This is a genomic window from Dyella lutea (assembly GCF_024158035.1).
In the GTDB taxonomy this organism is placed as follows: Bacteria; Pseudomonadota; Gammaproteobacteria; order Xanthomonadales; family Rhodanobacteraceae; genus Dyella_A; species Dyella_A lutea.
The window spans coordinates 702,295-815,575 of record NZ_JAMZEK010000001.1; the positions used below are offsets into that span (position 1 = coordinate 702,295).

The 113,281-nt window shown below is 69.0% G+C and carries 104 protein-coding genes (2 of these 104 running past the window's edge); 52 read left to right on the forward strand and 52 right to left on the reverse strand.

Annotated elements, in window-relative coordinates; genetic code table 11:
* The 9 genes from NC595_RS03090 to NC595_RS03130 all read right to left on the reverse strand — a co-directional run.
* A protein-coding gene (locus tag NC595_RS03090; protein ID WP_253564805.1) for a VirB4 family type IV secretion/conjugal transfer ATPase crosses the window boundary here: on the reverse strand, nt 1-1,860 show its 5' portion. Its footprint begins 621 nt before the window's first position; only the first 1,860 of its 2,481 coding nucleotides appear in the window; it begins with the start codon at nt 1,858-1,860; the stop codon falls past the left edge of the window.
* A gap of 48 nt (nt 1,861-1,908) precedes the next feature.
* Complete coding sequence (locus NC595_RS03095) at nt 1,909-2,217, reverse strand: VirB3 family type IV secretion system protein (RefSeq protein ID WP_017463877.1); 309 nt, start codon at nt 2,215-2,217, stop codon at nt 1,909-1,911.
* On the reverse strand, nt 2,210-2,614 hold the full coding sequence (locus tag NC595_RS03100) for a TrbC/VirB2 family protein (protein WP_256488877.1): 405 nt from the start codon (nt 2,612-2,614) through the stop codon (nt 2,210-2,212). Before NC595_RS03100 ends, NC595_RS03095 begins: the two co-directional genes overlap by 8 nt.
* Nucleotides 2,615-2,794: 180 nt before the next feature.
* Entirely contained in the window at nt 2,795-3,640 is an 846-nt protein-coding gene (locus NC595_RS20450) for a lytic transglycosylase domain-containing protein (protein WP_425493058.1), read from the reverse strand.
* Between the two features lie 15 nt (nt 3,641-3,655).
* Nucleotides 3,656-4,687 carry a P-type DNA transfer ATPase VirB11 gene (gene virB11 / locus NC595_RS03110; protein WP_253564806.1) on the reverse strand — a complete coding sequence of 344 codons (1,032 nt, stop codon included), beginning with the start codon at nt 4,685-4,687 and terminating at the stop codon, nt 3,656-3,658.
* Between the two features lie 10 nt (nt 4,688-4,697).
* Nucleotides 4,698-5,873, reverse strand: coding sequence for a type IV secretion system protein VirB10 (gene virB10, locus NC595_RS03115; RefSeq protein WP_253564807.1), 1,176 nt, complete (start codon nt 5,871-5,873; stop codon nt 4,698-4,700).
* A complete protein-coding gene (locus NC595_RS03120; RefSeq protein WP_253564808.1) occupies nt 5,870-6,640 on the reverse strand; it encodes a TrbG/VirB9 family P-type conjugative transfer protein in 771 nt (256 codons plus the stop codon). The genes virB10 and NC595_RS03120 overlap by 4 nt, the downstream gene beginning before the upstream one ends.
* Nucleotides 6,640-7,500 (reverse strand): VirB8 family type IV secretion system protein, encoded by an 861-nt coding sequence (locus NC595_RS03125; RefSeq protein WP_253564809.1) that lies wholly within the window; start codon nt 7,498-7,500, stop codon nt 6,640-6,642. The genes NC595_RS03120 and NC595_RS03125 overlap by 1 nt, the downstream gene beginning before the upstream one ends.
* Nucleotides 7,501-7,546: 46 nt before the next feature.
* Entirely contained in the window at nt 7,547-8,071 is a 525-nt protein-coding gene (locus NC595_RS03130; protein ID WP_343214886.1) for a hypothetical protein, read from the reverse strand.
* 460 nt (nt 8,072-8,531) lie between these two features.
* Here NC595_RS03130 and NC595_RS03135 point away from each other — a divergent pair, with 460 nt between their 5' ends.
* The gene (locus NC595_RS03135; protein WP_253564810.1) at nt 8,532-8,768 is read left to right on the forward strand and encodes a hypothetical protein; all 237 of its coding nucleotides are present in this window, start codon (nt 8,532-8,534) and stop codon (nt 8,766-8,768) included.
* Between the two features lie 33 nt (nt 8,769-8,801).
* Here NC595_RS03135 and NC595_RS03140 read toward each other — a convergent pair whose 3' ends face one another.
* The 6 genes from NC595_RS03140 to NC595_RS03165 all read right to left on the reverse strand — a co-directional run bounded on the left by NC595_RS03140 (nt 8,802) and on the right by NC595_RS03165 (nt 17,569).
* Nucleotides 8,802-10,487, reverse strand: a complete 1,686-nt coding sequence (locus tag NC595_RS03140; RefSeq protein WP_253564811.1) for a type IV secretory system conjugative DNA transfer family protein — start codon at nt 10,485-10,487, stop codon at nt 8,802-8,804.
* A 119-nt stretch (nt 10,488-10,606) separates the two neighbouring features.
* Nucleotides 10,607-10,837, reverse strand: a complete 231-nt coding sequence (locus NC595_RS03145; protein ID WP_253564812.1) for a formate dehydrogenase subunit delta — start codon at nt 10,835-10,837, stop codon at nt 10,607-10,609.
* Between the two features lie 83 nt (nt 10,838-10,920).
* On the reverse strand, nt 10,921-13,806 hold the full coding sequence (fdhF, locus tag NC595_RS03150; RefSeq protein ID WP_253564813.1) for a formate dehydrogenase subunit alpha: 2,886 nt from the start codon (nt 13,804-13,806) through the stop codon (nt 10,921-10,923).
* Between the two features lie 25 nt (nt 13,807-13,831).
* On the reverse strand, nt 13,832-15,370 hold the full coding sequence (locus NC595_RS03155; RefSeq protein WP_253564814.1) for a formate dehydrogenase beta subunit: 1,539 nt from the start codon (nt 15,368-15,370) through the stop codon (nt 13,832-13,834).
* Nucleotides 15,367-15,888: a formate dehydrogenase subunit gamma gene (locus tag NC595_RS03160; protein WP_253564815.1), complete on the reverse strand. Its 522-nt coding sequence runs from the start codon at nt 15,886-15,888 to the stop codon at nt 15,367-15,369. Before NC595_RS03160 ends, NC595_RS03155 begins: the two co-directional genes overlap by 4 nt.
* 19 nt (nt 15,889-15,907) lie before the next feature.
* Nucleotides 15,908-17,569, reverse strand: a complete 1,662-nt coding sequence (locus NC595_RS03165) for an OFA family MFS transporter (RefSeq protein ID WP_253564816.1) — start codon at nt 17,567-17,569, stop codon at nt 15,908-15,910.
* A gap of 364 nt (nt 17,570-17,933) precedes the next feature.
* Here NC595_RS03165 and NC595_RS03170 point away from each other — a divergent pair, with 364 nt between their 5' ends.
* A complete protein-coding gene (locus NC595_RS03170; RefSeq protein ID WP_253564817.1) occupies nt 17,934-20,165 on the forward strand; it encodes an NADP-dependent isocitrate dehydrogenase in 2,232 nt (743 codons plus the stop codon).
* A gap of 224 nt (nt 20,166-20,389) precedes the next feature.
* Here the strand turns inward: NC595_RS03170 and NC595_RS03175 are convergent, their stop codons facing one another.
* On the reverse strand, nt 20,390-21,082 hold the full coding sequence (locus tag NC595_RS03175) for a hypothetical protein (RefSeq protein ID WP_253564818.1): 693 nt from the start codon (nt 21,080-21,082) through the stop codon (nt 20,390-20,392).
* 325 nt (nt 21,083-21,407) lie between these two features.
* Between NC595_RS03175 and bla the strand changes: the two genes are divergently transcribed.
* Nucleotides 21,408-22,271: a class A beta-lactamase gene (bla, locus tag NC595_RS03180; protein ID WP_253564819.1), complete on the forward strand. Its 864-nt coding sequence runs from the start codon at nt 21,408-21,410 to the stop codon at nt 22,269-22,271.
* 64 nt (nt 22,272-22,335) lie between these two features.
* Nucleotides 22,336-23,397 (forward strand): TraB/GumN family protein, encoded by a 1,062-nt coding sequence (locus tag NC595_RS03185; protein WP_253564820.1) that lies wholly within the window; start codon nt 22,336-22,338, stop codon nt 23,395-23,397.
* On the opposite strand, the gene NC595_RS03190 is transcribed toward NC595_RS03185, so the two are convergent.
* Together NC595_RS03190 and NC595_RS03195 are read right to left on the reverse strand one after the other, a co-directional pair.
* On the reverse strand, nt 23,391-24,341 hold the full coding sequence (locus tag NC595_RS03190; RefSeq protein WP_253564821.1) for an aldo/keto reductase: 951 nt from the start codon (nt 24,339-24,341) through the stop codon (nt 23,391-23,393). The two genes, NC595_RS03185 and NC595_RS03190, sit on opposite strands and share 7 nt — an antisense overlap.
* 104 nt (nt 24,342-24,445) lie before the next feature.
* Nucleotides 24,446-24,634, reverse strand: coding sequence for a hypothetical protein (locus NC595_RS03195; protein ID WP_253564822.1), 189 nt, complete (start codon nt 24,632-24,634; stop codon nt 24,446-24,448).
* A gap of 102 nt (nt 24,635-24,736) precedes the next feature.
* Here NC595_RS03195 and NC595_RS03200 point away from each other — a divergent pair, with 102 nt between their 5' ends.
* The 8 genes from NC595_RS03200 to NC595_RS03235 all read left to right on the forward strand — a co-directional run bounded on the left by NC595_RS03200 (nt 24,737) and on the right by NC595_RS03235 (nt 34,384).
* Nucleotides 24,737-25,654 (forward strand): LysR substrate-binding domain-containing protein, encoded by a 918-nt coding sequence (locus NC595_RS03200; RefSeq protein WP_253564823.1) that lies wholly within the window; start codon nt 24,737-24,739, stop codon nt 25,652-25,654.
* A gap of 307 nt (nt 25,655-25,961) precedes the next feature.
* On the forward strand, nt 25,962-27,761 hold the full coding sequence (locus NC595_RS03205; RefSeq protein ID WP_253564824.1) for a methanol/ethanol family PQQ-dependent dehydrogenase: 1,800 nt from the start codon (nt 25,962-25,964) through the stop codon (nt 27,759-27,761).
* Between the two features lie 70 nt (nt 27,762-27,831).
* On the forward strand, nt 27,832-28,665 hold the full coding sequence (locus tag NC595_RS03210; protein ID WP_253564825.1) for a transporter substrate-binding domain-containing protein: 834 nt from the start codon (nt 27,832-27,834) through the stop codon (nt 28,663-28,665).
* A gap of 31 nt (nt 28,666-28,696) precedes the next feature.
* Nucleotides 28,697-29,461: a c-type cytochrome gene (locus tag NC595_RS03215; RefSeq protein WP_253564826.1), complete on the forward strand. Its 765-nt coding sequence runs from the start codon at nt 28,697-28,699 to the stop codon at nt 29,459-29,461.
* Between the two features lie 81 nt (nt 29,462-29,542).
* Nucleotides 29,543-30,655, forward strand: coding sequence for an S-(hydroxymethyl)glutathione dehydrogenase/class III alcohol dehydrogenase (locus tag NC595_RS03220; RefSeq protein WP_253564827.1), 1,113 nt, complete (start codon nt 29,543-29,545; stop codon nt 30,653-30,655).
* Between the two features lie 7 nt (nt 30,656-30,662).
* Nucleotides 30,663-31,169: a DUF2380 domain-containing protein gene (locus NC595_RS03225; protein ID WP_253564828.1), complete on the forward strand. Its 507-nt coding sequence runs from the start codon at nt 30,663-30,665 to the stop codon at nt 31,167-31,169.
* 91 nt (nt 31,170-31,260) lie between these two features.
* Nucleotides 31,261-31,842: an S-(hydroxymethyl)glutathione synthase gene (gfa, locus tag NC595_RS03230; protein WP_253564829.1), complete on the forward strand. Its 582-nt coding sequence runs from the start codon at nt 31,261-31,263 to the stop codon at nt 31,840-31,842.
* Nucleotides 31,843-31,948: 106 nt separating this feature from the next.
* The gene (locus NC595_RS03235; protein ID WP_253564830.1) at nt 31,949-34,384 is read left to right on the forward strand and encodes a TonB-dependent receptor; all 2,436 of its coding nucleotides are present in this window, start codon (nt 31,949-31,951) and stop codon (nt 34,382-34,384) included.
* A gap of 13 nt (nt 34,385-34,397) precedes the next feature.
* Here NC595_RS03235 and NC595_RS03240 read toward each other — a convergent pair whose 3' ends face one another.
* The gene (locus tag NC595_RS03240; protein ID WP_253564831.1) at nt 34,398-36,347 is read right to left on the reverse strand and encodes a sigma-54-dependent Fis family transcriptional regulator; all 1,950 of its coding nucleotides are present in this window, start codon (nt 36,345-36,347) and stop codon (nt 34,398-34,400) included.
* 304 nt (nt 36,348-36,651) lie between these two features.
* Between NC595_RS03240 and NC595_RS03245 the strand changes: the two genes are divergently transcribed.
* From NC595_RS03245 to NC595_RS03260, 4 genes are all read left to right on the forward strand, one after another.
* The gene (locus tag NC595_RS03245; RefSeq protein WP_253564832.1) at nt 36,652-37,065 is read left to right on the forward strand and encodes an SRPBCC family protein; all 414 of its coding nucleotides are present in this window, start codon (nt 36,652-36,654) and stop codon (nt 37,063-37,065) included.
* Nucleotides 37,066-37,195: 130 nt separating this feature from the next.
* On the forward strand, nt 37,196-37,858 hold the full coding sequence (locus NC595_RS03250; protein ID WP_253564833.1) for an NYN domain-containing protein: 663 nt from the start codon (nt 37,196-37,198) through the stop codon (nt 37,856-37,858).
* Nucleotides 37,859-37,953: 95 nt separating this feature from the next.
* The gene (locus tag NC595_RS03255) at nt 37,954-38,886 is read left to right on the forward strand and encodes a class I SAM-dependent methyltransferase (protein ID WP_253564834.1); all 933 of its coding nucleotides are present in this window, start codon (nt 37,954-37,956) and stop codon (nt 38,884-38,886) included.
* Nucleotides 38,887-38,902: 16 nt separating this feature from the next.
* Nucleotides 38,903-39,436 carry a pseudouridine synthase gene (locus tag NC595_RS03260; protein ID WP_253564835.1) on the forward strand — a complete coding sequence of 178 codons (534 nt, stop codon included), beginning with the start codon at nt 38,903-38,905 and terminating at the stop codon, nt 39,434-39,436.
* Nucleotides 39,437-39,451: 15 nt separating this feature from the next.
* Here NC595_RS03260 and NC595_RS03265 read toward each other — a convergent pair whose 3' ends face one another.
* On the reverse strand, nt 39,452-40,144 hold the full coding sequence (locus NC595_RS03265) for an ArsR/SmtB family transcription factor (RefSeq protein WP_253564836.1): 693 nt from the start codon (nt 40,142-40,144) through the stop codon (nt 39,452-39,454).
* A 76-nt stretch (nt 40,145-40,220) separates the two neighbouring features.
* On the opposite strand from NC595_RS03265, the gene NC595_RS03270 reads away from it, so the two are divergent.
* A complete protein-coding gene (locus NC595_RS03270; protein ID WP_253564837.1) occupies nt 40,221-40,856 on the forward strand; it encodes a flavin reductase family protein in 636 nt (211 codons plus the stop codon).
* Nucleotides 40,857-40,877: 21 nt separating this feature from the next.
* Here the strand turns inward: NC595_RS03270 and NC595_RS03275 are convergent, their stop codons facing one another.
* Complete coding sequence (locus NC595_RS03275; protein ID WP_253564838.1) at nt 40,878-41,675, reverse strand: TatD family hydrolase; 798 nt, start codon at nt 41,673-41,675, stop codon at nt 40,878-40,880.
* A 329-nt stretch (nt 41,676-42,004) separates the two neighbouring features.
* Between NC595_RS03275 and gspE the strand changes: the two genes are divergently transcribed.
* The 12 genes from gspE to hrpB all read left to right on the forward strand — a co-directional run bounded on the left by gspE (nt 42,005) and on the right by hrpB (nt 55,584).
* The gene (gspE, locus tag NC595_RS03280) at nt 42,005-43,741 is read left to right on the forward strand and encodes a type II secretion system ATPase GspE (protein WP_425493059.1); all 1,737 of its coding nucleotides are present in this window, start codon (nt 42,005-42,007) and stop codon (nt 43,739-43,741) included.
* Nucleotide 43,742: 1 nt separating this feature from the next.
* Nucleotides 43,743-44,960 carry a type II secretion system inner membrane protein GspF gene (gene gspF, locus NC595_RS03285; RefSeq protein ID WP_253564840.1) on the forward strand — a complete coding sequence of 406 codons (1,218 nt, stop codon included), beginning with the start codon at nt 43,743-43,745 and terminating at the stop codon, nt 44,958-44,960.
* 49 nt (nt 44,961-45,009) lie between these two features.
* Nucleotides 45,010-45,435 carry a type II secretion system major pseudopilin GspG gene (gene gspG / locus NC595_RS03290; protein ID WP_253564841.1) on the forward strand — a complete coding sequence of 142 codons (426 nt, stop codon included), beginning with the start codon at nt 45,010-45,012 and terminating at the stop codon, nt 45,433-45,435.
* Between the two features lie 24 nt (nt 45,436-45,459).
* Nucleotides 45,460-45,948, forward strand: a complete 489-nt coding sequence (locus tag NC595_RS03295; RefSeq protein ID WP_256488878.1) for a GspH/FimT family pseudopilin — start codon at nt 45,460-45,462, stop codon at nt 45,946-45,948.
* Nucleotides 45,945-46,361, forward strand: coding sequence for a prepilin-type N-terminal cleavage/methylation domain-containing protein (locus NC595_RS03300; protein WP_253564842.1), 417 nt, complete (start codon nt 45,945-45,947; stop codon nt 46,359-46,361). The genes NC595_RS03295 and NC595_RS03300 overlap by 4 nt, the downstream gene beginning before the upstream one ends.
* Nucleotides 46,361-47,023: a prepilin-type N-terminal cleavage/methylation domain-containing protein gene (locus tag NC595_RS03305; RefSeq protein ID WP_253564843.1), complete on the forward strand. Its 663-nt coding sequence runs from the start codon at nt 46,361-46,363 to the stop codon at nt 47,021-47,023. The genes NC595_RS03300 and NC595_RS03305 overlap by 1 nt, the downstream gene beginning before the upstream one ends.
* Entirely contained in the window at nt 47,023-47,889 is an 867-nt protein-coding gene (locus NC595_RS03310; RefSeq protein ID WP_253564844.1) for a type II secretion system minor pseudopilin, read from the forward strand. The genes NC595_RS03305 and NC595_RS03310 overlap by 1 nt, the downstream gene beginning before the upstream one ends.
* Nucleotides 47,886-49,040, forward strand: a complete 1,155-nt coding sequence (locus tag NC595_RS03315; RefSeq protein ID WP_253564845.1) for a PilN domain-containing protein — start codon at nt 47,886-47,888, stop codon at nt 49,038-49,040. The genes NC595_RS03310 and NC595_RS03315 overlap by 4 nt, the downstream gene beginning before the upstream one ends.
* A complete protein-coding gene (gene gspM / locus NC595_RS03320; protein ID WP_253564846.1) occupies nt 49,037-49,672 on the forward strand; it encodes a type II secretion system protein GspM in 636 nt (211 codons plus the stop codon). The genes NC595_RS03315 and gspM overlap by 4 nt, the downstream gene beginning before the upstream one ends.
* The gene (locus NC595_RS03325; RefSeq protein ID WP_253564847.1) at nt 49,669-50,394 is read left to right on the forward strand and encodes a general secretion pathway protein GspN; all 726 of its coding nucleotides are present in this window, start codon (nt 49,669-49,671) and stop codon (nt 50,392-50,394) included. The genes gspM and NC595_RS03325 overlap by 4 nt, the downstream gene beginning before the upstream one ends.
* On the forward strand, nt 50,394-52,997 hold the full coding sequence (gene gspD, locus NC595_RS03330; protein WP_253564848.1) for a type II secretion system secretin GspD: 2,604 nt from the start codon (nt 50,394-50,396) through the stop codon (nt 52,995-52,997). Before NC595_RS03325 ends, gspD begins: the two co-directional genes overlap by 1 nt.
* A 67-nt stretch (nt 52,998-53,064) precedes the next feature.
* The gene (hrpB, locus tag NC595_RS03335) at nt 53,065-55,584 is read left to right on the forward strand and encodes an ATP-dependent helicase HrpB (RefSeq protein WP_253564849.1); all 2,520 of its coding nucleotides are present in this window, start codon (nt 53,065-53,067) and stop codon (nt 55,582-55,584) included.
* Nucleotides 55,585-55,605: 21 nt separating this feature from the next.
* On the opposite strand, the gene NC595_RS03340 is transcribed toward hrpB, so the two are convergent.
* Nucleotides 55,606-56,517: a DUF2167 domain-containing protein gene (locus NC595_RS03340; protein WP_253564850.1), complete on the reverse strand. Its 912-nt coding sequence runs from the start codon at nt 56,515-56,517 to the stop codon at nt 55,606-55,608.
* 194 nt (nt 56,518-56,711) lie between these two features.
* Between NC595_RS03340 and NC595_RS03345 the strand changes: the two genes are divergently transcribed.
* Complete coding sequence (locus NC595_RS03345; RefSeq protein ID WP_253564851.1) at nt 56,712-59,366, forward strand: bifunctional diguanylate cyclase/phosphodiesterase; 2,655 nt, start codon at nt 56,712-56,714, stop codon at nt 59,364-59,366.
* Nucleotides 59,367-59,375: 9 nt separating this feature from the next.
* On the opposite strand, the gene NC595_RS03350 is transcribed toward NC595_RS03345, so the two are convergent.
* The gene (locus NC595_RS03350) at nt 59,376-60,764 is read right to left on the reverse strand and encodes a M20/M25/M40 family metallo-hydrolase (RefSeq protein WP_253564852.1); all 1,389 of its coding nucleotides are present in this window, start codon (nt 60,762-60,764) and stop codon (nt 59,376-59,378) included.
* A 99-nt stretch (nt 60,765-60,863) separates the two neighbouring features.
* Here NC595_RS03350 and NC595_RS03355 point away from each other — a divergent pair, with 99 nt between their 5' ends.
* Both NC595_RS03355 and NC595_RS03360 read left to right on the forward strand, forming a co-directional pair.
* Entirely contained in the window at nt 60,864-62,120 is a 1,257-nt protein-coding gene (locus tag NC595_RS03355; protein WP_253564853.1) for a TIGR03862 family flavoprotein, read from the forward strand.
* A gap of 166 nt (nt 62,121-62,286) precedes the next feature.
* Complete coding sequence (locus NC595_RS03360; protein WP_253564854.1) at nt 62,287-62,511, forward strand: hypothetical protein; 225 nt, start codon at nt 62,287-62,289, stop codon at nt 62,509-62,511.
* 152 nt (nt 62,512-62,663) lie between these two features.
* Here NC595_RS03360 and NC595_RS03365 read toward each other — a convergent pair whose 3' ends face one another.
* From NC595_RS03365 to NC595_RS03375, 3 genes are all read right to left on the reverse strand, one after another.
* Nucleotides 62,664-63,383: a pseudouridine synthase gene (locus NC595_RS03365; protein ID WP_253564855.1), complete on the reverse strand. Its 720-nt coding sequence runs from the start codon at nt 63,381-63,383 to the stop codon at nt 62,664-62,666.
* Between the two features lie 171 nt (nt 63,384-63,554).
* Entirely contained in the window at nt 63,555-64,331 is a 777-nt protein-coding gene (locus tag NC595_RS03370) for an ABC transporter permease (RefSeq protein WP_253564856.1), read from the reverse strand.
* Entirely contained in the window at nt 64,328-65,287 is a 960-nt protein-coding gene (locus NC595_RS03375) for an ABC transporter ATP-binding protein (RefSeq protein WP_425493061.1), read from the reverse strand. Before NC595_RS03375 ends, NC595_RS03370 begins: the two co-directional genes overlap by 4 nt.
* A gap of 83 nt (nt 65,288-65,370) precedes the next feature.
* On the opposite strand from NC595_RS03375, the gene NC595_RS03380 reads away from it, so the two are divergent.
* Both NC595_RS03380 and NC595_RS03385 read left to right on the forward strand, forming a co-directional pair.
* The gene (locus NC595_RS03380) at nt 65,371-66,117 is read left to right on the forward strand and encodes an FAD-binding oxidoreductase (protein WP_253564858.1); all 747 of its coding nucleotides are present in this window, start codon (nt 65,371-65,373) and stop codon (nt 66,115-66,117) included.
* 206 nt (nt 66,118-66,323) lie between these two features.
* A complete protein-coding gene (locus NC595_RS03385) occupies nt 66,324-66,644 on the forward strand; it encodes a hypothetical protein (protein ID WP_253564859.1) in 321 nt (106 codons plus the stop codon).
* Between the two features lie 19 nt (nt 66,645-66,663).
* Here the strand turns inward: NC595_RS03385 and NC595_RS03390 are convergent, their stop codons facing one another.
* The 4 genes from NC595_RS03390 to NC595_RS03405 form a co-directional block, all read right to left on the reverse strand.
* Nucleotides 66,664-67,668, reverse strand: coding sequence for a fimbrial protein (locus tag NC595_RS03390; protein WP_253564860.1), 1,005 nt, complete (start codon nt 67,666-67,668; stop codon nt 66,664-66,666).
* On the reverse strand, nt 67,665-70,436 hold the full coding sequence (locus tag NC595_RS03395) for a fimbria/pilus outer membrane usher protein (protein ID WP_253564861.1): 2,772 nt from the start codon (nt 70,434-70,436) through the stop codon (nt 67,665-67,667). Before NC595_RS03395 ends, NC595_RS03390 begins: the two co-directional genes overlap by 4 nt.
* Nucleotides 70,437-70,456: 20 nt before the next feature.
* Nucleotides 70,457-71,203: a fimbrial biogenesis chaperone gene (locus tag NC595_RS03400; protein ID WP_253564862.1), complete on the reverse strand. Its 747-nt coding sequence runs from the start codon at nt 71,201-71,203 to the stop codon at nt 70,457-70,459.
* 81 nt (nt 71,204-71,284) lie between these two features.
* Nucleotides 71,285-71,830, reverse strand: coding sequence for a fimbrial protein (locus NC595_RS03405; protein WP_253564863.1), 546 nt, complete (start codon nt 71,828-71,830; stop codon nt 71,285-71,287).
* Between the two features lie 398 nt (nt 71,831-72,228).
* On the opposite strand from NC595_RS03405, the gene NC595_RS03410 reads away from it, so the two are divergent.
* From NC595_RS03410 to NC595_RS03430, 5 genes are read left to right on the forward strand one after another with little or no spacing between them, the layout of a single operon-like run.
* Nucleotides 72,229-72,852 (forward strand): hypothetical protein, encoded by a 624-nt coding sequence (locus tag NC595_RS03410; protein ID WP_253564864.1) that lies wholly within the window; start codon nt 72,229-72,231, stop codon nt 72,850-72,852.
* Between the two features lie 37 nt (nt 72,853-72,889).
* Nucleotides 72,890-73,090: a helix-turn-helix transcriptional regulator gene (locus NC595_RS03415; protein WP_017463118.1), complete on the forward strand. Its 201-nt coding sequence runs from the start codon at nt 72,890-72,892 to the stop codon at nt 73,088-73,090.
* Nucleotides 73,091-73,092: 2 nt separating this feature from the next.
* A complete protein-coding gene (locus NC595_RS03420; protein ID WP_253564865.1) occupies nt 73,093-74,664 on the forward strand; it encodes an alpha/beta hydrolase in 1,572 nt (523 codons plus the stop codon).
* Nucleotides 74,661-75,395, forward strand: coding sequence for an ABC transporter ATP-binding protein (locus tag NC595_RS03425; protein WP_253564866.1), 735 nt, complete (start codon nt 74,661-74,663; stop codon nt 75,393-75,395). Before NC595_RS03420 ends, NC595_RS03425 begins: the two co-directional genes overlap by 4 nt.
* A complete protein-coding gene (locus NC595_RS03430) occupies nt 75,392-76,597 on the forward strand; it encodes an ABC transporter permease (protein ID WP_425493063.1) in 1,206 nt (401 codons plus the stop codon). Before NC595_RS03425 ends, NC595_RS03430 begins: the two co-directional genes overlap by 4 nt.
* A gap of 168 nt (nt 76,598-76,765) precedes the next feature.
* Here NC595_RS03430 and NC595_RS03435 read toward each other — a convergent pair whose 3' ends face one another.
* The gene (locus NC595_RS03435) at nt 76,766-77,617 is read right to left on the reverse strand and encodes an alpha/beta fold hydrolase (RefSeq protein ID WP_253564868.1); all 852 of its coding nucleotides are present in this window, start codon (nt 77,615-77,617) and stop codon (nt 76,766-76,768) included.
* Nucleotides 77,614-78,732: a ferrochelatase gene (gene hemH, locus NC595_RS03440; protein WP_253564869.1), complete on the reverse strand. Its 1,119-nt coding sequence runs from the start codon at nt 78,730-78,732 to the stop codon at nt 77,614-77,616. Before hemH ends, NC595_RS03435 begins: the two co-directional genes overlap by 4 nt.
* 118 nt (nt 78,733-78,850) lie before the next feature.
* Here hemH and NC595_RS03445 point away from each other — a divergent pair, with 118 nt between their 5' ends.
* The 5 genes from NC595_RS03445 (at nt 78,851) to NC595_RS03465 (ending at nt 81,505) form a co-directional block, all read left to right on the forward strand.
* Nucleotides 78,851-79,540, forward strand: a complete 690-nt coding sequence (locus NC595_RS03445; RefSeq protein WP_253564870.1) for a lipid-binding SYLF domain-containing protein — start codon at nt 78,851-78,853, stop codon at nt 79,538-79,540.
* A 64-nt stretch (nt 79,541-79,604) separates the two neighbouring features.
* Nucleotides 79,605-79,841, forward strand: coding sequence for a twin-arginine translocase TatA/TatE family subunit (gene tatA / locus NC595_RS03450; protein ID WP_253564871.1), 237 nt, complete (start codon nt 79,605-79,607; stop codon nt 79,839-79,841).
* Between the two features lie 21 nt (nt 79,842-79,862).
* Entirely contained in the window at nt 79,863-80,282 is a 420-nt protein-coding gene (gene tatB, locus NC595_RS03455; RefSeq protein WP_253564872.1) for a Sec-independent protein translocase protein TatB, read from the forward strand.
* Entirely contained in the window at nt 80,269-81,033 is a 765-nt protein-coding gene (tatC, locus tag NC595_RS03460; protein ID WP_063673761.1) for a twin-arginine translocase subunit TatC, read from the forward strand. The genes tatB and tatC overlap by 14 nt, the downstream gene beginning before the upstream one ends.
* Nucleotides 81,034-81,037: 4 nt before the next feature.
* Entirely contained in the window at nt 81,038-81,505 is a 468-nt protein-coding gene (locus NC595_RS03465; RefSeq protein WP_253564873.1) for a cupin domain-containing protein, read from the forward strand.
* Between the two features lie 10 nt (nt 81,506-81,515).
* On the opposite strand, the gene NC595_RS03470 is transcribed toward NC595_RS03465, so the two are convergent.
* Complete coding sequence (locus NC595_RS03470; RefSeq protein WP_253564874.1) at nt 81,516-82,862, reverse strand: S41 family peptidase; 1,347 nt, start codon at nt 82,860-82,862, stop codon at nt 81,516-81,518.
* Between the two features lie 121 nt (nt 82,863-82,983).
* A complete protein-coding gene (locus tag NC595_RS03475) occupies nt 82,984-84,174 on the reverse strand; it encodes a murein hydrolase activator EnvC family protein (RefSeq protein ID WP_253564875.1) in 1,191 nt (396 codons plus the stop codon).
* 237 nt (nt 84,175-84,411) lie between these two features.
* Here NC595_RS03475 and gltB point away from each other — a divergent pair, with 237 nt between their 5' ends.
* Nucleotides 84,412-88,857, forward strand: a complete 4,446-nt coding sequence (gltB, locus tag NC595_RS03480) for a glutamate synthase large subunit (RefSeq protein ID WP_253564876.1) — start codon at nt 84,412-84,414, stop codon at nt 88,855-88,857.
* A complete protein-coding gene (locus tag NC595_RS03485) occupies nt 88,854-90,278 on the forward strand; it encodes an FAD-dependent oxidoreductase (RefSeq protein ID WP_253564877.1) in 1,425 nt (474 codons plus the stop codon). Before gltB ends, NC595_RS03485 begins: the two co-directional genes overlap by 4 nt.
* Nucleotides 90,279-90,294: 16 nt before the next feature.
* Here NC595_RS03485 and NC595_RS03490 read toward each other — a convergent pair whose 3' ends face one another.
* A complete protein-coding gene (locus NC595_RS03490; protein ID WP_253564878.1) occupies nt 90,295-91,059 on the reverse strand; it encodes a class I SAM-dependent methyltransferase in 765 nt (254 codons plus the stop codon).
* Between the two features lie 76 nt (nt 91,060-91,135).
* On the opposite strand from NC595_RS03490, the gene NC595_RS03495 reads away from it, so the two are divergent.
* Nucleotides 91,136-91,936 (forward strand): helix-turn-helix transcriptional regulator, encoded by an 801-nt coding sequence (locus NC595_RS03495; protein WP_253564879.1) that lies wholly within the window; start codon nt 91,136-91,138, stop codon nt 91,934-91,936.
* Here the strand turns inward: NC595_RS03495 and NC595_RS03500 are convergent.
* Nucleotides 91,933-93,300 carry a hypothetical protein gene (locus tag NC595_RS03500; RefSeq protein ID WP_253564880.1) on the reverse strand — a complete coding sequence of 456 codons (1,368 nt, stop codon included), beginning with the start codon at nt 93,298-93,300 and terminating at the stop codon, nt 91,933-91,935. The genes NC595_RS03495 and NC595_RS03500 overlap by 4 nt on opposite strands.
* 158 nt (nt 93,301-93,458) lie before the next feature.
* Between NC595_RS03500 and NC595_RS03505 the strand changes: the two genes are divergently transcribed.
* From NC595_RS03505 to ligB, 3 genes are all read left to right on the forward strand, one after another.
* Nucleotides 93,459-94,331 (forward strand): methylglyoxal synthase, encoded by an 873-nt coding sequence (locus tag NC595_RS03505; RefSeq protein WP_253564881.1) that lies wholly within the window; start codon nt 93,459-93,461, stop codon nt 94,329-94,331.
* 189 nt (nt 94,332-94,520) lie between these two features.
* Nucleotides 94,521-95,285, forward strand: a complete 765-nt coding sequence (locus NC595_RS03510) for an NRDE family protein (RefSeq protein ID WP_253564882.1) — start codon at nt 94,521-94,523, stop codon at nt 95,283-95,285.
* 143 nt (nt 95,286-95,428) lie between these two features.
* Entirely contained in the window at nt 95,429-97,123 is a 1,695-nt protein-coding gene (gene ligB / locus NC595_RS03515; RefSeq protein ID WP_253564883.1) for an NAD-dependent DNA ligase LigB, read from the forward strand.
* Nucleotides 97,124-97,130: 7 nt separating this feature from the next.
* Here ligB and NC595_RS03520 read toward each other — a convergent pair whose 3' ends face one another.
* The 6 genes from NC595_RS03520 to dinG form a co-directional block, all read right to left on the reverse strand.
* A complete protein-coding gene (locus tag NC595_RS03520) occupies nt 97,131-97,523 on the reverse strand; it encodes a YchJ family protein (RefSeq protein WP_253564884.1) in 393 nt (130 codons plus the stop codon).
* Nucleotides 97,524-97,596: 73 nt separating this feature from the next.
* Nucleotides 97,597-98,163 carry a lipocalin family protein gene (locus tag NC595_RS03525; protein WP_253564885.1) on the reverse strand — a complete coding sequence of 189 codons (567 nt, stop codon included), beginning with the start codon at nt 98,161-98,163 and terminating at the stop codon, nt 97,597-97,599.
* Nucleotides 98,164-98,430: 267 nt separating this feature from the next.
* The gene (locus NC595_RS03530; protein ID WP_253564886.1) at nt 98,431-98,628 is read right to left on the reverse strand and encodes a hypothetical protein; all 198 of its coding nucleotides are present in this window, start codon (nt 98,626-98,628) and stop codon (nt 98,431-98,433) included.
* A 47-nt stretch (nt 98,629-98,675) separates the two neighbouring features.
* Nucleotides 98,676-99,254: an NnrU family protein gene (locus NC595_RS03535; protein ID WP_253564887.1), complete on the reverse strand. Its 579-nt coding sequence runs from the start codon at nt 99,252-99,254 to the stop codon at nt 98,676-98,678.
* 49 nt (nt 99,255-99,303) lie between these two features.
* Nucleotides 99,304-99,870 carry a HutD/Ves family protein gene (locus tag NC595_RS03540; protein WP_253564888.1) on the reverse strand — a complete coding sequence of 189 codons (567 nt, stop codon included), beginning with the start codon at nt 99,868-99,870 and terminating at the stop codon, nt 99,304-99,306.
* Nucleotides 99,867-101,972, reverse strand: coding sequence for an ATP-dependent DNA helicase DinG (dinG, locus tag NC595_RS03545; RefSeq protein ID WP_253564889.1), 2,106 nt, complete (start codon nt 101,970-101,972; stop codon nt 99,867-99,869). The genes NC595_RS03540 and dinG overlap by 4 nt, the downstream gene beginning before the upstream one ends.
* Nucleotides 101,973-102,104: 132 nt before the next feature.
* Between dinG and NC595_RS03550 the strand changes: the two genes are divergently transcribed.
* On the forward strand, nt 102,105-105,044 hold the full coding sequence (locus NC595_RS03550; protein ID WP_253564890.1) for an EAL domain-containing protein: 2,940 nt from the start codon (nt 102,105-102,107) through the stop codon (nt 105,042-105,044).
* A 7-nt stretch (nt 105,045-105,051) separates the two neighbouring features.
* On the opposite strand, the gene NC595_RS03555 is transcribed toward NC595_RS03550, so the two are convergent.
* From NC595_RS03555 to folE, 8 genes are all read right to left on the reverse strand, one after another.
* On the reverse strand, nt 105,052-105,702 hold the full coding sequence (locus tag NC595_RS03555) for a DsbA family oxidoreductase (protein ID WP_253564891.1): 651 nt from the start codon (nt 105,700-105,702) through the stop codon (nt 105,052-105,054).
* A gap of 69 nt (nt 105,703-105,771) precedes the next feature.
* Nucleotides 105,772-107,403 (reverse strand): NAD(P)/FAD-dependent oxidoreductase, encoded by a 1,632-nt coding sequence (locus NC595_RS03560; protein WP_253564892.1) that lies wholly within the window; start codon nt 107,401-107,403, stop codon nt 105,772-105,774.
* Nucleotides 107,404-107,614: 211 nt separating this feature from the next.
* On the reverse strand, nt 107,615-107,839 hold the full coding sequence (locus tag NC595_RS03565) for a hypothetical protein (RefSeq protein WP_017463088.1): 225 nt from the start codon (nt 107,837-107,839) through the stop codon (nt 107,615-107,617).
* Nucleotides 107,840-108,180: 341 nt separating this feature from the next.
* Nucleotides 108,181-108,483, reverse strand: coding sequence for a hypothetical protein (locus NC595_RS03570; RefSeq protein WP_253564893.1), 303 nt, complete (start codon nt 108,481-108,483; stop codon nt 108,181-108,183).
* Nucleotides 108,484-108,548: 65 nt separating this feature from the next.
* Nucleotides 108,549-109,055 (reverse strand): DUF1993 domain-containing protein, encoded by a 507-nt coding sequence (locus tag NC595_RS03575; RefSeq protein WP_253564894.1) that lies wholly within the window; start codon nt 109,053-109,055, stop codon nt 108,549-108,551.
* Nucleotides 109,052-110,383, reverse strand: a complete 1,332-nt coding sequence (locus NC595_RS03580) for a TCR/Tet family MFS transporter (RefSeq protein ID WP_256488879.1) — start codon at nt 110,381-110,383, stop codon at nt 109,052-109,054. Before NC595_RS03580 ends, NC595_RS03575 begins: the two co-directional genes overlap by 4 nt.
* 68 nt (nt 110,384-110,451) lie before the next feature.
* Entirely contained in the window at nt 110,452-110,793 is a 342-nt protein-coding gene (locus NC595_RS03585) for an EF-hand domain-containing protein (protein ID WP_253564895.1), read from the reverse strand.
* Between the two features lie 2 nt (nt 110,794-110,795).
* Nucleotides 110,796-111,395 carry a GTP cyclohydrolase I FolE gene (folE, locus tag NC595_RS03590; RefSeq protein ID WP_253564896.1) on the reverse strand — a complete coding sequence of 200 codons (600 nt, stop codon included), beginning with the start codon at nt 111,393-111,395 and terminating at the stop codon, nt 110,796-110,798.
* Between the two features lie 186 nt (nt 111,396-111,581).
* On the opposite strand from folE, the gene NC595_RS03595 reads away from it, so the two are divergent.
* Complete coding sequence (locus NC595_RS03595; protein WP_253564897.1) at nt 111,582-112,427, forward strand: energy transducer TonB; 846 nt, start codon at nt 111,582-111,584, stop codon at nt 112,425-112,427.
* Here NC595_RS03595 and NC595_RS03600 read toward each other — a convergent pair.
* Nucleotides 112,424-113,014 (reverse strand): FUSC family protein, encoded by a 591-nt coding sequence (locus NC595_RS03600; protein WP_253564898.1) that lies wholly within the window; start codon nt 113,012-113,014, stop codon nt 112,424-112,426. The two genes, NC595_RS03595 and NC595_RS03600, sit on opposite strands and share 4 nt — an antisense overlap.
* Nucleotides 113,011-113,281, reverse strand: partial view of a DNA recombination protein RmuC gene (locus NC595_RS03605; RefSeq protein WP_253564899.1) — the 3' portion only. Its footprint extends 1,160 nt past the window's final position; 271 of the gene's 1,431 nt are visible here — the last part of the coding sequence; its start codon lies off the right edge, out of view — the gene reads right to left on this strand; its stop codon occupies nt 113,011-113,013. The genes NC595_RS03600 and NC595_RS03605 overlap by 4 nt, the downstream gene beginning before the upstream one ends.

The following is a 113,281-nucleotide window of genomic DNA, read 5'->3' on the forward strand; positions in this document are numbered from 1 at the left end:
GCGTACTTCCGGGTTGTCGATGATGTCGGTGTAGTCGAAGCCGATGATGCTGGCCTTCTCCAGGTCGATGGTGTCGACCGGGTTGTCGAACACCCATCCCAGCGAGTTGCCGGCTGTCCACTTGCGCATGCGGATGTAGAGCCCGTCGTCGCCCATGTTGGGCAGGCTCTTCTGGAAGTTGGTCATGGTGCGCAGGTGCATCGGCGTGTCGAGGATGTTCTCGACCGCGCGGAAGATGTCCTCCTCCTCGCGCGAGCTGTAGACGGCCTTGCCGACCAGCACCTTCACCAGTTCGGCAAGGAACTGCACGTTGGCTTCGGTGCGTTCGCAGTGGAACGGGTTGAATCCGGTGGGGCGGCCGTTCTCCAGCGCCAGGTAGTTGCCCCCGCAGGCGCGCACGAAGATTTCTGCGCCGCGATCCTTGTCGAAGAAGAAGATCGTCGGCGAGGGATCGAGCTTCTGCACCTGGCTGAGCAGGAAGTTGATCAGCGCCGTCTTGCCCGTGCCGGACTTGCCGATGACCATGGTGTTGGCGATCGCCTTCTCGCCGAGCGAGTTCTCCGCCGGATGGGTGGCGTGGAAGTTGAAGTAGTAAGGCTGGCCGTTGGTGGTCTGCAGTGTGGTGACGCACGCGCCCCAGGGGTTGTTGTCCTTCTTGCCGGTGGCGAAGTTGTGCAGCGGGCACAGGCCGAGGAAGTTCAGCGAGCTGACGTTGGCCAGCCGGGTGCGGTACTTCCAGTTTCCCGGAAACTGCGCATAGAACGCGGCGGTGACGGCCAGGTCCTCCTTCACCGACACGAAGCCGGCGTTGGACAGCTCGGCGCGGGTGGTGGCGAGCTGCTGCGACAGGGCCTCCTGGCTGACGGCGTAGATGGCGATGCTGAAATGGTATTCGCCAAGCACGAAATTGCCGGAGGCCAGCTGGTCCATCGCCTGGTCCAGCTCGGCGATCTGGCTGAAGGCCTTGTCGCCGGAGGAGATCATCATGCCTTTGGTGCGGTCCAGCGCCTTCAGCGCGTCGTGCCGGCCCATCGGGCTGAAGGAGTGGGTGATGACGTATTCGAAATCCAGGTACTTCAGGCCGTTGAGGATGCCCGGGTAGGTACCCTCGGTGTATTCCTTGATGTTGAGGATGGCGCCGAACTGGTTGGTCCCGTCAGGGGTGGTAAGTACGAAGTCGCCGGTCCGGGCCGAAAAACGCTGCTTGCTGAGCGGCAGGTACTCCGGCACCGGGGCCGGCAGCACCGGCACCGGCTCGTCGATGCGGTTGAGCAGGTAGCCATAGAACTCCAGTGCCTCGGAGAACACGACGCCGTTGGTCGCCTCGTACATGCCCAGCCGATACGGAGCGTAATCCTTCAGTACGGCCTCGACGTTGCCAGCCAGCTCGAGGATGGTGTTGACCGCATCGGCCTGCTCGGCTTCCAGCCGGGTGAGGTCGGCGGACTTCTCGGCAAAGCGCTTGCCGCTGACCACGGGGCGGTAGAGCAGGGTCAGGTAAAGCTCGTTCTGCATCAACTTCTGCGACGACAGCGCCTGGTAGTAGGCATCGGACAGCGATTGGTTGAAGGCCTGGCCGAACCGGCTGTGGTCGCGCAGGCGCCGGCGCCGGCGAATGTCGTGCACCCAGAACGCCACGTTGACGAAGTCCGGCGCGCGGAGGGTCTGCAGCAGGCGGTTGAAGGTGCTGTGCCTGTGCTCGATCTCCCACTCCTCGCGGCCCACGAACGGCAGGCCACCGAGTCGCCACACCAGCAGGAAATCGCCGCCGGTGGTCTTGAGCACCGTGGGCGACACGTGCGTGGACAGCGGGACGAACTCGCTGATCGGCGTATCGGGAATGAAGGCGGCTTTGGGCATGGCGAAGATCCAGAGGGCACCCCGCATCAGCGGGGCGCCCGGAGTGGCTCACGGTTTGGTTTTTGCCGGGTCGCGATAGAGGTTGGGCGTCAATACCCACATGCCGTCGTTTTCCCGGATGTTCCGCATGCGTGTGCGGAACTGCAGGCGAAGGCCGAGCAGGCGGAAGATCATCTCGTCGCGACGCGCCATCTGGCGCATCACGAAGATCACCACCGGCATCAGCAGCAGGTAGAACAGATTGGTGTACATCGCCAGCAGCATGCACCCGCCCGCGCCGAGGAAGAACGGCACGTAGGGCACGCCGAGGAACATCGGCGGGCGGGTGCAGCCACGAAACAGCGCGTTCTTATGCATAGTGCGTCAGCAGGTGTGTCACCACCTGCGCGGTGCACGCGGTGGCGCCTGCGGCCGTGGTGCTGCCGGCCAGGAACATCTTGGCGATCTGGCCCGCCGCGCCGATCAGGATCGCGCCGATCAGCACCGGCGACACATCGGAAATGCGCTTGTGTGCGAAGGCGATCTGGTAGCCGGAGAAGATCACCGCGATGGTCACTACCACGATCGAAACAGCATTGAGTACATTGTTGATACTGCTGGCAAACCCGCACACGGTGGTAGCGGTCTCATCGCCTGATGCGAACGCGGTGCCGGGAAGCACGAACGCCAGCAGTGCGGCCATGCACATGAAGACGAAGAGGCGGGTGCGCTGGGAATGAAGCACGGAGTCCTTGCGGGTCAGGTTCGGAGCCATCTCGAATTTCCTTGTCGACGTTGAACAGGTGGCCGGGTGCATGGCCGGAAGGTGGGCGACCGTCAGGGGCGGCCGTCCGGTGGATGCCCGGGAGCGAGCGGATTCGCGTCCGGGCGTCGGCCAGTTGGCCGGATCGGTGGCGCGCACGTGGCCATGGCCACGCATCGCGTGCGAGCCGTTTCAGAACACGAAGGCGGCATCGGCATGCTCCTGGCGCAGGTCGGCGCGATCGACTGCCCGCTGCGCAGGCGGTGGCGCGGCGCTTGCGATGGCGGTCGGATCGCCGGGGCCGCGCACGATGGGGTGGAACACGTCGTCGGTCGACGCCCCAGCGGGTCGTGCGGCGACCGGCGGGGTTGGAGTGGGCGCGGCGTCTGCCGCAGACGGGCTGTGGCCTTCATGGCCATCGACCGCGGGTGTCCCCGGTTGCCCGGCCATCTTCGAGACGACGGCCGCGGCGGCTGTATCCAGTGCCATGCTGCGGAGGGTGACGAGGCGGTTGGACACGGAACCCGCCCGGTCGTGCGTGCGCTTCCGGACGGGCTTGCCCCGTTCCAGCGGGATGGCGGTCCCTCCACCGTCGCGGTCGCCGGGCGCGCCCATCGAGGCGTATACCCGCTGCACGTAGCCGTCGCGGTAGCCGGTGACGAAATTGCCCGAGTAGTAGCAGCTGAACGCCTTGCCCCAGTCGCCGCCGGCCCGCGCATAGCAGTTGGCGAGGATGCTTGCGCCCGCCTGCAGGTTGCTGCAGCGATCGAAGGCCCTGGCGTAGGTGTGCAGTCCGTAATGTCCCAGGTTGGCGCGGTTCACCTGGGCGATGCCCAGCGAGTAGTTGTATCCCCGGCGCTCAAGCATGCGCGCGGTGGCCGTGGCTTCGGCCAGGTTGCGTGGCTGGCGCTGCAGTCGTCCCCCCACTACGCCGATGGCGAAGGGATTGTTGCCGGATTCCACCTGGGCGACGTGCTGCATCACCTCGGCCGGGACGGCGAGATTGGGGCAGGTGGACAAGTCGATGGCGGCGAGCATGGTGAACCCTCCGGATCAGTGGCCCGCGGCCGCGCGGCCTGGGTCGAAGTCGATGCCGGTGATGCAGCGGCGTCCGGCGTGGGCCTTGATGTGCACGACGATGTCGATCGTCATGCGCAGCAGGCGCTTGATCGTGTCGAATTCCAGCCCGGCACCCTCGGTGGAGGCCTTCACCATCAGAGCCAGTTGGTCCCAGGTCTGCTCGGTGCTGCCGGCGTGGCAGCTGGTGATCGAGCCGGGGTGGCCCGAGGCGCAATTGCGGATGAAGTAGAACGATTCGTCGCCGCGCAGCTCGGCCAGGATGATGCGGTCCGGCTTCATGCGCAGGCAGGCTTCCATGCAGCTCTTGGCGGTGACGTTGCTCGCGCTCTGGCCGCCCTTGGAGTAAAGCAGGTGCACCACGTTCGGCTGCGCGATGAAAAGCTCGCGCGCGTCCTCGATGGTCACCAGCCGCTCGTCGGCCGGGATGTGGTTGACCAGCGACTTCATGAAGGTGGTCTTGCCGCTGCCGGTGGCGCCGGACACCACGATGTTCTTCTTGTCGAGCACCGCCTGCCGAAAAAACTCCGCATAGCGGCGCGCGGCGCGCAGTTCGAGCAGCGCGCTGTCCTGCTCGCCGATGCCCTGCTGCACTTCGACGATCTCGTCGAAGAAGCCGTCGGCCTGGTACTGATCGAGCGTGCGCAGCTGCCTGGACGGCAGCCGGATGGTGATCGACACCCGGCCGGCCTCGCACGCCGGAGGGATCACGAACTGCGCGCGCTGGCCGGTGGGGAAGGTGAGCGAGACCACCGGGTCCACGTCGGTGATGCGCTGCCCGGTGTTGCTCTCGTTGATCACCGCGGTGCAGAACTGGCGCGCGCGCTCGAAGGTAAGCGAGGGTACGTCGACCCGGTGCCACCCACCGCGCCGCTCCAGGTAGATTTCGCCCGGCTGGTTGATGCAGATCTCGGTGACGTCCGGCGAGGCCATGAACTCGCGCAGCCCCAGCACCTCGTACTGGTAGTCGAGGAAGTCGCTGGAGATGGCTGCCATCCGGTCGTCCATGACCTGCTCCTCAGAGCCGCGCGACCACGCCGCTGAAGTCCACGTCCTTGGCGACGTAGACGTAGATGACGGTGCCCTGGTTGATGGTCACGGTCGGCGGACGGTTCGCCGCTTCGCGCACGGCCTGGTCGGCCAGGTTCTGCACGGTACGGGCAGTATTGCTCTCGAACGGTTCCTGGGTGACGTAGCCGTTGCTGATGGTGGTGGTGGTCGGACCGTGCTTCGCGGCCTCGTACTTGAACGCGTCGCTGAGCATGCTGATCAGCAGGGCCGCGCCGATGCGGCTGCCCCAGTGCGCGTCGTACTGGCCAGGCAGGCCGGCGCCGCCCAGGTTGTCGATGCCCGGGCTCTTCATGTTCACATCGATGCCAGTGGGGGTGATGATGCGATCCCACACCACCTCGACGCGCCGCTGGCTCTGGTTCTTCTGGTACGAGCCAAGGATCTTCGAGCCCTTCGGCAGCAGCAGCGTGTGGCCGTTGAACGAGTACACCGGTTCGGTCACCAGGCAGGTGCTGTAGCCGGAGATGTCGGAGATGATCCGCGTCTCCAGCACGCAACGGATATAGGTGCCGCGCTGCATCAGCGTGTCCGGCTTGGTCAGTGGCTGGGCGCTGGTGATCTCCGAATCGCCGCTGCCCGGCAGGCCGTTGCCCGCAGAAGTAAGCGCTGCCGGAATCGTAGGCGGCGCGGCTTCGCCAGCCTCGGCGGCGGCAATGCGGCGCTGGACCAGGCCGGGTTCCTGCGGTGCCTGTGCGGCGGGCGTACGCGGCAACGCCGGTGTGGACGGCGGCGGCATCAGGGGAATCGGTTGTGCTGCCGCCACGGGCGCGGGCGCCGGCTGGGGCAGCTGCGGCAGCGCTACCGCCGCGGGAGCTTCGGCGACGGTGACTTTTTCCTCGCGCATCTTGGGCCGCTCGCGCGGGGTCATCGCGCTCTGGATCATCCAGTAGGCGACCATCAGCAACAGCAGCACGACGGCGGCCAGCAGGAACAGCGCGCGGCGATTCATGCGCCGCAGTTCCGCGGTGCGCAGTTGCGGGGCACCGGCGTCCAGATCCGGTTCCTCGACGCGCTGCTGGTAATGGCTGGCGTAGGGGTTGCCGGCTACCGGATCGTGTCGCGGGTCCGTCGGTGCTTCGTGCCCGTGCTCGTCGCCGGGCTGTTGGGGTGTTTGGGCGCTCACTTCTTCACGTTCCTTCGCAGGCCCACGACGTAGTCGCCGTGCCGGATCACCAGGTAGGAATAGGTGCCGTGGACGATGATCGTGTTGCCTTCCACGGTGGTGTTCACGAGCGAGTCCTCGCCGTGCTCTGTCTCGCGCATGAAGACCGCCGGGAAGTCACCGGTCGGGAAAGCCTTCATGTCGCTCATGCGGATGTAGGTGAAGCGGCCATCGTCGTAGACGTTGACCGGTACCAGCCAGGGCGCCTTCTTCGCGGTGCGTGTGGCGTAGTCGTAGTCGAAGTTGTAGCTGCGCCCCGGCACCAGCGCGGCACTCTGCGCGGATGCGTTCTCCTGCTGCTTCTTGGCTGCCGCGAAGCTGGTGTCGTCCGGGTACTTGAAGGTGATCTTGTACTGCACGCCGGCGCGGCGCGCCTGGTCCAGCGTCTTCCAGTCGGTGGCCACCACCTTGAGCTCGAAGATGTACGAGTGCGTCGCCGTGCGGACCATCATGTTGGTGTCCACGTCGACGTTCTTTGGCTTGAGGTAGAAGACGTTGTCGCGTCGGGTCAGCTCCCAGCCGCTGCTGAAGCCGGTGCTGTAGTCGAGGATCTTTTCGCTCGGACTCAGTTCGATCTGGGTGGTGATGCCCAGCCCGGTGCGCACAGGGTAGATGCGGTCGGGCTGATAGTCGTAGGTCTGCAGCGCCTGGGCGCTCGCCGATGGCGCAGCCACCAGCAGGGCAAGGATCGGCGTGGCGAGCAGACACCATGGCAGAGGCCGATTCATCAGTGGGTCGTCCCCGTGGTTGCCGTGGGAGGTGTCATGGCGGGCTCTGTCGCCGCCGGCACCGGCGGTGCGGTGGTCGCCGCCGGCGGAACGGACTCGATCGTGGTGGGCACTGGCGCGGCAGCGACCTCTGGGGGAGGTGCCGAGGCGTAATCGTTGTCGACGCGGTAGCCGGTGACCCAGAAGCCGAGCGGATTCTCGATGCGGCTCTGGTCGTCCATCTCCAGGTTCGGCTTGTAGGTGAACTCCAGCGTCGCGATCTTGTTGTCCATCGGATGCGTCGCGCCGGTGGCCTTGTCGTACAGGCTGCGCTGGAAGCGGACGGTGGCGCCGCGTGGCGGGCGGCCCGGACCGGAGTCGAGCAGGACGATGCTGAGCAGGCGGATACGGATTGCGCGGTCCTTGCCGTACTGCTTGTACAGACTGTCCGGGTTCTGCGAGGAGTACTCGGCCATGTAGGCGGCCTTTACGCCAGGGGAGGCCATGGTCTGCACGGTTTTCCAGTCGCCGAGGTTCAGCATGGCCAAGTCGTAGGACTCGCGCGCCAGCACGAAGTGGGCGACGTTGCTGCGGTTGATCGCCTCGTTGGTGGTGATGCCGTGCGGGCCGAAGTTGCCGGTCAGGTGGGCCACCGTGGCGGTGCCGGTATAGGCGTCGGCCATCACCAGGTAGGGCACCTTCTGCTTGAGCGGCAGCATGTAGAAATAGCCACCGGCGAGGATCAGCGACATGCCGATGGCACTGAAAGCCACCATCCAGGCGCGTCGTTCGCTACGCCGGGCCATGTCGGCGATGCTCAGCTCGAAATTGACCGAGCGGGCGACGGCCTTGTCGATCGCCGGCGTGGGGGACTTCTTCATGTTCATCGCGGGGCTTCCGTGGTCGTGCGACGGTGGCGCGGCGGCGTCATGGGCGTGCTCCCGTCGCCGGCGCGGACGCCGCACCGCCAGCGGCAGCGCGGACCAGGATCCGCCGTGGCTGGCCGACGACCTGTACGCCTTGGGCGGCGTAGATCCTGCTCAGCTCCTCGGTGGCCTGCGCAAGGTCCGCCGTGTGGATGTCCGACACCGGTCGATACAGGGTGACGTCGTAGCCCAGTTCGTAGTCCAGCGCGCGACCGGTGTCCTTCGCCCAGCGCTCGAGCATCGTGCGCAGCGTTTCGTCCAGCGGCGCGGCGAAGAAGGTGTACGGCTGCTCCAGCGGAATCTCGGTGGGCCGGGCCTGGAATCGGTTGACCGGTTTCCACGAGCCACGGAAGTCGCGCGCCGGCTGGGTGCCACACCCGGCCAGGGCGAGCGCGGCGAGGACCAGCAGCCCGGCGAGCGCATGCCGCTTGTCGCCGGCGCGCCGTCCGGCGCCAGGCGCGACGCGCGTGGTCGTTGTAGTCGAGAAAGGTGTGGGCCCCGCGTGGGGCGAGATGTTCAAGCGCATCCTGCGTTCCTGCCTGGCGTGCCGGGGTGTCCGGCCGTGTCAAAACGATCCGTGTGGTCCGTGGGTCGCGACCGACGGACAAGCTTCATCCGCGACGCAACGAGATGCGACGGCGGACGGATATCGGGGAAAGGGTGGCTGCGTGCCACCGGGACGTGCTGCCCGTTCCATGGCGATCCTTGGCTCTTGCTCGCGGGAGTTGCTTCCTGCGACGTGCTCCTTGCTCATCCGTGCCGGATGCGCATCGCCTGTTCGCGGCGATTCGGAGTACGCCCCCTGTGGATGGCTCGGCCATCCGCGGCAGAGTTTTGCCAAAAGCGGCGTGCCCTGCCAATAGGAAAATCCTGCTTGAAAAATTCCTAGGCGTGCGCTTCGCCCACTTTAACTCGATCGTTTGATCGATCGGTTGCAGGCCGTGCACGGAGGGACCGACATCTGTTTGTCACGTGCCGCGCAGCGCTTGTACGACAAGGGCTGGCAAGTGCCGCATCGCATCCGGAAAAGCGCGTGGTGGCGCCCGCGACGGGCCGTTTCCGACCGTTTTGTTGCAGCGGCGAATTGTGCGACCGGTCACGTCTTTGCAGGCATTCCTGAAGCTCGGGACGCGGTGCGTCGGATGCGTGAATTTGCGATCGGCCTCACATCTGCCATGTCGGTCGACCAGTCGTTCGGGCGCAAAAAACGAGGCATCGACTGATCTGGTGTCAGCTTCTTCCTACACGTGGACGCGTCACACGGTGAGCTCGGGAATCGTCACCTTTGGCAGCAGACGCGACGTGAAGTGCTTGTCCTGGTAGTAGCGGATCTTGTCGCACTTCACCGGGTGCGGGATGCCCTCGTAGAAGAAGACTTCCTTGCCCGTGCCCATCGCCTTGAGCTCCTGCGGCAGCATCAGCGCGCGACGCTCTTCGGTGTGGCTGCGCGAGACGTCGGCGCGGGTGCGGCCGCGGGTGACGTTCTGCTTGCGCACCGTGGTGTAGCCGAGCATCTCGGAATAGTCGTTGGCGTCCTGCTGTTCGCGCGGCGCGTAGACGATCTGCAGCGCATGGTTGGTGATCATCGTGCGCGAGACGTCCTTGCCGTAGGTGGCGTCCAGCTGCGCCATGCTCTGGATGATCGGCAGCAGGCGGACGTTGTAGCCGGCCATGTACGACACCGCCGAAGCGATGATCTCCACCCGGCCGATCGAGGTGAACTCGTCCATCAGCAGCAGGCACTGGTGCTTCAGCGCAGGGTTGTTCTGCGGCAGCTCGCGGGTGTTGAGGTTGATCAGCTGACTGAAGAACAGGTTCACGATCAGCCGGCTCTCGGCCAGCTTGTTCGGCTGGATCCCGATGTAGATGGTCATGCGCTTCCTGCGTACGTCGGTGAGCAGGAAGTCGTCGGCGCTGGTGGCCGCGTCCAGCACCGGGTTGATCCAGGCGTTCAGCGGTTCCTTGAAGGTGCCCAGGATCGAGGCGAAGGTTTCCGCCGCCTGCGACAGCAGGTTGGCGAAGGCGGACTTCGCGTTGCTGCCCAGGAACGGCTGCTGCGCGAGCTGCTGGTAGAACGCCTTCAGCTCGGTGCCGTCGCCGGAGGACAACCGGTAGATCTCGCCGAGCGTGGGCTTCGTGCGCAGCGAGGCCGGCACGCCGCGCCGCTCGGCGTCGTCCCAGGCCTCGAACAGGAACAGCGCGAAGGCCATGAAGGCGTTGCGTGCCTGGCTGACCCAGAATTTCTGGTCATCGGCACCGTCCGGGTAGAGCATCGCGGCAATGCTCATCAGGTCCGAGACGCGGAACGCCGGATCGCTGGAGACATAGCTGAGCGGGTTCCAGCGGTGCGTTCGACGGTCCTCCGCGAACGGGTTGAACAGGTAGACCTCGTGGCCCTGGGCCGCGCGCCAGCCGCTGGTGAGTTCGTAGTTCTCCTGCTTGATGTCCAGCACCACCACCGACTCGCGGTATTCCAGCAGGTTGGGGATGACCACGCCCACGCCCTTGCCCGAACGGGTGGGCGCGGCGAGGATCACGAACTGCTGGCCGCTGAGCCGCACCAGGCGGCCGCGGAACTTGCCGACCAGGATGCCGTCATCGGCCGGCTTGAACAGCCCGTGGCTGGACAGCTCGCCACCCTTGGCGAAGCGCGCGTCGCCGTGCAGGGAGGGGCGCTTCGACCGCAACAGGAAATACAGTGCGACCAGCCAGAGCAGCAGGGGCAGTCCGAACCCAAGCCACCCCGCCGCATGGATGCGCCCGGCATAAGGCTGCGCCTGCGGCAGGTGCAGCGCTCGCACGTAGATGTAGTAGGTGTTCCAGCGCAGCGTCTGCGTTCCCAGGTCGAGAAAACGCCGCGTCAGCCAGCCCGACAGCGCATCGCCCGCGGCCAGGGCGGCCACGCCAAGCGTCGCCACCGTCCATGCTTTTCCCTTGTGCATGCCATCCCGTCCTTGGTGTGGAGCGGCGATGGTAAGCCACGGAAAACGCCAAGCCGAGCCCGCTGCCCACGCGGATTCGCGTAGGCCGGGTCTGTGTCACATCTTCAGGTGGCCCGGATTCAGGCGGTCGTGGTCTGCAGCGAGGCCAGTTTCTGCACAGCCTCTCTCGCCAGCGGCTCCAGCCCGACGCCGCCGCCCTGCAGGTGTTCGATGATCTGCCTGCGCATCACTGGGTCCCAGAACTTCTTCAGGTGGTCGGCGACCCCGGCCACGCCGGCGGCGTGGTCGGGCTCGGCGGCGAAGTAGTTGGCGATGTCGTTGACCATCTGGGAGAGGCGTTCGATGTTCATGGCGGGCCGTTTGGTGATGCGGGTTGAGCGGGGCGCAGGTGTGGGCGAAACTCGCGAGCGTGCGCCCGCGGGGTTTGAAGCCTTCAGCGCGTGACGGGCTCGGCAGCCTTGAGCAGATCCTGCTGCTGCTGGTCGAAGTTCTGGAAGCGCTTCTGCCAGGCCGACGGCTGGCTGACCTTGAGCACCTGCACTGCGGTCACCTTGTACTCGGGGCAGTTGGTGGCCCAGTCGGAGTTGTCGGTGGTGATGACGTTGGCGCCCGAGCCGGGGAAGTGGAACGTGGTGTAGACCACGCCCGGCTGCATGCGGTCGGCGATCTTGGCGCGCAGCACGGTTTCGCCGCTGCGGCTGGAAATGCCGACCCAGTCGCCGTCGTTGATGCCGCGCTCCTCCGCGTCGTGCGGGTGGATCTCCAGCCGGTCTTCCTCGTGCCACATGGAGTTTTCGGTGCGTCGGGTCTGCGCGCCCACGTTGTACTGGCTCAGGATGCGGCCGGTGGTGAGGATCAGCGGATGCTCGGCGTTGACCTTCTCGCGGGTGGGCACGTACTCGGTGAGCATGAAGCGGCCCTTGCCGCGCACGAACTCGTCCACGTGCATCACCGGCGTGCCTTCCGGCGCCTCGTCGTTGCACGGCCACTGGATCGAGCCGAGCCGGTCGATCTTGTCGAAACTGACGCCGTGGAAGGTGGGCGTGAGCGCGGCGATCTCGTCCATGATCTCGGACGGGTGCGCGTAGTTCATCGGATAGCCCATGGCCTGGGCCAGTTTCTGGGTGATCTCCCAGTCGGCGTAACCGGACTGCGGCTTCATCACCTTGCGCACGCGCGAGATGCGACGCTCGGCGTTGGTGAAGGTGCCGTCCTTCTCCAGGAACGAGCTTCCCGGCAGGAACACATGCGCGTACTTGGCCGTCTCGTTGAGGAACAGGTCCTGCACCACCACGCACTCCATCGCGCTGAGCGCAGCGGTCACGTGCTGGGTGTCCGGGTCGGACTGGGCGATGTCCTCACCTTCCACGTATAGGCCGAGGAAGGTGCCGTCCAGCGCGGACTCGAACATGTTGGGAATGCGCAGGCCCGGCTCGTCCAGCAGCGGCACGCCCCAGGCCTTCTCGAACAGCTGGCGGGTGGCGGTGTCGCTGACGTGGCGATAGCCCGGGAACTCGTGCGGGAACGAGCCCATGTCGCATGAGCCCTGCACGTTGTTCTGACCGCGCAGCGGGTTCACGCCCACGCCCTCGCGGCCGATGTTGCCGGTGGCCATGGCGAGGTTGGCGATGCCCATTACCGCGGTGGAACCCTGCGCGTGCTCAGTGACGCCCAGGCCATAGTAGATGGCGCCGTTGCCGCCGGTGGCGTAGAGCCGGGCGGCGCCGCGCACCACGTCGGCGGGCACGCCGGTGGTCGCTTCCATCGCTTCGGGGCTGTACTTGTCCTGCGAGACGAAGGTCTTCCAGCGCTCGAACGCCTCCGGCTCGCAGCGGGCGGCGACGAAATCGTCCTTCACCAGCCCTTCGGTCACGATGACGTGGGCCAGCGTGTTCAGCACCGCCACGTTGGTGCCGGGCTTGAGCTTGAGGTGGAAGTCCGCCTTGATGTGCGGCGACCGCACCAGGTCGATGCGGCGCGGGTCGACCACGATCAGCTTGGCGCCCTGGCGCAGGCGATGCTTCATCTGCGAGCCGAACACCGGGTGCGCGTCGGTGGGGTTGGCGCCGATCACCAGCACCACATCGGTCTGTTCGATGGAGTCGAAATCCTGCGTGCCGGCCGACTCACCCAGGGTGCTCTTCAAGCCGTAGCCGGTCGGCGAGTGACAGACGCGGGCGCAGGTGTCCACGTTGTTGTTGCCGAAGCCGGCACGCACCAGCTTCTGCACCAGGTAGGTTTCCTCGTTGGTGCAGCGCGAGGAGGTGATGCCGCCCACCGCGTGCTTGCCGTGCTTTTCCTGGATGCGCTTGAACTCGCTGGCGGTGTACGCGAACGCCTCGTCCCAGCTCACCACCTGCCACGGGTCGGAGATCTTCTTGCGGATCATCGGCGTGGTGATGCGGTCCGGATGGCTGGCGTAGCCGATCGCGAAGCGGCCCTTGACGCAGGAGTGGCCGTGGTTCGCCTGACCCTCCACGTTGGGCACCATACGCACGATCTCCTCGCCCTTCATCTCGGCGCGGAAGCTGCAGCCCACGCCGCAGTAGGCGCAGGTGGTGGTGACGCTGTGCTCAGCCTGGCCGCGCTCGATCAGCGTGGTTTCGCTCAAGGTGGCGGTAGGGCAGGCCTGCACGCAGGCGCCGCACGACACGCACTCGGAACCGAGGAAATCCTCGTTCTGGCTGGGCGACACCTTCGAATCGAAGCCGCGGCCCTGGATGGTCAGCGCGAAGGTGCCCTGCACCTCGTCGCAGGCGCGCACGCAGCGCGAGCAGACGATGCACTTGGACGGATCGAAGGTGAAGTAAGGGGTGGAGGTGTCCTTGGCCACGAACAGCGGGTTGGCGCTGCCGTCGGACTGCTTCGCGTAGACGTGGTTGGCGCCGTCGTAGCCGTAGCGCACCTCGCGCAGGCCGACCACGCCGGCCATGTCCTGCAGCTCGCAGTGGCCGTTGGCCGGGCAGGTGAGGCAGTCCAGCGGGTGGTCGGAGATGTACAGCTCCATCACGCCGCGGCGGATCTCGGCCAGTTTCGGCGTCTGCGTGGCGACCTTCATGCCGTCGCTCACCGGCGTGGTGCACGAGGCCGGGTAGCCGCGCCGCCCTTCGATCTCCACCAGGCACAGCCGGCACGAGCCGAACGCGTCGAGCATTTCGGTGGCGCACAGTTTGGGGATGGCGATGCCGGCTAGCGACGCGGCGCGCATCACCGAGGTGCCCTCGGGCACGGCGATGGAGCGGCCGTCGATCTCCAGCGAGACGGTCTTGGTGGACGTGGCGGCCGGGGTGCCGCGGTCGATTTCGACGATGGAAAGCATGGGGGAACCTCCAGCGCGCGGACGCTCAGGCGCTGCGCGCGAAATCCTCGGGGTAATGGTCCAGCGCGCTCAGCACCGGGAACGGCGCCATGCCGCCCAGGGCGCACAGCGAGCCGTGCAGCATGGTCTGGCACAGGTCGCGCAGCAGGGCCTCGTTGCGGTCGCGCTCGACGTTCGCACGCATGCGGTCGATCACTTCCACACCGCGGGTGGAACCGATGCGGCACGGCGTGCACTTGCCGCACGATTCGATGGCGCAGAACTCCATCGCGTAGCGCGCCTGCGCGGCCATGTCGACGCTGTCGTCGAAGGCCACCAAGCCGCCGTGGCCGATCATGCCGCCGATCGCCGCGAACGCTTCGTAGTCCATCGGCGTGTCGTAGCGCGAGGGCGGAATGTAGGCGCCGAGCGGGCCGCCCAGCTGCACGGTTTTGATCGGCCGACCGGTGGCGCTGCCGCCGCCGAAGTCCTCGATCAGCTCCTTCAGCGTGACACCGAAGGCCTTCTCGACCAGGCCTGGACGCTTGAGGTTGCCGGCGAGCTGGAACGGCAGCGTGCCGCGCGAGCGGCCCATGCCGAAATCGCGGTAGTGCGCCGCGCCCTTGTCCAGGATGCCGGGCACCGAGCACAGCGTGACCACGTTGTTGATCACCGTGGGCTTGCCGAACAGGCCCTCGATCGCCGGCAGCGGCGGCTTGAAGCGGACCTGGCCGCGCTTGCCTTCCAGCGACTCCAGCAACGAGGTTTCCTCGCCGCAGATGTAGGCGCCGGCGGCCATGCGCACTTCCAGGTGGAAGGCCTTGTCGCTGCCGAGCACGTCGTTGCCCAAATAGCCAGCGGCTGTCGTGGCGGCGATCGCCGCGTTCAACGCATCGCGCGCATGCGGATATTCGCAGCGCAGGTAGATGTAGCCCTGCGTGGCGCCCACCGCGAGGCCGGCGATGGTCATGCCTTCGATCAGCACGAACGGATCGCCTTCCATCACCATGCGGTCGGCGAAGGTGCCCGAGTCGCCTTCGTCGGCGTTGCAGACGATGTACTTCTTATCGGCGCTGGCGTCGAGGCAGGTCTTCCACTTGATGCCGGTGGGGAAGGCGGCGCCGCCGCGGCCGCGCAGGCCCGAATCGGTGACGGCGGCGACGATATCGGCCGGCGCCATCTTCAAGGCGTTCTCCAGGCCACGGTAGCCGCCGTGGGCGCGGTAGTCGTCCAGGCTGCGCGGATCGACGATGCCGACGCGGGCAAAGGTCAACCGCTCCTGCTTCGCCAGGTAGGGAATCTGTTCGGTCGGGCCCAGCGCCAGCGCGTGCCTGCCACCGTGGAGGAAGTCGGCGTCGAACAGCGCGGCGACATCATCGGCCTGCACCGGGCCGTAGGCCACGCGACCTTCGGGCGCGGCCACCTCGACCATCGGTTCCAGCCAGTACAGGCCGCGTGAGCCGTTGCGCACGAGCGCGACATCGATACCGCGACGCGCGGCCTCGGCGGCGATCGCCGAGGCGGTCGCCTCCGCCCCCAGCGAGAGGGCGCTGGCGTCGCGGGGAACGTAGACGGTGAAACTCATGAAGCCTCCCGGGCGGCCTTCAGCCAGGCATCGAAGCGTTCCGGCGTCATCCGCCCGTGCAGTTCCTCGTCGACCATCACGGCCGGCGAACAGGCACAGTTGCCCAGACAGTAGACCGGTTCGAGCGTAAACAACCCGTCATCCGTGGTTTCGTGGAAATCCACGCCCAGCCTTTGCTTGACGTGGCTTTCCAGTGCTGCGGCGCCCATCGCCTGGCAGGACTCGGCGCGGCACAGGTAGACGATCCGCTTGCCCGACGGCCGGGTGCGGAAGAAGTGGTAGAAGCTGACCACGCCGTGCACGTCGGCGCGGGACAGGTTGAGCTCCCGCGCGATCAGTGCGACGGCGCCTTCAGGCACGTAACCCAGTGCTTCCTGCACGCCGTGCAGGACAGGCAGCAGGGCGCCCGGCTGATCCTTCAGCCGGGCGGTGACCTCGAGCACCGCGGCGTGATTCTCCGGGGAGAGCCACCTGTTGTTGTCCTGCGGGCCGGAGCCCGCACGCGCCGCGTGATTCATGGCAAACAACCTTTGGATATCAGAACAGGGCCGCGGCCTTCGCCAGGGCGATGTACAGGCCGATCAGGAACGGTACGCCCACCGCCAGCCAGTACACGACACCGGCAACGCCGAACGCACCGCGCGCGGCACTCTCCGCCGCCTTGCCGGTCGCCGTCGAGGCATCGTGCTGCAGGGCGCGCTCGCGGGCGAGTTCCTCGTCGCTCATGAACTCGCTCTGCTTCACCGGGCGGACCAGCAGGTTGCAGATCAGGCCGACGAACAGCAGCGCAGCCATGATGTACAGCGTACGGTCGTATACCAGGTTCTTCGCTACGCCCGCGTCAAGCTGTGCCTGGCGGATGCTGGCGATGATGATCGGACCGACGATGCCCGCCGCCGACCAGGCGGTGAGCAGGCGGCCGTGGATCGCGCCCACCATCTGCGTGCCGAAAAGGTCGGCCAAGTAGGCCGGCACGGTGGAGAAGCCGCCGCCGTACATGCTCAGGATCACGCAGATCGAGATCACGAACAGGCCGGCCGTGCCCATGTGGCCCCAGGTCGGCAGCGCGCAGTACACGATGATGCCCAGCACGAAGAACGTGTAGTAGGTGTTCTTGCGGCCGATCTTGTCCGACAGCGAGGCCCAGAACAGGCGACCGAGGCTGTTGAACAGGCTGATCAGGCCGACCAGGCCTGCCGCCGCCGCCACCACCGCCGCCTTCTGCGCCGGCGTGAGGTCAGCAGCCGCTTCGGTGAGGCCGGCCAGCTTGCCGCCGAACACGTCCTGCAGCATCGGGCTGGCCATCGAGATCACCGCGATGCCGGCGGTCACGTTGAGGAACAGCACCAGCCACACCAGCCAGAACTGCGGCGTCTTCCACGCCCGGTTCAGGTGCACGTGGTGCTGGGTGATCATGCTGCCGGCGTCGGCGGCCTTCGGGGTCCAGCCGGCCGGCTTCCAGCCCACCGGGGCGACGCGGAAACCGAACGCGCCGGCGGACATCACCAGCAGATAGATCACGCCCATCGCCATCAGCGTGGTGGCCACGCCCTGCGGGCTGACGCCAGAGAAGTGTTTCATCAAGGCCACTGCCAGCGGTGCACCGACCATCGCACCACCGCCATAGCCCATGATGGCGAAGCCGGTCGCCATGCCGCGCCGGTCCGGGAACCACTTGATCAGCGTCGACACCGGGGTGATATAGCCCAGGCCCTGGCCGACGCCACCGAGCACGCCGCAGCCGAGGTACACCAGCCACAGCTGGTGCATCGACACGCCGATGCCACCCAGCACCAGGCCGCCGCCCCAGCAAAGCGCGGCGATGAAGCCGGCCTTGCGCGGGCCCGCATGCTCGAGCCAGCCGCCCCACAGCGCGGCGGAGATGCCGAGCATGGCGATGAAGGTCTCGAAGATGTGGGTGACCTGGGGCACCGTCCAGTTGCAGCTGGTGGTGGTCAGCGCGGCGGTGAAGCTGAGGTTGCTGCACATCGCCGGATCGGCCGTGGCCACCAGCTTGGTCATCGGCAGCCAGAACACCGAAAAGCCGTAGGCCATGCCGATGCACAGGTGGATCGCCAGCGCGGCCGGCACCACCCACCACCGGTTGTAGCCCGGCCCCGCGATGGTGCGTTCCCTCGCCAGAATTCCTCCGGAGCCCCCCTGGCTTCCGATATTCGTTGCCCCCGGCACACTGGCCATACCGTTCTCCCCTGCAGTGGTGGAAAGACTTGCCGCTTACGTCCACCCTCGCGGGGTGGATGCACAGCATTTCGATCATTGCGCCCGCCCGCGCGGGGTCGCCACTCGACAAAAGTCGCAACGGGATGCGGCAGGAAAATGACGCGGTGCCGCCGCCCCGGGCGGACCTGTCCGCGCGCAGAGCGGCCTGCGGCATGGCTGCAGTGCAACATCCTGGGCGGTTCGTCGGATCGTGCGATATCCAACTCGGCAGGCACAGGCCTCACAATAGGGGCTTGTCGCGTCGGCCTTGCGTATCGATGGTGCAACCTCCATGGTTGCCGGCTGACCCATATCCGCCCCCAGTCCAGGAAGAGTGCTGCCCATGTCCGAGACCCCCAAGATCATCTACACGCTCACCGACGAAGCGCCGTTCCTGGCCACGCAGTCGCTGCTGCCGATCGTCAAGGCCTTCGCCGGCACCGCGGGTATCGGGGTGGAGACGCGGGATATCTCGCTGGCCGGGCGCATCCTGTCGCAGTTCCCCGAGTCGCTGCGCGAGGACCAGCGCATCCCCGACGACCTTGCCGAGCTGGGCGAGTTGGCCACCACGCCGGCGGCCAACATCATCAAGCTGCCCAACATCAGCGCCTCGGTGCCGCAGCTGAACGCGGCGATCAAGGAGCTGCAGGCGCAGGGCTACGCGCTGCCGGACTATCCGGACGAGCCGCACGGCGACGTCGAGCTGTGGAACATCAAGGCGCGCTACGACAAGGTGAAGGGCAGCGCGGTGAACCCGGTGCTGCGCGAGGGCAACTCCGACCGCCGCGCGCCGGCCTCGGTGAAGAGCTACGCCCGCAAGCATCCGCACCGCATGGGCGCCTGGAGCAAGGATTCGAAGACCCGCGTGGCGCACATGGACGGCGGCGATTTCTACGGCAGCGAAAAGTCCGCCACGCTGGACAAGGCCGGCGCGCTGAAGATCGAGCTGATCGGCAAGGACGGCGCCAGCACCGTGCTGAAGGAAAAGGTGGCGGTGAAGGTCGGCGAGATCGTCGATGCCGCCGTGATGAGCCGCGCCGCGCTGGCGCGTTTCGTCGATGCCGAGATCGCGCGGGTGAAGGACGAGGGCGCGCTGTTCTCGCTGCACCTGAAGGCGACCATGATGAAGGTCTCCGACCCGATCATGTTCGGCGTGGTGGTAGGCGAGTTCTACAAGGACGCGCTGGCCAGGCACGCCGACGCGCTCAAGCAGATCGGCTTCGACCGCAACAACGGCATCGGCGATCTCTATGCGCGTCTCGGCACGCTGCCGCAGGCGCAGCAGGATGCGATCAAGGCCGACATCGCCGCCGAGTACGCCAAGCGCCCGCCGCTGGCGATGGTCAACTCCGACAAGGGCATCACCAACCTGCACGTGCCGTCGGACGTGATCGTCGATGCCTCGATGCCGGCGATGATCCGCGACTCCGGCAAGATGTGGAACGCCAAGGGCGAGCTGCAGGACACCGTGGCGCTGATCCCGGACCGCAGCTACGCCGGCATCTACCAGGCGGTGATCGAGGACTGCAAGGCGCACGGCGCGTTCAACCCGGCCACCATGGGCTCGGTGCCCAACGTGGGCCTGATGGCGCAGAAGGCCGAGGAGTACGGCTCGCACGACAAGACCTTCCAGGTGGAGAGCGACGGCACCGTGCGCGTCACCGACCAGGACGGCCGCGTGGTGTTCGAGCATGCGGTGGAGGCAGGCGACATCTGGCGCATGTGCCAGGCCAAGGACGCGCCGATCCAGGACTGGGTCAAGCTCGCCGTCACCCGCGCGCGGCTGTCGAACACGCCGGCGGTGTTCTGGCTGGACGCCGAGCGCGCGCACGACGCGCAGGTGATCGCCAAGGTCGAGCGCTACCTCAAGGACCACGACACCGCCGGGCTGGACATCCGCATCCTGTCGCCGGAAGACGCCATGGCCTTCTCGCTCTCGCGCATCCGCCAGGGCGAGGACACCATCTCGGTCACCGGCAACGTGCTGCGCGACTACCTCACCGACCTGTTCCCGATCATGGAGCTGGGCACCAGCGCCAAGATGCTGTCCATCGTGCCGCTGATGGCCGGCGGCGGCCTGTTCGAGACCGGCGCGGGTGGCTCGGCGCCCAAGCACGTGCAGCAGTTCGTCGAGGAGAACTACCTGCGCTGGGATTCGCTCGGCGAATTCCTCGCGCTGCAGGCCTCGCTGGAGTTCGTCGGCGACAAGACCGGCAACGCCAAGGCGAAGGTGCTGGCCAAGGCGCTGGACCGCGCCAACGGGCAGATCCTGGACAACAACCGCTCGCCGGCGCGCAAGGTCGGCGAGCTGGACAACCGCGGCAGCCATTTCTACCTGGCCCTGTACTGGGCGCAGGCGCTGGCCGCGCAGGACGAGGACGCCGAGTTGAAGGCAAAGTTCGCCCCGCTGGCCAGGGCGCTGGCGGACAACGAGGCAGCCATCGTCGGCGAGCTCAACGGCGCCCAGGGCAAGCCGGTCGACATCGGTGGCTACTACCACCCGGATCTGGCCCGGGTGAGCGAGGCGATGCGTCCGAGCGCCACCTTCAACGCGGCCATGAACGAGCTGAAATGAGCGGTGGCATCGCTTAGGTGAAATGAAACGGGGCGCCTTGGCGCCCCGTTTCATCATGGGATGGCTGCTCCGCGTGGTCAGGCAGTCGGGGTCGCGTGCAGCCGGGTGGCAAGCTGATCGTCGGCGTCGACATGGTGGCGTGCCTGCTTGCGACACCCACCTGGGGGCGTGAGCGACCATGGCGTCCCGGGTGGCCCCTGTCGGAGGTCGACCGGTTCGATGCGTCAATCTCCCGCGGGCCGAATCTGGTGCAGTTGTTCCATCGCCTGATGGATCACCGGGAGGCCCCCGCGAAGGATGAAGAACATCAACACCGTGAGGGCGAGGACGAGCGTCCATGCGATCAAGCGATAGGCGCCGTTGGATGACTTATCCAGAAGCTCGGTTAGCGAGGCATCCCCGAAATTGCTCATCGACATGAACAGGCCCCGGAACTTCGGGTCGTCGAAGTCATCCGGATCGAGTACGAATCGGGTCTTGTCCGGCGCCTTGCCGGGCTCATGGTGGACAATCGAGAAGCGCAAGGTAGACGGGCCTCGCGATTGCCTGATCGAATCGACGGCGTAGCCCACGATATGGGCTGACGGGATGGTTGTCTTCCACAGCGGCTGCGCGAACCGGATCGCTTTGCCGGTGATGGTCATTTTTCTCCAGCTGATGCTCAGCATGTACAGGCAGACGCTGCAGACGAATACATACAGGGCTTCCGTGAGATGGATGGAACGTGCATAGGCGCTCGCATGTCTTTCCTCGTCCACCAGATCTGGAAAGGAGATCGCGATGATCGAAACGACGATGTTGATCGTCATGATCGGTGCGAGGATCCGGGTGATGAGGGGTTGGCGGTAGGTGTGCGGCAGGATGTAAAACCTGCGCAGGTAGTTGGCACAGCTATCCGCTGCATAGGGGCTATCCATCGCTCCTCCTTGAGTGCCCGCATGTTGTTGCGAGGTGGCGCAAAAGATAAGCGCCGCGACCGTGGGTTCGGGATATCGCCTTGGATCGACCGCTTTTCCGGCGATTGTTTCGCGCTCGGCCCCGACACCATTTCGCGAAGTAACATGCGTTGATCGGCAGGTACGGTTCAAGTGCCTTTGTCGCGTATGAGCGAACGTCGCGCATCGCCTGTGGTCGGAACACCTCGATCGTGCCGGGAAGTTTCCCTGTGCCGGACCGCAGCCTGCCATGTCGGTATGGCTGACTCGAGCGCTTGCCGATCAACCGATCCAGGGAGAACCCACGATGCGTCGTCGCGAACTGATCAAGGCCGGGCTGCTGGGCGTGGCCGCCTGGCCGCTGCTTCCATTGTCCTCCGCCGTCGCGGCGGACGCTCCCGACGCGTTCGCTGCGCTGGAGAAGAGTCACGGCGGTCGGCTCGGTGTGGCCGTGCTCGATACCGGCAGCGGCAAGCGGCTGCTGCATCGCGCCGATGAGCGCTTCCTGCTGTGCAGTACCGGCAAGCTGCTGGCGGTGGCCGCGGTGCTGGCCCGGGTGGACCGCGGCGAGGAGCGGCTGGACCGGCGCATCGTCTTCCGCCGCGAGGACGTGCTCGAGTGGGCGCCGGTGACGCGTTCGCACGCTGGCCCGCCCGGGATGACCATCGAGGAGCTGTGCCAGGCCGCGATGATCGTCAGCGACAACACCGCGATGAACCTGCTGCTGGCCTCGCTCGGCGGCCCGGCCCGGCTGACCGGTTTCGTGCATGGCCTGGGCGATCCGCTGACCCGCTTCGACCGGAGCGAGCCGTCGCTCAACCTGCCGGGGCCGCAAGGGTTCGAGGACACCACCACGCCGTTGGCGATGCTGGGCGACATGCGCCGTGTGCTGCTCGGCGACGTGCTGTCGCCGGCCTCGCGCGAGCGGCTGCTCGACTGGCTGCGCCACAACACCACCGGCACCGCGCAGCTGCGCGCGGGCTTGCCCGCCGGCTGGGGTGCGGGCGACAAGACCGGCGCCAGCCAGACGCAGAACAACGACGTGGCGATCGTCTGGCCACCGGGCCGCGCACCACTGCTGATCGCCGTGTACTACGAAGGCCCGCAACAGACGGCCGAGGCACGCAAGGCGGTGCTGGCCCAGGTGGGTGCGCTGGCCGCCGGCGTGTAGCGACGGCAACGCGGCGCTTCAGCCGACGGTTGCTAGCATGCGCGTTCCCGACCGGAGATCGCGCATGCCACGGATGCCCGTGCTGTTGTTGTCCTCGCTGCTGGTGGTCACCCCACTGGTTGCGCAGGAGCTGCCTGCACCGCCTTCGACCACCGACATCCCCGTGCTCGCGCCGGTCACCGTCAGTGGCGTGCAACCGGGCCCCGGCCTGTGGAAGGTGAGCAAGGACGGCCATGTGCTGTGGCTGTTGGGCACCACCAGCACGTTACCGAAGAACATGCAGTGGCGTTCGGAAGAGGTGGAGCGGATCGTCGCCGGTAGCCAGGAGGTGATCCGTGCACCGCGGGTCAAGTTCAAGCTGGACGTCGGCTTCTTCGGCAGGCTGTTCCTGCTGCCCTCGGCGTTCAGCGCGCGCAAGAACCCCGATGGCAAGACGCTGGACCAGGTGCTGCCCGCGCCGCTCTACGCGCGCTGGACGGCGCTCAAGGCGCGCTACATCGGTCGCGACCATGGCATCGAGCGCTGGCGGCCGATCTTTGCCGGGATGGAGTTGTACAAGAAGGCACTGAAGAAGAGCGGCCTGCGCAGCGGCGGCCAGATCGAGGACACCGTCGAGAGCCTGGCCAAGCAGCACGGCGTGAAGATCGTCGACGCCACCTACCAGTTGGAGATCAAGGATCCGCGCGGGGCGATCAAGGCGTTCAAGGCCGCCGGGCCGGAGGACACCGAGTGCTTCTCGCGCACGCTGGACAGCGTCGAGCACGACCTGCCGGCGATGGCCGAGCGGGCCAACGCCTGGTCCACCGGCGACATCGCCACGTTGCGCCGGTTGCCGGACAGCCGCTTCCGCAACGCCTGTGCCGATGCGCTGACCGAGAGCGGTTTCGCCCGCCAGCTCGGCATCAGCGACCTGCCGGCACGGGTCGATGCCACCTGGCTCGCGACCGCGCGCCAGGCCCTGGGCAACGACACGCAGGCGCTGGCGGTGCTGTCGATGGATCAGCTGCTGGGACCGGGGAGCTACCTCGACGCACTGAAGGCCGAGGGGTACGCGGTGCAGGCACCGGATGGCGACGATACCGCGGAGCCGGCACCGGCCGCCTCGGCCGTCGCACCGCCTCAGTAGGCGCTGGCGCGGTCCAGGGCAGCGATCTCGTCCGCCGCCAGCGCGAGCTGCGCGGCGCCGATCAGCTCCTGCAACTGGTCCACGCTGGTGGCGCTGGCGATCGGTGCGGTGATGCCCGGTCGTGCCATCAGCCAGGCCAACGCGACCTGGGCCGGCGTCGCACCGGGATGGGTGCCGGCCACCTCGTCGAGTGCGGCAAGGATGCGCAGTCCGCGTGGGTCCAGGTACTTCTTCACCGAGCCGCCGCGGGCGGCGCTCTTGGCCAGGTCGGCGGTGCTGCGGTACTTGCCGGTGAGAAAGCCGCTGGCCAGCGCGTAGTAGCAGATCACGCCCACGTTTTCCTGACGGATCAGCGGCTCGAGCGCGACCTCGTAGCCGGCGCGGTCGGCTAGGTTGTATTGCGGCTGCAATGTCTCGTAGCGCGGCAGGCCGTGCTCGCGGGCCACCGCGAGCGCGTCGGCAAAACGGGCGGCGGAATAGTTGGACGCACCGATCGCGCGCACCTTGCCCTGCTCGATCAGCCGCCCGAACGCACCCAGTGTCTCGGCCAGCGGTACGCTCGCGTCGTCGGCGTGGGCCTGGTACAGGTCAATGCAGTCGGTCTGCAGTCGCCTGAGCGAGCCCTCGACCGCCTGTTCGATATTGGCCGGCGATAGCCCGGGTTGTTCGACCCACTTGCCGACCTTGGTGGCGATCACCACACGGTCGCGCTTGCCGCTGCGCTTGAGCCATTTGCCGATCAGGGTCTCCGACTCGCCGCCGCGGTTGCCCGGCGCCCAGGCGGAGTAGACGTCGGCGGTATCCACCAGGTTGAAGCCGGCGTCGACGAAGGCATCGAGCAGGGCGAACGAACGCGCTTCATCGGCGCTCCAGCCGAATACGTTGCCGCCGAAGGCGAGCGGGGCGATGGACAACGACGATTTGCCAAGTGGACGCATGCGCACGGTGGGGATACCTCGGACGGTCGAAAGCGACAAGCATGCACGCGTCCGGGAAAAGAAGCGTGACGTTCCCGGCAATCACCGACCGGACGTGCGGCCGGCGTCGCTCAGCGCGGCGCCGCCAGTCGCGGCCAGACGACCGCCGCCATGCAGCACTTCAGCGCGGTCGATCCGGTCTTCTTGGCGCCATGCTTGTCGCGATCGGTGTCCGGGAGGGTGTCGGGAGCCCAGGCCAGGTCCTCTTTCCAGACGAGATGGCCGTGCAGGATCAGCAGGTCTTTCCAGAGCGAATTCATGGTGCCTCCGGGAGAGTGCAACTTTGTGGGCGCTCAAGATAGGTGCACAGCAAATGCCCAAAAAGCGATAAATTGACAAGCGTGGCTTGAGGAATATTCAAAATGGGCAAACTGCCGTTGGGGCTGCTCCAGCAGTTCGTGCTGGTCGCCAGGCTGGGCAACCTGTCGCGCGCCGCCGAACAGGCGAATCTCACGGTCAGCGCCCTCAGCCACCAGATGCGCCAGCTCGAGGAGCGGCTGGAACGCCGCCTGCTCGTGCGCGGGCCGCGCGGTGTGACGCTGACGGTGGACGGCCAGCGATTGCTCGAGGCCCTCGGCGAGCATTTCGATGGCATCGAGCGCGCGCTTGCACGGTTCCGGACGCCCCGCGACCACGCCCTCCGGCTCAGCGCCAGCCCTGGCCTCATGTCGAGCTGGCTGGTGCCGCGATTGCCCCGACTGGTCGCGGCGCATCCGGAACTGGAGCTCAGCCTGCAGTCCGGCTCGGCCCTGGTGGACTTCGAGCGCGAGCCGGTCGACGCCGCCATGCGCTATGGCCGTGGAGAATGGGCCGGGCTGCACAGCGAGCGCCTGTTCGACGAATGGATCGCGCCCGTGGCGGCCCCCGAACTGGTGGCGCGGATGGCCGGCATGGACGTGCACGACCTGTCGCGCTGGCCGCTGCTCGGCGATCCCAATCCAGCCAATCGCTGGCGCGAGTGGTTCGCCCACTACGGCGGCGAGCTGCCGCATCGCTACGTTGCGCACTTCGACAGCTTCGAGGCACAACGTCATGCGGCGCTGGAGGGGCTGGGCGTCGCCATGGGCCGCATGGTGATGTCCAAGTCGCTGATCGACGCCGGGCGTCTGGTGGTCCTGGGCGAGCGCTACCTGCCGGTGCCGGATGCCTACTGGCTGGTGTATCCGCCGCGCTCGCTGGAGCATCGTGGCTTCGCCACATTCCGCGCGTGGCTGCTTGCCGAGGCGGACACGTACTGCCGCCAATTGCCCGGACCGCGCCCGGGCGACGGCGCCAGCTAGCCGATAGTCCGTATGCCCGGCCTCGCCGCCCGGCCGGTTGTGCATCCGCCGCAACGGCAGGCCGGCCCGGTGCGCTTGTCCCCCCAATGAGCCAAATCTGCAGCAGCGGGTGTTGCGGAATGAGCACACCCGCCGTGGCGAGGGCCCCTGGCCGGCGATCGCGAACCGGTCGCAAGTGCATGAATCGACGATGGATTCGTCGGCCGCCCCGGAAGTGGCACGACGCCTGCAGCGAACGGGCCACGCATTCCGGCGGCGGCGCCTCGGCGGCCCGCTCCGTTCCACGGCAGAGAAAAGGGAATCCACCATGCGAAACCGTTTCGTTCGTTCCCGTCCATGGTCGATCGTGCTCGGGCTGGGACTGGGCCTGACCGCGGTCGGCGCCCTGGCCAATGACTCGCTGATGCAGATGGCAAAGGACCCCAACCAGTGGGTGATGCCGTCGGGCAGCTACACCGCCCAGCGCTACAGCGCGCTGGACCAGATCACCACCGACAACGTGAAGAACCTGCACGTGGCCTGGACCATGTCCTCGGGCTCGCTGCGCGGCCATGAGGGCCAGCCGCTGGTGGTCGGCAACATGCTGTACTTCGAGAGTTCCTACCCGAACCACGTCTACGCGGTGTCGCTGGACGACCCCGGCAAGATCGTCTGGAGCTTCACCCCGGACCAGAACAAGTTCGCGCCGTCGGTGGCCTGCTGCGACGTGGTCAACCGCGGCCCGGCCTACGGCGACGGGATGATTTTCGCCAACGCGCTGGACGGCAATCTCTACGCGCTGGACGCCAAGACCGGCAAGGTGGTTTGGAAGGCCAAGAACGCCGACCCGATGATCGGCCAGACCCAGACCATGGCGCCGATCGTGATCAAGGACAAGGTGATCACCGGCGTGTCCGGCGCCGAGTACGGCGTGCACGGCTACATCACTGCCAACGACATCAAGACCGGCAAGCAACTGTGGCGTGCCTACAGCACCGGGCCGGACGACCAGTTGATGTTCAACCCGAGGAAGACCATCGACGGCGCCACCCAGAAGCCGGTCGGCAAGGACTCCAGCCTGAAATCCTGGCAGGGCGACCAGTGGAAGCTCGGCGGCGGCACCACCTGGGGCTGGTACACCTACGATCCCAAGCTCAACCTGCTGTATTACGGCACCGGCAACCCCGGTACCTGGAACCCGACCCAGCGCCCCGGCGACAACAAGTACTCGATGTCGGTGATCGCGCGTAATCCGGACACCGGCGAGGCCAAGTGGGTGTTCCAGATGACCCCGCACGACGGCTGGGACTACGACGGCGTCAACGAAAGCATCCTCACCGACACCAAGATCGACGGCCGCACCGTGCCGACGCTCACCCACTTCGACCGCAACGGCTTCGCCTACGTGTGGGATCGCTCCAACGGCAAGCTGCTGGCGGCGCACAAGTTCGACCCGGTGGTGAACTGGGCTACCGGCATCGACATGAAGACCGGCCGGCCGATGGTCGATCCGGCCAAGATGACCAAGGAAGGCGTCAACGTGAAGGACATCTGCCCGTCCTCGCAGGGCTCGAAGGACCAGCAGCCGGCCTCCTACGACCCGAACACCGGCCTGTTCTACGTGCCCACCAACCACGTCTGCATGGACTACCAGGCGTTCAACGTGAAGTACAAGGCCGGTTTCCCGTACGTCGGCGCGCTGGTGAACATGTATCCGGCCAACCACGGCGACGTGGGCGGACGCTTCATCGCCTTCGACGCGGCGACCGGCGACACCAAGTGGGCGATCAACGACCGCTTCCAGGACTGGTCCGGCGTGCTCACCACCAAGGGCGGCCTGGCCTTCTACGGCACGCTGACCGGCTGGTTCCGCGCAGTCGACCTGAACACCGGCAAGGTGCTGTGGCAGTTCAAGTGCCCGTCCGGAATCATCGGCAACCCGATCACCTACACGCATGACGGCAAGCAGTACGTCGCGATCCTCAGCGGCGTTGGCGGCTGGGCGGCGATCGGCCTGTCGAACAACCTGACCAAGGCGACCGAGGGCCTCGGCGCGGTCGGCGCCACCGCCACCCTCGGCGACTACACCAACCTCGGCGGCACCCTGATGGTGTTTGCCCTGAACTGATCCGCGAACCGGCGCCATGCCCCCGCAAGGGGGCGTGGCGCCACCGTGTCCATACCGCCGGGAGACCGCCATGAGCACCTGCAAGCCCATCTTCCTCGCCGCCGGCATGCTGGTGCTGCTGGCTGCTGCCGTGCCGGCCCATGCCGGCGGCCAGCTCAAGGTCTGCGCCGATCCCGACTACCTGCCGTACTCCAACCAGGCCGGCCAGGGTTTCGAGAACGCCGTCGCGCAGTACGTGGCCAAGGAGCTGGGTGCCACCGTCGACTACACCTGGGCCGACTCGCGCGGTCACGGCGGCTACTCCGAGTGGCTGGCGCGCAACCTCGACAACGGGCACTGCGACGTGGTGATGAGCATGCCGTACGGCAACCAGGAGGAACTCACCACCGATCCCTACTACGTGTCCTCGTACGTGTTCGTGTTCAAGAAGGACAAGGGTTACGACCTCGCCGACCTCAACTCGCCGGACCTGCACAAGCTGAAGATCGGCTTCGAGTCCGACACGCCGGTGGAAGCGGGCCTGCAGCTGCGCGGCATGGTGCAGGCCGCCAAGGCCTATGACGTCGGCGGCAAGAGCGGGGTCTCGCCGCGCAGCGTGCTGGACGACCTGGAGAGCGGAAAGATCGACGTGATGATCACCTGGCAACCGGCGATCGGTGCCTTTCTCAAGGACTATCCCGACCTGACCACGGTGACCCTGCCCAACTCGCGCGCCACCGGATCACCGGAGATGTACACCTTCCCGATGTCGATGGCGGTGCGCCAGGGCGACACCGCGCTCAAGCAGCGGCTGGACCGGCTGATCAAGGCCCACGACGGCGAGCTGAAGGCGATCCTGCGCCAGCACGGTGTGGAGACGCATCCCGAGCCTGCCGCCGGCATGGATGGCATGGCCAACCTCTGATCCCCTTTCCCGCCCGATGGAGCCCGTGCCCATGCATCGTCCCCTGCTGCGCTGTCTGTCCCTGCTCGGCCTCGCCCTTGGCCTGGCCGCACCGCTGGTCGCCCGTGCGGGGGACGGGGGCATGCCGTCGGGAGAGGCCAAGGCGCGTGCCAGCAACTGCTTCGCCTGCCATGCGATCGACCACAAGCTGGTCGGCCCCGCCTACGACGCGGTGGCCGACCGCTATCGGGGCAAGGGTGCGGCGACCGTCGCGATGCTGGTGAAGAAGATCAAGGAGGGCGGTTCGGGCAACTGGGGCGACATCGCGATGACGGCCCATCCGGAGCTCAGCGATGCGGACATTACCGAGATGGTGCACTGGATCCTCTCGCTGCACGGGCAGTCGTCCGAAGCCAAGGCCAACCAGCCGGCCGCGACAGCGCAGGAGAGCCACTCCTACAAGACCCCCGACGGCAAGTCGGTGACGACCGACTTCGCCGTGTTCACCGGGGCTGACCAGAAGCAGGTGACCGACACCGTGTTCCACGGCTACGAGCAGTACAACTCGTACTGCTTCCGCTGCCACGGCGGCGACGCGATCGGCGGCGAGTACGCGCCGGACCTGCGCAAGTCGCTGGAAGGCGGCATGACCTGGCAGCAGTTCCTCAGCACGGCGATGGCCGGGCGGCAGGCCAAGGGCATGCCGTCGTGGGCCGGCTTCTTCGAGGAGAAGGACATCCGCGCGATCTACGACTACATCAAGGCGCGCCAGCTCGACCTGGTATCGCCGGGCCGTCCGCCCAGTGCGCAGGACTGAAGACCGTTTGCCACGGCGGGCAGCGGGCTGGGACCATCCGCCTTCCCCCAGTTCCGTTCCAACCATCGAGGAGTCGCATCCATGAAATCCAGAGCCGCCGTCGCCTGGGAAGCAGGCAAGCCGCTGAGCATCGAGCAGGTCGACGTGGAGGGGCCGAAGGCCGGCGAGGTGCTGGTGCGCATCGTCGCCACCGGCGTGTGCCACACCGATGCCTACACCCTTTCCGGCGCCGATCCGGAAGGCGCCTTCCCGGCGATCCTCGGCCACGAGGGCGGTGGCATCGTCGAGGAGGTCGGGCCGGGCGTCACCTCGGTGAAGCCGGGCGACCACGTGATCCCGCTGTACACGCCCGAATGCGGCGAGTGCGAATACTGCCGCTCGGGCAAGACCAACCTGTGCCAGAAGATCCGCATCACCCAGGGCAAGGGCCTGATGCCGGACGGCACCTCGCGCTTCTCGATCAACGGCAAGACCATCCTGCACTACATGGGCACCAGCACCTTCTCCGAGTACACCGTGCTGCCGGAGATCTCGCTGGCCAAGATCAACCCGGCCGCGCCGCTGGACAAGGTCTGCCTGCTCGGTTGTGGCATCACCACCGGCATCGGCGCGGTGCTCAACACCGCCAAGGTCACGCCCGGTTCCACCGTGGCGGTGTTCGGCATGGGCGGCATCGGCCTGTCGGTGGTGCAGGGCGCGGTGATGGCCAAGGCCTCGCGCATCCTCTGCGTGGACATCAATCCGTCCAAGTGGGAGATGGCCAAGGCACTGGGCGCCACCGACTTCGTCAATCCGAAGGACTACCCGGACACGCCGATCCAGCAGGTCATCGTCGACATGACCAACGGCGGCGTGGACTACTCGTTCGAGTGCATCGGCAACGTCAACGTGATGCGCTCGGCGCTGGAGTGCTGCCACAAGGGCTGGGGCGAGTCGACCATCATCGGCGTGGCCGGCGCGGGCCAGGAGATCTCCACCCGACCGTTCCAGCTGGTCACCGGACGCGTCTGGCGCGGCTCCGCCTTCGGCGGCGTGAAGGGACGCAGCCAGCTGCCGGGTTACGTCGAGCGCTATCTCAAGGGCGAGATCAAGATCGACGAGATGATCACCGAGGTGATGCCGCTTCAGGACATCAACCGCGCCTTCGACCTGATGCACGAGGGCAAGGTGATCCGCTCGGTAATCAAGTATTGAGTCGACCATGTACGGCATCGTCGCCCTCGTCGTCTTCGCGCTGCTTGCTTCGCTGGCGGTGGCGACGGCGGACGGTGCGACGGTGCCGTCGCTGTTGCTGCCGGCGGTGGAGCTGGTGGAGCTGGCGCCGCCGGACCAGCGCTACGACCAGCGCGAGGATGCGGCCCGCGTGGCGATGCTCGGCGCGCAGCTGCGCCGGGCGCTGGCCGCCTCGCCGCGCTACCGCCTGCTCGACGCCACCGCGATGGCCCGGCCGCCGTACCGCTACCTGGACTGCAAGGCCTGCATGGCCGACTGGGCCCGACGGCAGGGCGCCGACTTCGTGCTGGTCACCTGGGTGCAGAAGGAGAGCCGGCTGATCCTGATGATCAACATGGCGCTGATCGATGTCGCCCATCCGGACCGCCCGGCCGCCGGCGGTTCGATCGACCTGCGCGGCGACACCGACGCCACCTGGCTGGCCGGTGCCAGTCAGTTGCTCGAACGCACGGCGGGAGTGTCCCTGCCGCCCTGACACCGCTTTCCGTTCCACGCACCCCGCGGCCGTCGGCATCGCCCGCCCGCGCTCCTGCCGTCGTCACCCACGCTCATCTGGAGGTCACATCATGGCAAGCGTAACGATCCATCCCGCCGTCGATCACGGCGTCAAACCCGGCAAGGACGGTTTCGGCGGAGGCACGCTCACTTGCCTGTGCGCGGACAAGCCGGTGAAGGTGAAGGTCGGTGCGCAGACCGCGCACAACCATGTCTGCGGCTGCAGCAAGTGCTGGAAGCCGAAGGGTGCGGTGTTCGCGCAGATCGCGGTGGTCGGCCGCGACAAGGTCGTGGTGCTGGAGAACGGCGACAAGCTCGGCATCGTCGACGCCAGCGCGGCGATCGAGCGCCACGCCTGCAAGGTCTGCGGCACCCACATGATCGGCCGCATCGAGAACAAGGACCATCCGTTCTACGGGCTGGACTTCGTGCACACCGAACTGTCGAAGGAAGAGGGCTGGGCGGCGCCGGGCTTCGCCGCCTTCGTCTCCTCGATCATCGAGTCCGGCTACAACCCGGCCGGCATGGATGCGGTACGCGCACGCCTCAACGAGCTGGGCCTGCCGCCGTACGACTGCCTGTCGCCGCCGCTGATGGACGCCATCGCCACGCATACGGCCAAGGCCAAAGGCACGCTGTACAAGGGAGCGTGAGTCGCACCGCGTGCGGCGGGTCGTTCGACCAAGGTCGCCTTGGGCGAGCGGCCGGGCGGTTGGGATGATCGGCACCCGGACCCTCGCCGAACGGAATGCCCCGCCCATGTCGAGCCGTCGCATCACATGGACGTGTGTCGCCGCCCGCCGCGCATGGAACGCCGCAGGGCGCTTGGGGCTGGCCGCGCTCTGCCTGGCGGCCAGCCCGCGCGCCCTGGCCGATCGCCCGGTCAAGCAGTTCCACGAAGTGAAGGTGATCGCGATCGCGCCGCTGCCCGGCTTCGAGGTGCCGCCGCTGCAGATTCCGCTCAACGTGCAGAGCGCGCAGGCCGACGACATGGCGCAGCTGCACGGGCAGGCGGTCACCGGCCTGCTGGAGGCGAATTTCCAGGGCGTGAGCCTGACCCAGTCGCAGGGCAACCCGTGGCAGGCCAACCTGATCTTCCACGGCTACACGCTGTCGCCGCTGCTCGGTTCGCCGTCGGGCATCTCGGTGTACTTCGACGGCGTGCGCCAGAACGAGCCGTTCGCCGAGACGATGAACTGGGAGTCGATCCCCGACTTTGCCGTGCGCGACGTCGAGCTGGTGCCCGGCTCCAACCCGCTGTACGGCCTGAACACGCTGGCCGGTGCGCTGCTGGTGACCAGCAAGAGCGGCTTCACCGATCCGGGCGGCACGGTGGATGTCTCCGGCGGCTCGTGGGGACGGCTCCAGTCCGATGCCAGCTTCGGCGCGCATGGCCGCGCCGGGGCGATCTTCGTCGGTGCGGCGAACGACTACGAGCGCGGCTGGCGCGAGTATTCGCCCAGTCGTGTGCAGCAGGCCTTCGTGCGCGGCGACTGGCGGCCGGACGAGAACACATCGCTGATGCTCAGCTACACCGGCACGGCCGGACGCCTGTCGGGCACGCAGTCCCTGCCGGTGGAATGGATCGATACGCCGAAGGCCGGCTTCACCTGGCCGGACCACTTCCGCAACCGCCTCAATGCATTCACCGCGCAGGGGACGCATGAGCTCGGCGCCGACTGGGCGGTGCAGGCGAACGGCTATCTGCGCCTGTCGCGCAGCAGCAGCTTCAATTCCAACACCAACGACTTCGCCGCCTACGATCCGGCGGCGGACGGGCCGCTCGGTTACGCGGTCGACGGCGCCTACGACCCGGCCTCGGTCGGCCAGTTCTGGTACGCCGGGGTGAGCCCGGCGTACGACCCGGCGAACCCGCAGGCGACGATCAACAACGTGCCGGCCAGCAATGTGCTCGGCCAGGTGCACACGCGCGGCTATGGCTTTTCGCTGCAGGCGGTGGACGGCGCGGCATTCGCCGGTCACGACAACCAGCTCACCGTCGGCGTGAGCCTGGATGCGGGCGCCAGCGATTTCACCCAGTTCGCCCAACCGGCCTATTTTCCGCTCGACCCGGCGCGGCGCGGCGAGGCGATCGGGCTGGCGCCGTTCGCGCTCGATCCGCTGACGAATGCCGGTGCGACCAACCGCAGCATCGGCGTGTACGCGATGGACGTGTTCGCGCTCACGCCGGCGGTGCACGTCAGTGCTGGCGGCCGCTACAACCTCAGCCGGCTGGCAGTGACCGACCGCTCCGGCGCAGAGCCTGACATCAACGGTCGCCAGCGCTTCCACCGTTTCAACCCGAGCCTCGGCGTCACCTGGAACCCGTCACCGGCGTTCGGCCTCTACGCGAACTACGACGAGGGCATGCGCACGCCCACGCCGATCGAGTTCGAATGCGCCGACCCGGCGGCCCCCTGCGCGCTGCCCAACGACCTCACCGGCGATCCGCCGCTCAGGCCGGTGGTGGTGCGCACGCTGAGCGGTGGCCTGCGCGGCAGCACCGCCGACGGCCGGTTGCGCTGGAACGTGTCGCCCTACCTGAGCCGGGCCAGCGACGACATCCTCACCGTGTTCACCGGCGGCAGCTCGCAGGGCTACTTCGCCAACGTGCCGGGCACGCGCCGGCGCGGCATCGACCTGGGGCTGGGCGGCGAACGCGGCCGGCTGGAGTGGCAGGCCAACCTCAGCCTGGTGCGGGCCACCTACGACGCGTCGTTCGAGACGGTCAGCGGCGCCAACTCCAGTGCCGATGCCGGGGGAGTGATCCGGGTGCGCCGCGGCGACCGCCTGCCCGGCGTACCGGAGCGCTTGCTGAACCTGTCGGGCGAATACCGGCTGACATCGCGGTGGTCGTTCGGCGCCAACCTGCGCGCGTACTCCGGGCAGTTCGTGGTGGGCGACGAGAACAACGCCGACCGCCACGGTGCGCTGCCGGGCTACGGCGTGGTCGCGCTGGACCTGCATTACCGGCCGAGCCGCGCGCTGGCGTTCTTCGCCAGCGTCGACAACCTGTTCGATCGCCGCTACGTCAACGGGGGCCTGCTCAGTACCAACGTGTTCGACACGCCGAACCGGCTGATCGACACCACCGGTCCGGGCACGCCTACGCTGTTCGTGGCGCCGGGCGCGCCGCGCTCGTTCCTGCTCGGGGTGAGCTACGCCTTCGGCGGCGCGGCCGCGGACGACGACTGAGCGCGCCAGGCGTTCAGCCGGGCAGCACGATGCGGTGCTTGCGGATCTTGCGGTACAGCGTGTTGCGGCTCACCCCCAGAGCGGTGGCGGTGCGGCTGATGTTCCAGTGCATGCGTTCGAGCTCGAGCATCAGCGCGTCGCGTTCGGCGGTGCCCAGCGCATTGGTTGCTTCGTCGCGTCCGCCGTCGCCTTGTACCGCCGGCGGTTGGCCCGGCGGGGTGTCGCCGAATTCGCGTCCGAGCTGGGCGACGCCGATCCGGCCGTCCTCGCCGCACAGCGCCGTAGCCATGCGCAGCACGTTGCGCAACTGGCGGATGTTGCCCGGCCACGGGTGCGCCAGCAGCCGCTCCATCGCCTCGTCGTCGATCGCCGGCACGGGGCCGTCGGGAACGTCCTCTTGCAGCAGGGCCTGGATCAGCTCGCGCTTGTCGGTGCGCTCGCGCAGTGTGGGCAGCTCCAGGGTGATGCCGTTGAGGCGGTAGTAGAGGTCTTCGCGGAATTCGCCCTGCTGCACCATGGCGAGCAGGTTGCGATGGCTGGCGCTGATCACGTGCAGATCCACCGGAATCGCCGCGTCGCCGCCCAGCGGCACGATCTCGTGCTCTTCCAGCACGCGCAGCAGGCGGGTCTGCAGCGCCAGCGGCATGTCGCCGATCTCGTCCAGGAACAGCGTGCCGCCGCTGGACTGGCGGATTTTTCCGACATGCCCCTCGCGCGCGGCGTCGGTGAACGCACCGCGGGTGTAGCCGAACAGCTCGCTCTCTATCAGCGCCTCGGGAATCGCCGCGCAGTTCACCGCCACAAAGGGCTTGTCGGCCCAGCTGGCGGCCTGGTGCAGTGCCTTGGCGAACACTTCCTTGCCGGTGCCGGTGGCACCCTGCAACAGGATCGGCACGCGCCGGCCGAACAGCTGGCGACCGCAATTGAGGTTGTGCTGCATGCGCGGGTCACCGCCCACGTGGCGGCGTGCCGCCGGAGTGCCGGGAGCGGTCCGCTTGATGCTCGCCGCCGTCGCCGCGCGCCGCTGCATCGGCGCCCGGGCGTTGGCGAAGAAGCGGCGTCCGTAGGCGATGTCGCGCACCGGCCACAGCGACGCGGCCTCGTGCATGGCGTGGCGGCGCAGGGTGTCCATGTCCAGCGGCAACAGGCTGGCGAGCGGCTTGCCGACCAGTTGCGCGCGGCTGCTGATGCCCAGTTGCAACAGCGCCGCCTCGTTCACCGCCAGCACGTTGCCGTCGTCGTCGATCGCCATCAGCGCCTCGTGCAACAGGCCGACGAACTCGGCACGGCTGTGGAAGCGCAGCACCCAGGCATCGCGGAAGCGGCCGAGAAAATGGCAACGGGCGATCAAGTTGGCCGACATGCTGACCAGGGCCATCGTGTGGCTCTGCACCAGCCGCGTGTCGGCGGTGCTGGCGGCGGAGGCGTCGAGCACGCCCAGCACCTCGCCGTCGACATCGAGGATCGGCGCGCCGCAGCACGACAGCCCGGCGTTGTAGCGACGGAAGTGCTCGCCGCAGTACACCGTCACCGGCGCCCGCTCGGCCACCGCCGTGCCGATGCCGTTGGTGCCTTCGTGCTGTTCGCTCCACACCGCGCCGACCCACAGCCCCGCGCCACGGAAGTCGCGCCGAGCCTGGCTGTCGGTGATTGCGCTGAGCACTACTGCGTCGGCGTCGCTGAGGATCACCGCATAGCCCGAGCCGGCGATCTGTTCGTACAGGTTTTCCATCTCGGCGCGGGCCACGCCGAGCAGCTCGCCCAGGGTTTCCTGGCGTGCCCGCACCGAAGCGGTGTCGAGCACGACGGTGCGCCGCTCGGCGTCCGGCTCGATGCTGTAGCGGTTCAGGCAGCGGTCCCACGACTTGGCGACGTAGGGCGAAACCTGGCTGGTGCCGATGCGCGCCTGCAGCAGGCTCGCGATGCGAGAGGAGGGTGGGCTTGCCGTCAGGGCATTGCTCATGACCGTGGCTCCTTCGGTCCCTGGCGCCTGGATGTGCGGCACGCTGTCCCGCGTCGCATCGGTCGGAGGTGGTCTTGCGCGTCAGGTGGGTTCCGAGCATCGCGCCCACCACGGATCGCCGCAAACTGCAGCGCAGCATCGGGACGCCCTGGCGTGAAGCATTTGACACGCCGTGTCACGGGTCGGTTGCGCCACGGAAGCAACACCTGCGGCAGCGACCGCCGGTCCGAAGGGGCTTTGCGCGCTGGTCCGGGTCTTGCGTGGCTCCTGCGGCCGGCGAGGCGCCGGGCAGGGACCACACCGCATGACCCGCATCCAGGTGACGCAGCACATCGGGCATCCGGCCGAGGCGGTCTGGGCGGTGGTGGGCGACTTCGGCGGCCTGCACCGGTGGCATCCGCAGGTGCGGCGGCTGGACCTGTCGTGGGAGGGACGCATCCGCACCCTGCACCTGGCCGACGGCGGTCGCGTGGTCGAGCGGCTGGAGGCGCGCAACGATGCCGCCTGCCGTTGCGTCTACGTGCTGGTGGACGGCTCGCTGCCGCTGGCCGCCTGCCGCTCGATCCTGGCCGTGCATGCCGACGGTCCGGCCTGTCGGGTCGACTGGTCGTGCGAATTCGAGCCGCGGCGCGAAGCCGGGGCGGACGTCGCGCGGCTGATGGCGGGACTCTACGACGAGGGCCTGCAGGCCTTGGCACGGGCGCTGGCCATCCGCTGAGGCCGGCCTGGATGTAAGATGGTGCAGCGCCGCGACTTCCCGCGTGCGCACGCTTCCCGGCGATTCCGAGCGGCTCCGCACCCTGTGCGGACCGGGTCGGTGACCGCCCGATCCGGCCCTTGAGGACTGCATGCCCGCCACTGCGTTTCTTGTCGATGGTGCGTTTTTTCTCGCCCGCTACCGCAAGGTCTGGGGCGACCGCGATCCGAACGACGCGCGCACGGTGGCCAAGACCGTGTTCGGTATGGCGCTGGAGCACCTCAAGACGCTGGATCGTCCACGCGAGGCGCTGTACCGCATCTTCTTCTATGACTGCCCGCCGCTGGAGCGCACCCTGGTCAAGCCGGTCAGCGGCGACAGCGTGGATTTCGGACGCACCGGCGCGGCCGCGTTCCGCCGCGAGCTGCACGACCAGCTGCGCCGCCAGCGCAAGATGGCGCTGCGCCTCGGGCGGCTGAGCGAGCGCGGCGAGTGGCAGCTGCGCCGCAGTGCGTTCCAGCAGCTGCGCGAGGGCACGCTCGCCTGGGACGACCTGGGCGACGAGCATTTCGAGCCGGAGATGCGCCAGACCCAGGTCGACATGAAGATCGGCATCGACATCGCCGCGCTGGCTTACAAAAAGCAGGTCGACCAGATCATCCTGGTCGCCGGCGACGCGGACTTCATTCCGGCGGCCAAGCTGGCGCGGTACGAGGGCATCGATTTCATCCTGGATCCGATGTGGCAGGGCATCGCACCGGATCTGCACGAACACATCGACGGCCTGCAGTCGGTCTGTCCGCGTCCATACTGAAAGGCCAGCCGTATCTGCACGCCTTTATCACTTTGCCTGCGCCAGCGTGCCGGGCGGGGAGGCGCCGCCAGGCGCCATCGAACAGGGAGCACACCATGACATCGTCGGTTCCGGGAAAGTGGCTGCTGGCCGGGCTGTGCGCCCTTGCGCTGGCGGTGCCCGCGGTGGCGCAGACCGTGGCCGAAGCGGACGGGCAGGACCAGCCGCCGGGCGAGCTGGTGCCGCCAACCAGCGCGGTGGATTTCACCGCGGCCCAGCTCGACAGCGTGCTGGCCGGCGACTGGCGCAGCGCCGCCGAGCGCGCGCGCGACCGCTATCGCCACCCCAAGCAGACGCTGGAGTTCTTCGGCGTGCAGCCGGACCAGACGGTGGTGGAGATCACCCCGGGCGGCGGCTGGTACGCCGACATCCTGGCGCCGCTGCTGCGCGACAACGGGCAGTACGTGGCCGCGGTGGCCGCGCCGGCCCCGGGCAAGGCGGCCGAGGACACGCTGAAGCAGAAATTCGCCGCCGCCCCGGCGGTGTTTGGCGACGCGCGCATCGTCATTTTCGACCCGAAAGCGCCGGTGTTCGGCCCGCCTGGCAGCGCCGACACCGTGCTCACTTTCCGCAACGTGCACAACTGGGTGATGGCCGGCACCGCGCCGGCGATGTTCAAGGGATTCTTCAGGGTGCTTCGGCCGGGCGGCGTGCTCGGCGTGGTCGACCATCGTGCCGCCGCGGGCGTATCGCTGGATGCGGTGAAGGGCAGCGGCTACCTGCCGGTGGCCGCGGTGGTGAAGCTGGCTACCGATGCCGGGTTCAAGCTGGAGGAGTCCAGCGAGATCAACGCCAATCCGGCCGATACGAAGGACTACCCCAAGGGCGTGTGGACGCTGCCGCCCACGCTGGCCCTGGGCGAGACGGGCCGCGCGAAGTACCTGGCGATCGGCGAATCGGACCGGATGACGCTGCGCTTCGTGAAGCCGGAAGGTCCGGTGCCGGCCGCATCGGTGCCGTCACCGGCCAAGGCCGCCTCATCCCCCTGACGGCGTCCGTCGCTCCGTGCTGATCGCGTTGAACAAGCCCTATGGCGTGCTCTGCCAGTTCACCGATGCGGACGGCCGCGCCACCTTGGCCGACCATGTCGCCCAGAAGGGGGTGTATGCCGCTGGCCGGCTCGACCAGGACAGCGAAGGCCTGCTGCTGCTCACCGACGACGGCGCGCTGGCCCACCGGCTGACCGATCCGAAGCACAAGCAGCCCAAGACCTACCTGGCGCAGGTGGATGGCGCGATCACCGACGAGGCGATCGCCGCGCTGCGCCGGGGAGTGATGCTGAAGGACGGCCCGACCCTGCCGGCCGGCGCCGAACATGCCACCGAGCCGGATTGGCTGTGGCCGCGCGATCCGCCTGTGCGTTTCCGCAAGGCGATCCCCACCAGCTGGCTGCGCATCACCCTGCGCGAGGGCCGCAACCGGCAGGTGCGCCGGATGACCGCGGCGGTGGGTTTTCCCACCCTGCGGCTGATCCGCGAGCGGATCGGTCCGTACGACCTCGGCGGTCTCGCGCCGGGCGCGTGGCGTCGGGTCGACTGAGCTCGGTCGGCGCGGTCAGTCGTCGAGCGGGATGCCCATCTGGCGCAGGCCCGCTCGCCCGGGTGAGGTCAGCACGAGTGCGCGCGTGCGTTCATGCCGGCGCAACCAATCGCGTTGCAGCAACTGGTCGGTGATCGCCACGCCCAGCGGCCCACCGAGGTGGAAGCGGCGCTCGGTCCAGTCCAGGCAACTGCGGCCCGGCGGCCCGGGCGGCTGGGCCCCGTCCGGCAGCAGGTCGTACGCGCGCAGGGCATTGCAGCCATGCTCGCTCAGCCGCACCGCCTGGTCGCCGAGCTCGATCCAGCCCTGCTCGCGCAATTGCCGGTAGAGCGCCACGCCCAGATACCCGGCCAGGTGCCGGTAGCAGGTGCGGGCAAAGGCCAGCGGCCGTTCGGCGGCTGTGGGGCCTGGCGGTCGCGACCGTGCTGGTCGCAGCAGGGGCAACACCTCGAGCATCGCCGAGACGTGATCGCCGGCCACCTGGAAGTAGCGGTGCCGCCCCTGGTTCAGTACCTGCAGCAGGCCGCCCTCGACCAGGCGCCCGAGGTGCGCGCTGGCGGTGCTGGGGGCGATGCCGGCCAGGCGGGCCAGCTCACCCGCGGGCCGCGCGCGGTCGTCCGCCAGGGCGAGCAGGATCGCCGCGCGCGAAGGATCGGCGAGCAGACTGCCGATCTCGGCGAGCTGGTAGCGGGAGGGCGAGCCGTGCATGCGCGCATGCTAGCGTGCTTGCCGGAGCCGACGCTTCGATGTGTGGCGAAGCGTCGGCCGCACCGCCGCACCCATCATGGCGGTCATGCATACCTCGATTCCCGCCCGGTCGATCCATCCCGGCATTCTCTACTTCGGCACGCCGGTCCTGCTGATCGCCACCCGCAACGAAGACGGCAGCGCCAACCTCACGCCGATGTCCTCGGCCTGGGCGCTGGCCGACCGGGTCGTGCTCGGCCTGGCCGCCGGAGGGCAGGGGCTGGCCAATCTGCTCCGCGAGCGCGAATGCACCCTCAATGTCGTCGCGCCCGGGCAATGGCGCGCGGTCGAGGCACTGGCCCCTACCACCGGGTGCGATCCGGTACCGGCCTGGAAGCGCGGCTATTGCTACGAGGGCGACAAGTTCGCACTGGCCGGGCTGACCCCGCTTGCCTCGGAGCGGGTGCGCGCGCCGCGGGTGATGGAATGCCCACTGCAGATGGAAGCGCGGGTGGTCGCCTGGCACGAGCGGCCGTTGGCCGCCTGGGCCGGCGGCGCCGGCGGCTTCGTCACGGTCGAGACGGAGGTCGTCGGGGTCCACGCGCACGAAGACCTGGTGATCCCGGGCAGCGACTACGTCGATCCGCAGCGGTTCCGGCCGCTGCTCTATGTGTTCCGTCACTACGTCGGTGGCGGGCCGGCGCTGGGGCGCACGTTCAAGGCCGAGTTCTAGGGCTGGCCGGGTGCCCGCCGGTCAGGGCGTGCCGGCGCCCAGGCCGAAGAAGGCCGCCGCGGTGGCGGTGGTATGCACGGCCAGTGCTTCCAGCGATTCCCCGCGGTCGCGCGCGATTTCCTCGGCGATGTGCTTCAGGTACATCGGCTCGTTGCGCCGGTGGCTGGGCTGCGGGCGCACCGTGCGCGGCAGCAGGTAGGGCGCGTCGGTCTCGATCATCAGCCGGCCGGCCGGGATCTCCCTCACCAGCTCGCGCAGGTGCAGGCCGCGGCGCTCGTCGCAGATCCAGCCGGTGATGCCGATGTGGCAGTCCAGCGCCAGGTAATCGCGCAGCGCCTCGCCGGTATCGGTGAAGCAGTGCACCACCACTGCCGGCACCCGGTCGCGGTAGCGGCGCAGCAGGGCGAGGAAGTCCTCGTGCGCGTCGCGCTGGTGCAGGAACAGCGGCTTGCCCAGCTCCGCGGCGATGCGCAGCTGGCGCTCGAACACCTCGCGCTGCAAGTCACGCGGCGAATAGTTGCGGTGGTAGTCCAGCCCGGTCTCGCCGACCGCACGCACTTCCGGGTGCGTGGCCAACTCGCGCAGCAGGGCATCGGTGGTGTCGTCGTAGTCCACCGCGTGGTGCGGATGCACGCCGGCGGTGGCGTAGAGCACGCCGGGGTGGGCCTGGGCCAGCGCCAGCGAGGCCCGGCTGCCGTCGCGGCTGGCCCCGGTGACCACCATCCGCGCCACGTCGCGGGCGCGGGCGCGGGCCAGCACGGCGTCGAAGTCGTGGGCAAAGGATTCGTGGGTCAGGTTGGCCCCGATGTCGATCAGCATGCGTCGGTCTTGGCAGGCAAAGTCCGTATTGTCGCAAGCCCGCGCCGCGCGCGCGACGCGCAACGCATCGTTCCCGGAATACCCCATAGGCCATTGCCGTATTGCCGGATCGGCCGGGCTTGCCTAGGGTGGCCGGCCTTCGCGCGCGCCCGGCTTCCGGTGAGGGCGGAGATTCTTGCGCCTGTCCGTCTGGGGCCGGTGCTTTGTGAACGGGGCGCCCGCGGTCGCCGCCCCGGGGGAGACCGGATGTGCTAACAATGCGCGTCTGGTCGGTGCGGGGGCGACGACCGGCAGAAGAGGTCCGTAATCGCAGTGGAACGGGGTGGGTGATGTCGGCAGTGGTGAGCGCGTCGGGGGACGCAACACAGGCGGCCATGGATGACCGCGAAGCGGCCGTATGCGCCCTGCTGGTCTCGCGCGGCGCGCTCAAGGACGGTGACCTGGTCCGCGCCCGACGGCTGCATGAAGAGGCTCCGGAGGGCACGCTGACCGCCCTGATGGCGCGGCTCGGCCTGGTGTCCGAGCGCGACCTGGCCCAGGCCTGGTCGGAGCTGCTGGGCGCGCCGCTGGTGGCCACCCGTGACGTGCCCGAGCTGCCGCCGTCCGAACTGGACGTGTCGCCACGCTTCCTCAAGCAGCAGCACGTGGTGCCGATGCGCCACGGCGAGGACGGCCTCGCGTTGATCGTCTCCGACCCGGCCGACCCGTATCCGCTGGACGCGGTGCAGCTGGCTGCCGGCAAGCCGGTGACGCTGTGCATCGGCCTGCGCTCGGAGATCGACGACCTGATCGAGCGCTACTACGGCCAGGGCCGTTCGGCGATGGGATCGATCGTGGAGAACCTCGACGGCGCCGGCGCGACCGAGGAGGAGGACGTCGAGCACCTGCGCGACCTCGCCTCCGAGGCGCCCGTCATCCGTCTGGTCAATCTGATCCTGCAGCGTGCGGTGGAGCAGCGTGCTTCGGACGTGCACATCGAGCCGTTCGAGAACCGGCTCAAGGTGCGCTACCGCATCGACGGCGTGTTGCACGAGGTGGAAGCACCGCCGTCGTCCTCGACCGCGGCGGTGATCAGCCGCGTCAAGATCATGGCCAAGCTCAACATCGCCGAGCGCCGGCTGCCGCAGGACGGCCGCATCCAGCTGCGCGTGCAGGGCAAGGAGCTGGACCTGCGCGTGTCGACCGTGCCCACCGCGTTCGGCGAGTCGGTGGTGATGCGTATCCTGGACCGCGAATCGGTGGTGTTCGACTTCGCCTCGCTGGGCTTCACCGACAACTTCCAGCAGCGCTTCGTCGACGTGCTGCAGCGTCCGCACGGCATCCTGCTGGTCACCGGTCCGACCGGCTCGGGCAAGACCACCACGCTGTACACCGCGCTGTCGCAGATCAACACGCCCGACGTGAAGATCATCACCGTCGAGGACCCGGTCGAGTACCAGCTCGAAGGCATCAACCAGATCCAGGTGAAGCCGCAGATCGGACTGGACTTCGCCGGCGCGCTGCGCTCGATCATGCGCCAGGACCCGGACGTGATCATGATCGGCGAGATGCGCGACCTGGAAACTTGCCGCATCGCGATCCAGTCCGCGCTGACCGGCCACCTGGTGCTCTCCACCCTGCACACCAACTCGGCCGCTGGTGGCGTCACGCGCCTGCTCGACATGGGCGTGGAGGACTACCTGCTCGGCTCCACCGTCAACGGCATCCTGGCGCAGCGGCTGGTGCGCCGGCTCGATCCGGAGACGGCGATCCCGTACGAGCCCTCGCCCGAGGTGATCGCCGAGTTCGAGCTGGACAAGTACACCGACCAGCGGCCGATCCGGCTGTGGAAGCCGGGTGCCAGCGCGTCCAACCCCACCGGCTACCGCGGTCGCCGCGCGATCATGGAATTCCTGGTGATGACCGACCCGCTGCGCCGGCTGATCATGCAGCGCGCCGACGCCGGCGAGATCGAGCGCGCCGCCCGCGCCGAGGGCATGCGCACCATGTACGAGGACGGCATCGCCAAGGCGGTGGCCGGCGTGACCACGCTGGAAGAGGTCCTGCGCGTGACGCAGGAAGGCTGACGTGGCGCAGTTCCGCTACCGCGCGGTCAGCGACGCCGGCGACATGCTGCAGGGCCAGATGGAGGCAGCGTCGGTCGAGGACGTGATCGCCCGCCTGCAGGATCAGGGCCACACCCCGCTGGAAGCGGCCCCCGCCGACGCGCCGGGCGGCGGCAGCGGCCTGGCCGCGCTGTTCGCGCGCGGCCCGTTCAGCGGCGACCAGCTGGCCCAGTTCACCCATCAGCTGGCGACCCTGCTCGGCGCGGGTCAGCCGCTGGACCGCGCGCTCGGCATCCTGCTCGAGCTGCCCGAGGGCGAGCGGGCGAAGAAGCTGATCGAGCGCGTGCGCGACCGCGTACGCGGCGGCACCACGCTGTCGCAGGCGCTGGACGAAGAGCACGGCGTGTTCCCCAAGCTTTACGTGTCGCTGGTGCGCGCGGGCGAGGCCGGCGGTTCGCTGGAGGAGACGCTGCGCCGCCTCGCCGACTACCTGGAGCGCGCCCAGCAGCTGCGCGGCAGCATCGTCAACGCACTGATCTATCCGGCCTTCCTGCTGGTCGGCGTGCTCGGTTCGCTGGTGCTGCTGCTGGCCTACGTGGTGCCGCAGTTCGTCCCGATCTTCCAGGACATGCAGGTGCCGATCCCGCTGATCACCCAGGCGGTGCTGGCACTGGGCAACCTGATCCAGGGCTGGTGGTGGCTGATCGTGCTGCTGATCGCCGGTGCGGTGGCCGTGCGTCGCGCGCAGCTGCGCGATCCCGAGGCGCGGCTGGCCGCGCACGCCAGGCTGCTGCAGCGGCGGGTGGTCGGACCGCTGCTGGTGAAGGTGGAGACCGCGCGCATCGCCCGCACGCTGGGCACGCTGTTGAAGAACGGCGTGCCGCTACTGTCTTCGCTGACCATCGCGCGCCAGGTCACTTCCAACCGCGCGCTGGACGAGGCGCTGGCCACCGCCGCCGAGCAGGTCAAGGGCGGAGCCGGTCTCGGTTTCGCGCTGGCGCAGTCGCAGCGTTTCCCGCGGCTGGCCCTGCAGATGGTGCAGGTGGGCGAGGAGGCCGGCCAGCTCGACACCATGCTGCTGAAGGTGGCCGACACCTTCGAGCTGGAGAGCCGCCGCGCGATCGACCGCCTGCTCGCCGCGCTGGTGCCGGCGCTGACCATCGTGATGACCGTGCTGGTGGCGATCATCATGGCGGCGATCCTGCTGCCGCTGCTCAGCCTGACCAGCAACATCCAGTGATCGGCGGTGTCCGAGAGTTTCCGAACGTTCCATGACGAGAGGTAAGTCCATGCAGTCCAGGTCCCTCCGCGCCGCGCGCCGCAGCGCCGGCTTCACCCTGCTCGAGATGCTCGCGGTGATCGTGCTGATCGGCATCATCGGCGCCGTGGTGGTCACCCAGGTCGGCAAGAACGTGGACAAGGGCAAGTACGGTGCCGGCAAGGCGCAGCTCACCACGCTCGGCCAGAAGATCGAGAATTACGCGCTGGACAATGGCACGCCGCCGCGCCAGCTCGAGGACCTGGTGACCAAGCCGTCCAATGCGACCAACTGGCAGGGACCGTACGCCAAGCCGTCCGAACTGAAGGACCCGTGGGGGCATGCCTTCGGCTACAAGTACCCGGGCGAGCACGGCAGCTTCGACCTGATCTTCTACGGCCAGGACGGGCAGCCGGGTGGCGACGGCTTCAGCAAGGACGTGGGCAACTGGCAGTAGGCGCCGCCCGCTCGGATCTCTCCGATGAGTACCCGCTGCTCCCGTCGCCGATCCGCCGTGCACCATGCGCGGGGCTTCACGCTGTTCGAGATGCTGGCGGTGATCCTGCTGATCGGCATCGCGGCGGCGGCGGTGTCGATCTCGGTCTCGCAAGGCCTGGCCGGTGCGCGCGTCAGCGCGGCCAGCGGTGAACTGGCCGCCACCCTGCGCGCCACCCGCGCCCAGGCCATCGTGAAGGGGCAGGAGCAGCATTTCGACCTGGACATCCGCGCCGGCAGCTACACCGGCGCGGACGACCGCACCCGCGAGCTGCCGAAGGGCATGAAGGTCAGCATCACCAGCGCGAAGGAAGACCAGGTGTCGCCCACCGTCGGACGCATCCGCTTCTTCCCCGACGGCAGCTCCACCGGGGGGCACATCACCCTGCAACAGGGGCAGCGGCGCTGGCAGGTCAACGTGGGCTGGCTGACCGGCGCGGTCAGCGTGGTGCAGCCTGGTGCGGCGCCGCCATGAAGACGCCTCGCCGCCAGCGGGGTTTCAGCCTGATCGAGGTGATCGCGGCGCTGCTGCTGCTGGCGATCGCCTTCACCGCGCTGATGAAGGTGGCCGGCGGCGCGATCGACCTGACCCACCGCGCCGCCCAGCGCAGCGAGGCGGCGATGTGGGCGCGCAGCCTGCTGGACAGCGCCTTCGTGATCGAGCCGCCGCAGGCGGGCACCCGCACCGGTCGGTTCGACAACCGCTACCGCTGGCAGTTGCAGGTGACGCCATGGACGCCGGAGGGCAAGCCGCCGCCGAATCCGCCGTTGCAGCTGTACCGGCTGGACCTCGACGTGCGCTGGAGCGAAGGCGGCCACGAACAGGACGCGCGCTTCAGCACGCTTCGCGCCGGGATGCCAACGGGTGCGGGCGGAGGCGGGCGGTGATGCGCGCCCGCGGTTTCAGCCTGCTCGAGGTGCTGCTGGCGCTGGTGCTGCTCAGCGTGCTGCTGCTGGGTGTGTACTCGGGGATCCGCACCGCTACCCACGGCGTGCGCTCGGGCACCGCGGCGGTGGAGCGGCTCGACCAGATCCGCTCCACCCAGCAGCTGCTGCGACGCGAGCTGGCGCAGGCGATGGTGGCGCCGATCGATCACGACGCCAACGGCGATGCGCTGTTCTTCGAAGGCAAGGCCGATGCCATGCGCTTCGTCGCCCCGCTGCCGGGCTATCTCGACAAGCTCGGGCCCCAACTGCTGAAGCTGTCCCTGGTCGACGATCATCATGGCGGCAAGCAGCTGCAGTTGCAGTTGGCCCTGCTGCCGCCGGACGGCAAGCCGCCGCGCCCGCTGGGCAAGCCGCAGCTGCTGCTCGATCACGTCAGGCAGGGGCGATTCCAGTACCGCGGGGTGGATGCGCAAGGGCGCGTCGGCGATTGGCAGGACAACTGGCCGGACGGCCGCCTGATGCCGCAGCTGGTGCGCATCGAACTGACCCCGCAGGGCACCACGCCCTGGCCGGAGCTGACCATGCCCCTGCGGATCGACCCGAGCAGCGGGCTGATGCTGCAGGGGCCGCTGCTGCGCATGCGGGCGGCGGGAGCGCGATGATGCAAAGGTCGCCTCTCCCACGTCGCCAGCGCGGCGTCGCACTGCTGGTGGTGCTGTGGGCCTGCACCCTGCTGGCGGTGCTGCTCGGCGGCTACGCGCTGATGGCGCGCACCGAGGCCCTGCAGGCGCGCTATGCGTTTGCCCACACCCAGGCGCACTACGCGGCCGAGGCGGGTATCGCGCGGGCGGTGTACGCGCTGCAGGATCCGAGACTGGCACAGCGCTGGATTCCCGACGGACGGTCGTACACCTTCCCGTTCGGCGACGCCTCCGTGCAGGTCCAGATCGTCGACGAGAGCGGCAAGGTGGACCTCAATGCGGCGTCGCCGGCCGTGCTCGCCGGCCTGTTCAAGGCGGCCGGCATGGAGCCGCGGGCCGCCGAGCAGCTGGCGGGCCGGGTGGCGGCCTGGCGCAGCTTCAGCGATGCGGTGGGACCGAACCCGGCCGACGCCGCCTACACCGCGGCCGGGCTCGACTACCTGCCGCGGCATGGGCCGTTCGCCAGCATCGAGGAACTGCGGATGGTGCTCGGCATGCCGGCGGCCATCTACAAGGCGGTCGCTTCGCAGGTCACGCTGTGGTCAGGGCGCGACGCGCCCAATCCGGCTACCGCGCCGCCGCTGGCGCTGGCGGCGATTCCTGGCATGGATGCGGCGCGGATCCAGCAGGCCGAGGACGCGCGACAGGCGCTGGATCCAGCGACCGCGATGGCGTCCGGTGCCGGGGTAACGCATAGTATCCGTTCGCAGGCGACGCTTCCCGACGGCACCCGGGCCGTGGTGCGGGCAACGGTTCGCCTGCGCGGGATCGGGGCTGGCGTGCAGCCGTACGCGGTGTTGCGCTGGCAGGAGGGAGACGGGGAATGAGTACCGCAATGCAGTCGCTGCGGCCGTCGCTGGAGCGCGCGCGGCGCGCCTGGCGCGGCTCGCCGCTGCCGGCGTTCCTGGCGTGGTGGGGCGGCGAACTGCGCACCCTGCTGCCGGTCCGGATGCGCCAGATGCTGGCCAGCGGTGCCGACTGGCACCTGTTGGAGCATCGGAATGGACACTGGAGCGTGCGCCGTGCCGGCGAGCCGGGCCTGCTGGCGCAATGGCCCGACGACGGCGATCCGACGATCCAGCAGCAGGCCCTGCGCCAGGCACTGGCCGCGGTCGATCCACAGGATCTGCGGCTGGCCCTGTGCCTGCCGGTATCGGCAGGCCTGCGCCGCACACTGGCATTGCCGTTGGCCGCCCGCGACAACCTGGCCCAGGTGGTCGGTTTCGAGATCGATCGGCAGACCCCGTTCCGCGCCGAGCAGGTGGCGACCGATGTGCGCGAGCTGGCGCGCCCGGTCGGCGAGGGCCGCTTCGCGGTCGAGCTGATTGCCTTGCCGCGCAGCACGCTCGATCCCCTGCTCGATCGACTGGCCGCCCTGCGCATCCGCATCGATGCGGTCGACCTGCTCGACGGCGATGCCCGGCTCGGCGCGAACCTGTTGCCGCCCGCGCAACGACCGCGCCGGGTCGATCCGCGCGCGCGGCTGAATCTCGCGCTCGTTGCCGCCTGCGTGGTGCTGGCGGGGCTGGTGCTGGGGCAGTGGCTGCACAACCGGCAGGTCGCGCTGGACGCGATGCAGGCCCAGGTCGATGCCATGCACGGCGAGGCGCAGCAGGTGGCTCTGCTGCGCCAGCAACTGCAGGACAATGCCGGCGCAGCCGGCTTCCTGGCACTCAAGAAGAAAGACACCGTGCCGGTGCTGGCGCTGCTGGACGAACTCACCCGCCGTCTGCCCGACAGCGCCTGGCTGGAGCGCTTCAGTGTCGACAGCAACGGTCACCTCGGTTTCCAGGGCCAGGCGACGCAGGCGGCCAGGCTGGTCGATGCGCTGAAGGACGATCCGCTGATCCGCGATGTCGGCTTCCAGGGCTCGATCCAGGCCGATCCGACCACCGGCAAGGAGCGCTTCTACCTCGTTGCCAATGTACGCACGCCGGCGACCCCCGCCGCTGCGGCATCCGCGGGAGCCACGCCATGAGCCGGCTGGTGATGAAGCCGCGCGACAGCCGGCTGGCGGCGATCGGTCTGCTGCTGCTGGTGCTGGTGATCGCCTACTTCGTGCTGCTGCACTGGTGGTTCGTGGCGCCGCTGCAGTCGATCAACGCGCAGATGAGCGATCTGCGCGATACCCAGAGCCGCTACGCCGCCGCCATCGCGCAGAAGCCGGAGCTGGAGAAGCGCCTCGCCGCGATGGGCGCCGGGCAGGCGGCGAGCAGCGCGTTCCTGCCCGAGGACGATCCCAACGCCGCGACCGCCGGGCTGATGCAGCGGGTGGTCGACGTGACCGGTGCGCACCGGCGCGACGGAGGTTGCGAGGTGACCCAGAAGATGCCGCTGCCCGAGCCCCAGGCGGACGGCAGCGAGCCCTACCGGAAAGCCGCGGTGAGCATCAGCCTGCGCTGCGACATCGAGCCGCTGGCCGCGGTGCTGAACGATCTGGAGCAGGGCACGCCTTACCTGTTCGTCGGCGACCTGAGCATCTTTCGCAATCCGGTGATCACCCAGCAGAACGCCCAGGCGCCGCTGGAGGTGCAGTTCACGCTGACCGGCTATGTGCGTCCGTCGCACGCCGGCACCGGCACCGGCACTACCCAGGGAGCCGCCCCGTGAAGGCCGCCACGCAACGCCGGCTGACGCCGATGCTGGTGCTGGCTGCCGGCGTTCTCGGCGCCGCGCTGGTGGTCCTGTTGCTCGGTCTTGGCCAGGGTGTGCGCTGGCGTGCGCCGCATCCGGTGGCACCGCTGCCGCCGCCCGGGCACGGTGCCGCGCTGCCGCCGCCACAGCCGCTGGACCGCTTCGCTACCGTCTGGCAGCGACCGCTGTTCCGTCCCGACCGGCGTCCCGGCGCACGTTCCGGTGACGGCGGTGCCGTCGGCGACCTGGCGCTGACCGGGGTGATCCTCACCCCCAGCTTGCGGATGGCGCTGGCGCACGACAAGACCAACAACCGCGACCTGCAGATCGCCCAGGGCAAGACCACGCCGGACGGCCGCTGGACCCTGGTCGAGGTACAGCCGCGCGCAGCGGTGTTCGATGGCCCCGACGGCCGGGTCGAACTCAAGCTGCCGGCCGGCGCCCCGTTCGACAAGACGCCGCCGGCGCCGGACAACGCGCCCGGTGCCGCCGAGATGCGCAAGGAGGCCGGCGGCGCGCCGTTTCCGGCGACCGGATCGTCGCCGCGCATGGGCCTGACCCCGCCCGGCGCCGGGCGTGCGCAACGCGGGCACCAGACCGAAGCGCAGCTCCAGGCCGAGCGGCTGCGCCAGCTCAACGCCATCATCCAGAAACGTCGGGCCGAGCAGGCAGCCTCGACCCAGCAAGGAGACCATTGATGTTCCGCATGCTGAAGCACCCGATGATCCGCGTGGCCGCGCTGGCCAGCGTGGTCTGGCTGGCCGGCTGCGCCACGATGCCGCCGCCGCCGGACGACGGCGCGCTGCAGCGCGAGGCGATGGCCGGCACCGAAAAGCCGGTGCCGCCGCCGCTGCCGCTGGCCAACCGGCTAGGTGCCGAAACGCCGGCCGCGGTACAGCCGGAACTGCGTACCGGCACCGGCCAGTTCATTCATCCGACCGCCCTGGCGACGCCGCATCCCGCGGCCAAGGGCGACGGCGCGGTCACCTTCAACTTTGAGAACCAGCCGGTGCAGGCGGTGGTGAAGGCGGTGCTCGGCGACCTGCTGAAGAAGAACTACACCATCGCGCCGGGTGTGCAGGGCAACATCTCCTTCGCCACCGCCGAGCCGGTGGACTCCAGCCAGGCGCTGCCGATCCTGGAGATGCTGTTGTCGTGGACCGGCAACGCGCTGGTCAGCAACGCCGGCGGCTACGTGGTGATGCCGGCCAAGGACGCCGCCGCCGGCAACCTGGTGCCGGGCCTGGGCGCCAGCGCGCCGGCCGGTGGCCTGCAGGCGCGGCTGTTCCCGCTGCACTACATCAGCGCGGTGGAGATGCAGAAGCTGATCAAGCCATTCGCGCGGACCGACTCGGTGCTGCTGGTTGATCCGGCGCGCAACCTGCTGGTGCTCTCCGGCACGCCGCAGGAGCTGGCCAACTACGCGAGCACCGTGCGCACCTTCGACGTGGACTGGCTGCGTGGCATGTCGGTGGGCGTGTTCTCGCTCGAGCATGCCAGCGTCACCGACCTGATGCCCAAGCTCGACAGCCTGTTCGGCAAGGACGGCAACACGCCGCTGGCCGGCATGCTGCGCTTCATCCCGATCGAGCGCACCAACGCGCTGGTGGTGATCTCCACCCAGCCGGACTACCTGCACGAGGTCGGCGACTGGATCCACCGCATCGACCGCGGCGGCGGCAACGAACCGCAGCTCTACGTCTACGACGTGCGCAACATCAAGGCCTCGGACCTGGCCCGTTACCTGGCGCAGATCTACACCGACAACGCGGGCGGCGGCAGCAGCTCCGGCGGCGAGGTGGGGCCGGGCCTCACCGGCGCCACGATCGGCAACACCGGCGGCGCAGGTGGCAAGTCGATGGGCAGCACCGCGGGCAGCTTCGGCAGCAGCAGTGGTGGGTTCGGTGGCAATGATGGTGCGCGCGGCGGCGGGCTCGGCAGCTCCAGCGGGATGGGCGACACCGGCGGTGCATCCGGCGGCCAGGGCGGCACCGGCGGGGCGCTGATCAACGCCAGCGGCAGTGCCGGCGGCGCATCGGGCAACCAGGAGTACAGCTCCGGTGACGGCAGCATCCGGATCAGCTCGGTCGATGCCAACAACCAGCTGCTGGTGCGCGCGCGGCCGTCGCAGTGGGCAGAGATCCAGGATGCGATCCAGCGTCTGGACACCGTGCCGCTGCAGGTGCAGATCGAGACCCGGATTCTCGAAGTGAACCTGAGCGGCGACTTCAAGTTCGGCGTGCAGTGGTATCTGCAGGGCCTGGCCGGTGGCACCCAGAACAGCGATGGCAGCTTCACCCCGGGCAACCCGAACAATCCGCGCCAGGGTGCGCTGGGCATCGGCGGCAACACCTACGTGCCCAGCAACGGCGTCACTGGCGATGCGCTGTTCTATTCCTTCGTCAACTCCAACCTGCAGGTCGCGCTGCACGCGATGGAGACCAGCGGCAATACCAAGACGCTGTCGGCCCCGTCGATGGTGGTGCTGAACAACCAGGTGGCGCACATCCAGGTCGGTAGCCGGGTGCCGATCAACAGCACCAGCATTGCGCTCAATGCTGGTACGAGCACACCCGTCACCGATGCGAAGTACCTCGATACCGGCGTGATCCTCAACGTGCAGCCGCGGGTCAATCCCGGCGGCCTGGTCTACCTCAACATCGGCCAGCAGGTCAGCCAGGTCGACCGCACTGCCGCACTGGTCAACGGCAACCCGACCATCTCGCAGCGCGAGCTGGCCACCCAGGTGGCGGTACAGAGCGGGCAGACCGTGCTGCTCGGTGGCCTGATCCAGCAGGACGAGGGCACCTCCGACGGCGGCGTGCCCGGCCTGAACCGCGTGCCCATCCTCGGCCGGCTGTTCGGCACCACCAGCCGCACGCACAGCCGCACCGAGCTGATCGTGCTGATTACGCCGCGGGTGATCACCAGCAGCGACGACGCCCGCCAGATCACCGAGGAGTACCAGCGCAAGTTCGAATCGCTGGCGCCGCTTAGGGCGAAGGAGGCGGCCGTACCGACGGCCGCCAAGACCCCGTCGTCGTTGGGCGCACCGGCCGGGGACGCGGCAGCGACGCCCGAGCAGCTGCAGCAGCAGGCCGAGGCCGCGCTGGCACAGACCGACTACGTGGGCGCCCAGGCATTGGCACTGCGCTCGTGGCGGCAGGGCACGCGCCACGGCGAGCTGTGTGTGCAGAACTGGCGGGTGATCGGCGAGGCGCGGGCGCGACTGAAGGACACGGCGGGCGCCCAGACCGCCGACAAATGGATGCAGCAGTGCGTCGCGGCTGAGCCACGCTAGCTGTCGCGCGGCGACCAGCGCGCCGGCGGGGCGTGTCGCGCCCGCTCCGCCGTTACCATTGGCGCGGATGACTGCAACGCCTGCCGACTTCCCGATCACCCCGCTGCTGCCGGACATCCGCGCCTCGCTCGCCGCGCATCCGCGGCTGGTGCTGGAGGCGCCTCCCGGTGCCGGCAAGACCACTCAGGTGCCGCTGGCCCTGCTCGACGCACCATGGCTGGAAGGACGGAAGATCCTGATGCTGGAACCGCGCCGCATCGCCGCCCGCGCCGCCGCGCAGTTCATGGCGCAGCAGCTGGGCGAGCCGGTGGGGCAGACGGTCGGCTACTCGATCCGCTTCGAGTCGCGCACCAGCGCGGCGACGCGGATCGAGGTGGTCACCGAGGGCATCCTGACCCGGCTGATCCAGGACGATCCGGAGCTCGCCGGCATTGGCGCGATCCTGTTCGACGAATTCCACGAGCGGCATCTTGCCGGCGACCTCGGCGCAGCTCTGGCGCTGGACGTGCAGGGCACGCTTCGGCCCGACCTGCGCCTCGTGGTGATGTCGGCCACGCTGGACGGCGAGCGCGTCGCGCAGTGGCTGGATGCACCGCGGATCAGCAGTCCCGGGCGCAGCTTTCGGGTGCGTATCGAGCATCCCCCGGCGCGGGCGCAGGAGACGCTGGAGCAGCACCTGGCGCGCACGGTGCGGCAGGCGCTGGCGGAGAACGACGGCGACGTCCTGGTGTTCCTGCCCGGACGGCGCGAGATCGCCCGTGCGCAGACGGTGCTCGGGCACACCCTGGACGAGGCGATCGAACTGGTGCCGCTGCACGGCGAGCTGTCGCTGGCCGAGCAGCAGCTCGCACTCGGCGCGGCCGAGCCGGGGACGCGGCGGGTGGTGCTGGCGACCAACGTGGCCGAGTCCAGCGTGACCCTGCCGGGGATCCGCGCGGTGGTCGACAGCGGGCTGGCGCGCGAGCCGCGCTTCGATCCGAATTCCGGCTTCACCCGGCTGGAAACGGTGGCGATCTCGCAGGCTTCGGCCGACCAGCGCGCCGGCCGCGCCGGCCGCGTCGCCGAAGGCACGGCGTACCGGCTGTGGCCGCAGAGCAGGCGGCTGGAGCCCTCGCGTACCGCCGAGATCGCCCAGGCCGAGCTGTCCGCGCTGGCGCTGGAACTGGCGGCCTGGGGCATCACCGCCGGCAGCTGCAGCGACCTGACCTGGCTCGACCCGCCACCGCCTGGTGCCCTGGCGCAGGGACGCGAACTGCTCACGGCACTGGGCGCACTGGATGCCGACGGACGCATCACCGCGCTGGGTCGCCGGATGCTCGCACTTGGTGCCACGCCGCGACTGGCTGCGGCCGCCCTGCGCGCACCGGAGGAACGTCGCGCCCTGGTCGCCGACCTGCTGGCGCTGACCGAGGCGCGCTCGCCGCTGCGTGGCGAGCAGGCGCGCACCGACGACTTCCGCGTGCGCGTCGGCGCCCTGCACGTGTGGCGCGATCGTCGCGGCGGCGGCAGCCACGCCGGTGCCGATGCCGGCGCGCTGGCAGCGATCGAACAGGCCGCCAAGGGCTGGCGCCGCCGGCTGGACCTGCGCACCGCGGCCAGCGGGGTGCCGGACAGCCATGCCGTCGGCGACCTGCTGGTGCACGCCTACCCCGACCGCATCGCCTACCGCGATGCCGGCAATCCGCTGCGCTACACCCTGGCCAACGGCCGCGGCGTGCGCCTGCACGAGCAGACCGCCCTGCTCGGCGAACCCTGGCTGGTGGTGCTGGACCTGCGCCACGAGGCACGCGACAGCTTGGTGCTGGCCGCCGCACCGCTGGACCCGCGCACGCTGGAGGCCGAGTTTCCCCAACGCTTCGCGCGCGCGCGCGTCCTGCGCTGGAACGAGGCGCGCGGCGCGGTGGAGGCGTTCGAGGAACGCCGCTTCGGCGCCATCGTGATGGAGCGCCGCAGCGTGCCGGTACAGCCGGCCGATGCGCTGCCGGCGCTGCTCGCCGCGGTGCGCAGCCGCGGGCTGGAGGTCCTGCCGTGGAGCGACGCGGCGCGCCGCCTGCGCCTGCGCATCCAGGCGCTGCGCGGCTGGATGCCCGAGCTCGACTTGCCGGACGTATCCGACGCCGCGCTGCTGGCCACGCTGGAGGACTGGCTGGCGCCTTATCTCGCGGGCAAGCGCGGCCTCGATGCGCTGGGCGCGGACGACCTGTCGCAGGCGCTCGCCGCGATGCTCGGCTATGGCCAACGCCAACAACTCGACACGCAGGCACCGGACCAGTGGCTGGCGCCCAGCGGCCAGCATCGCCGGCTCGAGTACGCACCGGACGAGCCGCCGGTGCTGGCGGTGAAACTGCAGGAGCTGTTCGGCCTGGCCGACACGCCGCGGGTCGGCGGCGGCCGCGTGCCGGTGACCCTGCACCTGCTGTCGCCGGCCGGTCGGCCGATCCAGATGACGCAGGACCTCAAGGGCTTCTGGGAGCGCACCTATCCGGAGGTGAAGAAGGAGCTCAAGGGGCGCTATCCGCGCCATCCGTGGCCGGACGATCCGTGGACCGCCACGCCCACCCACCGGGCCAAGCCGCGCGGCACCTGAGGCACCGCGCGACTGGCGCGGTCAGGCGGTCTTGCGGCGAAACAGCTTTTTGAACACGCCGACGATCGCCGCCACGATGAAGATCACGAACTTCTTCAGCGCCAGCAGCAGTACGCCGAGCTTGGCGAACAGTCCGGCCTTGGCGGCGATGCCGCCAGCGACCAGCGCACCGATGCCGTAGGCAGCCAGCTTGTCGGTGCGCGAGTCGTAATCGGTGTAGCGCTGGCCGGCGTCGAAGTCTGTCATGTCGAGCACCTCGGGCATGTCCGCCCGCACCTGCGCCAGCTCGCCCATCGGCGCCACCGCATTGAGCGACAGGTAGCCTTCGCGGCCGAGCACGCGGATGTCGTAGTTGAGCGAATGCCCGCTGTGGCCGTCGCGGGTGAACACGAGGTCGCGCGCCCAGTACAGCTTGTGGCTGGATGCGTCGTAGTGTGGCGGCTCGGCCCAGCCGGCCAGCTCGAGCTCCGGATAGCCCTGCTTGCGCCGCTCGGCATTCTCGTGCCGGGTCGACTCCTTCATCTTCGACAGCATGTCGTCGTAGTCGATCGAGGACGCATCGGCGTCGGACACGTAGCCGTCGTCGACGTAGGTCACCACCACCGCCCACTGCTTCGGATCGAGCAGACCGTGCGGGTCGGAGTCGGGCAGGATCATGCCGAGTACGTCCTTGTCCGGCGGGTTGTCCCACAGCTGGGTCAGCACGCGCTGCGCGTCCTGCGGCCCCAGGAACGCGTAGCCCGGCTTCAGCGCCAGGTGGGCGTGCGCGGGGGCAATCGCCACGTCGCCAGTGGCCGGATGCAGCGAGGCCAGGAACTGCTCGGTGCGGGCGTCGCCGGCATCATCCGCCCGGGCGGGCGAGGCGTGCGTGGCACAGAGCAGGACGAGGGCGGGCAGTACGAGTCGTGCCGGCGCGCCGAAGCGGTAGGTCATCGGAAAATCCCCCTGGTGTCGGTCCATCGAGAAGACGCCTGGCAGCAGGCGCCGTCCGGGGACGCCCCCTGCGCCCCGTCCGGGTTTTTAGCAGTCGCCGCACCTTCCCGCCAGCGCCGGGCTTTTTCGTACTGCGGCGTGACGCCGGATGTGCTCAGATAGCGCGGTTGCCCGACGGCGATAGGGACTTCCGCTTGAGTTCTGCCCCCGTTCCTCGTCCCGATCCGGACCTTTCCCCGCAGACGCCCGTGGTGCGCCCACCGTGGGGAGGGTTGGCATGGGTGTGGGTGCTGGCGACGCTGCTCGCCGGGGTGCTGCTGACGCTGGTGCTCCATCAGCAGCAGCAGGTGCGGCAACGGGCCGCGGCGCGGGCCGCCCTGGACGAGCTGGCGGACAAGAGCTTCACCGCCCTGCAGGTGCGGCTGGTGACTTCCGAGTTGCTGATCCGCTCGGTGCAGACGCTGTACATCGCCTCCGACCAGGTGACCGCCGACGATTTCCAGCACTTCTACGCCAACCTGCGACCACGCAGCCTGTTCCCGAGCCTGGTCGCGCTGGCCTATGCGCAGCGCGAGGCCGGGCCGTCCGGTGCGCGCTACATCACCCGTCATGTCGCACCGCTGGAAGGCAACGAGCGCCTGCTAGGTCTGGACGTCACCTCGCAGACGCCGAATATGTCCGCCCTGGTCGCCGCCCAGGAAAGCGGCCAGCCGGTTCTTTCCGCGCCGTTCGATCTGGTCCAGCACGAGCCGGATGGTCGCCCGATCCATGGCGTCACCATGCGCCTCCCGGTCTACAGCGAGGGACCGCCCCCGGCGACATCGGCCGAGCGGCTGGCGCGGCTCGAGGGATCGATCGCCGCATCCTTCCGGGTTTCCCAGCTGATCGGCGGCGCGTTTACCCCCGAGGCGCTGCACAAAATGCACGTCCAGGTCTTCGACCTTGCCCGGCCCGGACAGGCGCTGTTCGATTCCGATGCGGCGGCCGTCGCGGGCAGCGAAGGCGACTTCCGGCGCGACCTGCATTACGGCGGCCGAGTGTGGCGGGTGCGCATGGATTATCCGTTGCTGCCCGAGCGCTGGAGCTGGAGCGGTACGCTGCTGCCCGCCGGCCTGCTGATCAGCCTGCTGCTCGCGTTGCTGGTCTGGTCGGTGGCGGGTACGCAACGCCGGGCGATGGAGCTGGGCTGGCGGATGAGTCGTCGCTATCGCGAGAGCGAAGAGCGGTTCCGCGCGCTCAACGAGCTGTTGCCTGCGCTGGTGCTGCTGGCCGATGCGAACGAGGGGCGGGTGACCTACGCCAACCGTGCCGCCCGCGACCGGCTGGGCGACCCGCTGGGTCAGGCGCTGCCGACGTTGTTCGAGGATGCCGCCGTGCGTGGGCGGCTCGCCGATCCGCAGGCCGGTGCGGTCGAGCAGCTCGAGGCGGTGTTGCGGCATGGGCAGCGGCAGCGTTTCTGGGCCAGCGTGTCGATCGCCCACGTCGAGCTCGACGGCGTCTCCAAGCTGCTGATGGTCGCTTCCGACATCACCGAGCAGCGCCTGCTCAACGACCGGCTGCTTCACCAGGCCAGCCACGACGCGCTGACCGAGCTGTACAACCGGCGCGAGTTCGAGCGTCATCTGGGCGAGGCGATGGCGGCGATCGCCGCCGGTGCGCCGGCGGCGGCACTGCTGTACATCGACCTGGACCAGTTCAAGCTGATCAACGACACCTCCGGCCACATGGCCGGTGACCAGCTGCTGGCACAACTGGCGATGACCATGCACGAGCAGTTGGGTGACCATGACGTGCTGGCGCGGCTGGGCGGCGACGAATTCGGCGTGCTGTTGCCGCGCATCGGCAGCCTGGCAGCGGCCGAGGCGCAGGCCGAGCGGTTGCGGCGACGCATCGACGGCTACGTGTTCATGTGGGAGCAGCGCAGCTACTCGGTCAGCGCCAGCGTCGGCGGCGTCATGCTCGACAAGCCCGGCATGCACCTGCACGAATTGTTCGCCCAGGCCGACACCGCCTGCTACATGGCCAAGGAGGCCGGCCGCAACCGGGTGCACTTCTATTCCGAGCACGACGACGAGACGGCTCGTCGGCGCAGCGAGATGGAGTGGGCCAACCGGCTGCGCTGGGCGGCGGACGAGGGCCGGCTGCTGCTCTATTACCAGGAGCTGCTGCCGTTGGCGCCACAGCCCGGGGAGGGCGTGCGGATCGAGTTGCTGCTGCGTTTCCGCGACGAGGAGGGGCGACTGGTGGTGCCTGGCGCGTTCATCCCGGCCGCCGAGCGCTACGGCCTGATGCCGACGATCGACCGCTGGGTGATCGAGACCGCGCTGGCCCATTTCGACCAGTTGCACCCGGCCGGCGCCTCGCTGCAACTGGCCACGATCAATCTTTCCGGCGCCAGCGTCGAGGACGACGCGCTGGCCGATCGCATCATCGAACTGCTCGGTCAGCACCGGGTGGATCCGTCGCGGGTCTGCTTCGAAGTGACCGAGACGGTGGCGGTGCGGCACCTGTCGCAGGTCGCCCGGTTCATGCAGCGGCTGCGCGCGGTCGGCTGCAAGGTGGCACTGGACGACTTCGGCGCCGGCATGTCCTCGTTCGGCTACCTGAAGAACCTGCCGGTGGACATCATCAAGATCGACGGCAGCTTCATCCGCGACATGCTGGATGACCCGGTGAGTCACGCAATGGTGCGCGCGGCCACCGACATCGGCCATCGTATCGGCCTGCTGGTGGTGGCCGAATGGGTCACCAGCGACGCGGTGATGCAGGCACTGCGCGAGCTGGGCGTGGACCTGGCCCAGGGGTTCTCGCTGCACCGGCCGGAGCCGGTGCCGTTCCAGCGCGACTGAGCGCGGCGCCTACTTCGCCGGCGCCTCGGGCGCCTGCCGCTCGAAGCTGCCGGCCGCCCCCGGGAACACCACCGGGCTCTCGTAGCCGTCGGCCGAGACTGAGGACACGCCGAAGAACCAGTCGTCGATCACCACGTCCTTGATCACCGCTTTGTCGACGTCGCCGACCGCGCGCGCGTACTGCCAGCGCGGCGCCGTGGTGTCGCGCCAGTGCACGCGGTAGCCGGCGGCGCCGGGCACCTTGTGCCAGCTCACGGTGGTGTCGGTGGCCAGCGCTCCCTCGGTCTTCACGCCGGTCGGCGGCGCCGGTGCGTTGGCCATCGCGGCCATCGTCACCGTGTTGAGCGCAGTGACCCGGGCCAGGTAGCGGAAGTCGATGCCGTCGATCGTGTCGCCGTAGTGGACTCCATGCTCGGTGCGCAGGTCCTGGTGCTGCCTGGTGTAGTCCTCGTGGCCTTCGCTGACGCGGATCGCCGGGTAGCCGGCCTTGAGGAATTCCACCTGGTCGCCACCGCGACCGTAGCGGTCGGTGCGGTAGATCATCTTCACGCGGAAGTCGGGCAGGTACTGGTCGGCGATCGAGGCCATGTAGCGGGCCACGTTGCGCGAGGGCGAGTCGACCTCGCCGCCGAAGTAGTTGCGGATGCGCGCCTGCTTCGCCGTCTCGGTACTGCGGGTGCCCTCGCTGAACACGCGCACGGTGGTGTTGTCGCGCACGCCGTTCTGGCCGCGGCTGTTGCCGACGATGTCGTTGTTGAGGTCGGCTTCCACCTTCCAGCCGTGCGCCGCGGCGTAGTCGGCCAGCACCTTGCCGCCGTACAGGCCCTGCTCCTCGCCGGACAGCGCGGCGAACACCACGGTGGCGCGGTTGTCCTGCTTCGACAGCAGCCGCGCCGCCTCCATCAGCGCCGCCACGCCTGAGGCGTCGTCGTTGGCGCCGGGGGCGTCGCTGGTCGCATTCATGATGTCGGTGACGCGCGAGTCCAGATGTCCGCTCATCACGATTACCCGGTCCGGATCGCTGCTGCCGCGCTTGATCGCCACCACGTCCATCACCTCGGTGGGTTTCGGAATCCGCTCGCCGGTGAACACCTGCGAGGGCGTGACCACCTCCAGGCAGCCGCCGCAGTCGCGCGAGATCGCCTCGAACTGCGCCTTGACCCAGCGCCGCGCCGCGCCGATGCCGCGCTTGTCCGACCGGGTGTCGGACAGCGTGTGGCGGGTGCCGAAGCCCACCAGGTGGGCGATGGTGTCGTGCAGGCGTGCCTCGCTGGGGGCGCTGGCCAGCGCGTGCAGGGGCGCCTGTTCGCGTGGCTGGGCGGCGTTCTGCGCGGCGAGCGGTGCGCTTGCGGCGAGCAGCAGGGCTGCGGCGAGGGACAGCGGGCGGAGTCGGGACATCGGATCACCTCGTGGAAACGGTCGCGTCGTACAGCGCCTGAGTATGCGCAGCGCACCGCGACTGCACCAGTCGACCTTCGGCATGCGACCATCCGCGGCATGACCGATGCTTCTTCTTCGCGCGTCGCCGTGGTCGGCGGCGGGCCGGCCGGACTGATGGCCGCCGAACAGCTGTGCCAGGCCGGCCTGGCGGTGGACCTCTACGACGCCATGGGTTCGGTCGGACGCAAGTTCCTGCTGGCCGGCAAGGGCGGACTCAATCTCACCCACGGCGAGGGTTTCGCCGATTTCGTCGGGCGTTACGGCGCGAGCGCGGCGCAGGTCGGTGCGTGGTTGCGTGAGTTCGATGCGGAGGCATTGCGCGACTGGGCGCGCGGGCTGGGTGTGGAAACCTTCGTCGGCAGCTCGGGCCGGGTGTTTCCGTCGGACCTGAAGGCTGCACCGCTGCTGCGCCGCTGGGTGCGCCGGCTGCATGCCGACGGCGTGCGCTTCCACATGCATCATCGCTGGTCGGGGTGGCGCGACGATGGTGCGTTGCGTTTCTCCACCCCCGACGGCGAGCGCGCCGTGGCGCCGGCGGCCACCGTGCTGGCACTGGGCGGCGGAAGCTGGCCGCAGCTCGGTTCCGACGGCGCGTGGATGGACGTACTGGCTGCGGCCGGCGTCGCCACCACGCCACTGGAAGCGGCCAACTGCGGCTTCGAGCACGCCTGGAGCGAGCACCTCGCCAGTCGTTTCGCCGGCGCGCCGTTGAAGGCCGTGGTGGCGCATTGGCAGGACGCGGACGGCACGTCACGGCAGCGCCAGGGCGAATGCGTGATCAGCGGCTATGGCCTGGAGGGCAGCCTGCTCTATGCGATCGGCCCGGCATTGCGCCGGCAGATCCGCGAACGCGGCGAGGCGGCGCTGCAGCTCGACCTGGCCCCCGGCTACAGCGTCGACTTGCTCGCCGCCCGGCTCGCCGCGCCCCGCGGCAGGCACAGCCTGGGCGACTGGCTGCGCCGCCGGGCGGGGCTGGACGCCGCGAAGTGTGCGCTGGTGTTCGAGGTGGCCGACAAGACGTTGCTGGCCGATGCCGCGCGACTGGCCGCGCTGGTCAAGGCACTGCCGTTGACGTTCAGCGCGCCGCGGCCGGTGGCCGAGGCGATCAGCACCGCCGGCGGCGTGACGCTGGCCGCGCTGGACGAGAGCCTGATGCTGATCGACCGGCCGGGGGTCTTCTGCGCCGGCGAGATGCTGGACTGGGAGGCCCCGACCGGCGGGTATCTGCTGACCGCCTGCTTCGCCAGTGGTCGGCGGGCGGGACTCGGCGCGGTGGCCTGGCTGCAGTCCACGTCCGCCGCAGGACGGGAATGAATACGTTTACTCACGCGATGCAGCATCGATCGTGCTGGTAGCGTCGAAATTTCGGCGCTACGCTGGGGAGCGGGGGATATGGACACAGGGCTTCGCACCGCTGCCGACCGTACGGGCCAGGCCGCAACGAAGGCGACGCCATCAATCGGCGAGGAGATTGCAGCTCATGAAGATTCGTACCCTTTCCATGGTAGCGGTGCTGACGGCGGTGGCCAGTGGTGCGGTAGCTGGTGAGGCCATCCACTCGGCATCGAACCGGGCGCCGGTCAACCGCATGCACGAGGCATTGGGCATTCGCGATACCCGTGGTTTTGCGGATGTGGTGGACGTGCGCGGTTTCCGTGCCGCGGCGGCGATGCCCGCCTGCAGCACCTGTCACAATAGGCAATAACGCCTAGCGCCCTGCGGCTGCAGGGTGTCCGGATCGAGCGGCCCGCCTTGCGCGGGCCGTTCTGCATCGGGGCTCGGTCAACGATCGTGTCGTGGCGGGCCGGGTGCCCGCGCCGCCTCTTCGTCAGCGGATGTGCCGGGGCTTTCCCGGGATCACCACTGCGTACGGCCAGGCAGTAGACCTTTCAGCTCCACATCGGTGAGATTGCGCCACTGGCCGGGCTTGAGGTGGCCCAGCTTGATGTTGTCGATGCGCACGCGGCGCAGCTGGGTGACGCGGTAGCCGAACGCCGCGGCCATCAGGCGGATCTGGCGGTTCAGGCCCTGGGTCAGCACGATGCCGAAGCCGAATTTGGCGATGCGCCGCACGCGGCAGCGCTGGGTCATCTGGCCATGGATGCGCACGCCCTTGCTCATGCCGGCGAGGAACTCGTCGGTAACCGCCTTGTTCACCGCAACCAGGTATTCCTTTTCGTGCCGGTTTTCGGCGCGCAGGATCTCGTTGACGATGTCGCCGTTGCTGGTGAGCAGGATCAGGCCTTCGGAATCCTTGTCCAGCCGGCCGACCGGGAAGATGCGCTGCGGGTGGTCGACGAAGTCGACGATGTTGCCGGCTACGCTCGTGTCGGTGGTGCAGGTGATGCCGACCGGCTTGTTCAGCGCGATGTAGACCGCCTTCTTGGCCGAGGGCGTGGTGGCCAGGACGCGCGCCTTGACGATCTCGCCGTCCACTCGGACCTCGTCGCCCTCCAGCGCCTTGGCGCCGGTGGTCACGACGTCGCCGTTGATCGTCACCCGCCCGGCAAGCAGCAGCTCGTCCGCCTCACGGCGCGAGCACAGACCGGCTTCGCTGATGTATTTATTGACGCGCATGGGACGAGGAGTGAGTTCAGAGGAGTGAGAGAGGGCGTGGCGGTTGAGGGTCAGGAAGATCGATGAGCGGCGTGCCTGTCGTCCCTGCTTCGGCAGTGAACGAGCGGGCAGGGAGCGCTGCGGGAAGTTCCACCTCCCACTCCTCACTCCTCTCCACTCACTCCTTTGCTCTTACGACCTGAGCCCCACGCCGCGCTTGAGCAACTGCAACGCCACCGCCGACAGCACCACCACAAACAGCACCATCACCGCGAAGGCGGTGCCGATGCCCACATCGCTCACGCCGAGCACGCCGAAGCGGAACGCGTTGACCATGTACAGGATCGGGTTGATCCGCGAGATCGCCTGCCACGGTTCGCCCAGCATGTTGATCGAATAGAACACGCCGCCCAGGTAGGTCAGCGGGGTGAGCACGAAGGTGGGCACCAGCGCGATGTCGTCGAACTTCTTCGCGTAGACGGCATTCACGAAGCCGGCCAACGAGAAGATCGTGGCGCCCAGCAGAACCGAGAGGAAGGTGAGTAGCGGGTGCACCACGTGCAGCGAGGTGAAGAACAGCGCAATCATCAGCACCAGCACGCCCACCACCAGGCCGCGCACCACGGCACCGGTGACGTAGCCGAGCAGGATCACCCAGTTCGGCATCGGCGACACCAGCATCTCTTCCACCGCACGACTGAACTTTGCGCCGAAGAACGAGCTGGAGATGTTGCCGTAGCTGTTGGTGATGATCGACATCATCACCAGGCCCGGCACGATGTATTGCATGTAGGTGAAGCCGCCTTCGATCGTGCCGATGCGGCTGCCGATCAGCTTGCCGAAGATCACGAAGTACAGCGTCATGGTGATCGCCGGCGGGATCAGCGTCTGCGTCCAGATACGCATGATGCGGGCGATCTCGCGGCGCACGATGGTGTATAGCGCGACCATGTTCAGTGAATGGCTCATGCCGCCTTCTCCCGGCCGTTCTCGACGAGCCGCACGAACAGCTCCTCCAGGCGATTGGTCTTGTTGCGCATCGACTTCACTGCGATGCCGTGTTCGGTCAGTGCGGCGAACAGCGCGTTGAGGTCGGAGGTGCGTGGCATTTCAGCTTCCAGCGTGTGCTCGTCGATGCGGCGCAGGGTGATGTCAGACAACTGCGGCAGCTGGTCGGGCGCAGCGGTGACGTCGAGCACGAAGGTCTCCGAGTCGAGCTTGGCCAGCAGGCGCTTCATCGAGGTGTTCTCCACGATGGTGCCGTGGTCGATGATCGCGATGTTGCGGCACAGTTGCTCGGCTTCCTCCAGGTAGTGCGTGGTGAGGATCACCGTGGTGCCGGCGGCATTGATGGCGCTGACGAACTGCCACATCGAGCGGCGGATCTCGATGTCGACGCCGGCGGTGGGTTCGTCGAGGATCAAGAGCTTCGGCTCGTTCATCATCGCGCGGGCGATCATCAGGCGTCGCTTCATACCGCCGGAGAGCATGCGTGCCTGGTGGTGCGCCTTGTCCCACAGGCGCAGCTCCTTCAGGTATTTCTCGGCGCGCTCGGCGGCGATCTTCCGCGGGATGCCGTAGAAGCCGGCCTCGTTGACGCAGATGTCGAACGGCTTCTCGAACTGGTTGAAGTTGATCTCCTGCGGCACGAGGCCGATCAGCTTCATCGCCTCGTTGCGCTGCTTGTTGACGGAGACGCCGAACACCTGGGCGTCGCCGCCGGTGGAGTTCACCAGCGAGGAGAGGATGCCGATCAGGGTCGACTTGCCGGCGCCGTTGGGGCCGAGCAGGGCGAAGAAGTCGCCGGGCTGCACGGTCAGGCTGACGCCCTTGAGCGCCTCGACGCCGTTGCCGTAGGTCTTGCGCAGGTTGTCGACGACGAGCGCCGGAACCGGGGAAGCGGTAGGTGTGGACATGGGCTGCATCGATGGGGGCAAGCCCCCTATTATAAAGGGCTTGTCCACGCCGCCCGCGTCTGCCGGGTGCACACAGCGTTTCCGGGAGCCCCATGGCCGACCACTTCACCCTCCGCCTCGTCGACAGCCGCATGCTGGCGCCCACCGTGCGCCACCTCGTGTTCGAGCGGGCCGACAGCCAGCCGCTGGCCTTCGTGCCGGGGCAGTTCCTGCAGGTCCACTTCCACTACGCCGACGGCACGGCGACCAAGCGCAGCTACTCGGTGGCCACGGTGGGCGACGGCCGCTCGCCGGTGCAGCGCATCGAGATCGCGGTGAGCTACGTGGAGGGCGGCGCGGCCACCGCGCTGCTAGGTGGGCTGACCGAGGGCGACATGATCGAGGCCAGCGGGCCTTACGGCCGCTTCTGCCTGCAGGCCGGCGATATCCACCCGCGCTACCTGCTGCTGGCCACCGGCACCGGCGTGACCCCGTACCGGGCAATGCTGCCGCAGCTGGCCGAGTGGCTGGCGCCCGGTGGCCGCGAAGCGGTGCTGATCTACGGCGCCCGCAAGGAGGCCGAGCTGCTCTACGACGAGGAGTTCACCGCTTTCGCCGCGGCGCACCCGGGCTTCACCTACCTCAGCTGCCTGAGCCGCGAGCCCCGCGCCGTGCCGCGCGCCACCGATCGCATGGGCCACGTGCAAACCGCCCTGCCGGAGCTGGCGCCGGCTGCTGATCGCGACATCGCCTACCTGTGCGGCAACCCCAACATGGTCGACGCTGCATTCGCGGCACTGAAGGAGTTCGGCCTGCCGGTGCCGCAGATCCGCCGCGAGAAGTACATCTCCTCGCGCTGACCCGCCCCGGCAAGGCGGGTGACGCCGGAAAGCCCGGCGTCGGCGCCGTGGGCCGGAAAAGCGTGAAGTGCATCACGGAATCGGGCTCGTCCCCGGGACACCCGGTCAAGTTGCTCCAGTAGCGGCCGATGACCGTCCAAGCCCTCCCCAGCGGAGGCGCCAGGACGAGATTCATGAGGCGGATATTCACAGCAGCCGGATGTGCGATGGCCCTTGCGATGGGGGTCACCTTCGCGCGCGCCGACGCCGGATCCATCAGCTTTTCCGGTGCCGTGGTGGAGCCCACCTGTACGGTGGTCGCCTCCGACGGAATCGCCGGCCCGCAGGGCGCCGGCGTCGCCCAGCCCGACCTGCGCAGCTGTGGCAGCACGGCCAGCGATGCCGGCCAAACCTACGCCCGCAGCGTGGTCCAGCTGGATGCGGCATCCGTCGCGCGAGATCGCCTGCTCAACTACTACGCCGGCTATGCCGGCGCCGGCGCTACCGGCCAGCCGGACGTACGACTTGTCGTGCGCACGTACGAGTGACGTCCTGACGCGGTAGCGGCTACTGGTAGGACAGCGTGAACGTGGCGGTCGCTCCCAGCGTACCCGGACCCACGGTCGCGGCGGTCTGGAAGTAGCGCGCCGAATAGTTCACCGTCATCGTGCCGTTCGGTGTTGCGCCGATCACCGCCGCCGTACCGAACTGCACCGGGTTTCCCGACGAGCTCAACACCTGCACCCCGACTCCCGTGGTCGTGCCGCTTGATGGCGCGATCACGCCGGTCTGTCCGCCGACGGGCGTGCCCGTGGTCATGGTGATCCGCACCGTCGCGCCACTGGAACACTGCAGCCGGATCTGGAACGGTGTGGCGCCGGTCACCGAGCCGACGCCGCTGAACGCGCCGCTGGAGACGGTCGGCAGCGTCACGTCGACGTTCGGCGTGGATACCTGGCATGCGGGGGCAGTGAAGGTCAGCGAGTTCGCCAGGTTGATCACCGCGTCGTAGATCGAGCCGCTGCCGCCCGAGCCGGCCTCGAAGCTCACCAGCGGCCCCATCGACAGCGTGCTGCCGTCGGCGATGGTGCCGGTCTTGACGATTTCCAGGGTCACCGCGTCGGACTCGTACCATGAACTCGACCCGTCGAGGCTGAAGTAGGGATAGGGATAAATGTAGTTGCCGCTCTGCAGGATGCGGTAGCCGACGCCGGGCACGTTGGAGGGAAACAGGTTGGTGGTCGTGCCCGGGGTGACACCGACATCGTTCACCAGGCCCCAGCCGTTGCCGCGGTGCCGGCAGTTGAAATAGACAGTCGGACTGATTGGTGTGGCGGTCGAAGTGAAGAGCACCTGCCCGACCGCGATGCCGGGGTCGTTGACGATGCTGCTGGGCACGGACACGTAGTAATTGCCCTGGCTTGAGCCGCGATCGAATGAGCATGAGGCCCGTGCCGACTGCGACAGGCCGAGCAGCGATAGGGCGGCAAGCAGCACCAGTGCGCCGATACGCCTCCAGCCAGCAGAGGAACGCCGCCTGGTGCCGGCCGCGTCGGGCTTGCCCTGTTTCATCCGTTCGCCCTCCCGGACGGCTTGTTCGTTGATGTGTCCACGCAGGTCGCCTGCTCGGTCGCGTAGACGCCGTTGCTGTCGCGCGACGGGCTCGCCGGGACGCGATAGTCGAAGCTGCAGCGATGGGACGGGTCGTCCGGGTCGCCCCACGCGACGCTGAGCCGCCCGCTCTTGCGGGTGACGCGGGCCATGATGCGCCCGGCCTGGCCGACCACGCCGACCACCTGGCCCTGGTCGTCCTGCACTTCGGCGCCGAACGGCAATGCCGCACCGTCGGGGCGCTGCGCCTGGATCAGCATGAAGCGGCCGCTCTGGGTGGAGAACTTCACCATCACCACTGCACCGGCGCGCGGGGCGACCTGGGTGCTGGTGTTGGCGAGCTGCACGTCCAGCGGCAAGCCGTTCGGGTCGATGGTGATCGTATTGAGCAGGTACGGCGTGAGATACGGCACCACCGCATAACCGCGCCGGTCCACCTTCAGCCCGGTGGTGTTGCCGACGCTTGCGCCGGCGGCATCGGTGGCCTGCACGATGGCCACGGTGTCTCCCAGCGGCTGGCCGAACGTCACGCCGCCCGGGTGCGCGACGATGCCGCCTGCTGCGCTGAACGAGGCCTGCGAGTAGCCGCTGCCCTTGCCGTAGCCGGCATTGAGCAGCACATGCGAGCCGCGGTAACCGCCGCTGAGGCTGGCCGTGGTGCCCGGGCTGCCGCCGCTGACGGTGTCGTCGTGCGTGGCGGTTACGCCGTAGTTGAAGCGGTTGTCGTCGCCGGCGTTGCCACTGAGCGTGGCCTGTTCCTGCATGCCGCCGGCGGTGTCACGTGCGGCGCTGCTGGTAAGTACCGGCGCATGCTCCGTGCTGCCGAGCGGCACGGTGAACGAGGCCATGAAGCGGTTGTCGTTGCGACCGAACAGGTCGCGCTCGCGGCTTGCCGACAGGTTGTAGGTGACCCGGCCCCAGGCGTTGTTGTAGCCGAGCTGGAACTGGGTGTCGGTGCCGCCGCGGTTCCAGTAGCTGCGGACCGATCCGCTCAGGTAGAGCGAGCCACCGCGCTGGCCCAGCGACTGGGTCAGCGCGAGGCTGAAATTGTCGCGCTGGCGGTCGACGCCGTTCTGTGCCGTGAAGTCGACACCGGCCAGGGCCGCCTGCTGCGAGGGGGTCAGCAGGCCGGTCACCGGTACGCCGTTGATCGCCAGGGGGTAGCTGGAGGCGCTGCTGGCGAATACCGGCAGGCCGCGGCGGGCGTAGTCGCGGGCGCTCACCGCGTCGCCGAGCGAGAGATAGCCGCCGGTGGAGCGGCGATAGGCGGCGACGGTGAGCGTCGTGCCGGTTTCGGCGAGCGTCTTGCTGTAGCTCAGTCGCAGGCTCTGCCCGGTCATCGAGTCCATGCCGGGCAGGCGCGTGTGCGCGGCGGCGAGGTCCATGGCGAAGGCGCCGTAGCGGGTGTTCAGTGCCGTGCCGAGCAGCGCCGAGGCGTAGCCGTTCGAGCCGATCACGCCGGCGTAGCCGGTCAGCAGATTGCTGAAGCCGTGCTGGATCGTTCCCTGGATCAGGGTCGGTGTGTCGAGGATGCCTTGCTGGCGCACCTGGCCGGCGACCGCGCTGAAGCGGCTCACGCCCGGGCGCAGCAACTGCGGCACCGAGGCATACGGCACCGAGAAAGTGTGGACGCGGCCGTTGGCCTCGGTGACGCTGACCTGGAGGTCGCCGCCGTAGCCGGTGGCGTAGAGGTCGTTGATGGCGAACGGGCCCGGAGCCACCGTGGTCTGGTAGATCACCATGCCGTTCTGGCGCACGGTCACCTTGGCGTTGCTGTCCGCCACGCCACGCACCGTGGGCGCATAGCCGCGCAGGGACTGCGGCAGCATGCGGTCGTCGGTGGCCAGCTGGACGCCGCGGATGCCCACGCTGTCGAAGATCTCGCCGCTGGTCCACGAGTCGCCGATGGTCAGCTGCGCGTGCAGTTCGGGCACGTCGCGCTGCGCGTAGCTGGCGATCGTCTGCCAGCGGCGGCGGGCGGGCGTGACGCCGATGGCGGACTGCCAGTTCAGCGAGGACTGGTGGCGGAAATGCCAGCGACCGAGGTTGAGGCCGGCGTCCAGGCCGAGGAAGGCGGAGGTCTGCGACACGCCCTGGCTGCTGGTGCGGTAGCTGTTGAAGTTGTAGTTGAGCAGTCCGGCCGTCACCCCGGAGTCCCAGAACTTCGGATCGACGTAGCCGCGCGCCGCCTGGCCGAGGAACGCCTGGGGCACGCTGATGTCCAGCCGCAGGTCGCCCATGTCGAAGTTCGCGCTGGCGCCCGGGATGATGTCGGCGATGTCGATGCAACCCTGTCCGCCGGCGAGGGCGGCCTGGGTCGATTTCGACAGGTCGGCCGGATGCAGGCCGAGCTGGTCGAGCAGTGCGCGGGTGAAGCAGGGCGAGGCGCTCGCGTCGGGGGACGGTGCACTGAAGCGCACATCGTTGCGGCCGACCGGGCGCTCGTTGAGGTAGATGTCGACACTGTAGCTGCCGGCCGGCACGAAATCGCCGCGCTCGAAGCGCGATAGATCGGTGGTGTTCTGCCCGGCGCCGGAGAGCATGCTGCGGTCGAAGTTGGTGTCGACGGCATCGGCATCAGCGCTGGCAGCGTTGGCGCTGGAACCGGCGGGCGCTCCGCTTGCGGCGGCAGCGCGGGCGTGCGGAGCCATGCCGCCGGCGAGCGTGAGCCCGATCAGCAATGACAGGGCCTGGCGCTGGACCGACCGTCCGCGCGAGGCTGCCGTCACGGCGCTCGCCCGTGCCCGGTTCACGGCGCGAGGCTGCCCTTGTAGGTTGCGCCGGCGCCGAAGTCGTTGATGACCGTGTAGTCGACCTGCGCACCGGTGACGGCGCGGTGGAGCGCGGCCAGCGGCAGTCGCAGCGAGGACCTGGGGGCGACCATGCCGGTGCCGGCATCGTAGGTGTGCCCGGCGGCGGTCAGCGAAACCTTGTTGAAGGTGATGTAGTAGGGCGAGCTGTTGCGCGCCTCGAGGGCGAAGCCCCGTGCGTCGGAAATCAGCGACCAGGCGATCTGCCGCGATGCCGTGGCGAAGTCCCCCGCCAGTCCGGAGGGACGGAAGAACAGCTTCAGTCGCGAGCGGATCGCGAACTGCAGGGTGTTCTGTTCCTCGCCGGCCTTGGCCGTGGGCTTGGGCGGGATCTCCAGCACGTTCAGCCAGAACAGCGATTCGCGGTCGGTCGGCAGCGGCTGTCCCGTGTAGACGATGCGCAGGCTCTGACCCTTGCCGGCATTCATGCGCACCAGCGGCGGGGTCACCAGGAACGGCACCTTGGCCGTGTCGGGCGTGGAATTGGGGTCGCCATCGTCGATCCACGCTTCGATGAGCGCGGGATGGCTGCCGTTGTTGGTGAGGCGGATCGTCACCTCGCCGGTGGCGGCGGGAAACACCACGCGGGTCCCGGCGATCACGACGCTGGCATGGGCGGAGGGTGCGCCAAGCACGAGCGCGAGCACGAGCAAGGCTGCGCCGACGGTGCAGAGCAGGCTTTTCATGGTGCGTTCCGGAGACAGGGCCGGGTACGGCAGGCGGAGGGCGGCCGCCCTCCCGATGACGGGCGGCCGCGAGACAGCGACTTACTGATAGGTCAGGGTGAAGCCCACGGACGAGGTCACCAGACCGGCGGTGGTGGACGCCGCCGTCGCGATGTACTGCGCCTTCATGCCGGTCGAGCCCGAACCGCCGCTGACGGCGATGGTCGGCGCGTTGGCCTGGCTCGAGGTGTTGATCACCGCGTTGGACGAGTTCAGCAGCTGGATCTGCACATTCGAACCGCCGGTGGTCGTGGTGTTCTTGAGATTGCCGGTGGTGCCGTCGATGTTGGCGCCGTTGAAGGCCATGGCGGCGCTGGTGGTGTTCGCATCGCAGCCGCTGACGCCGACGGTGAAGGAAGTGGTGCCGGCGACGGCGCCCACGGAGCCGAAGGCGCCGGTCATCACGGTCGGCAGCGCCACGGTGGTGCCGGGACCGCCATTGATCGTGATGGTGCAGGTATCGGCCAGGACCTTGCCGGTGAAGTTGATGGTGCCGGTGTTGGTGGCGTGGGCCGGCGAGGCGGCAAAGGCCAGGAAGCCCAGGCCGGCGACAAGGGCGGTCGAAAGCAGCGTCTTCTTGTGGAGCATGGGTTCCCCCTTTGATGATCAGGAAAGTGAATCAGGACAGCAGCCAAGCGTTGGTGGTTTTGGATACCGCGAGTGGATTTAAGCAAGCGACATGCCATGTTTCACCAGCTTCGGGATTTTTCCAGAAAAATCCCATATTTAACAAATTGTTGGGAGTGATTCCTCAGAATCTTGCTGTGAAATTCGCAGGCCCGATTGCGACATACCACGTCACAAATTGCAATCCAGTTCACACTTTTGGCCTAAAGTTTTGTCAGGCACCGCCGACATACGCCGCCCATGTAAAGCTCGCTTGACATGCGCTGGCGCCAGATCTAGGCTTCCTGTCAAGCACGCTTGACAGGAGGGGTCATGAAGCAACCGGGCAACGGGCTGGATCGTCTCGGCGGGGCGGGGACATGAAGCGACTTTCCGAACGCCAGTACCGGCGCCAGGTCGGCGTCACCATGACGCTGTACGTCATCGCGATGCTGGCGGTGTGGCCGCTGGCGAAAGCGGCGCCGGGGCTGTGGGAGAAGGCGGCGCTGACCCTGGTGCCGGCGTTGCCGATGCTCTACGTCATCGGGCTGCTGGTCTACAAGATCGCCTCCAGCGACGAACTCGAGCAGCGTACCCACCTGGTGGCGCTGGGCGTGGCCACGGCCGTGACCGCTTCTTTGAGCCTGGTCGGTGGTCTGCTCGCCACGTCCGGCGCGATCCGGCTCGACGGCACCGTCCTGATCTGGGTGTTCCCGCTGATCATGTTCTGCTACGGCGCGACGCACTGGTGGGTGGTCACCCGCCGCTACGGCGGCAGCATGGATTGTGACGAGACGTCCTCCTGGTCACTTCCGCTCTACTTCCTGCTGGTCGCCGCTTTGCTCGGTGTCGCCACCGTGTTCGCCTGGTGGCATGGGCACATGGACGGATTCAGCCTGGGAGTGATGCTGGGAACGCAGACCAGCTTCGTCGGATTCGCCGCATGGACTGCCTGGCGCCGTTGGCGTCGCCGTCGAGTTGCCGTGGACGCGGCGGGACCATGACCTCCTTGCCTTCCACTCCAGCGGGGCGCGCGCCCCGATGAACAACCGCGTCCGCGACCTGCGCGGAGCGCAAGGCTGGTCGCAGGCGGATCTGGCCGAGCGACTGGACGTCTCGCGCCAGACCGTCAATGCCATCGAGACGGGCAAGTACGACCCCAGCCTGCCGCTGGCCTTCAAGATCGCCCGGCTGTTCGGACAGCCGATCGAATCCATTTTCGACCCGGGGAGCAGCACGTGAGCATGAATCGAAAAGCCCGCATGGGCGTGGCCGTCGCCGTGGCGGTCGCGATCATCGCGGCCAACCACGTCCGCCATCGCCAGGCGCCACCGGCCGTGTCGACACCGGCATCGGCCAGCACCGCCGCTCTGGACACGCCGGTGAAGTCGGCGCCACCGGCCACCTGGAAACTCGGCTCGCTCACGCTGCATGCGTGCGAGCTGGGCCAGCCCGACAGTGGCCGGACCAGCGCGGCCTGGTGCGCGCCGTTCGACGTGCCGGAAAACCGCGCCGATCCGCACGGTCGGCACATCACGCTCAAGCTTGCCGTGGTGCGTTCGGAAGCCGAGGTGCCGGCGAAGGACATGCTGGTGTTCCTCGCCGGTGGCCCCGGCCAGGCCGCGACCGAGAGTGCCGGCGCGGCAATCGCCGCACTTGGCCCGCTGCTCGCGCACCGCAACCTGCTGCTGCTCGACCAGCGCGGTACCGGCGGCTCGAACCCGCTCAGCTGCAAGGACGAAAGCAAGCCGGCCGCGCCGGACGAGGATGTCGACAACGACCCGGCCAAGCTCAAGGCCGAGGTGCAACGCTGCCTGGCGCAGGTGCAGAAAAACGCCGATCCGCGCTTCTACACCACCACGGTCGCGGCGCAGGACCTGGAGGATGTGCGCAAGGCCCTGGGCTCGCCCACGTTCGACCTGGTCGGCGTCTCCTACGGTACGCGCATGGCGCAGCAGTACCTGATGCATTATCCCGACGCGGTGCGTTCGGTGGTGCTCGATGGCGTGGTGCCGAACCAGCTTGTGCTCGGCGAGGACTTCGCGCGCAACCTGGACGACGCGCTGAAGGCGCAGTTCGCGCGCTGCACGGCCGATCCGGCGTGCAAGAAGCGCTTCGGCGATCCCTACCAGACGCTGTACCAGCTGCGCGATGCGCTGCGCGCCAATCCGCACGTGGTCAGCTTCCGCGATCCGCAGAGCTACCAGACCGTGCAGCGCAGGCTCAGCGAGTTCTCGCTAGCCAGCGTGGTGCGCATGTTCGCCTACACGCCGCCGACGGCCGCGCTGCTGCCGCTGTCGATCGACGCCGCCGCGCACGGTGATGTCGGGCCGTTGCTCGGCCAGGCCAAGCTGCTGTCCGGCGACCTGGCCGACACCATGAACGGCGGTATGCAGTCCTCGGTGATCTGCAGCGAGGACGCCGACCTGTTCACCCCGCGACCGCAGGACAAGGACACCATCCTCGGCACACGGATGATCGATGCGCTGACCACCGTGTGCAGCGCGTGGCCGCACGGCACGCGTCCGAAGGATTTCCACGATCCGCTGAAGAGCGACAAGCCGGTGCTGCTGATGTCCGGGCAGTACGACCCGGTGACCCCTCCCCGCTACGGCGACGAGGTGCTGAAGGGGCTGACCGATGGGCGTCATCTGGTCGCGCCCGGCCAGGGCCACAACGTGATCGCCGCCGGCTGCATGCCGAAGCTGGTCAAGCGCTTCGTCGAGGACCTGAAGCCGAAGACGCTCGATGCGTCCTGCCTGAAACGGCTGCAGCCGACGCCGATGTTCATCGATTTCAACGGAGCGACACCATGATCGAGGTAAAGGATCTGCACAAGGCCTTCGGCGCGGTGAAGGCCGTCGACGGCGTTACGTTCGCCGCGCGCGACGGCCAGATCACCGGCCTGCTCGGTCCCAACGGCGCCGGCAAGACCACCACGCTGCGCATGCTCTACACGCTGATGAAGCCGGATCGCGGCCAGGTGCTGGTGGACGGCATCGACGCGGCGGTCGACCCGCTCTCGGTGCGCCGCCGGCTCGGCGTGCTGCCGGACGCGCGCGGCCTGTACAAGCGGCTGACCGCGCGCGAAAACATCGACTATTTCGCCCGTCTGCAGGGCCTGCCGGAAGACGAGTTGCGTACCCGTCGCGAAGCGCTGGTGGCGGCACTGGAGATGGCCGACATCGCCGACCGCCGCACCGAGGGCTTCTCGCAGGGCCAGCGGGTGAAGACCGCGATCGCACGGGCGCTGATCCACGACCCGCGCAACGTGATCCTGGACGAGCCGACCAACGGCCTGGACGTGATGGCCACCCGCGCGCTGCGCGAGTTCATGCGCAACCTGAAGGCGGAGGGGCGCTGCGTGCTGTTCTCCAGCCACATCATGCAGGAGGTCGGCGCGCTGTGTGACCGCATCGTGGTGATCGCCCGCGGCCGCGTTGTCGCAGACGCGACGCCGGACGAGCTGCGCGCGCAGACCGGCGAGTCCAACCTGGAGGAAGCCTTCGTGAAACTGATCGGCAGCGAGGAGGGCCTCGCCGCATGAATGCCCCGATGACCCCCGTACGGCGCGCGCGTGCCGTCCTCACCGTGTTCCTCAAGGAAGTGCGCGAGAACCTGCGCGACCGCCGCACGCTGACCAGCGCATTCCTCACCGGCCCACTGCTGACCCCGCTGATGTTCGTCATGCTGATCAACTTCAGCATCAACCGCGAGCTGGACAAGGCCGAGCAGCCGCTGAAGGTACCGGTGATCGGTGCGCAGTACGCGCCCAACCTGATCAACGCGCTGAAGGAGGGCGGCGTGGTGCCGCAGCCGCCGGTGGCCGATCCGGAGCAGGCGGTACGCGACCAGCAGATCGACCTGGCCCTGCGCATCCGCAAGGATTATCCCGAGGCCTGGCGCAAGGGCGAGCCGGTGCAGGTGGAGTTGATCTACGACTCCTCGCAGCGCGACTCGCGCACGCCGGTCGATCGCGTCACCGACCTGATCGATCATTACTCGAGGATGCAGGGGGCGATGCGACTGGTGGCGCGCGGCCTGTCGCCGGCCACCGCCGTCCCCGTGGTGGTGGCCAAGCGCGACCAGGCCACGGCGCAGTCGCGCGCGGTGCTGCTGTTCAACATCCTGCCATACCTGTTCGTGCTCACGCTGTTCATCGGGGGCATGTACCTGGCGATCGACCTCACGGCGGGCGAGCGCGAACGGCAGTCGCTGGAGCCGCTGTTCGCCAACCCGGTGCCGCGCTGGAAGATCTTCCTCGGCAAGCTGGCGGCGATCTGCGCGTTCTCCACCGCCAGCCTGTTGATCTGCCTGGTCGGCTTCAGCATCGTCGGTCGCTTCGTACCCACCGAGAAGCTCGGCATGGAACTGCACATGGGGCCATCGTTCGCCTTGCACGTACTGCTGCTGCAAGCGCCGATGATCGTCTTGCTGGCGTCGCTGCAGTCGCTGGTGGCCGCGTTCGCCAAGAGCTACCGCGAGGCGCAGACCTACGTGTCGCTGCTTATGATGCTGCCGATCCTGCCCAGCGTGGTGCTGATGGTGATGCCGATCAAGCCGCAGGACTGGATGTATTCGGTGCCGCTGCTGGGCCAGCACCTGGGCATCCTCGACCTGGTCCGCGGTTCCGGCGTCAGCCCGCTGCACCTCGCGCTGTGCCTGGGCGGCAGTGCGGTCGCCGCGGTGATCGTCGCCGGCATCACGATGCAGCTGTACCGCTCGGAGCGGCTGGCTATTTCGGGCTAACTGGAAAGCGAGGAGTGAGCGGAGAGGAGTGAGAGAAAAGCATGGTGCGCGTGCTTTTGCTCACCTACTCCTTTTGCCACTCACTCCGCCGCGATGCGCGCCGGCGAGTGAGGTAGGGCAAGTGCGAGGCTCTGCTTTTGCTTTCTCTCACTCCTCACTCCTCTTTACTCACTTCCGATCCGAGGCCCAATCCGCCACGGCCTCCGGATGCTCCAGCTGCAGATGGTGTCCTCCGGCCAGATGCGTCACCCGGATATCGCGCACGCGTTCGGCGCGGCGCTGCATCGGTCCACCGGGCAGGTAGGAAGTGGCCGGTTCGGCCAGCAGCAGGCGCGTCGGCGCCTCGATGCCGGCGAGCAGGGCATGGATCTGGCTCTCGGCCAGGCGCATCGGGGTGAGGCGATTGATCCGCGGATCGCTGCGCCACTGCCAGCCCCCGTCGACCGCGCGAACGGCACGCTCGATGATCGGCCGGGCCTGGTCGGCAGGCAGGCCGGTGGCCAGGGTGCGCGCGCTGATCGCCTGCTCGATGCTGGCGAAAGTGCGCAGCCGCTTGCCGGCCGGTTCGGCGGCGAACGCACTGCGGAAACGCTGCAGCGTCTGCGTGCCGTCGTCGCCGAGCAGCCCCAGGCCCTCGATCAGCAGCAGTCTTTCGATGCGTTCCGGCCGCGCCGCGGCGACCATCGAGGCGATGCCGGCGCCCAGCGAGTGACCAAGCAGGGCGAAGCGGTCCAGCGCCAGCGCGTCGGCGGCGGCGATTGCCGCGCGCACGTACTCGGGCCAGTGGTAGCTGGCGCCTTCGGCCAGATGATCGGAGTGCCCGTGTCCGGGCAGGTCCAATGCGATCACGTGATAGCTCGCCGCCAGGCGCGGCGCCAGCCGGGCGAAGCTGCCGGCGTTGTCCAGCCAGCCGTGCAGGGCCAGCAGCGGTGGCAACTGCTCGTCGCCCCAGCACTGCGCCGCAAGGGTGAGTGTGGGCAGGGCGATGCGCCGTTCGCGCGGCGAATCCCCGATCTTCATCCGGTACGGCCGCCCATCGCGTCGGCGCGGCCTTTGGCTGCGTTCTGGCGCAGCAGTGCGGCCTTGGCGTCGTAGTCCGGGGCGAACTCAGGCCAGCCCTGCGCGTGGCGCTGCACCAGGTCGGCGATTGCCTTCACCTGACTGGGCGAATCGTTGAGCGCGGGAATGTAGCGCAGGTCGGTACCGCCGCCGGCGAGGAAGAACTCGCGGTTCTGCATCGCGATCTCCTCCAGCGTCTCCAGGCAGTCCACGGCGAAGCCGGGCGAGATCACGTCGAGCCTCTTCACGCCCTCCCTGGCCAGCCGCTTCACCGTCTCGTCGGTGTACGGATGCAGCCAGCGTTCGCGGCCGACCCGCGACTGGAAGCTGACCAGCATCTGTTCCTCGCCCAGCCCAAGCCTGTCGCGCAGCAGTCGCGCGGTGGCGTGGCACTGGCAGAAGTACGGGTCGCCGGCGCGCAGGTAGCGCTCGGGGATGCCGTGGAAGGACAGCAGCAGCTTGTCGCCGCGGCCGCGTTCGGCCCAGAACGCCTCGATGCTGCGCGCCAGCGCGTCGATGTGCGCCGGCTGGTCGTGGTAGTCGTTGACCAGCCGCAGCTCGGGCGGCCAGCGCAGCGTCTTCAGCGTATCGGCCACCGCGTCGATCACCGAGCCGGTGGATGTCGCGGAATATTGCGGATACAGCGGCAGCACCAGCAGGCGGCGCACCCCTTCGCGCTGCATCGCCTCGATCCGTTCGCGCACCGAGGGGCGGCCATAGCGCATGGCCAGGTCGACCCGCACCGGCCCGGGCAGCCGCCCGGCCAGTTCCGACTGCAGGGCGCGGGCCAGTCCCTCGCTGCCGGTCCGCAGCGGCGAACCGTGCTCGGTCCAGATGCGCGCGTACGCATGTGCCGAGCGCTTGGGACGCACGCGCAGGATGACGCCGTGCAGGATCAGCCGCCACAGCCAGCGCGGATACTCGATGACGCGCGGGTCGCCCAGGAATTCCGCCAGGTAGGGGCGCACGGCGGCGGCCGTAGGTGCTTCCGGTGTGCCAAGGTTCACCAGCAATACGCCAGCCTTGGGCGGCTGGTCGTGGGCGTATCCGGCCAGGCCGGTATAGTGGCGGCTCATGTGCGTCGGCGTCGGTCTGGAAATGGCCGTCCAGTCTGCCACAGGGCCGGCTCCGGCCCGCCAGGTCCGCGACCGCACGATCGCCACACCAACCTTCAAGAAATTGCGGAGCCACCCCATGCTGAAAGCTTCCCTGCGTCGATGGTCGCTGCTTGCCCTGGTCCTGCTGCTGCCGGCCGTGGCCGTGCGCGCCGAGGACGCCCCGCTGGACCGCGCGCACAACGCCGTGCGCGTGCTCAACGAGATCATGCAGGCGCCGGACAAGGCGATTCCGCAGGATCTGCTGCGCGATGCCAGGGCGATTGCGGTCATTCCGGACATGATCAAGGCCGGCTTCATCTTCGGCGGTCGCCGCGGCGAAGGCCTGATCTCGGTGAAGACCCGGGACGGCACCTGGTCCAATCCCAGCTTCATCACCATGACCGGCGGCAGCATCGGCTTCCAGGCCGGCGTGTCCTCGACCGACGTGATCCTGGTCTTCCGCACCCAGCGTGGCGTGGATTCCATCGTCAACGGCAAGTTCACCCTCGGTGCCGACGCCTCGGCCGCCGCCGGCCCGGTCGGTCGCACCGCCAGCGCCTCGACCGACAGCCAGATGAAGGCCGAGATCTACTCCTACTCGCGCTCGCGCGGCCTGTTCGCCGGCGTGGCACTGGACGGTTCGGCGCTGCGCATCGACTACGACGCCAATGCCGCCGTGTACGGTGCCGGCATCACCCCGCGGCGCATCTTCGAGGGCGGCGTCAGCAACGTGCCCGGTCCGGTGGTCGACTTCCGCGACCGCCTGGAGGAGTACACTTCCCGCTGATCGGATGGCGCGATCCCGCCCTGCGGGGTCCGCCCTCCCACCGGTTGGGCTTCCTGAGGACATCATGAGCATCTGGCATCTCATCATCCTGCTTATCGTGGTCGTGGTGATTTTCGGCACCGGCAAGCTGCGCAACGTCGGCTCGGACCTCGGTGGCGCGATCCGCGACTTCAAGAAGGGCCTGAACGGCGACGATGAGGGCGAGCCCAAGCCGACCCAGTCCAGCGAGAAGCTGCAGGCCGATCCGCCGCCGGCCGACCGCGCCACGCAGAGTCAGCGCGACTCCAGCGACGCCAAGTAAGCACGTCGGCGGCGTGCAGCCATGATCGAGATCAGCTTCGGCAAGCTGCTGCTGCTGGCCGTCATCGCGTTGATCGTGCTCGGACCGGAGAAGCTGCCGGTGGCCGCGCGTACCGCCGGCACCCTGCTGCGCCGGCTTCGGTCCGGCTGGGACAGTGTGCGCGCCGAGGTCGAGCGCGAGCTGCAGGTGGAGGAGATCCGCCGTGCCGCCCGCGAAGCCGCGGCGCAGGCCGAGGCCGCCCAGGCCCGGCTCAATGAAGTGCAGTCGAAGGTCGACGAGGCCGCGCGCCAGGCCGGGAAGGTCGCCGCGCCGGACGTCTCGACGCTGGCCGATGCTCCGGTCGCGTCCCCCGCGCCGGACGAGCCGGCGCTGATGACCGGCAAGCCCAAGGACGACCCGTCCACTCCGCCGCAGGACGAGGTGCCGCGTGGCCAAGGCTGACGAATCGATCGATCTCGAACAGGGGCTGTTCTCGCACCTGCTGGAGCTGCGTTCGCGCATCGTGCGCGCCAGCGTCACCGTACTGCTGGTGCTGCTGGCGCTGGTGCCGGTGGCCAACCATCTTTACACCGAGCTGGCCGCGCCGCTGGTCGCGCGCCTGCCGCACGGCGCCCACCTGATCGCCACCGAGGTGGCCAGCCCGTTCGTGACGCCGTTGAAGCTGGCGTTCTATGCGGCGCTGTTCATCTCGATGCCGATGATCCTGTACCAGTTGTGGGCTTTCGTCAGCCCGGGGCTGTACAAGCACGAGAAGCGGCTGGCGCGTCCGCTGCTGGGCGCCGCGCTGGTGCTGTTCTACATGGGCTGCGCGTTCGCCTATTTCCTGGTGCTGCCGGCGGCGTTCCGCTTCCTCGCCGCGGTGACGCCCGAGGGCGTGGAGATGATGACCGACATCAGCCACTACCTCGATTTCGTGATGCTGATGTTCTTCGCCTTCGGCCTCTGTTTCGAGGTGCCGGTGGCGGTGGTGATCCTCGCCGCGATCGGCCTGGTGAGCCTGGACAAGCTGCGCAGCGGACGCCGTTACGCGATCGTCGGTGCCTTCGCCGTCGCCGCCTTCATTACGCCGCCGGACATCACCTCAATGATCATGCTGGCCGTGCCGATGTGCCTGCTCTACGAGCTGGGTATCCTGGCGGTGGCCTGGCTGCTCAAGCCGCAGCCGAAGGCGCCGGCGGACAAGGCGGCCTGATCGCATGCATCCGCGTGCGGCGCAGCTGATCGGGCAGCTCGCGCTCGGGCCGCATGTCGAGGGCGGGCATTTCCGCCGCATCCACACTGCCGCCGCGTCCGCCGGCGAGCGGCCACCGCTCAGCGCGATCCAGTTCCTGCTGGCGGCAGGCGAGCAGAGCGCCTGGCATCGGGTGGATGCCCACGAGGCCTGGCATTTCGTCGAGGGTGATCCGCTGGAGCTGCTGGTCTATCACCCTGCGGAGGACCGGCTCGAATGCCTCTGGCTCGGCCCGCTCGGGCACGAGCACGGCGTCGCCGGGCCCCTCCACGTGGTGCCTGCGGGGGCCTGGCAGGCGGCCCGGACGCGGGGCGATTACACGCTGTGCACCTGCCTGGTGGCGCCGGCGTTCGAGTTCACCGGCTTCACCCTGCTCGACGATCCCGCGCTGGCCGCACGGCTGGGCGAGCTGGCGCCGCAGATCCGGCGTTGACCGGCCGCCCTCAGCGCGACGCGGGCGAGGCGGCCGGACGATTCAGTGCCAGGCCCTTGAGCACGTTCATCGCCTGCGACAGGGCGTAGTCCTTGGTCGCCAGCTTGGCGTTCTCGGCGCTGCCGTCGTTGTTGATGTCCTTGCCGTTGCTGCCGTCCTCGTTCGCCAGGTGGTGGCTGAGGTCCGCCTCGGAGCTGATCAGCTGCGGCGCGCTGTCGGCCTTGCGCACGGTGAGGTCGGCCAGTGCGATGTCCGGCTTGATCCCCTCGGCCTGGATCGAGGTGCCGTTGGGTGTGTAGTAGCGCGCCGTGGTGATCTTCACCGCGTGGGTGGCATCCAGCGGCAGCACGGTCTGCACCACGCCCTTGCCGAAGGTACGGCGCCCGACGACCAGGGCGCGGTGGTTGTCCTTCAGGGCGCCGGAAACGATCTCGGCGGCCGAGGCGGTGCCGTTGTCCACCAGCAGCACCAGCGGCGCGCCGTCGAGCAGGTCGCCCGGGTGGGCGCTGAAGTTCATGTTGGCGTCGGCCAGTCGCCCCCGGGTGGTGACGATGGTGCCGGAGTTCAGGAAATCGTCGCTGACCGCCACCGCCGAGGTGAGCAGGCCGCCCGGGTTGGAGCGCAGATCGAGGATCGCGCCCTTCGGCTGGCCGTGCTTGGCGATCAGCTCGCCGAGCTTCTTCTCCAGGTCGGGCGCGGTGTCCTCCTGGAACTGGCTGATGCGGATGTAGGCGTAGCCGGGCTCGATCTCGCGGACCCGGACGCTGGGCACCGAGATCTTCTCGCGCACCAGCGGCAGGTCGACCAGCTTGTCGCTGTTTTCGTGGACGATGGTCAGGGTGATCCTGGTGCCCGGTGCGCCACGCAGGTCCTTGAACATCTTGTCGATGTTCTCGTCGGTGACCAGCTTGCCGTCGATCTTGACGATCACGTCGCCCGGCTTGATCCCGGCGCGCGACGCCGGGGTGTCGTCGATCGGCGCGACGATGCGCAGCGTATCGCCATCCTCGATCACCTCGATGCCCAGGCCGCTGTAGGCGCCGGTGGTGTCTTCGTTGAGCTCGGCGAGGCCTTCCTTGTCCAGGTACTCGCTGTGCGGGTCGAGGCCGGCCAGCATGCCGGTGATCGCCGCCTTCATCAGCGTCTTGTTGTCCACCTTCTCCACGTAGGCCTGGCGCACCACCTCGTACACCCGGCTGAAGTTGCGGATGTCCTCGAGATCGACCGGGTCGCTCCCCGCTGCCGAGCTGGCCGCGGCGGGCGCATCGCTGCTGGCGGCCGCGGCAGGGGCGGCCTGGCCCCAGGCGGTCGGGGCGAGCAGCAGCAGGGCGATCAGGCCGTAGGGGGAAACACGCATCGGGGGACTCCGGACTACCAGGCTTGGGGGCGCTTCGCGCACTCCCGATTGGACCACGAAAGCGGGGCGGAAATTCCGTCGCACGTCGCGCTCGCCAGCCTGCGCGCTGGCTGGCGCGGCGTCAACGATGGCGGGCCAGCCAGCTGCGCGGGTCGACCGGCTTGTTGGCGTGTCGCAGCTCGAAGTAGGCCCCGGTGTTGACGCCGGTCGGTGCCATCGCCGTGCCGACCGCTTCGCCGGCCTCCACGGTCTCGCCGACCCGGTGCAGCAGCGCTTCGTTGTTGCCGTACATGCTCATCCAGCCGCCGCCATGGTCGAGGATCACCAGCATGCCGTAGCCGCGAAGGAAGTTGGCGTAGACCACCCGCCCCTTCGCCACCGCATGCACCTCGCTGCCGCCCGGGGCGCGGATCAGCACGCCATTGCCGTAGCTGTGCACTTCGCCGGGCGCCGGCCAGGGCAGGCTGCCGCGGATGTTCGCCAGCACCGGCCCCTTGCCGCCACCTGGGCCGGCGTGCCCGCCACCGCGTCGCTCGGCCTCGCGTGCCGCCTTGTCGATGGCTGCCTGCAGCTTGTTCACCAGCGAGGTCAGGGAGCGCTCGTCCTGTTTCAGTGCGGCCAGCCGTTCGCCTTCGTTGCGGTAGGTGGCGTCGATGGCGTCGGCCAGTTTCTTCTGTTCGGCGCGGCGCGCACCCAGCGCCCTGGCCTGCTCGGCCTGCTGCGCGCGCGTGGCTTCCAGCGCCTGCTGTTCCTGCGTGATGGCGTCCTGCAGCGACTGCAGTTTGGCGAGGTCGGCCATCAACTGCTGCACGCGCTGCAGCCGGTCCTGCTGGAAATACTTCGAATAGGCCAGCGACCGGGCGATGCGTGCCACGTCCTCGTCGCCGAGCAGCAGGCGCAGGTCGGAGCCCTGGCCGAGCGCATAGGTGGCGCGCAGCAGTTCGGCGATCGCCTGCTTCTGCCGGTCGAGCTTGCCCTGCAGCTGGGATCGTTGCTCCTGCAACTGTTCGAGATCCTTTTGCCTGGTGGCGATCTTCTGCTCGGTGGCGCGGACCGCGCTCGCCGCCGCCGCCAGGGCGTGGGCCCGGCGGGCCAGCTCGGCGTTGATCCTGTCACGCTCGCCGGCGGTCTGCTCGCGGCTCTTGGTCAGCGCTTCCATGCGGCTGCGCACGTCATCCAGCCGTTGTTCTGCCTGGGCTTTTTCGGTCGCGCTCTGCCGGCTGGCGTGGGCCGGCGCAGACGGGGTGGGGAGCAGGAGGAGGCTGGCGAGCAGCGGCAGCAGGGGCAGGTGGCGTCGGGCGGCGTTGGGCATGTGGCCGATTATCACCGAGCACCATGACGGCGGCGAGCCGGCCGGGCCGGATCGATCCGGAACACCTTGCGCCTGGCGATCGCGTTTTTCCGTTTAGACGCCCAAATGCCTTTGACGCGGCGCGTCATTTGTGCGTACAGTCGGGGCGCACGTCTTGTCAATCACCTGCGGCGCGTGCGCCGCAGGCTTTGCTGTCTCCCACCGTTCCACCCGGCGAATCGAGAGAGGAAGGCACCCTTGCGACAACACACCACCCCGGGCCTGTACGACGCGAGTTTCGAACACGACAGCTGCGGCTTCGGCCTGGTGTCGAACGTGGACGGGCGCGCCAGCGCCTGGGTGGTGGATACGGCGTTCGAGGCGCTGGCCAAACTTTCCCATCGTGGCGGCGTGAATGCCGATGGTGTCAGCGGCGACGGCTGCGGCGTGCTGATCCACCGCCCGCAGCCGTGGCTGCGCGCGCTGGCCAAGTCGGCCGGCATCGCGCTGGGCGAGCGTTTCGCCGCCGGCGTGGTGTTCCTCGATCCGGCTGGCGGCGACGCCGCCGCGGTGCAGCTGGAGCGCAGCCTGCGCGAGGAAGGCGTGGAAACTGCCGGCTGGCGCGAGGTGGCGGTGGTGCAGGAGGCCTGTGGCCCGCTCGCTGCCGCGGCACAGCCGCGGGTGCGACAGATCTTCGTCGAGCCGGGCGAGGGCATGGCCGAGGAGGTGTTCGAACTGGCGCTGTTCCGGGCGCGCCGCCGTGCCGAACACGTACTGCGCCACGATGAGCATTTCTACGTGGTCACGCTGTCGGCCGACGTGGTCGGCTACAAGGCGATGGCCGCCCCCGGCAAGCTGCGCGAGGTGTATCCGGACCTGCAGCACTCGGCGCTGAGCTCCGACGCGGTGGTGTTCCATCAGCGCTTCTCCACCAACACCATGCCGCAGTGGCGGCTGGCGCAACCGTTCCGCCTGCTGGCACACAACGGCGAGATCAACACCATCCGCGCCAACCGCCGCTGGATGCAGGCGCGCGAGGCGATCCTGCGCTCGCCGCGGGTCGAACTCGGCGACATCGGCCCGCTGGTGCGCCAGACCGGCTCGGATTCCGAGAGCCTGGACAACGCGCTGGAGGTGCTGCTCGCCGGTGGGCTGGACCTGCTCGCCGCGATGCGCGTGCTGGTGCCGCCGGCATTCGCCGCGCGCGAGGGCATCGACGAGGACCTCGCCGCTTTCTACGAGTACTACGCGCTGCATTCCGAGCCGTGGGACGGCCCGGCCGGGCTGGTGATGTGCGACGGCCATTACGCCGCCTGTACGCTGGACCGCAACGGCCTGCGACCGGCGCGCTGGGCGCTGTCGGCCGACCACCACCTGATCGTCGCCTCCGAGGCGGGCCTGTGGGAGGTGCCGTCGTCGCAGGTGGTCGCCAAGGGCCGGCTGGCGCCGGGCGAGATGATCGCGGTGGACCTGAAGGCCCACCGCCTGCTGCGCGACGCGGACATCGACGCCATCAACCGCAGCCGCGCACCGTTCCGCGACTGGATCCGCGCCGGCGTCAGCTACCTGGAATCGGACCTGATCGACCCCTCGCTGGCCGCCGAACCGCTGCCGCCGGACGAACTGCACCGCTACCAGAAGCTGTACGGCCTGACCCGCGAAGAGCGCGAGTCGGTGCTCAAGGTGCTGGCCGACCTGGAAGCCGAAGCTACCGGCTCGATGGGCGACGACACGCCGATCGCGGCGATGTCGCGCCAGGTGCGTCCGCTGTTCGACCGCTTCCGCCAGGCCTTCGCCCAGGTCACCAACCCGCCGATCGACCCGCTGCGCGAGAAGCTGGTGATGTCGCTGGTGACCCAGCTCGGTCCGGAGGGCAATCCGTTCGAGCTGTCGGCGGAAAACGCCAGGCAGACGCTGATCAACTCGCCCATCCTCAGCCAGCGCAAGCTGCGCCAGCTGCTGGCACTGCCGCAGTACGCCGGCACGCCGCGTTTCGACCTGATGTACGCGCCGGAGGAGGGTCTGGAGCAGGCGCTGCGCCGGCTCTGCCGGGAGACTGCCCAGGCGGTGCGCGACGGCCACCAGCTGGTATTCCTCAGCGACCGCTACCCCGAGCGCGACAAGCTGCCGATCCACGCGCTGCTGGCCACCGGCGCGGTGCATGCGCACCTGATCGACGAAGGCCTGCGCTGCCAGTGCAACCTGATCGTGGAGACCGCCACCCCGCGCGACCCGCACCAGTTCGCCTGCCTGATCGGCTACGGCGCCACCGCGATCTACCCGTGGCTGGCCTACCAGAGCCTGTTCGAGCTGGGCCGCCAGGGCCACATCGACGCCGACCGCGCCGAGGTGGGCCGCAGCTATCGCCGCGGCATCCGCAAGGGCCTGTTGAAGATCCTCTCCAAGATGGGCATCTCGACCATCGCCGGCTACCGCGGCGCGCAGCTGTTCGAGATCGTCGGCCTGTCGCCGGAGGTGGTCGAGCTGTGCTTCCCCGGCACACCCTCGCGCATCGGCGGCGCCACCTTCGAGGACCTGGAGCACGACCAGCGCCTGCTGGCCGCCGAGGCCTGGGACGAGGCGCTGCCGCTGCGCGCCGGCGGCCTGTACAAGTACATCCACGGCGGCGAGTACCACATGTACAACCCCGACGTGATCGGCAGCCTGCAGCTGGCGGTGCGCACCGGCAACCATGACGACTACCGCGTCTACGCCGATCACGTCGATCGCCGCCCGCCCTCGGCACTGCGCGACCTGCTCGATCCGCAGCCGCTGGGTGAGGCGATCCCGCTGGACCAGGTCGAGCCGGTGGAGTCCATCCTCAAGCGCTTCGACTCGGCCGGCATGTCGCTCGGCGCGCTGTCGCCGGAGGCGCACGAGGCGCTGGCGATCGCGATGAACCGGCTCGGCGCGCGCTCCAACTCGGGCGAGGGTGGCGAGGACCCGGCGCGCTACGGCACCGAGAAGATGTCCAAGATCAAGCAGGTCGCCTCCGGCCGCTTCGGTGTCACCCCGCATTACCTGGTCAACGCCGAGGTGCTGCAGATCAAGGTGGCGCAGGGCGCCAAGCCCGGTGAGGGCGGCCAGCTGCCCGGCCACAAGGTCGACGCCACCATCGCCCGGCTGCGCTACGCCAAGCCCGGCATCGGCCTGATCTCGCCGCCGCCGCACCACGACATCTATTCGATCGAGGATCTCGCCGAACTGATCCACGACCTGAAGGAAGTGAACCCCGCGGCACTGGTATCGGTGAAGCTGGTGTCGCACGCCGGCGTCGGCACCGTCGCCGCGGGCGTGGTGAAGGCCGGTGCGGATCTCATCACCGTGTCCGGCCACGACGGCGGCACCGGCGCCAGCCCGCTGACCTCGATCAAGTACGCCGGCACGCCGTGGGAACTCGGCCTGGCCGAGACCCAGCAGACCCTGCGTCGCAACGAGCTGCGCGGCCGCGTGCGGCTGCAGACCGACGGCGGCCTGAAGACCGGCCTGGATGTGATCAAGGCGGCGATGCTCGGCGCGGAGAGTTTCGGCTTCGGCACCGGCCCGATGGTCGCGCTGGGCTGCAAGTACCTGCGCATTTGCCATCTCAACAACTGCGCCACCGGCGTGGCCACGCAGCATCCGGTGCTGCGCAAGGACCACTTCACCGGCCTGCCCGAGATGGTGATGAACTACTTCCGCTTCATTGCCGAGGATGTGCGCGCGCACCTGGCCCGGCTGGGCGCCCGCTCGCTGGACGAGCTGATTGGCCGCAGCGAAATGCTCCGGCAGGCCGAGGGCGCCACGCCGGTGCAGCACCGGCTCGATCTCAGCCCGCTCACCGATGGCCGCGGTCTGGGCGCCAGCGTCGACACGGCCTGCACGCTGCCGCGCAACCCGATGCGCGATCCCGCCGAACTGGCCGCGCGGATCAGCGCCGATGCGCACGAGGCGGTGCTGGCCCGTCGCGGCGGCACGTTCAGCTACCCCATCGCCAACACCGACCGGGCGATCGGCGCGCGGCTGTCCGGCGACGTGGCCCGCCTGTACGGCGACCACGGCATGGACGACCGGCCGATCATCCTCAAGCTCACCGGTGCGGCCGGTCAGAGCCTGGGCGCCTGGAATGCCGGCGGCGTGCACATCGAGCTGACCGGCGAGGCCAACGACGGCGTCGGCAAGGGCATGGCGGGAGGACGCATCATCGTGCGGCCGCCGGCCGACTCGCCGTTCGCCAGCCAGGACGCGGCGATCATCGGCAACACCTGCCTGTACGGCGCCACCGACGGCGAGCTGTTCGCCGCCGGCCGCGCCGGCGAGCGCTTCGCGGTGCGCAATTCCGGCGCGCTCGCCGTGGTGGAAGGCGCCGGCGACCATTGCTGCGAGTACATGACCGGCGGCATCGTCGCCGTGCTCGGCAAGGTCGGCCTGAACTTCGGCGCCGGCATGACCGGCGGCTTCGCCTACGTGCTCGACCTCGAGCGCGATTTCGTCGACTGCTACAACCACGAGCTGGTCGACATCCTGCGCATCTCGCCGGAGGGCATGGAGCACTACATGCAGCACCTGCGCGGGCTGGTGATGCACCACGTGGAATACACCGGCAGCGCCTGGGGGAGGCAGATCCTGCGCGACTTCCGCGGCCTGCAGTACAAGTTCTGGCTGGTCAAGCCGAAGGCCGCGAGCCTGGCGGCGCTGGCGGACGAGCTGAGGAGCGCCGCATGACCGACAAGACCTTCCAGTTCCTCAACCTGCCGCGCCAGCCGCCGCGCACCGTGCCGGTCAACGTGCGCGTGCTCGGCTACGGCGAGATCGCCGGCGGCTTCGAGCCGGGCCAGGCCGACAGCCAGGCCGGGCGCTGCATCGACTGCGGCAACCCGTACTGCGAGCATGCCTGCCCGGTGCACAACTACATCCCGAACTGGCTGAAGCTGGTGCAGGACGGCCGCATCATGGAAGCGGCCACGCTGATGCACGAGACCAACCCGCTGCCGGAGATCTGCGGTCGCATCTGCCCGCAGGACCGCCTGTGCGAAGGCGCCTGCACGCTGGAGCAGACCGCATTCGGCGCGGTCACCATCGGCAGCATCGAGCGCTGGGTCACCGACGAGGCGCTGCGCCAGGGCTGGCGCCCGGACCTGAGCCACGTGCGCGAGACCGGCCAGCGCGTCGCCATCGTCGGCGCAGGCCCGGCCGGCCTGGCCTGCGCTGATCGCCTGCGCCGCGCCGGCATCGCCGCCGACGTGTACGACCGGCAGAGCGAGATCGGCGGCCTGCTGACCTTCGGCATCCCGCCGTTCAAGCTGGAGAAGGACGTGGTCCGGATCCGCCGCACGGTGCTGGAGGAAATGGGCGTGCGCTTCTTCCTCAACAAGGAAGTGGGCCGCGACATCGGGTTCGGCCAGTTGCTGGACGACTACGACGCGGTGTTCGTCGGCACCGGCGCCTACACCTTCGTCGACGGCGAGCTGCCGGGCCGCCAGCTGCACGGCGTGCACGACGCGCTGCCGTTCCTGATTGCCAACACCGAGCGCCTGCTGCGCGACGAGCCCTCGCCGATCGACCTCAACGGCAAGCGCGTGGTGGTGCTCGGCGGGGGCGACACCGGCATGGACTGCGTGCGTACCGCCGTGCGCCTCGGCGCGTCCGCGGTGAGCTGCGTCTACCGCCGCGACGAGGCGAGCATGCCCGGCTCGGCGCGCGAGGTGAAACACGCGCGCGAGGAAGGGGTGGAGTTCGTGTTCCAGCGCCAGCCGCTGGAGATCCTCGACGACGGCGCCGGCCACGTGCGCGGCGTGCGGGTAATCACCACCGAACTGGTGGCCGACGGCCACGGCCGCCCGCGTCCGCAGAACGTGCCGGGCAGCGAGACCGAGATCGCCGCCGACGTGGTGATCCAGTCGTTCGGCTTCCTGCCCAGTCCGCCGGACTGGCTGAAGGCGCACGGCGTCACCCTGCAGCGCAACGGCCGCGTGATCACCGGCGCCGATGGCGCGCTGCCGCTGCAGACCGCGAACAGGCAGATCTTCGCCGGCGGCGACAACGTGCGCGGCGCCGACCTGGTGGTGCGCGCGGTGTACGACGGTCGCGAGGCCGCCGTCTCGATCGCGCGGATGCTGGCCCAGGCCAGCGTCGCCGCCGCCTGAACCGGTCGCGCAGCGGTTACACCGCGTGCGCGACCAGGGTCACCGTGTCCAGCGTGAACGCCCCGTCCGCGGCGATCGCGAAATGCTCGCGCACCGCCGCTGGGGCGATCTGCTGCAACTGGCGGATCGCCGTCACCTGGGCGGCCGGCGTGCGTGTGCGAGCTGTCCATTCGCCGAAGTCGGGCAGCGGCAGCCGTCGCGGCGTGAGGCTGTGAATCGCGAAGCCGGCCCGGGCCAGCGCGGCGGTCCACTCGGACACCCGGTAGTTGCGCACGTGCGACACGTCGCGCAGCAGTTCGAGCGTTTGCAGCCAGCTGTCCAGCAGCGCCGGCTCGGGCGACACCACGTCGATGAACAAGGCCAGGCCATCGGACGCCAGCACGCGACGAGCTTCGCGCAGGCCGGCGTCGCGGTCCTGCCAGTGGTGGGTGGTGAAGCGGGCGACCAGGGCATCGAAGGCGCCGTCGGCGAACGGCAGCCGTTCGGCCACGGCGTGCTGCACCGCGATGTTGGCCAGGCCGCGTTCGCGGGCGCCGGCCTGCACCGCATCGAGCATGCTCGGCGTCGGATCGCAGGCGGTGACCGCAGCCACCAGCGGCGCGACGCGATAGCTGACATGGCCGCCACCACAGCCCAGGTCGAGCAGCCGCTGCGGCCGGTGTTCGCGCAGCAGCGCCTCGACCTGGTCGAGGTCGGCGCCGCCGGCGTGCACGGCGCTGGTCACGTAGTCGTTGGCGCGTGGCGCGTACTGCTCGACGACGAAACGGGCATTCGGGTCCATCGCGATTCTCCTCGTGTGGGTCGGCGCGATTCTGCGTGTCGCCCGCAAGCGGTGTAAGTTGCGCGCTTATCCTGGTATGAACGCTACCCCTCACGACATCGACGGCGAACTGCGCCAGCGTCTGGCGCGTTTCCTGCGCGCGCGCCGCGAGGCTATGCCGCCACCGAGCGGCGTCGTCGGCCGGCGACGCACACCCGGCCTGCGGCGCGAGGAAGTGGCGCAGCACGCCGGCATCAGCACCACCTGGTACACCTGGCTCGAGCAGGGGCGCGACATCGCGCTGTCGGCCGAGGCGCTGGCGCGGCTGGCCGAGGTGCTGGCGCTGTCACCGGCCGAGCGCAGCTACCTGTTCGAGCTGGCGCGCCGGCGCGACCCGCATCGGCCCGACGGAGATGATCCGGCCGTGCCCACCACGCTGCTCGCCGCGGTGGAGGCGATGCCGATACCCGCCTACGTGCTGGACCGCTACTGGTGCCGGCGGGCATGGAATGCGGCGGCCGCCGAGCTGTTCGCACCCTGGGCCGCCAGCGGCGAGTCGAGCCTATTGCGCTACGTGTTCCTCGACCCCTCGGCGCGCGGTTTCATCGCCGACTGGGACACGCGCGCCAACCGCGTGGTGGCCGAATTCCGCGCCGATACGGCACTGCATCCGGACGACGTGGCAATGGCGTCGCTGGTGGATGCACTGTGCGCGTCGAGCCCGGACTTCGCCAAGCGCTGGCGTCGTCACGACGTGCTGGCACGCGAGGGCGGTCGTCGCGACTTCGTGCATCCCGGACGAGGTGCGCTGAGCTGCGAACAGCTCACCCTGGTCCCTGCCGGGCACAGCGACCACAAGCTGGTACTGCTGCTGCCGGAGGCCGGGCAAGCCGGCTAGCGATCGTCGGTTGACGCCGCCCGGGTGCCGTCGGTCACATGGATGGTCTGCTTCACCTGAGGCAAGCCGTCGCCTTCGGTGACGCGTAACCGATAGTCGCCAGGCCTCAGGTAGAGCTCGGCCTGGGTGGCGCCGCGCAGCGAACGCAGTCGGTCGTGCAACGGCAGCGGATCGGGCGGAGGCTCGAACAATATGCGGTCTGCAGCCACCGCATCGTCGCCCTCGCCTGCGTACAGCGCCTCGACCAGGCAGGGCCAGGTGTTGTCGCACAGGCGCTTGCCGTTGACGAACACATGCTTGCGCAGGCCGAGCAGGTTCAGCCAGGTCGGTCGTTCCCGCCGCATCTTCGCGGGCGGGAAGAACACGCTCACGTCGTACCCCGGGCGCAGCGACCATGCCTTGCCGTCCGGGTGGACGAACACGAAGGGCACGTCGGGAACCCGGCTCTTGACCACCGCGGTGTACCAGGGATGGTCGCTGTCCGGCTCCGGGTGGGGGATCATCATGGTCTGCTCGATCGACAGCGGCTCGATGCCGGTGATCGACTGGAAATACTCCGCCATGCTCTTGCCGCCCAGGTAGCGGCCGCTCTTCAGGATATGCGCGTAGCCGGCGTTCACCACCACGCGGGCATTGGGGTCCTTGCGAAAAATCCGCTCGTAGAGGTTGTGCGCTTGCGCCCGCTCGCGCGCATCGGGCGTACCGGGCTGGTCCGATTCGTAGGCCACCACCTTGAAGCCGAGCTGCAGCGCGCTGCGCACCATTTCGCCGTAGATCGGCTCGTTCACGTAGAAGCCGCTGTCCGCGGTGGGATAGCCGCGGGAGGCCAGATGCGCGTCGTCGTCGTAGAGCGTCTCCACCGCGAGATAGTCGAAACCCTCGCGCCGGAGTGCGGGCAGCATGGCCACGGTGAGCGTGCGGGTCAGCGGGATGTTGTGGGCCTCGTTGAAGAACACCGCCTGGCGCCCGTGCACGAGCGGCATCAGCGCCTGCGTCGCCGGCTCCGCCGTCCAGCCGCCGGACAGCGGCGAAGGCGCGTCCTCTTTCTGGGCCGGCTGCGCGATCGAATAGCTGATCGCCGCGTCCGGGTAGTCACCGACATAGGTCTGGAACCAGCTCAGGTACTGGCTGAAGATCACGTTGAACGCGCGATCCTCGGGCGACGCCCTGGCCGCGGCGTCCATCATCACGCGGTATTCGCCAAGCAGGTTCTTGCGCTGCATGGCCGACGCCATGATGCGTTCGGAGCGTTCGGCCGCAGCGACCTGTGCCTTGCGCCAGGCGTCGTCGTCCTGGGCGCGCAGTAGCGCCGGCGCCAGCACGAGGGCGGCTGCGAGTAAACCGGTGAACCGACTGCAACGCATGCGATCTCCTTCCGCCACGCTTTGCCAGGCAAGCGATATCGACGACCGGCTGGCCATGGTGTCGTCGCCTGACCGAGAATGCCACGTGAGGCCCGGCGCCGCGTATGCCGCTCGTCGCGGGTCCGCCGATCCACCACCGTTGCGAGGGGTAGTTCCGGATGCGCCTGGGCCTTGCCGCCAACCGTCTCCACCACAGCCACCGCGAGGCGGCGCTGTTCCGCTGGCTGCACGCCTGCGAGCGCGGCATCCGCGAGCTGGGAGTGGACCTGCACGCGGTCGGACGCACCTACGACGCGCTGGCCGGCGAGCGCATCCTGTTCGGCTACGAGGGCCTCAAGCGCTACCCCTACGGCCGCGCCGGCGGCCTGATGAAGCTGGTGGCCGAAGTGGTCGGGATGGGGCCGGAGCGCACGCTCGACGGGGCGATCTACCTGATCGACCCGGTCGATCCGTCCTCGATCTTCCCCGAGGCGGTGGCGCTCAAGCGCCAGTGCGTGATCCACGGCAAGCCGTTCATCTCCACCGTGGCCTCGGCGCGCGACTGGATCGAGATGGAGCGCGTGCACGCGGGCCTGCCGGCCGACCCCGGCGCCGACGCGCTGTACGCGCTGGAGTCCCAGACCCTGGCGCTGATCGCCCACGATGCGATGAAGCCGCAGATGCTGGCCTTCGCCGCCGAGCAGTTCGACGTGCTCTCGCGCTTCGCCGGTCGCGTGGCCACCGGCACCACCGGCCAGCGCCTCAACGAACTGGCCTGGAGCCGCGGTTGGCCGACCGACCGCGAGTGGGCGCAGCGCTTCCAGAGCGGCCCGATGGGCGGTGATGCGCAGATCGCCGACCTGGTGCTGGAGCACCGCTGCCAGCGCGCGATCTTCTTCGAGGACCCGCACGTGCCGCGCCAGCACGAGGCCGACATCCAACTGCTCGAGCGCGCGGTCACCACGGTAACCGACGAGGCCGTATGCATGACCACGCCGAGGGTCGCGGCGCGCTGGGCGGAGGCGGCAAGGCGCAGGGCGAGAAGTGAGTGAAGGGGAGCGAGAAGCGAGAGGTGAAAAGCAAATGCCGCGAGTGCTGTCCGGCGTGTCGCGCTGTGCGCAGCGTAGAACGCTTCTCCGAGTGATAGACAACGCGCCCGCCGAGCCCGGGCATGCGCGGTTATGCCCGTCACCCCGTACCTTAGTTCTCACTCCTCACTCCTCTTCACTCACTCCTCGCTCATGTGCCTGATCGGTTTCGCCTGGAACGTCCATCCCCGCTGGCGGCTGGTGCTCGCCGGCAATCGTGACGAGTTCCACCCGCGGCCTGCCGCGCCGCTGGCACGCTGGCCGGATACGACGATGGCCGCCGGCCGCGATCTGGAGGCGGGAGGCACCTGGCTCGGGGTGACCGATGACGGTCGCTGCGCGGTGGTGACCAACGTGCGCGATCCGCGCGATCCGCAACTGGGTCGATCGCGCGGCCTGCTGGCGCTGGACTACCTCACCGGCGGAGACGACGCGGTGGTGCATGCCGCGCACCTGCATGCCGACGCGGCACACTACCGGCCGTTCAACCTGCTCACCTTCGACGCGCAGGCTGGGTTCTACCTCGGCAACCGGCCCGAGCCGCGCGTGCAGGCGGTCACGCCGGGTGTGCATGGCCTGTCCAATGCCGACTTCAACACCCCGTGGCCGAAGACCCGTGCGCTGATGGCGCGCATCGAGGCGTGGCTGGCGCACGATGCGCAGGAGGTCGAGCCCCTGTTCGCCGCGCTGGCCGACGAGCATCAGGCTCCGGACGATCTCCTGCCCGATACGGGGATCGGACTGGAGCGCGAACGCTGGCTGTCCTCGGCCTTCATCCGCGGCGAGCGCTATGGCACGCGGGCCAGCACGGTGGTGCTGATCGGCCATGACGGCGCGGGCACCATCGTCGAGCGTCGCTTCGGGCCGTACGGTCGCGATGACGGTCGGACGACGCTGCACTTCGGGCCGGGCGGTTGACCGGCACGGTCGACGGCCGCAACCGGCTTCAGGGATCTGCCGGCACCCACAGCGATCCACCGGTCCGCCGGCTGCCGTGGGTCGGTAACCGCGACTAGGGTGGTCGGTGACCGGCGGATGGAACGCGCCGGCGGAGAGCAGCGATGCGATGGACAGCAAAACCGGCCGGCAGCGTGCTGCTGGCCCTGGCATGGATGACGAATGGCGCGGCGCAGGCCGGTTGCCCGGCGTGGCCGCCCGCGCGCGCCCGGCAGGAGCTGCTTGGGCTGCGCGACCGGCTGGCCGCCTGGAACCACGCCTATCGGGTGGACGGCAGGTCGCCGGTCAGCGATGCGGTCTACGACCAGTCGCTGGCACAGTACCGTGCCTGGCGTGACTGCTTCCCGTCGCAGGCACCGGCCGAACTGCCGCACCTGGCCGACGCCAGTGGCCGGGTACGTGCGCCGGTGGTGCAGACCGGGCTGGCCAAGCTGCCCGATGCGGCAGCGGTGCGGGCATGGATGGCTGCACGTGGCGGCCGCGATCTTTGGATTCAGCCGAAGGCCGACGGCGTGGCCGTCACACTGCTCTACGAGCACGGCAAACTGCGCGAGGCAGTGAGCCGCGGTGACGGTACGCGCGGCTCGGACTGGACCGCCGCGGCGCGCCGCATCGCCGCCGTGCCGGACTTCCTGCCGAACGCCCCGCCGCGGGTGGTGCTGCAGGGCGAACTGGTGTGGCATCTGCCCGGGCACGTGCAGGCGCGCGATGGCGGTGACAACGCACGCTCGCGGGTCGCGGGCGCGTTGGCGAGAACCACTCTGGACGATGCCACTGCGGCGCACATCGGTTTGTTCGTCTGGGACTGGCCGAGTGGCCCGTCCGCCATGCGCGATCGCCTCGCCGGCCTGCGTGCGATGGGGCTGACCGCCAGTGCCGCACTGACCGAGCCGGTCGCGAATCTCGCCGAGGCTACCGCCTGGCGCGAGCGTTGGTACCGGCAGGGGCTGCCGTTCGCCGCGGACGGGGTGGTGCTGCGGCAGGGGACCCGGCCGGCCGCCGGTACCTGGAAGGCCGCGCCGCCGGACTGGGCCGTGGCCTGGAAGTACCCCGCCGCGCAGGCGCTCGCCACGGTGCGGGCGGTGGAGTTCCGCACCGGCCGCAGCGGACGGGTGAGTGTGGTGCTGGTGCTCGATCCGGTGCAGCTGGGCGATCACCGGGTGCGACGGGTGAGTGCCGGCTCGCTGGCCCGCTGGCGGCGACTGGACGTACGTCCCGGCGATCGCGTCGGTCTCTCGCTGGCCGGCCTGACCATCCCCCGGCTCGACGGCGTGGCCTGGCATCCGGCGCGGCGCGGACCATTGCCGCAGCCGCCCGCGCGGCACGGACCGATGGACTGCTGGCGGTACACCCGTGACTGCCAGGCGCAGTTCCTCGCCCGGCTGGACTGGCTGGGTGGGCACCACGGGCTGGACCTCGACGGGGTGGGCGAGGGCACCTGGCAGCGCCTGCTGGATGCCGGCAAGTTGAACGGATTGCTGGACTGGCTGGCACTGGATGCGGCCGAGCTGGCGCAGGTCGACGGCATCGGGCCGGCCCGTGCCGTCGCCATCGCTAGCTCGTTCGCCGTGGCTCGCCGGGCCGGATTCCAGCGCTGGCTGGCAGCGCTGGCGCCACCGCCGATGGGCGACGCGTCCGCTCCGGACTGGGCCACGCTGGTATCGCGCAGCGAGGCCCAGTGGCAGGCGCAGCCCCGAATAGGCGCCGTCCGCGCGCATCGCCTGCACGCCTTCTTCCGGCATCCCGAGGTGATGGCACTGGCTGCCCGCCTGCACGAGGTTGGCGTGGCCGGCTTCTGACCGCCGCTCAGTCGCCCAGGTCGCCGTCGAGGTAGTACCAGCGGCCGTCCTCGCGCACGAAGCGACTCACCTCGCGCATGCGCCGCGCCTTGCCGCCGCCGTAGCGCAGGCGCGCGACGAACTCGACCACGGCGCGGTCGCCCTCCGGGACGTGGCGCTTCACGTCCAGCCCGAGCCAGGTCGGTGCCGGCTGCTGTGCCGCAAGGTCGAGCGAGGGCGGCCGCGTACTGGCATGCCAGCTGGCCAGTAGATAGGCCTCGTCGTGGCGCACGTAGGCGCTGTAGCGCGAGCGCATCAGGGCTTCGGCATCGGCGGCCGGGACGCCCGCGTGCAGCGCACCGCAGCAGTGGGAATATTCGCGCGGCAGGCCGCAGGGACAGGGGTCGCGAAGAGCAGGCATCGCACCGGACGGAAGTTGCAGCAGGGACCGGCGATGGTGCGCGCCGGGCGGCGTCTTGCCAAGGTGCTTCTGGTCAGAGCACGTGGAAGGTCTGCAGCCGGCCGCTGACCACCAGCGGTGCCAGGTCGTAACCCAGGCCGCGGGCGACCGACTTCAGCGCCTCGAGCACCTGGCGCTCCATGGTCGGTGCACGCGACAGGATCCACAGCTCGCGGCGGCGCGGCTCACCCAGCATCAGCCATTGAAAGTCGGCGTCGTTGGCCAGCACCCACAGGTCCTTCCAGGCCGAGGGCAGCCACTGCGCCCACGCCGGTGCGGCGGTACGCTGGAACTGGCCTGGCTCCTCCATCGCGAACCGGCGACGGGCCTGCAGGTCGTCGACCCGTTCGTTGCCGTTCGGCTCGGTCGAGGTACGCCGCATCCGCAGCATGCCGGGCTCCAGTTCCTCCAGGTCCAGGCGGATATCGCGGTCGGTTGCGTTCTGCTGCGGCGAAGGCAGGCGCGCCATCTCGTGCCACCGTCCCAGCATTCGCGCCAGGTCCAGCTGCGGTACGGCCTTCATCACGCCCGGGGTCGACACGGACAACGCCACGCCGGTGGTCAGCGTGATCGGCAGGGATGACGGGTGGGACCAGTTCATGTCGCGTTCCTTGGATGCAGCCGGCCCGCATTGCCGCGGGTTTTCGCCGCTCGCGGGCCCGGCCGGAGACGACGCTCTGCAGACACCCAGGCGTGCGATATGCGCGGGCACTGCCCTAGGACATCGGCATCCCGTGGAAAAGCTTGAGTCGCGTTGGGGCCTTCTCGCGGGAACGCCCGCGTTGCAGGAGACCGGTCCAGCGACCGGCGGACGATCACCCGGTAAAGAGCGGCAGAAGGGCAGGCCGCGCGCCTGCCCGCAGGGTCATCAGGCGGGGCGGCCCCGCAGCACGCGCGCCGGCAGCATCAGCAGCGCACCGAGGAAGGCGAACACGGCGCTGACGGTAATGCCGACCAGCCGGAACGGCAGCGTGATCAGCCACACGATGGGATACAGCACCAGCGCCAGCAGGGCGATCGGCCAGCAGAACACCAGCAGCAGCAACCAGAGCAGGAAACCGACCATGGCGCACCTCGCGCTCGGGATGGGGGGATGAGTGGAATGTTACGCGCTCAGCTGAAAGGACTCACCCCAACGATCAGCCTATGCAGCCAGAACGCGAACACCGCCCAGGCCGCCATGCCCACCACCACGGTGATCACAGTGCGCGAGGCCGGCCCCTTCGGGTAGGTGACGCCGGCGGCCCGGTCGCGTCGGCGCGAGACCATGAAATCCGCCACCGCCCACAGCAGGAAGCCGCCGAACAGCACGATGTCGTGCAGCATGCCGGCCGCCAGCAGGTGGCCGAACGCCCACAGCTTCACCGCGGCCAGCATCGGGTGGCCGAGGCGCGCCTTGATCGCGTTGCCGGGCACGTAGGCCGCCGCCAGCAGCACGAAGGCCACCAGGGTGAACAGCGCGTTGAGATGGCGCAGCGCCATCGGCGGCACCCACACCAGCACCGGATGCTGGCGGGCCAGACCGAAGCCCCACACCAGCAGTGCGAAGCCGGCAATCGAGAGGATGGAATACAGCCCCTTCCAGCCCTTCTCTCCGAGCCGGACGATCTGCCGCGTCCGCCAGTCGTCGGCGAACACGCGCACCGAGTGCACGCCGAGGAACAGCACCAGTCCGAGGATCAGCATCGCCATCGAACGTTGCTCCGTGCCCTGAGGGAATGGAGGCAAGTGTAGCGGTGGCTCAGCCGGCGAGGTGCACCCGCACGGCAAGGGCCTCGCCATCGATCTGGATCGTGCCGGGCGCGTCTGCACCGGGCAGCCAGCTGTCGCCGGGGCCGAGATCACCGTCTGGCGTGCGGGCATGGCCATGCACGAGGTGCAGCAGAAGCAGATCCGATGGGGCCCTACGGGCGGCTTCGTCGCGCCATACCTCGACCTCGCCGGTGGCGCGGCCACGCCGCAGCATCAGGTTGAAGTCGCGGGTCGGGCCGCCGGCCAGCCCCACCGCTACCTCCGCCTCGCCGGGAAAGGCGAACGGCGCACACGGCGTGGTGAGTTCGTGGACCTGCGCGCCGTCCAGCGTCATGCGGAAGCCGGCACCGTCGATCAGCACGATGGTCCGGTCCACACCGGGAAAGCGCGAGAACGGCGCGGCGCCGACCACGTCGGCGAGGCTCACGCGCCACAGGAAATCGTCCATTCCCGCGCCCGGCGGCATCGCCGCGATCTCGCGGGTGATGCCCTGGCCGTTGCGCCACGGCACCGGCTGCAATTCGTCCGCGCGCAGGATGCGGCCGACGGCACTCATGCGGCACGCTCGATCACGCGCGCGAACGGCGGCAACGCCTGCAGCATGCGTTCGCCGTAGCGCTTGACCACCACGCGGCGGTCCAGCAGCACGATGCGGCCGCGGTCGGCCTCGCTGCGGATCAGCCGTCCGCAGTACTGGATCAGCAGGCGCGTGGCCTCGGGAATGGTCACTTCGATGAACGGGTTGCGGCCGCGCGATTCCAGCCACTCGGCGTAGGTGGCGCCGACCGGGTCGGTCGGCACGGCGAACGGCAGTTGGGTGATCACCACCGTCTCGCAGAGCTTGCCGGGCAGGTCCAGGCCCTCGCCGAACGAGGCCAGGCCGAACAGCGTGCTGCCCTTGCCGGCCTCGATGTCGGCGATGTGCTCGGCGACCAGCTGCGACTTGCCCAGCGAGCCCTGCGCACGCACCTTGCGCACCATCGCGATCGGGAGCTTCTGCAGCACGCGGTCGAGCTTGGCGCGCGAGGTGAACAGCACCAGGTTGCCGGCGTCCCAGTCCAGGTTTTCGGCCAGCCACGCGCACACCTCTTCGGCATGCGCGTCGCGGGCGTCGGGCAGGCTGTGCATCGCCGGCACTTCCAGCCGCGCCTGTTCGGCCAGGTTGAACGGCGAGGGCAGGCTCAGCGTGACCGCCTCGTCGGGCAGGCCGACCGCATCGGCGAAGTGGCGGAAATTGGCACCGGCGCTGAGCGTGGCCGAGGTCATCACCACGCCGCTGGCGTTGCCCCACAGCACGTTGCGCAGCAGGCCCGCGGCCGACACCGCCGAGGCGTGGCAGACCAGCTGCTGGTCCGTCGCCTGGGTGACCCAGCGCGCCAGCGGCGGCGCGTGTTCGTGGTCCGGCGTGGACCAGGCGCGCCAGCAGCGGCCCTGCCGTTCCAGCCGCTCCAGCGCGATGCCCAGTTCGCGCGCCAGCGCTTCCTGGGTCGGGCCACCCTCGCTCATCTCCACCACCGCGCGACGCACGGCGTTGAGCCAGCGCTGCACCTCGCCGGTGAGCACGGCCAGGTGCTCGGCGTGCAGCGTCCACTGCTCCGGCAGCTGGCCGAGCGAGCCGCGGTACATCGGTACGTCTTCGCCCGGATCGGGCATCCAGGCCAGGCGGATCTCGCGCTCCAGTTCCTCCAGCGCGTCGCTGAGTTCCTGCAGCTTGGCGTCGCCCTGGTCCAGCGTGAGCTTGCCCAGCGATTCCTTGTCGGTGAGCGAATAGGCCGCGTGCACCTGGCGGCCGAGCCGGCTCAGCTGGCGTGCGGCCGCGCCAAGGAAGACCTCGGCGGTGCCGCGGTCGATCGCCTTGCTCGCGACGTGGTGGGCCTCGTCGAACACGTACAGCGTCTCGTCCGGCTTGGGCAGGATCACGCCGCCCCAGCTGTCCTCCTCGCTGCCGGGCATGGTCAGGTCGGCCAGCACCAGGTCCTGGTTGGCGACCACGATCTCGGCGTCGGCCACCGCACGGCGCGCGGCGAAGAACGGGCAGCCCATGAACTGCGCGCAGCGGCGGCCGGTGCAGCCGCCGGCGCTGGTCGTGATCATCGAGCGCACCAGGTCGCCGACCGCTTCCGGCGCGGCGTCCATGTCGCCGTCCCAGCGGCCGGTGTCCAGCGCGGTCACCAGCTTGCCCAGCGCAGCCTTGTCGCGCGCGTCCGGCGGTTTGCTCCACAGCGCCAGGTCGGTGTCGAAGCCCAGTCCAAGCTGGGCGTCGGCGGCCACGCTGTTGCCGGCCATCAGCAGGTTGCGCGGGCAGACGTAGCGGCCGCGGCCCTTGGCCAGCGCCACCTTGGCCTCGATGCCGTTGATCGACAGGTACAGCGGGATGTCCCGCTGCACCAACTGCTCCTGCAGCGCGACCGTGGCGGTGGCGATCAGCAGCTTCTTCTTCTGCGCCCGCGCTACCGCGTGGCCGGCGATCAGGTAGGCCATCGACTTGCCGGTGCCGGTCGGCGCCTCGATTGCCGCCGCGCCGCCTTCCTCGGCCAGCGCCTTGGCCACCTCGGCGATCATCCGCCCCTGCGAGGCGCGCGGACGGAAGCCGGGCAGGCCGTCTTTGAGACGGGTGTAGGCGGCGCGGATGGCGTCCTTGGTGTCGTCGGTCAGCACGGGGTCAAGCCGGAGGGGAAGCGGTCGATAAGGGGCGATGAGGCGTGGAAGCGAGGGCAGGCACGCGGGTAGACCAGTGTATCGGATCGTCCCCGGCAGGCTTCGCCGATGGCCATGGAGCGACGAGATCCGATGAAGCCACTACCGCACGACGAGATGCCGAGCACGCCCGTCGCCAGCCCGCTGACGTGGCTGGAGCGGTTGCTGGAAGCGCCGAGCCCGTCGGCCGTGGCCGGCGTGGTGACGGACATGGCGCTGAGCTCGCCGGAGGTCGAGGCGGCCTGGGTGCTGTGGTGGATGCCCGGGCAGGTGCAGCCGGAGTGCTGTCCACCGATGCGCCTGGACGCCGATGCGACCGATGTTGTCCTTGCCGTGACCGGACAGGAGCGGCTGCACGGCAGCGCCGATGGCTCGCTGCTGGCCTGGCGGCTGTGCCGTCCGGCGCGCGCGGTGTTGCTGCTGCGCTGGCGCGAGGCCCGACGGGACCCCGTGCAGGCCATGGCGAGCCTGCCCGCGGCGCTGCTCCAGCTGGCCGGCCGCCAGCTCCAGCGCACGCTGGAACTGACCGACCTGCAGCGTTCGCACGACCAGCTGGAGCGCTCGGAGCTGCTGCAGCGGGCCCTGCTGAGCATCTCCGAGCTGTCCGCCTCGGAGCTGGAGATGCCGGACATGCTGCGGGCCGTCCACGACATCGTCGGTGGCCTGATGTATGCGGAGAATTTCTTCATCGTCCGCCATGATCCGGTCCGCGGCACGCTGCGCTTCCTGTACTACGCCGACACCCTGGACGAGGAGGGGCAGCCGGGCGAGGAGACCCCACTGGCTCGGCTGGAGGGCACCTGGACCTGGCATCTGCTCACCGGCGGGCGGCCGTTGCGCGGGACGCCGGAGGAGATCGAGCGCGAGCTCGGCGCCACGCTGCGGCTGGTCGGGCCGCAATGCGTCTACTGGCTGGGTGTGCCGATGCTGTGCGAGGGAGCGGTGTGTGGCGCGCTGGTCGTGCAGACCTACGAACCGGGCAGCCGCTATACGCCGGAGGACCAGGCACTGCTGCAGTTCGTCGGTAACCACATGCTCACCGCGCTGCAGCGCCGGGAAGGGCGCGAGGACCTCGAGCGGCGCGTGCGTGAGCGTACCGCCGAGCTGGACACGCTGAACCGGGGCCTCAAGCAGGAGGTGGCCGAGCGCCAACGTGCCGAGCGCCTGCAGGGTACCCTGTTCCGCATCGCCCGCCTGGCCACCGACGAGATCGACCGCCAGGCCTTCTATCGCGAGGTGCACGCCACGGTCGGCGGGCTGATCGAGGCCAGCAACTTCTTCATCGCGCTGGTCGATGAGCCGAGCGGCATGCTCGAGTTTCCCTACGCAGTGGACATCACCGGCGAATGCTATGCGCCGCGACCGCTCGGACGCGGCCTGTGCGAATACGTGCTGGGCCATGGCGCGCTCCTGCTCGATGCCGATGCGATGGATGACATGCGCAGGCGGGGGATGATCGACGTCCACAACACCGGTACGCCCTCGCAGTGCTGGCTCGGTGTGCCGTTGCGCGACGGCGACCGCACGATCGGCGTGGTCGCCGTGCAGAGCTACACCGGTCCGGAGACCTATGGCCCCTCGGAACTCGAACTGCTCGGCTTCGTCGCCTCGCAGATCGCCATCAGCCTGCAGCGTCGCCGCGTCGCCGATGCCTTGCAGCACGCCTATGCGCAGCTCGAGGAGCGCGTGCACGAACGCACCCGCGAACTGCGCCGCGAGATCCGCGAGCGCGAGCGCATGCAGCAGCAGCTGCGCCACCAGGTGATGCACGATCCGCTCACCGGCCTGCCCAACCGCGATTTCCTGCGCGGCCGCATCGACCGCGCGCTGGAGCGAATGGCGCTGGATCCGCAGGTCCGCTGCGCGCTGCTCTACATCGACGTGGACCGCTTCAAGATCATCAACGACAGCCTCGGCCACCTGGCCGGCGACGCCGTGCTGAAGGAGGTCGCGCAGCGCCTGCAGGCCTGCGTGCGCGAACCGGACGTGGTCGCGCGGCTGGCCGGCGACGAGTTCGCGATCCTGCTCGAGCATGTGGACACCCCCGAGTCCGCGGCCCGCGTGGCCCAGCGCGTACTCGACGCGGTCGGCCACGCGCTGCCGGTGTCCGGCCGCGAGCTGCAGCCCAGCGCCAGCCTGGGCATCGCCCTGGGCGACAGCCGCTACACCCACGCCGACGAGCTGCTGCGCGACGCGGACAAGGCGCTCTATCGCGCCAAGGAGCTCGGTCGCAAGCGCTACGCGATGTTCGACGACACCCTGGCAAGAAACCTGGTGGACGAGTTGAGCATGGAGGGCGAGCTGCGCCAGGGCCTGCAGCGCGGCGAGTTCCAGCCCTACCTGCAGCCGATCTGCCGGCTGGAGACCGGCGAGCTGGTCGGTTACGAAGCGCTGCTGCGCTGGCACCATCCCGAGCGCGGCACGCTGCTGCCCGGCGCCTTCCTGCGGGTGGCCGAGGATTGCGGACAGATCGAGGCGATCGACTGGCAACTGTTCGAACGCGCCTGCGAGGCGCTCCTTCGACTGCCGGGAGACAGCGAATTCCTCACCCTCAACGTGTCGGCACAGCACCTGCGCCATGGCGACTTCGACCATCGCCTGCTGGGCATGATCGCGCGCGTGGGCGTGTCGCCGTCGCGGGTGATCGTGGAGGTGACCGAGGGCTCGCTGCTGGACGATCCCGACCGCGTGCGCAACATCCTCGAGCGCCTGCGCCTGGCCGGCGTGGGGGCGGCGCTGGACGACTTCGGCACCGGGTATTCCTCGCTCAACTACCTTCACTCGCTGCCGTTGCGCATCCTCAAGATCGACCGCAGCTTCGTGCAGGCGCTGGATGCCGGCGATGCCAACAGTTCCACCGTGGTCGAGGCGATCCTGGCGCTGGCGCGTGCGCTGGACATCCACGTGATCGCCGAGGGCATCGAGACGCAGCGTCAGCGCTCCCTGCTGCGCAACATGGCCTGCGAGCTGGGCCAGGGCTTCCTGCTCGGCCGGCCCGAGCCGGTCGAGCACTGGGTGGTCGAGCCGGCCTGAGCCCGCTTCAGCCGCCGGCGATCTGCCGCAGTGCCTGCTCGAAGACTTCCGGCGGCTGGCCGCCGGAGATCAGGTGCTGCCGGTTGACGATCACCGCCGGTACCGAGTGGATGCCGGCGCGCAGGAAGAACTGCTCGTCACCGCGCACGTCCTGCGCGTGACGGTCACTGGCGAGCACGGCTGCGGCCTCGGCGGCATCCAGACCTACCGACGCGGCCACGCTCGCCAGCACGGCGTGGTCGCTGACGTCCTGGCCGTGGGTGAAATAGGCGACCAGCAGGGCACGCTTCAGCGCGTGCTGCCGGCCGCTCTCTTCGGCCCAGTGCAGCAGGCGGTGCGCATCGAAGGTGTTGACGATGCGGCGCTGGTCCTGGTGGGCGAAGGTGAAGCCCACCGATGCACCGCGCTGGCGCAGCGCCTCCTGGTTCTGCGCCAGCTGCGCGGCGTTCAGGCCGTACTTGCGGCCCAGGTGCTCGGCAATGTCCTCGCCTTCCGGCGCCATCTGCGGGTTCAGCTCGAACGGCTGGAAGTGGATCTCGGCCTGCACTTCGCCTTGCAGTGCGCCCAGCGCCTGCTCCAGCGAAGCCAGGCCGACGGCGCACCAGGGACACACCACGTCGGAAACGAAGTCGATGCGAAGGGTTTTGGGTTCGGACATGGGGACGTTCCGTGAGCGCCAGCGACGGGCTGGCCGACCCCCGCCAGATGGTGGCGGATCGGCCCAGGCTCAACCGCCGGTCAGGCTCAGCGCCACCGCCTCGGCCACGCGGATGCCGTCCACGCCCGCCGAGAGGATGCCGCCGGCGTAGCCCGCGCCCTCGCCGGCCGGGTACAGGCCGGTGGTGTTCAGGCTCTGCAGCGACTCGTCGCGCTTGATGCGGATCGGCGAGGAGGTGCGCGTTTCCACCCCGGTGAACACCGCGTCGTGCATGCCGAAGCCGCGGATCTGCCGGTCGAACGCGGGCATCGCCTCGCGGATCGCGGCGATCGCGTAGTCGGGCAGCGCGCTGTCCAGGCTGCCCAGGGTGACGCCCGGCTTGAACGAGGGCAGCACCTCGCCGAAGGCCGACGAGGCCCGCCCGGCGAGGAAGTCGCCGACCAGCTGGCCCGGCGCGTTGTAGTTCTCCCCGCCCAGCACGTAGGCATGGCTCTCCAGCGCGCGCTGCAGGGCGATGCCGGCCAGCGGGCTGCCGCTGGGATCGAACGCGGCGTAGTCGGCCGGATCGATGCCGACCACGATCGCCGCATTCGCGTTGCGCTCGTTGCGCGAGTACTGGCTCATGCCGTTGGTGACCACGCGACCCGGTTCGCTGGTTGCCGCCACCACGGTGCCGCCCGGGCACATGCAGAAGCTGTAGACGCTGCGGCCGTTCTTCGCGTGGTGCACCAGCTTGTAGTCGGCCGCGCCGAGCCGCTCGTGGCCGGCCTGCGGGCCGTAGCGGGCGCGGTCGATCACCGACTGTGGATGCTCCACGCGGAAGCCGACCGAGAACGGCTTGGCCTCCACGTACACGCCGCGCGCGTACAGCATGGCGAAGGTGTCGCGCGCGCTGTGGCCCACCGCCAGTACCACGTGCTCGCTGCGCAGTTCCTCGCCGCTGGCCAGGCGCACGCCGCGCATGCGCTGGCGCTCGTTGCCTTCGGCCTCAAGCAGCAGGTCCTCGACGCGCTGGCTGAAGCGGATCTCGCCGCCCAGCGACTCGATCGTGGCGCGCATGTGCTCGACCATCGATACCAGCCGGAAGGTGCCGATGTGCGGCCGGTTGATCCACAGGATCTCCTCCGGCGCGCCCGCCTTCACGAATTCGGTCAGCACCTTGCGGCCGTAGTGCTTCGGGTCGGAGATCTGGCTGTACAGCTTGCCGTCGGAAAAGGTGCCGGCGCCGCCTTCGCCGAACTGCACGTTCGACTCCGGGTGCAGGTTGCGCTTGCGCCACAGGTCCCAGGTGTCCTTCGTACGCTCGCGCACCGCCTTGCCGCGGTCCAGGATGATCGGCCGGAAGCCCATCTGCGCCAGCACCAGCCCGGCGAACAGGCCGCACGGGCCCATGCCGATCACGATCGGTCGGTGCGGGCTTTTCGCCGGCGACTGCGTGACGAAGCGGTAGCTGGTATCCGGGGTGGGGCCGAGGTGGCGGTCGTCGGCGAAGCGCGCCAGCACGGCGGCCTCGTCGGCCAGCTCCAGGTCCAGCGCGTAGATCAGGGCGATCGCGCCGCGCTTGCGCGCGTCGGTGCTGCGTTTGGCCACGCTGTAGCCGCGCAGCGCACCCTTGCCGAGCTTGAGACGGGTGAGGATCGCCTGCTCGAGATCGGCCTCGGTGTGGTCCAGCGGCAGCTTGAGGTCGGTCAGTCGCAGCATGTCGGCGCGCTCGCTTGTTCGGCGGGATGGCGGCGGCCACGAGGGCCGCAGGCGCGCATTGTCCGGGCCGCGCGGGGCGCGGACAAGGATCGGCCCGCCGGAGGCGGGCCGTGGGTGAGCGGCGGGGAGGAAAAATCAGCGGCCGGCGGGGGGCTGGCGGGGGTAGGGGGAGGCCTTGCTCCGCCGGTCGCTGAAAGGGAAAGCGGTGCGGTCAGGCCGCCAGCATGGTGAGGAACTGGTCGCCCGTGGCCTTGGGGTGAAGCAGCAGCATGCGGGGACCGGGGCCGCGAGTGTGCCGGCGCGCGGCGGCGCGGCACAGCTCTCCGTCGCCGGTCGCGATGGCGATGGCCTCGGCGGGCAGCGACGGCAGCGGGTGGCGGCAGGTCATGCCGTGTTGCGGGCCTCCGACGATGACGTACTCGATGATGGTTTCCATGGTCCTGTCCTCAACTGGCGAGGGAACATCCCTTGATCGCACCGGGAAGACCGTCGGGGGGATGGGGGAGCCGCCGGCCTGTCCTGGCTGAAAGGAAGCAGGGGCCGCGCCAGCGAGGCAGGCACAATTGCGGGGTCGATCACACTTCGGAAACGCGCTGCGACCCGTATCCCCGGATCGGTCATCGGTCCGGGGTCGGTACCGGCCGGAAATCGGCCCCTTCGGGCTGCCGGAGAGGGGGTCGCCGACCCGGAAGGGCTTTGCGCGCCCGGGAAAGGTGGCCCTGATGGGCGATCGGAACGTTCGAATGCGACCAAACAGGTCCGGACTGACGTCCCGCGTCACCCGTCCCGGCCGGTCGGGTCCGGAAGGGGCGGCTCGAGCGGCGGCAGCCGGTCGGCGACGCAGCGCCGGGCCAGTCCGATCCAATGGGTCAGACGCTCGCGATACACCGCCATGCTTTCCAGATCCGGCGGCTGGTTGAGCTCGGCGTCTTCCGAGTCGGCATCGGCCAGACGGCTCAGCCGATCCAGCACCATCAGGGGGGCCGGATGGGCGGTGAGCAGCGCAGCGATCACCACGCTGTCCGCCTGCTGGCGGGCGGAAATCAATCGGATCACCTGGGCGAGGTCGTCCGTGTTCATGGCGCACTCCCGGTTACTGCTGGAGGGCTGCCGTCCGGCACGAGGTGCCGGACGGCCATTGGTCGTCAGTGGCGGCCGATGAAGTCCTGCTTGCCGATCTCGGTGCCGGCCTCGCGCAGGATGTTGTACGCGGTCGTGCAATGGAAGAACACGTTGGGCAGCACGAATTCGAGCAGATAGGCCTGGCCGTCGTAGTGCAGTTCGCCGCTGCGCATCTTCAGGTGGATCGCACGCGTCTCGCTGCCGTCGATCTGCTCCGCGCCGAAACCCCTGACGTAGGCGACGGCGCGGGCGATGCGGTCGTAGACCTGTTCGAACGTGGTCTCGTTGTCCTCGAACGAGGCCGGTTCCACGCCGGCGAGGCGGGCGGTGCCGCGGCAGGCCATGTCGCAGGCGATCTGCACCTGCTTGACCAGCGGCAGCATGTCCGGGATCAGCCGCGTCTGCAGCAGCACGGCATCGTCCACGCCCTTGGCCTGGGCGTGGGCATGGCCCTTCTTGAGCACAGCGGTGAGGTTTTCCAGCGCGCGCACGAAAACGGGAACCGAGGCCTGGTACATCGAAAGTGTCATGGGTGGTGCTCCGTGGGGTCGGGGGTGGAAGAGCCGTTAGCCGGTACCGCCAGCGCGGCCGCGTGAGCAGCATGGGCCGGGTCTGGGCCCGCCGGCGTGCCCGCCGACGCCAGCCCGCGGGTGGCCCGCATCGCGGTGAACAGTGCGACGGCCAGCAGCGCGGCTGCCAGCAGGAACGCCGAACCGGGTACGTGCACGGCGTTGCCCGGCGCGATCGACCAGGCGAATACCTGGGCGAACAGGTACGGGCCGAAGATGCCGGCGAAGCTGCCCAGCGAGGTGTTGGCACCCTGCAGCCGGCCCTGCTCGGTCGCTTCGACCTGATGGGTCATGATCGACTGCAGCGGCGGGTTGGACAGCCCCCACAGCGCCATCAGCGGGATGCCCAGCAGGAACACCCCGCCGGTGCTTGCCAGTCCCATCAGCACGAACGAGGCGATGCCACACACCATGCCGAACAGCAGCACCGGTCGTTCGCCGAAGCGCGGCGTCAGCCGGCGGGTCAGCAGCGCCTGCACCAAGCCGTCGCAGGCACCGACCAGCATCAGCACCAGGCCGACTGCCTGCGGGCCCCAGTGGTAACGGTAATCGCCGTACAGCACGAAGGTGATCTGCAGTGCGTAGTGGGCGAGAAACACCAGGAAGCTCGCGGCGCCCAGGCCCAGCAGGGTCGGCGTGCGGCGCAGCAGCTTCAGTGCCCCGATCGGGTGCGCGCTGTGCATCTCGAAGCGCGGCGCGCGGCGATCCCTCGGTAGCGACTCGGGCAGCACGAACAGGCCGTAGAGGAAATTGCACAGCGCCAGCGTCCCGGCCACATAGAACGGCAGCCGCAGGTGCATCGCGCCGAGCCAGCCGCCGAGGCCGGGGCCGAGCACGAAGCCTACGCCGAACGCGGCGCCGAGCAGGCCGTAGGCCCCGGCGCGCTTCTCCTTCGGCGTGATGTCGGCGATGTAGGCGTTGGCGGTGCTGAAGCTGGCCGCAGTCATGCCCATCACGGTGCGGCCGACGAACAGCAGCCACAGCGTGGGCGCCATCGCCATCACGAAGAAGTCGATCGCCAGCCCGAAGTTGGAGATCAGGATCACCGGCCGCCGGCCGAAGCGGTCCGACAGCGCGCCCTGGATCGGCGAGAAGATGAACTGGGTGATCGCGAACACCGTGCTCAGCACGCCGACCCACCAGGCGGCGCGGGCGGTGCCGCCGCCGATCAGCTGCTCCACCAGGTGCGGCAGCACCGGGATGATGATGCCGAAAGCCAGCATGTCCAGCAGCACCGTCACGAAGATGAAGGCGAGCGCGGCGCGGCGCGGGGTGGAAGCGGTATCCAAGGTGTCCGGACAGTCTGGGCGAAGCGCGCACGATAGCCCAGCGTCGGGTGCGCGGGCAGTGCCGGGGTTCAGGGTCCGGGCGGAGCGGTCAGTTCGCGGGCGTCGAGCAAACCGTCGTGGTTGCGGTCGAGCCGGCGGAACTGGCGGCGCAGGTCGGCCTCGTGCCGGGCGAGGGTCACGGCACGACCGCGGCCGCCCGGCAGTTCCGACGGCTCCAGCGTGCCGTCGTGGTTGGTGTCCATGGCGACGAAGCCGCGGTCCAGGTAGCCGACGTACTCGGCCTCGCTGACCCGGCCGTCGCCGTTGCGGTCGAACATCGCCAGGTAGGCGCTGCGCGATGCCTGCGCCGATGCATCCGCCGCGGCCAGGCCGGCCACGGCAATGGCGAGGCATGCGGCGCGGCGCAGCATCCTCAGCAGGTGCGCTGGATGCAGAGGAACTGCAGGATCTCGGCGCGCGTGCGCGGATCCTCGCGGAACACCCCGAGCATCTGGCTGGTGACCATCGACACGCCGCGCTTGTGCACGCCGCGGGTGGTCATGCACTCGTGGCTGGCCTCGATCACCACCGCCACGCCACGCGGCTGCAGTGTCTCGTTGATGCACTGGGCGATCTGCGCGGTCATCTTTTCCTGCACCTGGAAGCGGCGCGCGTAGCCGTCCACCACGCGGGCCAGCTTGCTGATGCCCACCACGCGGTTGGTCGGCAGGTAGCCGACGTGCGCGCGGCCGATGATCGGCGCCATGTGGTGCTCGCAGTGGCTCTCGAACTCGATGTCGCGCAGCACCACCATTTCGTCGTAGCCCTCGACTTCCTCGAAGGTGCGCTTGAGGTAATCGGCAGGGTCTTCCACGTAGCCGGAGAACCAGTCGCCGTACGCCTTCACCACGCGCTTGGGCGTGTCGAGCAGGCCTTCGCGCGACGGGTCGTCGCCGGCCCAGCGCAGCAGGGTGCGCACGGCCTCCTCGGCCTGCTCGCGGGTGACGTCGTTGCGCGTGGGATGGTCGCTCATGCGTGTTCCTGGATCAGATCAAGCGGGAGAGTTTAGCGGGATGCCTTCGGACCGGGGTCGGCCGGGGCCGAATGAGGGGCGAGTTGGAGGCATACGTGGGGCGTTGCTGGTCGGATGCGAAACGACGCGTTGTCGTCCCCGTCGGGCGAGCCTAGACTCGCGGCTCATCCACGAAAGGAGTCGATGATGAAGCATGCTGCTCTGATCCTGCTTGGTTCCCTGGTGGCGTGCGGTGTCGCGCATGCCGATGCCCGTGCCGTGCGCAGGACCGCCGAGGCCAGCATGCTGGTGACCGGCCATGTTCAGGTGAAGCCGGACGGCACGATGCAGGGCTACACCATCGATCACTGGCAGGCCTTGCCGGCACCGGTGCGGGCCTTGATCGGCAAACTGCTGCCGCAGTGGACGTTTCAGCCCACCGGTTCGGACAGTCAGGTGGTCGATTCGTCGATGAGCCTGCGGGTACTGGCGCGCCCTCAGGATGACGGAAGCTACAAGCTGACCATCGCGGGCAGCTCGTTCGGTGGTCCGCCCAATCCCGGCGAGGCGGTTGCGCTGCTCACGCGCAGGGCACCCATCTATCCGCGCGGCGCCGCCAAAGCAGGTGTCTCGGGCACCGTCTATCTTCTGGTGCAGGTGGGACGGGATGGCCACGTGCTCGATGCCATCGCCGAACAGGTGAACCTCGACCAGTACGGCACCGAACTGCAGATGCGCTATTTCCGCCGACTGCTGGCGGATGCATCGCTGGATGCCGCCCATGCCTGGACATTCCGCATACCTACCGTCGGGCCCCGGGCCGGCGCGCCGTTCTGGGTCGCGCGCATACCTGTGCACTTCAACCTGGGTGGCGAGGGTGGCCCCGGCAAGGATATGGCCTACGGTCACTGGCAGCGCTACATCCCCGGCCCGCGTGAGCAGGCGCCGTGGGCTGGCAAGCGTCTGGCCGAGGGTGCGCCCGATGCAGTGCCGAACGGCAGCACGCAGACCCTGGGTGCCGGTCTGCGTCTCAAGTCGCCGATGGGCAGCTAGCGGTGGTCGCCCGGTAGGCCGGTCGGCCCCAGCAGTCGCCGCTCGATCGGCGCGCACAGCCTGGTGACCAGCAACGCGGCGACTGCGCCCATCACCACCTCGCCGAGGCGGAACAGCGCGAACTGCAGGAAGGTGCCCGCGTGCGGCACCAGCATCACGATGGTCACGGTGACGCCGGCCACGCGTCCGGCGGCACCGAGGTCGAGCATCCAGCACAGCGTCAGGCCGACCACCAGGGCCAGCGCGTAGGCGGGAAACTGGTTGTGCACCAGCGCCGCGGCGGCGATTCCGACCACACCGCCGATGATCGCCCCGATGAACTGGTCGCGCGAGGAATGGCTCACTTCCGCATAGCTGGCCTGGGTCACCGAGATCGCGGTGATCGCCGCCCAGAAACCCTGCGTGAGCCCCACCGCCAGCGCGCCGTAGTAGCCGAGCGCGGCGGCGGCGACGGCGCGCAACGCATAGGCCAGCCCGGTCAGCAGCCGGTCGCGCCGCGACAGCGCGCGGCGTAGCTGCGCCACCTCCTCGCCCACCTGCTCGACGCGCCGGAGCAGCTCGGCCAGCGGGCGCGGGGTCTCGCTCACGCGTCGTTGTCCGCTTCGCTCTCGCCGTTGCCGAGCAGGCCCGAGGCATCCTCGCCCGGCAGCGATTCCACGTCGCGCAGCTTGCGTTCGATCGCGCGCGTGCGCACGCCGGTCTGGTCGATCTGCTTGCTGGCCTGGTCGAGCTTGTTCTTCACGTTGTCCAGCACGTCGCCGAACTTGCCGAACTCGGTCTTGGCCGCGCCGAGGATGCGCCATACCTCCGACGAGCGCTTCTCGATCGCCACCGTGCGGAATCCGACCTGCAGG

Coding starts and splice junctions, on each gene's coding strand:
- NC595_RS03095 (WP_017463877.1), bottom strand. CDS start 2,217: ATGCATAAGAACGCGCTGTTTCGTGGCTGCACCCGCCCGCCGATGTTC.
- gspM (WP_253564846.1), top strand. CDS start 49,037: ATGAGCCGGCTGGTGATGAAGCCGCGCGACAGCCGGCTGGCGGCGATC.
- NC595_RS03415 (WP_017463118.1), top strand. CDS start 72,890: ATGAACAACCGCGTCCGCGACCTGCGCGGAGCGCAAGGCTGGTCGCAG.
- virB11 (WP_253564806.1), bottom strand. CDS start 4,687: ATGGACGACCGGATGGCAGCCATCTCCAGCGACTTCCTCGACTACCAG.
- fdhF (WP_253564813.1), bottom strand. CDS start 13,806: ATGCTTTCCATCGTCGAAATCGACCGCGGCACCCCGGCCGCCACGTCC.
- NC595_RS03385 (WP_253564859.1), top strand. CDS start 66,324: ATGGCCCTTGCGATGGGGGTCACCTTCGCGCGCGCCGACGCCGGATCC.
- NC595_RS03470 (WP_253564874.1), bottom strand. CDS start 82,862: ATGCGTGTTTCCCCCTACGGCCTGATCGCCCTGCTGCTGCTCGCCCCG.
- NC595_RS03340 (WP_253564850.1), bottom strand. CDS start 56,517: ATGACCTACCGCTTCGGCGCGCCGGCACGACTCGTACTGCCCGCCCTC.
- gspD (WP_253564848.1), top strand. CDS start 50,394: ATGTTCCGCATGCTGAAGCACCCGATGATCCGCGTGGCCGCGCTGGCC.
- NC595_RS03490 (WP_253564878.1), bottom strand. CDS start 91,059: ATGGACCCGAATGCCCGTTTCGTCGTCGAGCAGTACGCGCCACGCGCC.
- NC595_RS03520 (WP_253564884.1), bottom strand. CDS start 97,523: ATGCCTGCTCTTCGCGACCCCTGTCCCTGCGGCCTGCCGCGCGAATAT.
- NC595_RS03245 (WP_253564832.1), top strand. CDS start 36,652: ATGACCCGCATCCAGGTGACGCAGCACATCGGGCATCCGGCCGAGGCG.
- NC595_RS03445 (WP_253564870.1), top strand. CDS start 78,851: ATGCTGAAAGCTTCCCTGCGTCGATGGTCGCTGCTTGCCCTGGTCCTG.
- NC595_RS03430 (WP_425493063.1), top strand. CDS start 75,392: ATGAATGCCCCGATGACCCCCGTACGGCGCGCGCGTGCCGTCCTCACC.
- NC595_RS03215 (WP_253564826.1), top strand. CDS start 28,697: ATGCATCGTCCCCTGCTGCGCTGTCTGTCCCTGCTCGGCCTCGCCCTT.
- NC595_RS03510 (WP_253564882.1), top strand. CDS start 94,521: ATGTGCCTGATCGGTTTCGCCTGGAACGTCCATCCCCGCTGGCGGCTG.
- NC595_RS03540 (WP_253564888.1), bottom strand. CDS start 99,870: ATGAGTGCCGTCGGCCGCATCCTGCGCGCGGACGAATTGCAGCCGGTG.
- NC595_RS03435 (WP_253564868.1), bottom strand. CDS start 77,617: ATGAAGATCGGGGATTCGCCGCGCGAACGGCGCATCGCCCTGCCCACA.
- NC595_RS03410 (WP_253564864.1), top strand. CDS start 72,229: ATGAAGCGACTTTCCGAACGCCAGTACCGGCGCCAGGTCGGCGTCACC.
- NC595_RS03185 (WP_253564820.1), top strand. CDS start 22,336: ATGCCACGGATGCCCGTGCTGTTGTTGTCCTCGCTGCTGGTGGTCACC.
- NC595_RS03555 (WP_253564891.1), bottom strand. CDS start 105,702: ATGTCCGAACCCAAAACCCTTCGCATCGACTTCGTTTCCGACGTGGTG.
- ligB (WP_253564883.1), top strand. CDS start 95,429: ATGCGATGGACAGCAAAACCGGCCGGCAGCGTGCTGCTGGCCCTGGCA.
- NC595_RS03270 (WP_253564837.1), top strand. CDS start 40,221: ATGGCGGTCATGCATACCTCGATTCCCGCCCGGTCGATCCATCCCGGC.
- NC595_RS03220 (WP_253564827.1), top strand. CDS start 29,543: ATGAAATCCAGAGCCGCCGTCGCCTGGGAAGCAGGCAAGCCGCTGAGC.
- NC595_RS03380 (WP_253564858.1), top strand. CDS start 65,371: ATGGCCGACCACTTCACCCTCCGCCTCGTCGACAGCCGCATGCTGGCG.
- NC595_RS03130 (WP_343214886.1), bottom strand. CDS start 8,071: ATGCGCTTGAACATCTCGCCCCACGCGGGGCCCACACCTTTCTCGACT.
- NC595_RS03175 (WP_253564818.1), bottom strand. CDS start 21,082: ATGGATAGCCCCTATGCAGCGGATAGCTGTGCCAACTACCTGCGCAGG.
- NC595_RS03165 (WP_253564816.1), bottom strand. CDS start 17,569: ATGGCCAGTGTGCCGGGGGCAACGAATATCGGAAGCCAGGGGGGCTCC.
- NC595_RS03550 (WP_253564890.1), top strand. CDS start 102,105: ATGAAGCCACTACCGCACGACGAGATGCCGAGCACGCCCGTCGCCAGC.
- NC595_RS03210 (WP_253564825.1), top strand. CDS start 27,832: ATGAGCACCTGCAAGCCCATCTTCCTCGCCGCCGGCATGCTGGTGCTG.
- NC595_RS03200 (WP_253564823.1), top strand. CDS start 24,737: ATGGGCAAACTGCCGTTGGGGCTGCTCCAGCAGTTCGTGCTGGTCGCC.
- NC595_RS03525 (WP_253564885.1), bottom strand. CDS start 98,163: ATGAACTGGTCCCACCCGTCATCCCTGCCGATCACGCTGACCACCGGC.
- NC595_RS03570 (WP_253564893.1), bottom strand. CDS start 108,483: ATGAACACGGACGACCTCGCCCAGGTGATCCGATTGATTTCCGCCCGC.
- NC595_RS03585 (WP_253564895.1), bottom strand. CDS start 110,793: ATGCTGCGCCGCGCCGCATGCCTCGCCATTGCCGTGGCCGGCCTGGCC.
- NC595_RS03530 (WP_253564886.1), bottom strand. CDS start 98,628: ATGGTCGGTTTCCTGCTCTGGTTGCTGCTGCTGGTGTTCTGCTGGCCG.
- NC595_RS03420 (WP_253564865.1), top strand. CDS start 73,093: ATGAATCGAAAAGCCCGCATGGGCGTGGCCGTCGCCGTGGCGGTCGCG.
- NC595_RS03375 (WP_425493061.1), bottom strand. CDS start 65,287: ATGCAGCCCATGTCCACACCTACCGCTTCCCCGGTTCCGGCGCTCGTC.
- NC595_RS03120 (WP_253564808.1), bottom strand. CDS start 6,640: ATGAATCGGCCTCTGCCATGGTGTCTGCTCGCCACGCCGATCCTTGCC.
- NC595_RS03295 (WP_256488878.1), top strand. CDS start 45,460: ATGAGTACCCGCTGCTCCCGTCGCCGATCCGCCGTGCACCATGCGCGG.
- NC595_RS03305 (WP_253564843.1), top strand. CDS start 46,361: ATGCGCGCCCGCGGTTTCAGCCTGCTCGAGGTGCTGCTGGCGCTGGTG.
- tatA (WP_253564871.1), top strand. CDS start 79,605: ATGAGCATCTGGCATCTCATCATCCTGCTTATCGTGGTCGTGGTGATT.
- NC595_RS20450 (WP_425493058.1), bottom strand. CDS start 3,640: ATGCTCGCCGCCATCGACTTGTCCACCTGCCCCAATCTCGCCGTCCCG.
- NC595_RS03425 (WP_253564866.1), top strand. CDS start 74,661: ATGATCGAGGTAAAGGATCTGCACAAGGCCTTCGGCGCGGTGAAGGCC.
- NC595_RS03370 (WP_253564856.1), bottom strand. CDS start 64,331: ATGAGCCATTCACTGAACATGGTCGCGCTATACACCATCGTGCGCCGC.
- gspG (WP_253564841.1), top strand. CDS start 45,010: ATGCAGTCCAGGTCCCTCCGCGCCGCGCGCCGCAGCGCCGGCTTCACC.
- bla (WP_253564819.1), top strand. CDS start 21,408: ATGCGTCGTCGCGAACTGATCAAGGCCGGGCTGCTGGGCGTGGCCGCC.
- NC595_RS03475 (WP_253564875.1), bottom strand. CDS start 84,174: ATGCCCAACGCCGCCCGACGCCACCTGCCCCTGCTGCCGCTGCTCGCC.
- NC595_RS03405 (WP_253564863.1), bottom strand. CDS start 71,830: ATGCTCCACAAGAAGACGCTGCTTTCGACCGCCCTTGTCGCCGGCCTG.
- NC595_RS03195 (WP_253564822.1), bottom strand. CDS start 24,634: ATGAATTCGCTCTGGAAAGACCTGCTGATCCTGCACGGCCATCTCGTC.
- NC595_RS03155 (WP_253564814.1), bottom strand. CDS start 15,370: ATGAGTTTCACCGTCTACGTTCCCCGCGACGCCAGCGCCCTCTCGCTG.
- NC595_RS03360 (WP_253564854.1), top strand. CDS start 62,287: ATGAAGATTCGTACCCTTTCCATGGTAGCGGTGCTGACGGCGGTGGCC.
- NC595_RS03390 (WP_253564860.1), bottom strand. CDS start 67,668: ATGAAACAGGGCAAGCCCGACGCGGCCGGCACCAGGCGGCGTTCCTCT.
- NC595_RS03140 (WP_253564811.1), bottom strand. CDS start 10,487: ATGCACAAGGGAAAAGCATGGACGGTGGCGACGCTTGGCGTGGCCGCC.
- gspE (WP_425493059.1), top strand. CDS start 42,005: ATGTCGGCAGTGGTGAGCGCGTCGGGGGACGCAACACAGGCGGCCATG.
- NC595_RS03595 (WP_253564897.1), top strand. CDS start 111,582: ATGAAGCATGCTGCTCTGATCCTGCTTGGTTCCCTGGTGGCGTGCGGT.
- NC595_RS03225 (WP_253564828.1), top strand. CDS start 30,663: ATGTACGGCATCGTCGCCCTCGTCGTCTTCGCGCTGCTTGCTTCGCTG.
- NC595_RS03125 (WP_253564809.1), bottom strand. CDS start 7,500: ATGAAGAAGTCCCCCACGCCGGCGATCGACAAGGCCGTCGCCCGCTCG.
- NC595_RS03365 (WP_253564855.1), bottom strand. CDS start 63,383: ATGCGCGTCAATAAATACATCAGCGAAGCCGGTCTGTGCTCGCGCCGT.
- NC595_RS03535 (WP_253564887.1), bottom strand. CDS start 99,254: ATGGCGATGCTGATCCTCGGACTGGTGCTGTTCCTCGGCGTGCACTCG.
- NC595_RS03170 (WP_253564817.1), top strand. CDS start 17,934: ATGTCCGAGACCCCCAAGATCATCTACACGCTCACCGACGAAGCGCCG.
- NC595_RS03240 (WP_253564831.1), bottom strand. CDS start 36,347: ATGAGCAATGCCCTGACGGCAAGCCCACCCTCCTCTCGCATCGCGAGC.
- NC595_RS03350 (WP_253564852.1), bottom strand. CDS start 60,764: ATGTCCCGACTCCGCCCGCTGTCCCTCGCCGCAGCCCTGCTGCTCGCC.
- NC595_RS03310 (WP_253564844.1), top strand. CDS start 47,023: ATGCAAAGGTCGCCTCTCCCACGTCGCCAGCGCGGCGTCGCACTGCTG.
- NC595_RS03495 (WP_253564879.1), top strand. CDS start 91,136: ATGAACGCTACCCCTCACGACATCGACGGCGAACTGCGCCAGCGTCTG.
- NC595_RS03355 (WP_253564853.1), top strand. CDS start 60,864: ATGACCGATGCTTCTTCTTCGCGCGTCGCCGTGGTCGGCGGCGGGCCG.
- NC595_RS03160 (WP_253564815.1), bottom strand. CDS start 15,888: ATGAATCACGCGGCGCGTGCGGGCTCCGGCCCGCAGGACAACAACAGG.
- tatB (WP_253564872.1), top strand. CDS start 79,863: ATGATCGAGATCAGCTTCGGCAAGCTGCTGCTGCTGGCCGTCATCGCG.
- NC595_RS03100 (WP_256488877.1), bottom strand. CDS start 2,614: ATGGCTCCGAACCTGACCCGCAAGGACTCCGTGCTTCATTCCCAGCGC.
- NC595_RS03235 (WP_253564830.1), top strand. CDS start 31,949: ATGTCGAGCCGTCGCATCACATGGACGTGTGTCGCCGCCCGCCGCGCA.
- NC595_RS03315 (WP_253564845.1), top strand. CDS start 47,886: ATGAGTACCGCAATGCAGTCGCTGCGGCCGTCGCTGGAGCGCGCGCGG.
- hrpB (WP_253564849.1), top strand. CDS start 53,065: ATGACTGCAACGCCTGCCGACTTCCCGATCACCCCGCTGCTGCCGGAC.
- NC595_RS03205 (WP_253564824.1), top strand. CDS start 25,962: ATGCGAAACCGTTTCGTTCGTTCCCGTCCATGGTCGATCGTGCTCGGG.
- NC595_RS03500 (WP_253564880.1), bottom strand. CDS start 93,300: ATGCGTTGCAGTCGGTTCACCGGTTTACTCGCAGCCGCCCTCGTGCTG.
- NC595_RS03565 (WP_017463088.1), bottom strand. CDS start 107,839: ATGGAAACCATCATCGAGTACGTCATCGTCGGAGGCCCGCAACACGGC.
- NC595_RS03465 (WP_253564873.1), top strand. CDS start 81,038: ATGCATCCGCGTGCGGCGCAGCTGATCGGGCAGCTCGCGCTCGGGCCG.
- NC595_RS03400 (WP_253564862.1), bottom strand. CDS start 71,203: ATGAAAAGCCTGCTCTGCACCGTCGGCGCAGCCTTGCTCGTGCTCGCG.
- NC595_RS03560 (WP_253564892.1), bottom strand. CDS start 107,403: ATGCTGCGACTGACCGACCTCAAGCTGCCGCTGGACCACACCGAGGCC.
- folE (WP_253564896.1), bottom strand. CDS start 111,395: ATGAGCGACCATCCCACGCGCAACGACGTCACCCGCGAGCAGGCCGAG.
- hemH (WP_253564869.1), bottom strand. CDS start 78,732: ATGAGCCGCCACTATACCGGCCTGGCCGGATACGCCCACGACCAGCCG.
- NC595_RS03145 (WP_253564812.1), bottom strand. CDS start 10,837: ATGAACATCGAACGCCTCTCCCAGATGGTCAACGACATCGCCAACTAC.
- NC595_RS03485 (WP_253564877.1), top strand. CDS start 88,854: ATGACCGACAAGACCTTCCAGTTCCTCAACCTGCCGCGCCAGCCGCCG.
- NC595_RS03505 (WP_253564881.1), top strand. CDS start 93,459: ATGCGCCTGGGCCTTGCCGCCAACCGTCTCCACCACAGCCACCGCGAG.
- NC595_RS03575 (WP_253564894.1), bottom strand. CDS start 109,055: ATGACACTTTCGATGTACCAGGCCTCGGTTCCCGTTTTCGTGCGCGCG.
- gfa (WP_253564829.1), top strand. CDS start 31,261: ATGGCAAGCGTAACGATCCATCCCGCCGTCGATCACGGCGTCAAACCC.
- NC595_RS03275 (WP_253564838.1), bottom strand. CDS start 41,675: ATGCTGATCGACATCGGGGCCAACCTGACCCACGAATCCTTTGCCCAC.
- NC595_RS03265 (WP_253564836.1), bottom strand. CDS start 40,144: ATGCACGGCTCGCCCTCCCGCTACCAGCTCGCCGAGATCGGCAGTCTG.
- NC595_RS03300 (WP_253564842.1), top strand. CDS start 45,945: ATGAAGACGCCTCGCCGCCAGCGGGGTTTCAGCCTGATCGAGGTGATC.
- NC595_RS03255 (WP_253564834.1), top strand. CDS start 37,954: ATGACATCGTCGGTTCCGGGAAAGTGGCTGCTGGCCGGGCTGTGCGCC.
- NC595_RS03250 (WP_253564833.1), top strand. CDS start 37,196: ATGCCCGCCACTGCGTTTCTTGTCGATGGTGCGTTTTTTCTCGCCCGC.